Origin of the sequence: Methylophilus sp. 13 (genome assembly GCF_015354335.1) — a bacterium.
GTDB classification, from domain to species: domain Bacteria; phylum Pseudomonadota; class Gammaproteobacteria; order Burkholderiales; family Methylophilaceae; genus Methylophilus; species Methylophilus glucosoxydans.
In genome coordinates this window covers 115,343-230,146 of sequence record NZ_JADKYR010000003.1, presented here as the reverse complement: position 1 = coordinate 230,146, position 114,804 = coordinate 115,343, and the positions used below count along the sequence as shown (strand labels likewise).

General features: G+C 51.9%; 111 protein-coding genes and 1 tRNA gene (1 of these 112 running past the window's edge). 64 read left to right on the top strand and 48 right to left on the bottom strand.

From position 1 onward, the window contains the following. Positions 1-50 precede the first annotated feature (50 nt). The 7 genes from INP77_RS08815 (at position 51) to INP77_RS08785 (ending at position 6,915) form a co-directional block, all read left to right on the top strand. Positions 51-989 (top strand): hypothetical protein, encoded by a 939-nt coding sequence (locus INP77_RS08815; protein WP_194748675.1) that lies wholly within the window; start codon positions 51-53, stop codon positions 987-989. Then, positions 986-1,870, top strand: a complete 885-nt coding sequence (locus tag INP77_RS08810; RefSeq protein ID WP_194748674.1) for a PilN domain-containing protein — start codon at positions 986-988, stop codon at positions 1,868-1,870. Before INP77_RS08815 ends, INP77_RS08810 begins: the two co-directional genes overlap by 4 nt. Before the next feature lie 3 nt (positions 1,871-1,873). Further along, the gene (gspM, locus tag INP77_RS08805; RefSeq protein ID WP_194748673.1) at positions 1,874-2,587 is read left to right on the top strand and encodes a type II secretion system protein GspM; all 714 of its coding nucleotides are present in this window, start codon (positions 1,874-1,876) and stop codon (positions 2,585-2,587) included. Between the two features lie 13 nt (positions 2,588-2,600). Then, a complete protein-coding gene (locus INP77_RS08800) occupies positions 2,601-2,972 on the top strand; it encodes a hypothetical protein (protein ID WP_194748672.1) in 372 nt (123 codons plus the stop codon). Between the two features lie 61 nt (positions 2,973-3,033). Further along, the gene (mshL, locus tag INP77_RS08795) at positions 3,034-4,812 is read left to right on the top strand and encodes a pilus (MSHA type) biogenesis protein MshL (protein ID WP_194748671.1); all 1,779 of its coding nucleotides are present in this window, start codon (positions 3,034-3,036) and stop codon (positions 4,810-4,812) included. Positions 4,813-4,820: 8 nt separating this feature from the next. Beyond that, a complete protein-coding gene (locus INP77_RS08790) occupies positions 4,821-5,711 on the top strand; it encodes an ExeA family protein (protein ID WP_194748670.1) in 891 nt (296 codons plus the stop codon). 19 nt (positions 5,712-5,730) lie between these two features. Then, complete coding sequence (locus INP77_RS08785) at positions 5,731-6,915, top strand: lipopolysaccharide assembly protein LapB (protein WP_194748669.1); 1,185 nt, start codon at positions 5,731-5,733, stop codon at positions 6,913-6,915. Positions 6,916-6,925: 10 nt separating this feature from the next. Here INP77_RS08785 and INP77_RS08780 read toward each other — a convergent pair whose 3' ends face one another. Beyond that, positions 6,926-7,705, bottom strand: coding sequence for a ComF family protein (locus INP77_RS08780; RefSeq protein ID WP_194748668.1), 780 nt, complete (start codon positions 7,703-7,705; stop codon positions 6,926-6,928). 103 nt (positions 7,706-7,808) lie between these two features. Between INP77_RS08780 and bioB the strand changes: the two genes are divergently transcribed. From bioB to INP77_RS08750, 6 genes are read left to right on the top strand one after another with little or no spacing between them, the layout of a single operon-like run. After that, entirely contained in the window at positions 7,809-8,801 is a 993-nt protein-coding gene (bioB, locus tag INP77_RS08775; RefSeq protein WP_228518874.1) for a biotin synthase BioB, read from the top strand. Further along, positions 8,802-9,986 (top strand): 8-amino-7-oxononanoate synthase, encoded by a 1,185-nt coding sequence (gene bioF / locus INP77_RS08770; protein WP_194748666.1) that lies wholly within the window; start codon positions 8,802-8,804, stop codon positions 9,984-9,986. Then, positions 9,983-10,774 (top strand): pimeloyl-ACP methyl ester esterase BioH, encoded by a 792-nt coding sequence (gene bioH / locus INP77_RS08765; protein WP_194748665.1) that lies wholly within the window; start codon positions 9,983-9,985, stop codon positions 10,772-10,774. The genes bioF and bioH overlap by 4 nt, the downstream gene beginning before the upstream one ends. Continuing rightward, positions 10,775-11,653, top strand: a complete 879-nt coding sequence (gene bioC / locus INP77_RS08760) for a malonyl-ACP O-methyltransferase BioC (protein WP_194748664.1) — start codon at positions 10,775-10,777, stop codon at positions 11,651-11,653. Continuing rightward, positions 11,653-12,297 carry a dethiobiotin synthase gene (gene bioD, locus INP77_RS08755; protein ID WP_194749100.1) on the top strand — a complete coding sequence of 215 codons (645 nt, stop codon included), beginning with the start codon at positions 11,653-11,655 and terminating at the stop codon, positions 12,295-12,297. The genes bioC and bioD overlap by 1 nt, the downstream gene beginning before the upstream one ends. After that, on the top strand, positions 12,298-13,350 hold the full coding sequence (locus INP77_RS08750) for a rhomboid family intramembrane serine protease (protein ID WP_194748663.1): 1,053 nt from the start codon (positions 12,298-12,300) through the stop codon (positions 13,348-13,350). A 4-nt stretch (positions 13,351-13,354) separates the two neighbouring features. Here INP77_RS08750 and INP77_RS08745 read toward each other — a convergent pair whose 3' ends face one another. Further along, on the bottom strand, positions 13,355-14,485 hold the full coding sequence (locus INP77_RS08745) for a glycosyltransferase family 4 protein (protein WP_194748662.1): 1,131 nt from the start codon (positions 14,483-14,485) through the stop codon (positions 13,355-13,357). A 30-nt stretch (positions 14,486-14,515) separates the two neighbouring features. Between INP77_RS08745 and waaC the strand changes: the two genes are divergently transcribed. Beyond that, positions 14,516-15,466 (top strand): lipopolysaccharide heptosyltransferase I, encoded by a 951-nt coding sequence (waaC, locus tag INP77_RS08740; RefSeq protein ID WP_228518833.1) that lies wholly within the window; start codon positions 14,516-14,518, stop codon positions 15,464-15,466. A gap of 39 nt (positions 15,467-15,505) precedes the next feature. Here waaC and INP77_RS15040 read toward each other — a convergent pair whose 3' ends face one another. Beyond that, positions 15,506-16,012: a type II secretion system protein gene (locus INP77_RS15040; RefSeq protein WP_194748661.1), complete on the bottom strand. Its 507-nt coding sequence runs from the start codon at positions 16,010-16,012 to the stop codon at positions 15,506-15,508. 250 nt (positions 16,013-16,262) lie between these two features. On the opposite strand from INP77_RS15040, the gene grpE reads away from it, so the two are divergent. The 4 genes from grpE (at position 16,263) to INP77_RS08715 (ending at position 21,332) form a co-directional block, all read left to right on the top strand. Next, positions 16,263-16,799, top strand: a complete 537-nt coding sequence (grpE, locus tag INP77_RS08730; RefSeq protein ID WP_194748660.1) for a nucleotide exchange factor GrpE — start codon at positions 16,263-16,265, stop codon at positions 16,797-16,799. A 100-nt stretch (positions 16,800-16,899) separates the two neighbouring features. Further along, positions 16,900-18,816, top strand: a complete 1,917-nt coding sequence (gene dnaK, locus INP77_RS08725; protein ID WP_194748659.1) for a molecular chaperone DnaK — start codon at positions 16,900-16,902, stop codon at positions 18,814-18,816. A 94-nt stretch (positions 18,817-18,910) separates the two neighbouring features. Further along, complete coding sequence (gene dnaJ, locus INP77_RS08720) at positions 18,911-20,041, top strand: molecular chaperone DnaJ (RefSeq protein ID WP_194748658.1); 1,131 nt, start codon at positions 18,911-18,913, stop codon at positions 20,039-20,041. A gap of 496 nt (positions 20,042-20,537) precedes the next feature. Continuing rightward, positions 20,538-21,332: a ParA family protein gene (locus INP77_RS08715; protein WP_194748657.1), complete on the top strand. Its 795-nt coding sequence runs from the start codon at positions 20,538-20,540 to the stop codon at positions 21,330-21,332. 6 nt (positions 21,333-21,338) lie between these two features. Here the strand turns inward: INP77_RS08715 and corA are convergent, their stop codons facing one another. After that, positions 21,339-22,427 carry a magnesium/cobalt transporter CorA gene (gene corA, locus INP77_RS08710; protein ID WP_194749098.1) on the bottom strand — a complete coding sequence of 363 codons (1,089 nt, stop codon included), beginning with the start codon at positions 22,425-22,427 and terminating at the stop codon, positions 21,339-21,341. Positions 22,428-22,546: 119 nt separating this feature from the next. Here corA and aroC point away from each other — a divergent pair, with 119 nt between their 5' ends. Continuing rightward, the gene (gene aroC / locus INP77_RS08705) at positions 22,547-23,638 is read left to right on the top strand and encodes a chorismate synthase (RefSeq protein ID WP_194748656.1); all 1,092 of its coding nucleotides are present in this window, start codon (positions 22,547-22,549) and stop codon (positions 23,636-23,638) included. A gap of 55 nt (positions 23,639-23,693) precedes the next feature. Next, positions 23,694-24,866, top strand: coding sequence for an MFS transporter (locus tag INP77_RS08700; RefSeq protein ID WP_194748655.1), 1,173 nt, complete (start codon positions 23,694-23,696; stop codon positions 24,864-24,866). A gap of 200 nt (positions 24,867-25,066) precedes the next feature. On the opposite strand, the gene folE2 is transcribed toward INP77_RS08700, so the two are convergent. The 8 genes from folE2 to INP77_RS08660 all read right to left on the bottom strand — a co-directional run bounded on the left by folE2 (position 25,067) and on the right by INP77_RS08660 (position 32,436). Beyond that, positions 25,067-25,873, bottom strand: a complete 807-nt coding sequence (folE2, locus tag INP77_RS08695; RefSeq protein ID WP_194748654.1) for a GTP cyclohydrolase FolE2 — start codon at positions 25,871-25,873, stop codon at positions 25,067-25,069. Positions 25,874-25,922: 49 nt separating this feature from the next. Beyond that, positions 25,923-27,767 (bottom strand): 1-deoxy-D-xylulose-5-phosphate synthase, encoded by a 1,845-nt coding sequence (gene dxs / locus INP77_RS08690; RefSeq protein ID WP_194748653.1) that lies wholly within the window; start codon positions 27,765-27,767, stop codon positions 25,923-25,925. A gap of 2 nt (positions 27,768-27,769) precedes the next feature. Further along, entirely contained in the window at positions 27,770-28,660 is an 891-nt protein-coding gene (locus INP77_RS08685) for a polyprenyl synthetase family protein (protein WP_194748652.1), read from the bottom strand. 26 nt (positions 28,661-28,686) lie between these two features. Next, on the bottom strand, positions 28,687-28,932 hold the full coding sequence (locus tag INP77_RS08680; protein ID WP_194748651.1) for an exodeoxyribonuclease VII small subunit: 246 nt from the start codon (positions 28,930-28,932) through the stop codon (positions 28,687-28,689). Between the two features lie 74 nt (positions 28,933-29,006). Beyond that, positions 29,007-29,663 (bottom strand): alpha/beta fold hydrolase, encoded by a 657-nt coding sequence (locus INP77_RS08675; RefSeq protein WP_194749097.1) that lies wholly within the window; start codon positions 29,661-29,663, stop codon positions 29,007-29,009. Positions 29,664-29,842: 179 nt separating this feature from the next. Next, on the bottom strand, positions 29,843-30,181 hold the full coding sequence (locus tag INP77_RS15035; RefSeq protein ID WP_194749096.1) for a prepilin-type N-terminal cleavage/methylation domain-containing protein: 339 nt from the start codon (positions 30,179-30,181) through the stop codon (positions 29,843-29,845). A gap of 448 nt (positions 30,182-30,629) precedes the next feature. Next, entirely contained in the window at positions 30,630-31,175 is a 546-nt protein-coding gene (locus tag INP77_RS08665; protein WP_194748650.1) for an SRPBCC family protein, read from the bottom strand. A gap of 211 nt (positions 31,176-31,386) precedes the next feature. Then, positions 31,387-32,436, bottom strand: coding sequence for a beta-propeller fold lactonase family protein (locus INP77_RS08660; RefSeq protein WP_228518831.1), 1,050 nt, complete (start codon positions 32,434-32,436; stop codon positions 31,387-31,389). A gap of 147 nt (positions 32,437-32,583) precedes the next feature. Between INP77_RS08660 and INP77_RS08655 the strand changes: the two genes are divergently transcribed. Further along, positions 32,584-33,132 carry an RNA pyrophosphohydrolase gene (locus tag INP77_RS08655; protein WP_194748649.1) on the top strand — a complete coding sequence of 183 codons (549 nt, stop codon included), beginning with the start codon at positions 32,584-32,586 and terminating at the stop codon, positions 33,130-33,132. A gap of 14 nt (positions 33,133-33,146) precedes the next feature. On the opposite strand, the gene msrA is transcribed toward INP77_RS08655, so the two are convergent. Next, a complete protein-coding gene (gene msrA / locus INP77_RS08650; RefSeq protein ID WP_194748648.1) occupies positions 33,147-33,662 on the bottom strand; it encodes a peptide-methionine (S)-S-oxide reductase MsrA in 516 nt (171 codons plus the stop codon). Positions 33,663-33,825: 163 nt separating this feature from the next. Here msrA and gap (INP77_RS08645) point away from each other — a divergent pair, with 163 nt between their 5' ends. Together gap (INP77_RS08645) and INP77_RS08640 are read left to right on the top strand one after the other, a co-directional pair. Continuing rightward, complete coding sequence (gene gap, locus INP77_RS08645) at positions 33,826-34,827, top strand: type I glyceraldehyde-3-phosphate dehydrogenase (protein WP_194748647.1); 1,002 nt, start codon at positions 33,826-33,828, stop codon at positions 34,825-34,827. 99 nt (positions 34,828-34,926) lie between these two features. Further along, positions 34,927-36,120, top strand: a complete 1,194-nt coding sequence (locus INP77_RS08640) for a phosphoglycerate kinase (protein WP_194748646.1) — start codon at positions 34,927-34,929, stop codon at positions 36,118-36,120. Between the two features lie 48 nt (positions 36,121-36,168). Here INP77_RS08640 and INP77_RS08635 read toward each other — a convergent pair whose 3' ends face one another. Beyond that, positions 36,169-37,161 carry a GGDEF domain-containing protein gene (locus INP77_RS08635; RefSeq protein ID WP_194748645.1) on the bottom strand — a complete coding sequence of 331 codons (993 nt, stop codon included), beginning with the start codon at positions 37,159-37,161 and terminating at the stop codon, positions 36,169-36,171. 156 nt (positions 37,162-37,317) lie between these two features. Here INP77_RS08635 and gap (INP77_RS08630) point away from each other — a divergent pair, with 156 nt between their 5' ends. From gap (INP77_RS08630) to ppa, 4 genes are all read left to right on the top strand, one after another. Beyond that, positions 37,318-38,379 carry a type I glyceraldehyde-3-phosphate dehydrogenase gene (gene gap / locus INP77_RS08630; protein WP_194748644.1) on the top strand — a complete coding sequence of 354 codons (1,062 nt, stop codon included), beginning with the start codon at positions 37,318-37,320 and terminating at the stop codon, positions 38,377-38,379. A gap of 104 nt (positions 38,380-38,483) precedes the next feature. Next, positions 38,484-39,383 carry a phosphoribosylaminoimidazolesuccinocarboxamide synthase gene (locus tag INP77_RS08625; RefSeq protein WP_194748643.1) on the top strand — a complete coding sequence of 300 codons (900 nt, stop codon included), beginning with the start codon at positions 38,484-38,486 and terminating at the stop codon, positions 39,381-39,383. Positions 39,384-39,404: 21 nt separating this feature from the next. Then, a complete protein-coding gene (locus tag INP77_RS08620; RefSeq protein WP_194748642.1) occupies positions 39,405-39,701 on the top strand; it encodes a YkvA family protein in 297 nt (98 codons plus the stop codon). A 72-nt stretch (positions 39,702-39,773) separates the two neighbouring features. Continuing rightward, positions 39,774-40,322: an inorganic diphosphatase gene (gene ppa, locus INP77_RS08615; protein ID WP_194748641.1), complete on the top strand. Its 549-nt coding sequence runs from the start codon at positions 39,774-39,776 to the stop codon at positions 40,320-40,322. Positions 40,323-40,414: 92 nt separating this feature from the next. Here the strand turns inward: ppa and INP77_RS08610 are convergent, their stop codons facing one another. Continuing rightward, positions 40,415-42,445, bottom strand: a complete 2,031-nt coding sequence (locus INP77_RS08610; RefSeq protein ID WP_194748640.1) for a sodium-translocating pyrophosphatase — start codon at positions 42,443-42,445, stop codon at positions 40,415-40,417. A 196-nt stretch (positions 42,446-42,641) separates the two neighbouring features. Then, positions 42,642-43,142 (bottom strand): DUF721 domain-containing protein, encoded by a 501-nt coding sequence (locus tag INP77_RS08605; RefSeq protein WP_228518830.1) that lies wholly within the window; start codon positions 43,140-43,142, stop codon positions 42,642-42,644. A gap of 42 nt (positions 43,143-43,184) precedes the next feature. On the opposite strand from INP77_RS08605, the gene INP77_RS08600 reads away from it, so the two are divergent. The 3 genes from INP77_RS08600 to INP77_RS08590 all read left to right on the top strand — a co-directional run bounded on the left by INP77_RS08600 (position 43,185) and on the right by INP77_RS08590 (position 47,130). Then, entirely contained in the window at positions 43,185-44,087 is a 903-nt protein-coding gene (locus INP77_RS08600; RefSeq protein WP_194748639.1) for a M23 family metallopeptidase, read from the top strand. A 101-nt stretch (positions 44,088-44,188) separates the two neighbouring features. Next, positions 44,189-46,921: a preprotein translocase subunit SecA gene (secA, locus tag INP77_RS08595; protein WP_194748638.1), complete on the top strand. Its 2,733-nt coding sequence runs from the start codon at positions 44,189-44,191 to the stop codon at positions 46,919-46,921. Positions 46,922-46,944: 23 nt separating this feature from the next. Next, a complete protein-coding gene (locus tag INP77_RS08590) occupies positions 46,945-47,130 on the top strand; it encodes a DUF1289 domain-containing protein (RefSeq protein WP_194748637.1) in 186 nt (61 codons plus the stop codon). A gap of 162 nt (positions 47,131-47,292) precedes the next feature. On the opposite strand, the gene INP77_RS08585 is transcribed toward INP77_RS08590, so the two are convergent. The 10 genes from INP77_RS08585 to rsxB all read right to left on the bottom strand — a co-directional run bounded on the left by INP77_RS08585 (position 47,293) and on the right by rsxB (position 53,489). Beyond that, positions 47,293-47,760, bottom strand: a complete 468-nt coding sequence (locus tag INP77_RS08585) for a MarR family winged helix-turn-helix transcriptional regulator (RefSeq protein WP_194748636.1) — start codon at positions 47,758-47,760, stop codon at positions 47,293-47,295. A gap of 196 nt (positions 47,761-47,956) precedes the next feature. Further along, on the bottom strand, positions 47,957-48,709 hold the full coding sequence (locus tag INP77_RS08580) for a DUF2063 domain-containing protein (RefSeq protein WP_194748635.1): 753 nt from the start codon (positions 48,707-48,709) through the stop codon (positions 47,957-47,959). Further along, positions 48,709-49,587 (bottom strand): DUF692 domain-containing protein, encoded by an 879-nt coding sequence (locus INP77_RS08575; protein ID WP_194748634.1) that lies wholly within the window; start codon positions 49,585-49,587, stop codon positions 48,709-48,711. The genes INP77_RS08580 and INP77_RS08575 overlap by 1 nt, the downstream gene beginning before the upstream one ends. 13 nt (positions 49,588-49,600) lie before the next feature. Next, entirely contained in the window at positions 49,601-49,948 is a 348-nt protein-coding gene (locus INP77_RS08570; RefSeq protein WP_194748633.1) for a hypothetical protein, read from the bottom strand. A gap of 36 nt (positions 49,949-49,984) precedes the next feature. Next, on the bottom strand, positions 49,985-50,233 hold the full coding sequence (locus INP77_RS08565) for a zf-HC2 domain-containing protein (protein WP_194748632.1): 249 nt from the start codon (positions 50,231-50,233) through the stop codon (positions 49,985-49,987). Positions 50,234-50,255: 22 nt separating this feature from the next. Then, complete coding sequence (locus INP77_RS08560; RefSeq protein ID WP_194748631.1) at positions 50,256-50,798, bottom strand: sigma-70 family RNA polymerase sigma factor; 543 nt, start codon at positions 50,796-50,798, stop codon at positions 50,256-50,258. 83 nt (positions 50,799-50,881) lie between these two features. Beyond that, on the bottom strand, positions 50,882-51,529 hold the full coding sequence (locus INP77_RS08555; protein ID WP_194748630.1) for an MOSC domain-containing protein: 648 nt from the start codon (positions 51,527-51,529) through the stop codon (positions 50,882-50,884). 105 nt (positions 51,530-51,634) lie between these two features. Continuing rightward, positions 51,635-52,084, bottom strand: a complete 450-nt coding sequence (locus INP77_RS08550; RefSeq protein WP_194748629.1) for a DUF1841 family protein — start codon at positions 52,082-52,084, stop codon at positions 51,635-51,637. Positions 52,085-52,086: 2 nt separating this feature from the next. Beyond that, complete coding sequence (nth, locus tag INP77_RS08545) at positions 52,087-52,746, bottom strand: endonuclease III (protein ID WP_194748628.1); 660 nt, start codon at positions 52,744-52,746, stop codon at positions 52,087-52,089. A 14-nt stretch (positions 52,747-52,760) separates the two neighbouring features. After that, positions 52,761-53,489, bottom strand: a complete 729-nt coding sequence (rsxB, locus tag INP77_RS08540) for an electron transport complex subunit RsxB (protein WP_194748627.1) — start codon at positions 53,487-53,489, stop codon at positions 52,761-52,763. Positions 53,490-53,689: 200 nt separating this feature from the next. Here rsxB and dapA point away from each other — a divergent pair, with 200 nt between their 5' ends. From dapA to INP77_RS08525, 3 genes are read left to right on the top strand one after another with little or no spacing between them, the layout of a single operon-like run. Continuing rightward, the gene (gene dapA, locus INP77_RS08535; protein WP_194748626.1) at positions 53,690-54,571 is read left to right on the top strand and encodes a 4-hydroxy-tetrahydrodipicolinate synthase; all 882 of its coding nucleotides are present in this window, start codon (positions 53,690-53,692) and stop codon (positions 54,569-54,571) included. Positions 54,572-54,610: 39 nt separating this feature from the next. Beyond that, complete coding sequence (gene bamC, locus INP77_RS08530; RefSeq protein ID WP_194748625.1) at positions 54,611-55,867, top strand: outer membrane protein assembly factor BamC; 1,257 nt, start codon at positions 54,611-54,613, stop codon at positions 55,865-55,867. 12 nt (positions 55,868-55,879) lie between these two features. Then, on the top strand, positions 55,880-56,647 hold the full coding sequence (locus tag INP77_RS08525) for an MBL fold metallo-hydrolase (protein ID WP_194748624.1): 768 nt from the start codon (positions 55,880-55,882) through the stop codon (positions 56,645-56,647). A 43-nt stretch (positions 56,648-56,690) separates the two neighbouring features. On the opposite strand, the gene INP77_RS08520 is transcribed toward INP77_RS08525, so the two are convergent. The 12 genes from INP77_RS08520 to INP77_RS08465 all read right to left on the bottom strand — a co-directional run bounded on the left by INP77_RS08520 (position 56,691) and on the right by INP77_RS08465 (position 72,811). Further along, positions 56,691-57,023, bottom strand: coding sequence for a P-II family nitrogen regulator (locus INP77_RS08520; protein WP_194748623.1), 333 nt, complete (start codon positions 57,021-57,023; stop codon positions 56,691-56,693). Positions 57,024-57,068: 45 nt separating this feature from the next. Continuing rightward, positions 57,069-60,170 carry an efflux RND transporter permease subunit gene (locus tag INP77_RS08515; protein ID WP_194748622.1) on the bottom strand — a complete coding sequence of 1,034 codons (3,102 nt, stop codon included), beginning with the start codon at positions 60,168-60,170 and terminating at the stop codon, positions 57,069-57,071. Positions 60,171-60,173: 3 nt separating this feature from the next. Continuing rightward, positions 60,174-61,325, bottom strand: coding sequence for an efflux RND transporter periplasmic adaptor subunit (locus INP77_RS08510; protein WP_194748621.1), 1,152 nt, complete (start codon positions 61,323-61,325; stop codon positions 60,174-60,176). A gap of 10 nt (positions 61,326-61,335) precedes the next feature. Then, positions 61,336-62,580 carry a TolC family protein gene (locus INP77_RS08505; protein ID WP_194748620.1) on the bottom strand — a complete coding sequence of 415 codons (1,245 nt, stop codon included), beginning with the start codon at positions 62,578-62,580 and terminating at the stop codon, positions 61,336-61,338. A gap of 93 nt (positions 62,581-62,673) precedes the next feature. Beyond that, entirely contained in the window at positions 62,674-63,027 is a 354-nt protein-coding gene (locus tag INP77_RS08500) for a hypothetical protein (RefSeq protein ID WP_194748619.1), read from the bottom strand. 220 nt (positions 63,028-63,247) lie between these two features. Beyond that, positions 63,248-65,503: an ATP-dependent Clp protease ATP-binding subunit ClpA gene (gene clpA, locus INP77_RS08495; RefSeq protein WP_194748618.1), complete on the bottom strand. Its 2,256-nt coding sequence runs from the start codon at positions 65,501-65,503 to the stop codon at positions 63,248-63,250. Between the two features lie 274 nt (positions 65,504-65,777). Beyond that, the gene (clpS, locus tag INP77_RS08490) at positions 65,778-66,089 is read right to left on the bottom strand and encodes an ATP-dependent Clp protease adapter ClpS (protein WP_194748617.1); all 312 of its coding nucleotides are present in this window, start codon (positions 66,087-66,089) and stop codon (positions 65,778-65,780) included. 81 nt (positions 66,090-66,170) lie between these two features. Then, on the bottom strand, positions 66,171-67,442 hold the full coding sequence (locus INP77_RS08485) for an HlyC/CorC family transporter (RefSeq protein ID WP_194748616.1): 1,272 nt from the start codon (positions 67,440-67,442) through the stop codon (positions 66,171-66,173). Positions 67,443-67,523: 81 nt separating this feature from the next. After that, complete coding sequence (secF, locus tag INP77_RS08480) at positions 67,524-68,468, bottom strand: protein translocase subunit SecF (RefSeq protein ID WP_194748615.1); 945 nt, start codon at positions 68,466-68,468, stop codon at positions 67,524-67,526. Between the two features lie 44 nt (positions 68,469-68,512). Further along, a complete protein-coding gene (secD, locus tag INP77_RS08475; protein ID WP_194748614.1) occupies positions 68,513-70,342 on the bottom strand; it encodes a protein translocase subunit SecD in 1,830 nt (609 codons plus the stop codon). Positions 70,343-70,402: 60 nt separating this feature from the next. Further along, positions 70,403-70,717 (bottom strand): preprotein translocase subunit YajC, encoded by a 315-nt coding sequence (gene yajC, locus INP77_RS08470; protein WP_194748613.1) that lies wholly within the window; start codon positions 70,715-70,717, stop codon positions 70,403-70,405. A gap of 903 nt (positions 70,718-71,620) precedes the next feature. Further along, positions 71,621-72,811 (bottom strand): tRNA guanosine transglycosylase, encoded by a 1,191-nt coding sequence (locus INP77_RS08465; RefSeq protein ID WP_194748612.1) that lies wholly within the window; start codon positions 72,809-72,811, stop codon positions 71,621-71,623. 156 nt (positions 72,812-72,967) lie between these two features. Between INP77_RS08465 and pssA the strand changes: the two genes are divergently transcribed. The 4 genes from pssA (at position 72,968) to INP77_RS08445 (ending at position 77,088) form a co-directional block, all read left to right on the top strand. After that, positions 72,968-73,756, top strand: coding sequence for a CDP-diacylglycerol--serine O-phosphatidyltransferase (gene pssA / locus INP77_RS08460; protein ID WP_194748611.1), 789 nt, complete (start codon positions 72,968-72,970; stop codon positions 73,754-73,756). 125 nt (positions 73,757-73,881) lie between these two features. Beyond that, complete coding sequence (locus INP77_RS08455) at positions 73,882-75,414, top strand: 2-isopropylmalate synthase (RefSeq protein ID WP_194748610.1); 1,533 nt, start codon at positions 73,882-73,884, stop codon at positions 75,412-75,414. Between the two features lie 84 nt (positions 75,415-75,498). Then, positions 75,499-76,392 (top strand): drug/metabolite exporter YedA, encoded by an 894-nt coding sequence (yedA, locus tag INP77_RS08450; RefSeq protein ID WP_194748609.1) that lies wholly within the window; start codon positions 75,499-75,501, stop codon positions 76,390-76,392. A gap of 24 nt (positions 76,393-76,416) precedes the next feature. Further along, complete coding sequence (locus INP77_RS08445; protein ID WP_194748608.1) at positions 76,417-77,088, top strand: HAD family phosphatase; 672 nt, start codon at positions 76,417-76,419, stop codon at positions 77,086-77,088. Between the two features lie 33 nt (positions 77,089-77,121). Here the strand turns inward: INP77_RS08445 and INP77_RS08440 are convergent, their stop codons facing one another. Next, entirely contained in the window at positions 77,122-77,955 is an 834-nt protein-coding gene (locus INP77_RS08440) for an inner membrane protein YpjD (RefSeq protein ID WP_194749093.1), read from the bottom strand. A gap of 138 nt (positions 77,956-78,093) precedes the next feature. On the opposite strand from INP77_RS08440, the gene ffh reads away from it, so the two are divergent. After that, a complete protein-coding gene (gene ffh / locus INP77_RS08435; RefSeq protein ID WP_194749092.1) occupies positions 78,094-79,455 on the top strand; it encodes a signal recognition particle protein in 1,362 nt (453 codons plus the stop codon). 139 nt (positions 79,456-79,594) lie between these two features. Next, a tRNA-Lys gene (locus INP77_RS08430) sits at positions 79,595-79,670 on the top strand. A gap of 302 nt (positions 79,671-79,972) precedes the next feature. Here the strand turns inward: INP77_RS08430 and INP77_RS08425 are convergent. Continuing rightward, positions 79,973-80,884 carry a hypothetical protein gene (locus INP77_RS08425; protein WP_194748607.1) on the bottom strand — a complete coding sequence of 304 codons (912 nt, stop codon included), beginning with the start codon at positions 80,882-80,884 and terminating at the stop codon, positions 79,973-79,975. Then, entirely contained in the window at positions 80,881-81,867 is a 987-nt protein-coding gene (locus tag INP77_RS08420) for a hypothetical protein (protein WP_194748606.1), read from the bottom strand. Before INP77_RS08420 ends, INP77_RS08425 begins: the two co-directional genes overlap by 4 nt. A 798-nt stretch (positions 81,868-82,665) precedes the next feature. Here INP77_RS08420 and INP77_RS08415 point away from each other — a divergent pair. From INP77_RS08415 to INP77_RS08390, 6 genes are all read left to right on the top strand, one after another. Continuing rightward, entirely contained in the window at positions 82,666-83,007 is a 342-nt protein-coding gene (locus INP77_RS08415) for a PilZ domain-containing protein (RefSeq protein WP_194748605.1), read from the top strand. Positions 83,008-83,059: 52 nt separating this feature from the next. Beyond that, on the top strand, positions 83,060-83,380 hold the full coding sequence (locus INP77_RS08410) for a hypothetical protein (RefSeq protein WP_194748604.1): 321 nt from the start codon (positions 83,060-83,062) through the stop codon (positions 83,378-83,380). A gap of 334 nt (positions 83,381-83,714) precedes the next feature. Further along, positions 83,715-86,153, top strand: a complete 2,439-nt coding sequence (locus INP77_RS08405; RefSeq protein ID WP_228518829.1) for an EAL domain-containing protein — start codon at positions 83,715-83,717, stop codon at positions 86,151-86,153. 121 nt (positions 86,154-86,274) lie between these two features. Next, positions 86,275-86,484 carry a hypothetical protein gene (locus INP77_RS08400; RefSeq protein WP_194748602.1) on the top strand — a complete coding sequence of 70 codons (210 nt, stop codon included), beginning with the start codon at positions 86,275-86,277 and terminating at the stop codon, positions 86,482-86,484. A 15-nt stretch (positions 86,485-86,499) separates the two neighbouring features. Further along, a complete protein-coding gene (locus tag INP77_RS08395; RefSeq protein WP_194748601.1) occupies positions 86,500-86,772 on the top strand; it encodes a hypothetical protein in 273 nt (90 codons plus the stop codon). A gap of 58 nt (positions 86,773-86,830) precedes the next feature. Further along, complete coding sequence (locus INP77_RS08390; RefSeq protein ID WP_194748600.1) at positions 86,831-87,058, top strand: hypothetical protein; 228 nt, start codon at positions 86,831-86,833, stop codon at positions 87,056-87,058. A gap of 81 nt (positions 87,059-87,139) precedes the next feature. Here INP77_RS08390 and INP77_RS08385 read toward each other — a convergent pair whose 3' ends face one another. Further along, positions 87,140-87,514, bottom strand: a complete 375-nt coding sequence (locus INP77_RS08385) for a MarR family winged helix-turn-helix transcriptional regulator (protein WP_228518828.1) — start codon at positions 87,512-87,514, stop codon at positions 87,140-87,142. A gap of 306 nt (positions 87,515-87,820) precedes the next feature. Here INP77_RS08385 and INP77_RS08380 point away from each other — a divergent pair, with 306 nt between their 5' ends. Then, a complete protein-coding gene (locus INP77_RS08380) occupies positions 87,821-89,212 on the top strand; it encodes a 3'-5' exonuclease family protein (RefSeq protein WP_194748598.1) in 1,392 nt (463 codons plus the stop codon). 48 nt (positions 89,213-89,260) lie between these two features. Here INP77_RS08380 and ccoG read toward each other — a convergent pair whose 3' ends face one another. Further along, a complete protein-coding gene (ccoG, locus tag INP77_RS08375; protein WP_194748597.1) occupies positions 89,261-90,673 on the bottom strand; it encodes a cytochrome c oxidase accessory protein CcoG in 1,413 nt (470 codons plus the stop codon). Positions 90,674-90,785: 112 nt separating this feature from the next. Next, on the bottom strand, positions 90,786-92,189 hold the full coding sequence (locus INP77_RS08370) for a PLP-dependent aminotransferase family protein (RefSeq protein ID WP_194748596.1): 1,404 nt from the start codon (positions 92,187-92,189) through the stop codon (positions 90,786-90,788). A 112-nt stretch (positions 92,190-92,301) separates the two neighbouring features. Here INP77_RS08370 and INP77_RS08365 point away from each other — a divergent pair, with 112 nt between their 5' ends. The 7 genes from INP77_RS08365 to INP77_RS08335 all read left to right on the top strand — a co-directional run bounded on the left by INP77_RS08365 (position 92,302) and on the right by INP77_RS08335 (position 97,500). Further along, the gene (locus tag INP77_RS08365; protein ID WP_194748595.1) at positions 92,302-92,646 is read left to right on the top strand and encodes a hypothetical protein; all 345 of its coding nucleotides are present in this window, start codon (positions 92,302-92,304) and stop codon (positions 92,644-92,646) included. 135 nt (positions 92,647-92,781) lie between these two features. Then, positions 92,782-93,096 carry a 50S ribosomal protein L21 gene (gene rplU, locus INP77_RS08360; protein ID WP_018986099.1) on the top strand — a complete coding sequence of 105 codons (315 nt, stop codon included), beginning with the start codon at positions 92,782-92,784 and terminating at the stop codon, positions 93,094-93,096. Positions 93,097-93,143: 47 nt separating this feature from the next. Next, complete coding sequence (rpmA, locus tag INP77_RS08355; protein WP_049637894.1) at positions 93,144-93,401, top strand: 50S ribosomal protein L27; 258 nt, start codon at positions 93,144-93,146, stop codon at positions 93,399-93,401. A 212-nt stretch (positions 93,402-93,613) separates the two neighbouring features. Further along, positions 93,614-94,666: an Obg family GTPase CgtA gene (cgtA, locus tag INP77_RS08350; protein ID WP_194748594.1), complete on the top strand. Its 1,053-nt coding sequence runs from the start codon at positions 93,614-93,616 to the stop codon at positions 94,664-94,666. 4 nt (positions 94,667-94,670) lie between these two features. Continuing rightward, entirely contained in the window at positions 94,671-95,792 is a 1,122-nt protein-coding gene (proB, locus tag INP77_RS08345) for a glutamate 5-kinase (protein ID WP_194748593.1), read from the top strand. Positions 95,793-95,860: 68 nt separating this feature from the next. Beyond that, complete coding sequence (gene purE / locus INP77_RS08340) at positions 95,861-96,355, top strand: 5-(carboxyamino)imidazole ribonucleotide mutase (protein ID WP_194748592.1); 495 nt, start codon at positions 95,861-95,863, stop codon at positions 96,353-96,355. Next, a complete protein-coding gene (locus INP77_RS08335; protein WP_194748591.1) occupies positions 96,352-97,500 on the top strand; it encodes a 5-(carboxyamino)imidazole ribonucleotide synthase in 1,149 nt (382 codons plus the stop codon). The genes purE and INP77_RS08335 overlap by 4 nt, the downstream gene beginning before the upstream one ends. 65 nt (positions 97,501-97,565) lie before the next feature. Here INP77_RS08335 and INP77_RS08330 read toward each other — a convergent pair whose 3' ends face one another. After that, the gene (locus tag INP77_RS08330) at positions 97,566-98,030 is read right to left on the bottom strand and encodes a PH domain-containing protein (protein WP_194748590.1); all 465 of its coding nucleotides are present in this window, start codon (positions 98,028-98,030) and stop codon (positions 97,566-97,568) included. Between the two features lie 151 nt (positions 98,031-98,181). After that, positions 98,182-98,553: a 30S ribosomal protein S20 gene (rpsT, locus tag INP77_RS08325; protein WP_194748589.1), complete on the bottom strand. Its 372-nt coding sequence runs from the start codon at positions 98,551-98,553 to the stop codon at positions 98,182-98,184. A gap of 208 nt (positions 98,554-98,761) precedes the next feature. On the opposite strand from rpsT, the gene murJ reads away from it, so the two are divergent. The 5 genes from murJ to INP77_RS08300 all read left to right on the top strand — a co-directional run bounded on the left by murJ (position 98,762) and on the right by INP77_RS08300 (position 105,037). Next, positions 98,762-100,306 (top strand): murein biosynthesis integral membrane protein MurJ, encoded by a 1,545-nt coding sequence (gene murJ / locus INP77_RS08320; protein WP_194748588.1) that lies wholly within the window; start codon positions 98,762-98,764, stop codon positions 100,304-100,306. Continuing rightward, complete coding sequence (locus tag INP77_RS08315) at positions 100,306-101,208, top strand: bifunctional riboflavin kinase/FAD synthetase (protein ID WP_194748587.1); 903 nt, start codon at positions 100,306-100,308, stop codon at positions 101,206-101,208. Before murJ ends, INP77_RS08315 begins: the two co-directional genes overlap by 1 nt. A 93-nt stretch (positions 101,209-101,301) precedes the next feature. Next, positions 101,302-104,160 carry an isoleucine--tRNA ligase gene (gene ileS, locus INP77_RS08310; protein WP_194748586.1) on the top strand — a complete coding sequence of 953 codons (2,859 nt, stop codon included), beginning with the start codon at positions 101,302-101,304 and terminating at the stop codon, positions 104,158-104,160. Continuing rightward, positions 104,153-104,632: a signal peptidase II gene (lspA, locus tag INP77_RS08305; RefSeq protein WP_194748585.1), complete on the top strand. Its 480-nt coding sequence runs from the start codon at positions 104,153-104,155 to the stop codon at positions 104,630-104,632. Before ileS ends, lspA begins: the two co-directional genes overlap by 8 nt. A 45-nt stretch (positions 104,633-104,677) precedes the next feature. Then, entirely contained in the window at positions 104,678-105,037 is a 360-nt protein-coding gene (locus tag INP77_RS08300) for a DUF1905 domain-containing protein (RefSeq protein WP_228518827.1), read from the top strand. A gap of 24 nt (positions 105,038-105,061) precedes the next feature. Here the strand turns inward: INP77_RS08300 and INP77_RS08295 are convergent, their stop codons facing one another. Both INP77_RS08295 and INP77_RS08290 read right to left on the bottom strand, forming a co-directional pair. After that, positions 105,062-107,275: a bifunctional diguanylate cyclase/phosphodiesterase gene (locus tag INP77_RS08295; protein WP_228518826.1), complete on the bottom strand. Its 2,214-nt coding sequence runs from the start codon at positions 107,273-107,275 to the stop codon at positions 105,062-105,064. A 131-nt stretch (positions 107,276-107,406) separates the two neighbouring features. After that, a complete protein-coding gene (locus INP77_RS08290) occupies positions 107,407-108,303 on the bottom strand; it encodes a DUF808 domain-containing protein (protein WP_194748583.1) in 897 nt (298 codons plus the stop codon). A gap of 64 nt (positions 108,304-108,367) precedes the next feature. Here INP77_RS08290 and INP77_RS08285 point away from each other — a divergent pair, with 64 nt between their 5' ends. The 6 genes from INP77_RS08285 to INP77_RS08260 all read left to right on the top strand — a co-directional run. Further along, on the top strand, positions 108,368-108,802 hold the full coding sequence (locus INP77_RS08285; protein ID WP_228518825.1) for a DUF2946 domain-containing protein: 435 nt from the start codon (positions 108,368-108,370) through the stop codon (positions 108,800-108,802). A gap of 64 nt (positions 108,803-108,866) precedes the next feature. Then, complete coding sequence (locus INP77_RS08280) at positions 108,867-109,115, top strand: helix-turn-helix transcriptional regulator (RefSeq protein ID WP_194748582.1); 249 nt, start codon at positions 108,867-108,869, stop codon at positions 109,113-109,115. Between the two features lie 77 nt (positions 109,116-109,192). Further along, entirely contained in the window at positions 109,193-109,942 is a 750-nt protein-coding gene (locus INP77_RS08275; protein ID WP_194748581.1) for an FxDxF family PEP-CTERM protein, read from the top strand. Positions 109,943-110,005: 63 nt separating this feature from the next. Continuing rightward, a complete protein-coding gene (locus tag INP77_RS08270) occupies positions 110,006-110,725 on the top strand; it encodes a PEP-CTERM sorting domain-containing protein (protein WP_194748580.1) in 720 nt (239 codons plus the stop codon). Positions 110,726-110,797: 72 nt separating this feature from the next. Next, entirely contained in the window at positions 110,798-113,032 is a 2,235-nt protein-coding gene (locus INP77_RS08265; protein WP_194748579.1) for a TonB-dependent siderophore receptor, read from the top strand. A 30-nt stretch (positions 113,033-113,062) separates the two neighbouring features. Continuing rightward, positions 113,063-114,804, top strand: the 5' portion of a protein-coding gene (locus INP77_RS08260) for a TonB-dependent receptor (protein WP_228518824.1). 610 nt of this gene lie beyond the right edge of the window; 1,742 of the gene's 2,352 nt are visible here — the first part of the coding sequence; the start codon lies at positions 113,063-113,065; the stop codon falls past the right edge of the window.

Sequence of the window (114,804 nt, the reverse complement as noted above, 5' to 3'; positions counted from 1 at the left end):
ATTCTTTGATTTTAAATGATAAAGTGACTCTGAAAGACTGGCGACTCTCTATGCAATGGTTTAAAAGACAAAAAAACAAGCAGCAGGTAGGGGTGAGTTTTACCGACATGCATGTGAGTACTGTTGCCTTGACGCCGCCTGCAGAAGGGACCAAGCCGGTGGTTTCGTTTGCGGCGGTTGAGCAAATACCACTGGATGCTACTTCCACATTACGTCACTTTGTGACCAAAAATGACCTCAAGTCTTTACCCTGCAATCTGGTACTCAATGTCGACCAGTACAACATTGTGCAAATTGACAAGCCCAATTTGCCAGAGGATGAAGTAAAACCGGCGTTACGCTGGAAACTCAAGGGATTGCTTGATTATGCGGTAGAACAAGCGGTGGTTGATGGGATTGATCTGCCTTCTGATCCCTCTGTGGCAAATCGCCAAGCGCTGATGCTGGCGATTTGCGCCAAAAAAGCTACGGTAACCGGGGCGGGTAATCATTTGGTCGATGCCGGATTTAACCTGCGTTCGATTGATGTACACGCGCTGGCGCAACGCAATATTGCCCATTTGCTTGAACACGAAGATCGCGCGCTGGTGATGGTCAGCATCCTGCCACGCGGTTGCCTGATCACGTTTACGGCAAAAGGTGAGCTTTACCATACGCGTCTGATTGAGCTGGATCGCGACTTTTTGAACGATAGGGATGAAATCTTCAGAATCAATTTTGATAAATTGGTGCTTGAGTTGCAACGCTCGCTGGACAGCTTTGACCGTCAGTTTCCTTTCCTGAGCTTGAACCGTATGGTGGTGGCGCCGGTCGTGCATCGCGATTATCTGGTGAGCGGCCTGAGTTCCAGCCTCTATGTGCCGGTCAACGTTTTTAACCTGGAAGATGTTGTTGAGCTGCCTGCCAACCAGGATTTTTCCAGCCTTGAAAAACAGGCCATGTTGATGCCTGCCCTGGGTGCTGCTTTGCGTCAGGAGGCGGCCGTATGAGTCAGCAGATTAACCTGTATGAAGGCGGTGGTGTCAAAGCCAGAGAGTGGTTTAGCCTGCCGATGGTGGCGGCCGTCTATGTGCTGGCTGCAGTGGTGATGTATTACTTTCATACTGGACTGGCTGCTGAAAACGAGCAATTGCAAGTGCAGCGTAACCAAGCACTTGCGCAGTATGAAACCATGCAGAAAAAAGTGGAAGCCTTTTCGAAAAAGGCGATGCCTATCGATAACACCAAGCTTGAGGCTGAGTTAAAAGCATTAAAAGCGCAACTGGAGATGCAGACCCAAATTCTGGCTATTTTCCAGCAGTCCATTTCAGAACAATCGGCACACCTGATCGACTACATGCGTGCATTTACCGGGCAACAGCAACCTGGCGTCTGGTTAACCGGTTTTAAAGTTGAGCCTGCCGTCCAACACTTGACGCTTGCCGGGCAAGCGTTGCAGTCAGAAGATATTCCAGCCTATCTGGATTTGCTCTCTCACCAGTCTGTATTTGCCGGGACTGAGTTCTCAGGTATTCAGTTCAAACAACTGGAGTTGCAACAGCCGCAGTCGCGTTCAGGCGGAAATGCTGGAGCCTCTGCAGTGAGTCCATCGCTTGCGCCAGCGCCAGAGGTTGCCACAACCTCGCCTGCAGGCAAAGACGGGGGTGCTCCGCCAGTGACGCCGGCCTCAGCCGCGCCTGTTAATCCACAAGGCGGAAATAGCCCTTCGAATCAGGCGAACACAGCATTGCCTGTACTCAAAGTGTATACCTTTGAAGTCAAAGGGCGTGATACGCAAGCCACAAACAAATTGGTGAATGGCATGAGTTGGGACGAATTTGTGCGCCAGACGGTGCCACCTCAGCCCGGCAACCAGAGCGGGAGGCAGTAAGTCATGCGATCTGAAAAACTACAGGCAATCAGCGACAAATGGCAAGCGTTCTCCATGCGCGAGCGCTGGATGTTGTTTGGCACCGGCTTGTTTGCCGTGGTGGGCCTGATGGATACCTTTTTGCTGGAGCCACAGCGGGTGCAACTGGCTAATACCCAGCAAGAAATCCTCAAGATACAAAACGATACGACCACCCTGACCGAGCAACTGACCAAGATTGCTGCCCAGGCGGCGCCACAGCCAGCTACGCAGGCGTTTCAGCAGGAGATTGCAGAAACCAGACAAAAAATGGCTAGCCAGGCAGATGAGTTACTTAAAGTTTCTGCCTTTATGGTCCCACCGCAAGCCATGGTGGAGATGCTGAAAAAACTGTTGCAAAAGCATACCGATGTGCAAGTGATTGAAATGCAATCCTTGCCGGTGGTGGATTTTATTGAAACGCGAAGAAAGTTATTGCAGGCGCAAGCCGCGCCAGGAACTGAAGCGTCATCAACCTCGGAAGAGGCTTGGAAAAACATGCCACATGTTTACCAGCACGCCGTAAAAGTCCATTTAAAAGGGCAGTATTTTGCGTTGATGGCGTATAGCAAGTCCCTGAAAGCGATCGGCCGTCAGCTGGCATGGGACAATGCCGAGCTTAAAGGCGGTTACCCAGAAAGCGAATTGATTTTTCAAGTGTATACCCTGAGTGGGGAAAACGCCTGGTTGGGGATATAGCATGCGCATATTCATGATTTGGATGGTATTGGTCAGCGTGGCACATAGCCAGGCCGCCGAGCAAATGATAGATCCTACGAAGCCGCCAGCTGCCGTATTGCCTTATCTGCCAGAGGCGCAAACGGAGACTGCGCAGGCTTGGCAAGTCACGGCCATTCAGGACAACGGCAAGCATGGGTTTGCTGTGGTCAATGGCGAGCTCGTTAACTTGGGTGAGCGTTATCAAGGTTTTAAACTGGTTTCGGTCAAGCACCAGCAAGCGGTGTTTATCAATCAAAACGGTGAGAAAAAACTGTTGGGCTTGGGGTTGACCAGTGTTGTGATGCAGGCACCGCAGCCTGCGCAGATAAAAAAAGCCAAACAGGCAAAAACGGTTAAAAAATAAAGTGAAAATGCCTGCGATTGGCTGAAGTGGCCGCCAGGTGAATATCAATAGAGAGACTGCTATGAAAACTTTTGTGAATACCTTGGGTGTGATGATGATAGGCGCCGGGTTGGCTGGATGCACCAGTAACCCGTTCACGCCGACCAATCCATCAATTCAGCCAAAAATACAAAACGAATTGGCGACCTCTGCGGCCAAGGCGCAAGCACAAGTGGTGCCGCCGCCTAAAGAAGTGACGGATGAGTTGTTTGAGCCACTTAAAATTGAGCCACCCAAAGCGCTGGCCAAACGTGTCGAGCCGCGTTTTGACCTCGTGGTTAACAAAGCCCCGGCTAGCCAGGTGCTGATGGGCATCGTCTCTGGCAGTCCTTACAGCATTGCCTTAAGCCCGGAGTTGAAAGGCGAGATTACGATTAACCTGCGCGATGTCACGCTGTTTGAAGCGCTCAATGCCTTGCGTGACTTGTATGGTTATGAGTACAAAATGAACGGCAAACAGATTTTTGTCGAACCACAAACCCTGCAAACCCGGGTTTTCCAGGTTAATTACATTACAGGCGCTCGCAGAGGGTCTTCTGCCACCCGTGTCACGTCCGGGACGGCCAGCGGTTCGGGTGCGGGCGGTGCCGCAGGCGTGGCCGGGCAGGCCGCCGCCATGAACGGCGCCATGGGCGTTGGCTCTGGCTCAACCGGGACAGGTACGGGCAACCAGGCGGCCTCGGGCGCCTCCAACCTGCAAGTGTATGCTTCAGATGTGAGTATGCGTACCAATAATGACTTTTGGGACGAGATTGCAGGCTCATTGAGTAGCCTGATTGGCGAAGAAAACGGGCGCAAGGTAGTCATTAACGCGCAGTCTGGCCTGATCATGGTCAAAGCCATGCCCAAGGAAATCCGCCAGGTGGAGAAATTTCTGAGTCTGATGCAGGTGACCGTGGATCGTCAGGTGATTCTGGAAGCCAAGATTATCAAGGTGCAACTGAATAGAAACTCGCAACAAGGGATTAACTGGGCGGCGGTCAGAAACATTCGCGGCCGCGATTACACCTTTGGTAACGTCAACGGTAATACCACCCTGGGAGAAACCGGTACCCTGACCAACGGCACGCTGACCAGCACCGTACCTGGCGCTTTGAGTAACAGTGACCCGGTGTCGATAGGCGGCTCAATGTTTGCGTTAGCGGTACAAGGCAAAAACTTTTCTGCGCTGCTTAACTTTCTCGAAACGCAGGGTAATGTAGAAGTCCTGTCCAGTCCGCGCATTGCCACCATCAACAACCAGAAGGCGGTACTCAAGGTGGGGAATGATGCGTTCTATGTGACCAATGTGCGTACCAATGTCACCACCACCACGGGTGGTGCCGTAGTGACGCCAGATATTCAGCTGCAACCGTATTTTTCTGGTATTTCACTGGATGTGACACCGCAAATTGACAAGGACGACAACATTATTCTGCACGTCCATCCGTTTATCAGTGAAGTCACCCAGGTCAACCGTACTGTGAGTTTGTCCAGTGCCAACGGTGGCACCTACACGATTCCAACGGCCTCCTCCAACATCAATGAAACCGATAGCATCGTGCGTACCCGCGATGGCAGTGTGATTGCGATCGGCGGGCTGATGTCAGAGTCCGTGGATAATACACGTACAAAAGTCCCTGGTTTGGGCGATGTCAAATTTTTGGGTAACCTGTTCCGCCAGAAAGACCAAAGCTCCACCAAAACAGAACTGGTCATTCTGCTCAAATCCACCGTGGTCCGCAGTGGCGATAACTGGGCGCAAGATATGCTCGACAGCCAGGACCGGGTAGAAAAACTCAAGTCAGACAACGCATTTTAGGAGCGGGCATGTACCTGCAGCATTTTGGCTTAAAAGAGTTTCCATTTTCGATCACGCCGGATACGAGTTTTTATTACGCCACGCGCACGTTGCAAGAAGCGCTGAATACCCTCTTGATTGCGATTGAGTCGGGTGAAGGCTTTGTCAAAATTACAGGTGAAGTCGGCACCGGTAAAACATTGCTCTGCCGGCGCCTGCTCAAAGCCTTGGAACCCGGTTGCCAGATTGCTTACCTTCCCAACCCTTATCTAGATCCGCACGCCTTACTGATGACGCTGGCCACCGAGTTTGGCGTCGCCTTCAAGCCTGAGTTTACCCACCATGACATGATAGATGCGCTGCATCGCACATTGCTGACCTTTGCTGAAAAAGGCACGCATGTGGTGGTCTGCCTGGATGAAGTGCAAGCCATGCCGCTGGAAACGCTGGAAGCCTTGCGCTTGCTGAGTAACCTCGAAACCGAAAAGCGCAAGTTGTTACAAGTGGTCATTTTTGGCCAGCCTGAACTGGAAGAACGTCTCAACCATTCGTCTATTCGCCAACTGCGGCAGCGCATTGGCTTTGAATATCACCTCAAAGGCCTGCAATGGGAAGAATTAGCGTTTTATTTGAATCATCGCATGCATGTGGCAGGGTATCAGGGCGGCATGGTGTTTAGTCCGGCCAGCATGCGATTGCTATACCGGTATGCCAACGGCATTCCGCGCTTGTTGAATATTCTGGCGCATAAAGCATTATTGTCTGCGTTTGGCCGTGGCCAGCACAGGGTTACAACCGAGGATGTGAAAGCGGCGATTCTTGATACACAAGCCAGTGTAAAAGCACAGCATCGTTGGCTGGAGCATGGGTTTAAATGGTGGTTGACGTTGCATGCCACCCTGGCCGGGTTTGGTCGTTAGCAGGCGACGGAGGAATCAAATGAGCTTGATTAATCAGGTGTTACAAAACGTAGAGGCCCGTCAGGGCAACACCACTGATGGTTGGGCCGGGCAGGTCAAGCCAGTGTTGTCTGCACAGCCAGCCCCAGCTGGCCGTTGGTTGAATCGCCTGATAGGCGGCGGGCTGCTGCTTGCGACAGCCGGATGGGTGTGGATGAATGCGCCCATGTTGATGGCGTATTTTTATCCGCAGCATGTGACTGCGATACCCCAGGCCGCGCCGCAGGCTCAGGGCCAAAAAACACGCGTACAGACTGTTTTATCCCCGGCAGCCGCAGAGGCAGGCACGGTGGCGACTTGGGCGCCGCCGCAGTTGACCAGGTCATTGTTCAGTGCCTGGCAGTCCGAATCTGCTTCTGCAAAGCCCAGTGCGCGCGCTGTCGTTGCTCAAGTGAAGCCCGTGGCTAATATTGCTGCACCACAAGTTGAGGGTGAGTACAGCATAAAGTCCGCGGATACGGCGGCAATCACGGTTGCCACCATCGCGCCTACACTGGAGACGCACGCGGACCAGAACCAGGGCAAAAGTGATGAAAAGTCAGCCGAAAAAGGCATGGTCAATAAACATGTCAGACCTGAGCAGGAAGTGAATGTCTTGATCCAGCGTGCTGTCGATCATGAGCAAAAAGGTCGTTTGAACGAGGCGTTGGCAATGCTCAGGCAAGCGCTGACGATTTATCCGCAGTCTGAAGATGCGCGCCAGCTGTTGGCCGCCTATTTATTTGAGTCCCGGCAAGAGGCCGAGGCTGTCTCGGTTCTGCAGGCAGGCATCAAGCAGTTTCCGGCTCAAGTGGGTTTGCCCAAATCACTCGCCAGATGGCAGTTGGCACATGGTCAGGCAGAGGCGGTGTTACAAACATTAAAACCGGTGGCCAATGCGCTGGAGCAAGATGCCGAATCGCAATGGATGCTGGCCATGGCTTATCAGCAAACCGGCCAGCATGCCGCCGCCTTGCCACATTTTGAACGCGCGACGCTGTTGCGGCCGGGGCATGCACAATGGATGGTGGCGTACGCCATTTCATTACAAGCTGTGGGCCAGAATGCGCAAGCCTTGCAGCACTTGCAACAGGCGCAAAGCCTGCCTTTAAGCGAGCGCTTGCTCGAATTTGTTACGCAGCGCATCCGTCAACTGGGTGGCAGCGTACAAGCCAATGCCGAATAATCTCTGCTAGCTAGTCCTGTTTGAGGGTGCGTGCCAGCACGAGCGCCGTCACCTGTGCAGCCCCCGCCTGTTTAAAAACTTTTGCCAGCGCATGCATGCTGGCCCCTGTCGTCATCACATCATCCACGATCATCACATGCTGACCTTGCCATCGCTGCGAGGTCGCAAAGGCACCGCGTAGATTGCGGGTTCTTGTTTTCATGTCCATCGCTGCTTGCGCTGGCGTGTCTATCAATCGCTCACAGCCGTCTATCCTTAACGGAATTTGCCATTGCTTTTGCAAGTGCCAGGCTAATTCAAGCGCATGATTAAACCCACGCTGTTTGATGCGGTTCAGGTGCATGGGCATCGCCACCAGGACGGGTGGCTGCTGGCTCGCGGGTAACACTGGCAGGCGGGATAGCCAGGCCTGTGCCAATAGCGCCCCCCATGGCAATTGCTGGTGGTATTTAAATTGATGCAAGAGTCGATCTAGCGGATAGGCATAGCGAAAAACGGTCAGCGTCTGGTCAAAAGCGGGGGCATGCTGTAAACAGATGCCGCACAGCTCACCTCGCGTATTTGGTAATGCGCATTGTGGGCAACGCGGCGATTGGTACCAGGGCAGGCTGGCCTGGCAGTCTAAACAAAGTCCGTTTGGAGGCGAGATTGGCTCGTCAGTCGCTGAAGGTTGGCGAGCGCCTGGGGCTTGATGGCACAGCGGGCAGGGCAGCGTCGTTGCCAGCCACTGCGACAACCAGTGAATGGTGTTGATTTGTTTAAATTTTAAGCTGTTGTAAAATTTTTTCACGTATGATTTTAAACAACATATAATTCGGCCGGATTATTCATCTATTTTTTAATGCGTGGGACTTATGGAACAACACACCTCTGCTACTGCTTGTGGCACCGAAATGCAAACCTCCGTCATTAATCTGGATGGCTTGAAGCCTGCGGCTTCCTGTCATCCAACGGTTGAGCGCTGGCGCGTTGCAGATATCATGGCACTGTTTGAATTGCCGTTCAATGATTTGCTGCACAGAGCGCACACTGTGCATAGGGAGCATTTTGATCCAAACGCCGTGCAGGTCAGCACACTGCTGTCGATTAAAACGGGCGGCTGTTCCGAAGATTGCGGCTATTGCCCGCAAGCTGCGCGTTACCATACCGAGGTTGAAAACGAGCCCTTGATGCAGTTGGACGAAGTGCTGGCCGCAGCCAAAGCGGCCAAAGACAGCGGTGCCAGCCGTTTCTGTATGGGGGCCGCCTGGCGCGGACCCAAGCAGCGCGACCTGGAGCCTGTACTCAAAATGATCTCGGAAGTGAAGGCGATGGGGCTGCAAACCTGTGCCACGCTGGGCATGCTCAAGGATGGGCAAGCCGAGCAACTGAAAGAGGCTGGGCTGGATTATTACAACCATAACCTGGATACCGCGCCCGAGTTCTATGGCGATGTGATTACCACGCGGACGTATCAGGACCGTCTGGACACCCTGGACCGCGTGCGCAGCATGAATATCAATGTGTGCAGCGGCGGCATTATTGGCATGGGTGAAACCCGTGCGCAGCGAGCGGGCCTGATTGCCCAGTTGGCCAATATGGAGCAACCGCCGGAAAGCGTGCCCATCAACTTGTTAACCCAAGTGGAAGGCACGCCTTTGCATGGCACCGACCCATTGGATCCGCTGGAGTTTGTGCGTACGATTGCCATCGCCCGCATCACCATGCCGACCAGCTTTGTCCGCTTGTCTGCTGGCCGCCAGAGCATGGGCGAAGCCGTGCAGACCTTGTGCTTCCATGCCGGGGCCAACAGTATTTTTTACGGTGAAAAATTACTGACGACTGGTAACCCTGAGGTTGAGTCTGACAATGCCCTGTTTGCCAAATTAGGCTTGAAGAAAATCTAAATGAGCGATCTGCTGGAGTCTTTACGGGCCGATCTGGAAAAACGGCAAACATTGGGCTTGATGCGGCAGCGCCGCTTGCTGGATTCACCACAGGCCGAGCATATCACCGCCAATGGCCAGCCATTTTTGTCGTTTTGCAGCAATGATTATCTGGGCCTGGCCAACGATGCTGCGTTGGTGGCCGCCTTGCAACAGGCCGCTGCTGAAGCGGGCGTGGGCAGCGGTGCTTCCAATCTGATTACCGGCCATCACCGCTATCATGATCAGTTGGAGCAGGCGCTGGCGGCTTTTGTCGGGCAACCGGCAGCCTTGCTGTTTTCCACCGGCTACATGGCGAATATTGGCGTCGTCAGTGCCTTGATGGGGCGTGAAGATGCCGTGTTCTCGGACAAGCTGAATCACGCCTGTCTGAATGATGGCGCATTTTTGTCACGTGCCACGCATCATCGCTTTCCGCACAATGACGTGGCCGCCTTGGAAAAATTATTGCAAGCCAGCACGGCGCGTCACAAGCTGGTTACCGCTGATGCGGTGTTCAGCATGGATGGCGATATTGCGCCGCTGGCTGAGTATCTTGCGCTATGCGAACGCTATGATGCCTATTTGTATGTGGATGATGCGCACGGTTTTGGTGTGCTCGGTCCGCAAGGGCGTGGCTCGCTCAAGCACTTGGGGCTGCAGTCGCCACGCCTGATCATGATGGGCACACTAGGCAAAGCTGCGGGTGTGGCGGGTGCTTTTGTAGCTGGCCAACAAATCGTGATTGATTACCTGATTCAGCACGCCAACAGTTATATCTATACCACGCCTGCGCCACCACCGCTGTCCGCCGCCTTGCTGGCTTCAGTGAAAGAGATAGAGCAGGGCGATGCGCGCAGAAAGCAATTGTTTGACATGATTGCGCTGCTCAAGAGTGAGCTCTCACTCACCCGTTGGCACTTGCTGCCGTCAGAAACCGCTATCCAGCCACTGGTGGTGGGCGATAACCATGAGGCGCTGGCATTGAGCCAGTATTTGCAGGCGCGTGGCATTCTGGTGCCGGCAATCCGGCCCCCTACCGTGCCGGTCAACACTTCCCGCCTGCGGATTTCCCTGTCGGCTGCCCATCGTGAGTCCGACGTCAGGGCGCTGATTCAAGCCTTGCACGATGCCGAACGTGAGTTAGCTATCGGGGCGGTGGGATGAGTTGTTTTATCGAAATCATGGGGCAAGGCAAACCGCTGGTAATGCTCCATGGTTGGGGCATGAACAGTGCGGTATGGGAACGGGTCACGAAGCGGCTGTCCACCCATTTTCGACTGTTTCTGGTGGATTTGCCCGGCATGGGCCAGAGCCGTCCGGTTTATCCTTATCACTTGCATAGTCTGGCCGAAGCGGTGGCTGAGGAAATCCCCGGTGTGTCCACCATTTTAGGCTGGTCGCTGGGCGGCCTGGTTGCGCAGCAAATTGCCCTCAATCAACCCGACCGGGTAGAGAAGCTGATTCTGGTGGGGACCAACCCCTGTTTTGTGAGTAAACCAGACTGGTCACATGGCATTGCAGCCCGCCATTTTGAGCAGTTCAACGAGCGGTTTGCGCAAGACTTTAATGCCACCTTGCTCAATTTTCTGACCCTGCAATGCATGCATGCCAAAGATGCGCGCAGCACGGTACGCCAATTGCGTATTGCGTTTGGCGCCAAACCCACGCCTACCCAAGATAGCCTGAATCAGGCCCTGGATATCTTGATGCAGACGGATCTGCGCGAAGAGGTCGGGCGCTTGTTCCAGCCCGCGCTGATCATTCACGGGGATAGAGACACGCTGGCGCCGGTCTCGGCAGCGCACTGGCTGGCCATGCATTTGCAGCGTGCCCATTTGCGCGTGATCGCCGGGGCGGCACATGCGCCCTTTTTGTCACATGCGGAAGCTTTTTGCGAAGCGGTGGAAGCCTTTATGGCGGATGAGCCCGCTGTGCGCGCCGGGGAGCATTAAATGCAGGATGTTTATCAGATCGACAAGACGCGCATGCGCCAGTCGTTTCACCGTGCGGCCAAACAGTATGATGCCGCCGCCATTTTGCAGCGCCAGGTACGTGAGGAAATGTTGAGCCGTCTGGACGTGGTCAAGCTGGCGCCTGCGGTGATTCTGGATGCAGGTTGCGGCACCGGTCATGGCTTGCATGCCTTGCTCAAACACTTTAAGCAGGCAAGAGGGGTGGCGCTGGATATTGCCGAAGGTATGCTGGCGCGCACGAAAACGCTGTTTCCCTGGTATCGCTTCTGGCAGGCCAAACCACAAATGGTGTGTGCCGACATTGAAGCCATGCCGTTGGCGACCGCCAGTGTTGATATGGTGTGGTCCAACCTGGCCGTGCAGTGGTGTAACGATATGGACACCGTATTGCAAGAATTCAGGCGTGTGCTGAAACCCAACGGGCTGCTCATGTTTGCCACCTTGGGCCCGGATACGCTGAAAGAACTGCGCGCAGCCTCTGGTCATGGGCATACCCATGTCAGCCGTTTTATTGACATGCATGATATCGGCGATGCACTGACGCGGGCTGGCTTTAGCGCGCCGGTGCTGGATGTGATGCATTACACCCTGACCTACGATACGGTGGAATCTGTGATGCGCGACCTCAAAGCGATTGGCGCACATAATGCGACGGTGGGGCGTGCCAAGGGCTTGAGTGGCAGGGGGTTTTTGCAGCAATTGCGCCAGGGCTATGAGGCTTTTCGCCACCAGGGTAAATTGCCCGCCACCTATGAAGTGGTGTTCGTACATGCCTGGACCGGGAGCCAGCCCTACACGGCACCTGGGACCAGTCCGGTGCAATTCATGTCGCGCAAACCCGCCACGCAGGGGGCATGATGCAGCCGCTGCCTTCACGTTTTTTTGTCACTGGCACCGATACCGGTGTCGGTAAAACCACAGTCACCGTTCGCTTGATGCAGCAGTTGATTGCACAAGGCAAGACGGTGATCGGCATGAAGCCAATAGCTTCCGGTTGCGAGTGGCTGGATGGCCGCTGGCAAAATGAAGATGTGCGTTTACTGACTGCCGCCTCCAACGTGACAGCACCTGCTGAACTGATTAATCCCTACCGCTTTACACCGGCTATTGCGCCCCATATCGCCGCTGCGCAAGCTGGCGTGGAAATTCAGCTTGAGGTCATTCAAGCCGCCTATGCACAACTGACCACGCTGGCCGATGTGGTGATTGTGGAAGGCGCAGGGGGCTTGCTGGTGCCTTTAAACCAGACGCAGAGCATGGCCGATTTGATTCAGGCCCTGCAATTGCCTGCGCTGATGGTGGTCGGCATGCGCCTGGGCTGTATCAATCATGCGCTGCTGACGGCAGAGGGGCTCAAGTCGCGGCAGATAGCGTGTTGTGGCTGGGTCGCGAACAGGATTGATCCGCAGATGTCTATGCCAGAAGAAAACCTGCAAACCTTAATCGACAGCTTGCAACAGCCGCCCTTGTTGCAGGTGCCTTTTCAGGAGTCCCTCGCCTAGATGCACGCTTCACCCACCCCTCGCATTGAGCTGCGCGCACCTGTGCCGCCGATGACGCGCACCTTGATTGCGCTCAATGTGCTGGTGTTCGTGCTCATGCTGCTTGGTGGCGCCGGGTTTTGGCACTCGCCCAATACAGTACAGCTGACCTGGGGCGCCAATTTTGCCCCAGCCACGGCCGATGGTCAGTGGTGGCGCTTGGGCAGCGCCATGTTTTTACACTTTGGCGCCGTGCATCTGGGCATGAATATGCTGGCCTTGTGGGATGGCGGCAAGCTGGTCGAACGCATGTTCGGCTCTGCACGCTTTCTCTTGATTTACCTGATCAGCGGCATAGGCGGTAATCTTTTGTCGCTGGTGGTTCAGGGCAATCAGGCGGTGTCAGGCGGCGCCTCCGGGGCGATTTTTGGCATCTATGGCGCGTTGCTGGTCTATCTCTGGGTTGCCAGACACCAGATGCAGCAAGTTGAATTTCGCTGGTTGTTCTGGGGAGGCATGCTCTTTTCAGCGTTGACCATAGGCATGGGCTATGTGATCCCTGGCATTGATAACTCTGCGCATATTGGCGGGTTTTTGACCGGCGGTGTGCTGGGGTTGCTCATGTTGCCCGCTTTTTTGCGTGGCTCGCCCGCTATCACTATATCGCAAGCCTTGGCAGGGCTGGCCTGGGCGCTGGTCGTGCTAGGTTTGTTGACGCATTTGCCGGCACCCAAATATCGCTGGCGGCAAGAGGTGGCGATTCAAAAGCAATTGCAAAAGTTGAATCAGGTTGACCAGCAGGCTCAGCACAAATGGCAGCAGATCATGCTTGAAGGGCGTGAGGGCAGTGTCAGTTTTGATGAAATGGCGGCGCAGATTGACGCACAGGTCGCCACGCCTTATGAAGAGAGCTTTGAAAAACTGTCCCGCTTGTCTGAGGACCCCAAGCTGCCTTCTGCGGCCTTGCTTGAGCAGGCCAAAGCCTATGCCTTGAAACGCAGTGAAGCCAGCAAAGCGGCGGCGGACCAGTTGCGGCATCTGCCTTTTAAGGCCGGGCGACCCGCTGCGCCTTAATCGGTTAAAGCGGGCGGCGGCTTGAAGCAGCCTCAATGATGCGGGCTTCAGGCGCTGAGACCTGTTTGGCGGCCAGTTGGGCGACGTATGCGCGGGCCTGTTGGCCCCAGCGTTGTTGCGGCAAGCTGGTGAGCATGGTCTGCAAAGTGCGGTTCATCACGGCCTGATCAAACGGTTCAGGCAATACTTCTCCTGCCCCGGCGGCGGCAACATAGCTCGCATAGCCGCACACACTGGTCACCAATTGCGGCAAACCGGCCGTCATCGCTTCAATGATGACGATGCCTGCCAGCTCTGAGCGCGCGGCGTGTATGAGCACATCGCAGCCTAGCATCAGCGCCGGGATATCCGGACGGCCCCCAGCTTCAATACAACGGTCGGCGACACCACGCTCGGCAGCATAGGCCTGCATATTGCTGCTGGATTCAAACTCTCCGACGGCGATTAGCCAGCAACGTTGCTTGAGTGTCTCTGGCAGGCTGCTCAAGGCGTTGATTGCACGGTCCACGCCTTTGCGCAAAAAAGCCGAACCGACGGTGAGCAAGACGATGGCGTCTTCTGGTAACGCAAATGCCTGGCGCACATAGGCGCGGTCATCCTGGGCGGCTAAGTCAGCAAATCGCTGCAGCGGGATATTGGGCGGGATCAGGTGAAAGCGTGCCTGGTCGGTACCATACCAACGCTGAAAAATCGCCTGGTCATGCTGGTTAAGCAGCAAAATCTGTGTGCCTGCCTGGGGGCCAAACACGGCCTGCTCTATGGCAGAAAAAAAGCGGTAACGGCCAGACAATTTTTTATACCAGGGTTCGCGTGACATGCGTTCGGCATAGCAGGGATCGGCGGCGAAATAGACATCCAGCCCCGGCATGCGGTTAAAGCCGACAATACGGTCAAACTTGCCTTGCGCAATCCCTTGCTGCATCTGGCGGATCAGCGAGGTGTGTCGGTGATGATTGAGCCAACCGCGGGCCTTGAGCAAGCGGATGTGTATGCCTGATGGTTGTTCGCCACGCCATTCGCCGGTAAAAATGGTGACTTCGTGTCCCAATGCCACACAGTCGCGGGCAATACGCAGCATGTCACGCTGCACACCGCCGTAGGGAAAGTATTTGAATATGAGAAACGCAAACTTCATGCGCTGGCATTGTATGCGAAAATAGCGGCCATGAAACGCATCTTGATCGTCAAAACCACCTCTATGGGGGATGTTATCCACGCTTTGCCGGTGGTGGAAGATCTCTTGCAGCATCATCCCGATGCGCAGATTGACTGGCTGGTAGAAGAAAGTTTTGCCGATATTCCAAGATTGCATCCGCAGGTAAAGCAAGTGTTTACCGTCGCGGTGCGCCGCTGGCGCAAGCAGTGGTGGCGTTGGCAGACCTGGCGTGAAATTTCGGCAGTCAAACAGGCTGTCGCGGCTCAACCTTATGATGCCGTGCTGGATTTGCAAGGCCTGCTCAAAAGTGCGGTGATGGCCACCTGGGCGCGTGGTCCGCGCCACGGCTATGATCGGCATTCCATTCGTGAGCCCCTGGCCAGCCGCTTTTATCAGCACACCTATGCGATTCCCTACCGGCAGCATGCCGTGATTCGGATGCGCACCCTGGCGGCCAGCGCACTTCATTATGCGATGCCATTGGAAAAGCCCAATTACGGACTGTCTGCGCAATGTCCAGATGCCAATAGCATGGCATTTCTCGCTCTCCATGCTACCAGCCGCGATAGCAAACTATGGCCAGAAACTCATTGGGTTGCCTTGGGGCAGTATTATGCGCGGCAAGGATTGCAAATGTGGCTGCCTTGGGGCAATGACATGGAGCATCAACGTGCATTACGCATTGCAGGGCAAGTGCCAGATGCGCTGGTACTGCCCCAAATGGATCTGCAAACACTCGCTCGTCGCATGGTTCATGTGCGGTTCGCTGTTGGTGTTGATACCGGGCTTTCTCACCTGGCCGCGGCATTAAATGTGCCTGTTGTGGCCCTGTATACGGATACTGAGCCAGCTTACACGGGAGTGGCAGCAGGGCGAGTTTCACCTGCGATGAATCTCGGTGGGGCTGGGTTAATGCCGTTAGTGAACGATGTGATAGCCATGCTGGCTCCAATTGCGTGATTCGTGCCGGACGCATTATCAACACCGATGGCCGGGCTATCAACAGCCGCTGGTGACTAAGCTGACGGACATCAATGGTGGCTGGCCATCTGGGCTCAATTGATAAATCACTTTGCAATTTTGTGGGTCTGTTGCACCATCTTTGGTATATACAGTCTGGAAAGAACCGCCTTGATGCTGTGTGTAACTGAAGCCCGTGATATCCATTAAATCTCTAAGACTACCGACACCATCGTCTACAAAAAAACGACCCCATCCCGTCGGATATCCATAATGAAAATAAATCGTCTTGCCTTCTATCACCGTGGTCGGAAATTGCCCACCATCTGCGTTCATATTGCATTCAGGATCCAAAAAACACATGCTTCTACCCATTGTAGCCGCCTGTATAATTGTGCCCTTAAAAGCATATAAAGTCGAAATTCGGGCACTGCTTGCAACATTCGCAAAGCGTGGAAGCGCAGATGCAGCAAGAATACCCAAAATGGCAATGGTGCAAACAAGCTCGACCAGAGTAAATCCTCGATGTTTAAATATCGATGACATGGTGGCAGCATCTCATATCAAATACACGTTTGATTCTATCTTGGAAGCCGCCAAACAATCAGCCAAGAAGATGCAAGATATATTGCTACTTCTTTGCTTGAGTCTGATCTCGATTTTTCTTTTGGGCAAGGATGACGTTTCAAGCACATCAACCCAAGATAGCGCCCTAAATTTTATCTGATGGCCCTTGAAATCTCTGCGACTGCTCCCCATTTGCAAAAAATACCGTAATAAATCTTAGGGGAGCAATATGCAAGAAGAAAATAACGCATCAGCGGCTGAGCCAATCAGCAGTCAGCCTGATGGCCAAACCACAACAGATCTCACGAACGATACTCAAGATGCCCGCATTGCCGAGCTCGAAGCGGCGCTGGAGGAAGCCAAGGCACAGGTGCTGTATGTGAAAGCCGAAGGCGAGAATATTCGTCGCCGCGCTGCTGACGATATTGATAAGGCGCGTAAATTTGCGCTCGAAAAATTCAGTGGTGAGTTGCTGGCAGTGAAGGACAGCCTCGATGCCGCGTTGGCGGTAGAGAACGCCGATGTGGATAGCTACAAAAATGGCGTAGAACTGACTGCAAAACAACTATTGAGCGTATTTGAGAAATTCAATATTGCTGAAATCAACCCGGTGGGTGAGAAGTTTGACCCGAACAAGCATCAAGCCATCAGCATGGTGCCAGCAGAGGGTGAGCCCAATACGGTATTAAGCGTCTTGCAAAAAGGCTACAGCCTGAATGAGCGCGTGTTGCGTCCAGCGCTGGTGACCGTGATTCAGGCAAAATAATCCATATTGTGAACAGGGACTTGAAATCTGTAGAGATGTCCCAATGTTCAGTGCATCAGAGATTGAGATTAACCAAATTTAAAGGATAAGGATAACGACTATGGCAAAGATTATCGGGATTGACTTGGGGACCACCAACTCCTGCGTGGCAGTGATGGAAGGCGGGAAACCTCGTGTGATTGAAAACGCTGAAGGTGCGCGTACCACACCTTCTATCATCGCTTATCAGGAAGATGGCGAGATTCTGGTCGGTGCCCCTGCTAAACGTCAGGCCGTGACCAACCCGAAAAACACCCTGTTTGCGGTGAAGCGTCTGATTGGCCGTCGCTTTGACGAAAAAGAAGTGCAAAAAGACATCGACCTCATGCCTTACACCATTGCCAAAGCCGACAATGGTGACGCTTGGGTCGAAGTACGCGGCAAAAAACAGGCGCCGCCACAAATCTCCGCAGAAGTGCTGCGCAAGATGAAGAAAACTGCTGAAGACTATTTGGGCGAAGAAGTGACCGAGGCCGTGATTACCGTGCCTGCTTACTTTAACGACAGTCAGCGTCAGGCCACCAAAGATGCAGGCCGTATTGCCGGTCTGGAAGTGAAACGGATTATCAACGAGCCAACCGCTGCCGCATTGGCGTTTGGTTTGGACAAACAGGAAGGCGACCGCAAGATCGCGGTGTATGACCTGGGTGGTGGTACGTTCGATATTTCGATTATCGAAATTACTGAGATTGATGGCGAGCACCAGTTTGAAGTGTTGTCCACCAACGGTGACACGTTCCTCGGTGGTGAAGACTTTGATAACCGCATCATCGACTTCTTGGCCGATGAGTTCAAAAAAGAAAACGGTCTGGACCTGCGCAACGACTTGCTGGCTAAACAGCGTCTGAAAGAGGCAGCTGAAAAAGCCAAGATCGAGTTGTCCGGCGCACAACAGACAGAAGTCAACCTGCCGTACATCACGGCAGATGCAACGGGTCCTAAGCACTTGGTGGTGAAAATCACCCGCGCCAAACTGGAATCCCTGGTGGAAGACCTGATCGAGCGCACCATGGCGCCTTGCAAAATGGCATTGAAAGACGCAGGCGTGTCGCCTTCTGACATCTCTGACGTGATTTTGGTTGGTGGTCAGAGCCGTATGCCTAAAGTGCAAGAAAAAGTGAAAGAGATTTTTGGCAAGGAGCCACGTAAAGACGTGAACCCGGATGAAGCCGTGGCGGTAGGTGCTGCGATTCAGGGCGGCGTATTGAAAGGCGATGTCAAAGACGTATTGCTGCTGGATGTGACCCCATTGTCACTGGGTATTGAAACCCTGGGCAGCGTGATGACCAAGCTGATCAAGAAAAACACCACGATTCCGACTAAGGCTTCGCAAGTGTTCTCTACGGCTGAAGACAACCAGAATGCCGTGACGATTCACGTGCTGCAAGGTGAGCGTGAAATGGCCTCAGGTAACAAGAGCTTGGGTCAGTTCAACTTGAGCGATATTCCACCCGCACCGCGTGGCATGCCACAGATTGAAGTGACTTTTGATATCGATGCTAACGGTATTCTGCATGTGTCTGCGAAAGACAAGGCGACTGGCAAAGAAAACAAAATCACCATCAAGGCAAACTCCGGCTTGTCTGAAGAAGAAATTCAGCGCATGGAAGAAGATGCGGCCAAATATGCAGACGAAGACAAGAAACTGCGTGAACTGGTCGATGCCCGTAACCAGGCTGACAGTGTATTGCACAGCGTGAAAAAATCGCTGGGTGAGCATGGCGACAAGATGGAGGCAGATGAAAAAGCCAAGATCGAAGACGCAATCAAGGCGCTGGAAGATGTCGCTAAAGGCGATGACAAAGCCGACATTGAAGCCAAAACCAACGCATTGATGGAAGCTTCGCAAAAACTGGGAGAGAAGGTATACGCTGAGCAACAGGCTCAAGCTAATACCGAGAGCGCACAGCCCCAAGGTGAAAAAACCGTGGAAGGCGATGTGGTCGATGCCGAGTTCGAAGAAGTGAAAAAGGACTAATTCGACACGGCAGGCGAATAGTCGTTAGTCCTCTTGCAGGCTAACGACTTTCGCATTTCTAGACGCTGTTAACTGGACATGAAAAAGGCAAGCAATGGCAGCTGCAAAAAAAGACTATTATGAAGTACTCGGTGTGAACCGGGACGCCAGCGATGAGGAAATTAAAAAAGCCTTTAAAAAGCTGGCGATGAAGTTTCACCCGGACCGTAACCCGGATAACCCTAAAGCCGAAGAGAGCTTTAAGGAAGCAAAAGAAGCCTATGAAGTGCTCAGCGATGAGCAAAAACGCGCCGCTTACGACCAATATGGTCACGCCGGGGTAGACCCGAGCATGGGCGGCGGCGCTGGCTTTGGCGGCTTCGGTGGCGGTGGATTCAGTGATGCTTTTGGCGATATTTTCGGCGATATTTTCGGCGGTGGACGCAATCAGCGTTCCAACGTCTACCGTGGTGCAGACTTACGGTATAACCTCGAAATTTCGCTTGAAGAGGCGGCGCGCGGCACCGAAACCAAAATCCGTATTCCGGTGCAAGCCACCTGTGAAACCTGTCATGGCTCTGGCGCACGGCCTGGCACCTCTCCTGTCACTTGTACTACTTGTAACGGGCATGGTCAGGTGCGCATGCAGCAGGGCTTTTTCTCTGTGCAGCAGACCTGTCCCAAGTGTCACGGCACCGGCAAGATGGTGAAAGACCCGTGCCCAACTTGCCATGGCAATGGACGCGTCAAACAGAACAAGACACTGAACGTGAAAATTCCGGCCGGTGTGGATGAAGGCGACCGCATTCGTTTAAGCGGTGAAGGGGAGGCTGGCGTCAACGGGGGGCCAACCGGTGATTTGTATGTGGTGGTCCACCTCAAGGAACATCCGATCTTCCAGCGCGATGGCGCAAACCTGCATTGCGAGATGCCGATCAGCTTCAGTACCGCTGCCCTTGGCGGCGAAATCGAAGTGCCAACTCTGGATGGCGCTGCCAAAATGAAGATTCCAGCAGAAACACAGACCGGTAGCGTGTTCCGTTTGCGTGGCAAGGGCATCAAGCCTTTGCGCTCTAGCGAGCATGGCGATCTCATGGTGCATGTGGTGGTTGAAACACCGGTGCGCCTGACCGAGAAGCAAAAAGAGTTGTTGCGCGAGTTTGAGAACAGCACCCAGGCGGATGCGGGCAAACATAGCCCGAAGAACAAAAGTTGGGTCGATAAAGCACGCGATTTTTTCAGCTAATTCTTGTCTTTGATCAAAGCCGTTAGTCTGGCGAGCAGCCTTCTGTTAGACTAACGGTGATTCCATTTTTGACTGTTTTATTTAAAACAGTTTTTCAAGCGATTCTTGCAAGTTGTTGTTTTTATTAAAGTTACAATTTAATAACAATTGAATTTTCAGTTTTACAATTCAGTTACAGCTTGGTCAAATTACTGCAATAACTCCTCCATATACTGAACACATCTTTAAACGAAACACAAAATGTTTTGTTTGATGGCTAGGTTTAGTTGATTTTCAACGACTAGCATTGATTTCCTCCTGATCCAAACCCCCTTTTAACCCGCTTTTGCGGGTTTCTTTTTTTGTACTGTTTGCTTTGTGCGCCCGGCTTTGTTGCTTGCACAGGCGGTGCGGGGTGGTCTCTACTGGCAACATCGTTTATGATAGTGCGCATCTAGGTCTGAAATATCCAGGTCTGAAATGATTTCCTCAAGCGCGACTTTGCATTCATACCCTCATGTTAAAAATTGCCATTCTTAATCAGAAAGCCGGAGTTGGAGCGACGACGACTGCGCTAAATCTGGCCGCCGCCTACCAGCGCAAACAACGTCCAGCGTTGTTGCTGGATATGGATCCGCAGGCAAGATTGACCGAGATCTATAAGCACACAGGGTTGAATGTTCAGTCCAGCCTGCTCGATTTTTATGAGCGTGGCACTGCTGTCGCCAACCTGGTTCAAGCGCTACGTAATGGTTTGCAACTGATTACGGCCAATCATGCGTTGAGCAAGCTCGATTCGCAATTTGGCCGTGGACCGGCGACCCTGAGTAAGTTGAATGCGGGCTTGGACACCCTGGCACAACAGCAGCCGGCGTTAACGGTGGTGATGGATTGCTGCCCTTACATGGGGGTGATTTCATTAAGTGCCGTGTTTGCCAGTGACCTGGTCGTGGTCCCTGTGACCACGGATTATTTATCGATTCATTCTGCGGTCAGAATGGACAAGGCGCTCAATGCCTTGCAGCCCGTGCTCAAGCGCAAGATCGCGCGCCGCTACCTGCTCACGCGTGCCGAGTCACGCAAGAGCATGACCACTGAGGTGGAGCAGGAAATGCGCCGCCTGTTTGGTCAGGAGCTGCTCATGACCAAAATTGGTGAGCATGCTGCCTTGAGCGAAAGTCTGCGCATGGGCCAGCATGTGTTTGAGTATGACGCACAAAGTGCCGCCGCCCATGACTATCTGGCGCTTTACTTCGAGCTGCAGGATGTGTCCAGGCAATTGAACCGGCAACCGCTGGCGACGCTTGCCTGAGCGCCACTAAGCTTCACGGCGGCTGCTTAACCACTGCCGCCGCCAGAAAACTAGCAGCATGGCCAAGGCAATGCCCAGCATCATCAACATCGCCCACCAAAAGCCGTTTGGCTCCTTGAGCCAGGGCATTTCATTGAAGTTCATGCCAAAAATCCCCGCAATCAGTGTCGCTGGCATAAACAGCATGGCGACCACGGTCAATGCCCGTACTTCTAGGTTGACGCGCTGACTCAAGCTGGTCATGTAAATATCCATGAGTCCACTCAAGGTGTCGCGGATCGCTTCCAGCGACTCGGTAAAATGCACGGTGTGATCATACAGGTCGCGCAGGTAAGGCACGGTTTGCGGACTAAAGAATCCGTGTTCATTGCGGATCAGGCTATTGAGCACTTCTCGCAAGGGCCATACTGCCCGTCTGAGCTGGATGGACACATGTTTGAGGCGGTGGATATTCTGCAGGTCTTCCGGCGTGGGCTGGTTAAGCAAATGGGCTTCGAGTTGTTCGGCATCCTCATTGATGGCCTCCAGCACCTGAAAGTAACGTTCCATCAGGCTGTCTAGCAGGGTGTAGCATAAGTAGTCCGGGCCACTTTGACGCAGCAAGGCCTGGCCCTGGCGCAGCCGCTCGCGCACGGGCTCAAAACTGCCGGAAGGCCTTTCCTGAAAAGTCAGCAGCCACTCACGACCCAAGGCCATGCTGATTTGCTCGGAGCTCACACTCATGCTTTCAGCATCATAGTAAAACAGGCGCGTTTCCAGAAACAGGTAGTCGGGGTAGGTATCCAGTTTGGGACGCTGTTCGGTGTTTAAAATATCGTCCAGTACCAACGGATGCAGCTTGAAACGACGGGCGACGGCTTGTAACAGGGGAATATCCAGTACGCCGTGCACATTAATCCAGGCCACATGCCCGCCAGGCGCTTGCCAATCAGTGATCTCCTGCATGGTCAGTTGCTGCGCGACTAGCGCTTGCGCGTTGTAGCAAATTTTATGAATGCAGGCGGCGGTTGACTCTGTTTGCGCGGTCGTGTCGGTACCGGTTTGCGGCTTGCCTAACAGTCGATGTTTGCGGTGCGGGTGCTTGCGTTTAGCCATCATGGTCCCAGATCAATAAGCCGTTTCAGCATAAGCGTTCAAGGCCCGGAAATCAACCCGTGGGCGGGGTCGCAGGCAGTCTATGATAAAATAAACAAAATTATTCAGTGAGAGTTCACATGTCTGGCAATACCATCGGCACCCTGTTTACCCTGACCTCATTCGGCGAATCGCATGGTCCGGCCATTGGCGGGATTGTGGATGGCTGTCCACCAGGGCTGGAATTGAGTGCGGCCGATTTGCAAGTCGATCTTGATCGCCGCAAACCAGGGACTTCACGCCACGTCACACAACGGGCTGAAGCCGATGAGGTTGAGATTTTGTCTGGCGTGTTTGAAGGCAAAACGACGGGTACACCGATTGGTTTGCTGATTCGCAATACCGATCAGCGCTCGCAGGATTACAGCAAAATCATGGACACTTTCCGTCCTGGGCATGCGGATTATACCTATGCCCAGAAATACGGTATTCGTGATTACCGTGGCGGTGGCCGCTCCAGTGCACGAGAGACTGCGGTGCGGGTTGCCGCCGGTGCGATTGCCAAAAAATGGCTCAAGCAACAATACGGTGTAGACGTCCGCGGCTATTTGAGCCAACTCGGTGAAATCAAGGTGCCGTTTGTGGGCTGGGAAGCGTTGGCACATGAGGGCAACGCTTTCTTTGCCCCCAATGTTGAGATGTTGCCGCAACTTGAAGCCTATATGGACCAGATCCGCAGTGAGCGTGATTCTGTCGGTGCGCAGATTACTGTGGTTGCCGAACGCGTGCCAGTCGGCCTGGGCGAACCGATTTTCGACCGTCTGGATGCAGATATTGCGCATGCGATGATGAGTATTAACGCCGTCAAAGGCGTGGAAATCGGTGCCGGGTTTGATTCGATTGCCCAGCGCGGCAGCGAGCATTGTGATGAGTTGACGCCAGAAGGGTTTGTCACTAACCATGCCGGGGGGATTTTGGGCGGTATTTCCAGCGGTCAGGACATTGTGGTCAATGTGGCGTTCAAGCCCACGTCCAGTATCCCGCAAGCGCGTCGTTCAATTAATCAGGCTGGCGACGCGATCATGATGCAAACCACGGGCCGTCATGACCCTTGTGTCGGCATTCGGGCCACGCCTATCGTTGAGGCGATGCTGGCATTAGTGCTGATGGATCATGCCCTGCGTCATCGTGGCCAGAATGCGGACGTGCATTCAAACACGCCTCGTCTGTAATTTCACCCGCCCATGGCCTGCGCCTGGGCGGTGACCTTTAAAGCGCACACCTGTCATGAGCCACGCCTTACACTTTAATCTGTCGCGCTTTTATTTCATCTACTACTTTTTTGTCGGTGCGTTCGTTCCCTACTGGGGGCTTTATCTGACGGCCGAATCCTTCAGTCCTGCCGATATCGGCATCCTCATGTCGCTGTTTCAGTTGAGCCGGATCGTCGCGCCCAATCTGTGGGGCTGGCTGGCTGACCATACCCGGCAACGTGTACGCTGGATACGCCTGACCGCGTTTCTCGGCTTGCTGGGATTTGTCGCCATCTTTTGGGCCCATGATTTCAAGACCATGTTTATTGTCATGGTCGCCTTAAGTTTATTTACCAGCTCCACCTTGCCGCTGTCGGAGTCGCTGGTACTGGCGCATTTGGCCAGCACCAACGGCCATTACAGCAAAATCCGTTTGTGGGGCTCCTGGGGCTTTATTGTGGCCTCAGTCTTACTCGGTTACCTGACGGACTGGTTTGGCATAGGCAGCCTGCTCTGGTTTATTCTGCTGGTGCAATGCAGCTTGTTTGGCCTGACCTGGTTATTACCTGAGGCGCATGTCCCACCGCATGCGCAGGATGATTTTTCAGTGTGGCAAATTCTGAAGCAGCCTGCCGTGATGTCTCTGCTGATTGGCTGCGCCATGATGGTGACCGCGCATGGGCTCATGTATAACTTTTATTCGATTTATCTGGCCGAGCATGGCTATAGCAAAGGCATGATCGGCTGGTTATGGTCTCTAGGCGTGATTTGCGAAATTGGCATTTTCATGAAAATGCCCTGGATCATGGCACGCTTTAAACTCAAAACCATTTTGCTGGTGAGCCTGCTGATTGGCGTGGTGCGCTTTACCATGATGGGTCTGGTGCCAGATCAACTGTGGTTGTTGTTACTGGCGCAAACCCTGCATGCGTTTACCTTTGGCAGTTTTCATGCGGCCTCGGTCGAGGTGGTGACGCAATATTTTAATGGCCGTCACCAGGCCAAAGGGCAGGCCATATATAACAGTGTGGCGTACGGGGTAGGTGGCGCGCTGGGTGGCTTACTCGGCGGTTTTGCGTTGCAGTATTTAGGCGGCCAATTGACCTTTACGCTAGCGGCGCTGTTTCCGCTCCTGGGGGCGATCATCGTGGCGGTCGGCCTGCATCTGAATCAACCTTATGCGCGCAATGGCATGTTTAGTCATTAGCGAAGGAGGGCGCATCAGCAGGTATAAAAAAACGGCCTAATGGCCGTTTTTATTTGCTCGCGCTGGTTATGAAAGTCGTTTGTCTTTCTCAATTAATGCATAAGCCGAGTGATTGTGGATAGACTCGAAATTTTAGTTTTGGCCGCTTCGCTTAACATCGAAATCGATGTTAGCCTACACTGAAACTTTGTCAAAACAGATTACTGAACGCGTTTGTCTCTCTCGATCAAGGCATATGCACTATGGTTGTGAATACTCTCAAAGTTTTCAGATTCAACGACGTATTTGATGATACGTTTTTCATCATTGAGTTGTGCTGCGACGTCACGCACCATGTCTTCGACAAATTTTGGATTGTCATAGGCGCGCTCGGTAACGAATTTTTCATCTGGACGCTTGAGCAGGCCATACAACTGGCAAGAGGCTTGTTCTTCAATCAAGGTTACCAGGTCTTCCAGCCACATAAACTCGCTCAATAATGCAGTCACAGTCACATGTGAGCGCTGATTATGTGCGCCGTAGTCTGAAATTTTCTTGCTGCATGGGCACAGGCTGGTCACTGGTACCATGACCTTGACGGTAATCTCGAACTGGCCGTTTTTGATTTCACCGATAAACGTTACTTCATAATCAAGCAGGCTTTTCACGCCAGATACTGGCGCCGCTTTGTTGATGAAGTAAGGGAAACGCATTTCCACATAGCCTGATTCAGCCTCCAGGCGCTCCACCATTTGGCGCAAGATGGTTTCAAATGAATCAATCGAGATGGCACGCTCGTTCATGTTCAATATCTCGACAAAGCGAGACATATGCGTGCCTTTGAAATTGTGCGGCAAGTGCACAAACATATCAAACATCGCTACGGTATGTTGTTCGCCGCCCGTTTTGTCTTTGACAATGACAGGGTGACGGATAGATTTGATGCCGACTTTGTTGATGTCCAGACGACGCACGTCAGGCGTATTTTGTACGTCTTCAATCGTTGTGGGGATCACGGGTTGATTCATTAGGGTTCCATAGCGGGGATGCCCGCCTGTTAGTTAATAGTTGAGTTTACTACTCGGAAATTAATTTCTCAATAGCCAAGCGTATACCGGTCTCGTCTAGACCACAATCCGCAAGCATAGTTTCATGTTTGCCGTGATCAATAAAACGGTCAGGAAGTCCCAGGCAGCGGATGGCTTTCACCACGCCATGCGACTGCAAGCACTCCATGACGGCAGCGCCAGCTCCACCCTGAACAGCGTTTTCTTCCACCGTGACCAGGTAGTCGTGGGTTTGCGCCATGTGCAACACCATCGCTTCATCCAGCGGTTTGATAAAGCGCATATTCACCACGCTGGCATTCAAAGCTTCTGCAGCTTGTAATGCAGGCTGCAGCATGCTACCAAACGCCAGAATTGCCACTTTTACACCCTGTCTGACTTGGCTGGCTTTGCCGATTTCTAGCGTCGCTAACGTGGGCGATACGGTGGCACCGATGCCACTGCCGCGCGGATAACGGACAGCCGCAGTACCCGGATAGTGGTAGCCGGTAGACAGCATCAGCCGGCACTCGTTTTCATCGCTGGGCGCCATGATGACGATCTCCGGGATGCAGCGCAAAAAGCTTAAATCAAAGCTGCCCGCATGCGTGGGGCCATCGGCACCGACCAGCCCGGCACGGTCAATCGCCAGTAACACATCCAGTTTTTGCAGCGCAATATCGTGGATCAATTGGTCGTAAGCGCGCTGTAAAAAGGTCGAGTAGATCGCCACTACGGGCTTAAGGCCATCGCACGCCATGCCTGCGGCAAAGGTGAGGGCATGTTGTTCAGCAATGCCGACATCAAAATAGCGTGCCGGATACGTCTCTGCAAAACGATTGAGACCGGAACCGTCACACATGGCAGGCGTGATGCCTATCAGTTTGTCATCTGCCGCGGCCATGTCTACCAGCCAATCACCAAACACTTGCGTATAGGTCGGACGGTCGCTGTGGCTCAGGCTGTGGCCATTTTCCGGATCAAACTTGCTTACCCCGTGGTATTTGTTCGGGTTGTCTTCGGCCGGGCTGTAGCCTTTGCCTTTTTGCGTCACCACATGCAAGAACTGCGGCCCTTGCAATTGGCGGATATTGCCCAGCGTATCCACCAGCGTGTCTATGTCGTGGCCATCAATCGGGCCAATGTAATTAAACCCGAACTCTTCAAACAGGGTGCCGGGCGTAACCATGCCTTTGGCGTGTTCTTCCGCGCGTTTGGCAAACTCTTTGACTGGCGGCATGATATCCAGCACTTTTTTGCCGCTGCGGCGCACGCTGTCATACAGTTTGCCCGACATCAGGCGAGCCAGGTAATTGTTGAGGGCGCCCACATTGTTGGAAATGCTCATGTCGTTGTCATTGAGGATCACCAGGATATTGGTATCCATGTCGCCCGCATTATTGAGCGCCTCAAACGCCATGCCTGCGGTCATGGCACCATCACCGATAATGGCAACACTGCGGCGATCCAGTCCTTGCGCTTTGGCCGCTACCGCCATGCCTAGCGCTGCAGAAATCGAGGTGCTGGAGTGGCCGGTGCCAAAGGTGTCGTACTCACTCTCATCACGCTTGGGAAAACCGGCAATGCCACCCGCCTTGCGCAGGGTCGCCATGGCTTCGCGTCTACCCGTCAGGATTTTGTGCGGATAGGTTTGATGGCCGACATCCCATACCAAGCGGTCATCCGGCGTGTTGTAAATGTAATGCAGCGCAATGGTCAGCTCGACGACACCAAGGTTGGAGGCCAAATGCCCGCCTGTTTGCGAGACGCTTTGAATCAGAAATGCTCGCAGTTCTGCGGCCAGCACTTTGAGTTGTGTGCGCTCGAGTGCGCGTAACTCAGTAGGGGATTGAATACGGGACAACAGTGAAGTCATGATTAAAAAGGACGCTCACAAATAAATTTGGCAATCCCGCGCAGCGGATCCGCCTGGGCACCATAGCCTGCCAATAATTGCAGCGCTTCAGCATAAAGTGCTTCTACCAGTGTTTTTGCCTCTTCCAGCCCCAGCAGGCTGACGTAGGTGGACTTGTCTTGCAGCGCATCTTTGCCAGCCGTTTTGCCCAGGGTTTGCGTATCTGCCGTTGCATCGAGAATGTCATCGACAACCTGAAATGCCAGCCCCATCTTTTGGCTGTATTGCTCCAAACACTGAATTAACGCGGGTGCGGTTTCTGGTGCCGCATAAGCGCCAAGCAATGTCGCGGCTCGGATCAGCGCGCCAGTTTTATATTGATGCATGGTCTCTAACTCAGCGCGCGTCAACCGTTTGCCCGTACTCTGCAAATCGATGCTTTGGCCGCCACACATGCCACGTGACCCCGTCGCTTGCGCCAATACCTGCACTTGCTTGAGCGCTTGTGGTGCTTGCGTCTCAGCAATGCATTCAAACGCCAGGCTTTGCAGCGCATCACCCACCAAGAGTGCCGTGGCATCGTCATACTGCTTGTGGCAGCTGGGTTTGCCACGACGCAAATCATCATCGTCCATGCATGGCATATCGTCATGCACCAATGAAAACGCGTGTATCAACTCCACCGCTGCCGCACTGGCGTCAGTGGTCATTCTAGATGTCCCAGCCAGTTCAGCGGCAGCATAGCTCAGTAACGCACGCACCCGTTTACCTCCACCGAGCACCGCGTAACGCATGGCTTCGTGCAGGCGTTCAGGCAATATTTGCTCACCGGGCAAGAGGCGAGCCAGCACCTGCTCCACATGTTGTTGATGTGCGCGTGCCCAGTGATCAAAGACAAAAGCAGAAGTGGTCATGAATAAACAGGAAAGTGGCTGGCGGGTTAATTCGCTTCGAAGGGCGTCAGTTGCTGTTGTTGGTTAAGCAGCATCACGGTTTGTTCTGCTTGCTCTAAAGAGGTTTGGCAAGCTTGTAACAATTGCACGCCCTCAGTATAGGCTGCCAGCGAGGCCTCTAGCGGCAATTCGCCTGACTCCATGCGCTTGACGATGGTTTCTAGCGCCGCCAGGCGTTCGGCAAAACTGGGTTGATCACTCACCGCAGACGGTGTTTTTTTGGGAGCACTCATGAAAATAGGCCTATGAAAACGCTGGCTATTTTAACAAAACTCCCCCTGCTTGCGGGATTATTCTCAAGATAGGGTTATTGCGCTGGTGGCAGCACCTTGAGCAAAAATTGGCGGATATCGTTGATTTCTTCGTCGCAAACACTATGCGGCATATCGTATTCATGCCATTCCACCGCATAGCCTGTGTCCTCGAGTGTTTGCCGCGACGCTTGCGCGGTTGCCATGGTAATTACGCTATCAAAACGACCATGCGCCATCCAGATCGGGCACTGTTGGTTGGCTGGGTGTTTTTCTTGGGAGAGTTGGCTCTTTAAGGGTAAGTATGTGGAAAGCGCCAGAACGCCTGCCAACGTTTGGGGAAAACGCGTTGCCGTATGCAAAGCCATTGCCCCGCCTTGCGAAAAGCCTGCCAGTAAAATGCGGTGCGCCGGGATGCCCTGCGCAATTTCTGCTTCTATCATCGCATTTAATGTTGCTTGCATGCTGTTAATCCCGGCTTCATCTTGCGGGCTGTCCGGCTGTAGCCCAAAAATGTCATACCACGCCCGCATTTCGTAACCATTATTGAGTGTGACAGGACGGTAGGGGGCGTGTGGCAGGATAAATTTGATATGCGGCAGGTTGAGCATCTGTACCACAGGCTCAAAGTCGTGGCCGTCGGCTCCTAGGCCGTGGAGCCAGATGACCAAGGCACTTCCTGCTTGAGAGTTAATTATTCTTTCTAACACTATGAAGTTATCCTTTTTTGATAGAAAGCTAAATATTAGCAAAGAATATTAACGCTTATTGTTAATGCACGAGAGTCCGTTAAGTTTCAGTGTAGCTAAGCCTAAAAAAAGCCTCGTATCAAATACGAGGCTTTCTTGAACCGATACTTAAATTAAATTATCAGCTTATGCTTGGCATAAAATTATTTTGCAATTGAACATGCGCCAGCATTTGTCATTAAGCAAGTGATATTTTTACCGCTGCCACCAACTGGTTTAAATGTTAAGGATGCTTCTAAATCCGCAGGGGCCTTTACTGCTTCACAATTATTTGCTGCATAATCAAGTGGGGTTTTACTTAAACTTAATTGTGTATATGCGCGTTTGGAATAAGCTGTGGCCTCTTCCATACAGCTGCCATCGTGAGCATCTTTTATGTAGTCGCTGTATGCCGGAATCGCTACTGAAGCCAAAATACCAATAATCGCAACTACGATCATCAATTCAATCAGGGTAAAACCTTGTTGTGCGTGTTTTTTCATCATGTTTTCCTTCAAGTCAAGTTTAAAGTCAGTTACTTCTTTGTTTAAGTCACTGCTTTTTCAACAGTGTTGGCTAACCCTAAAGCAACAGGTGTGCCAGTCCGATTTTTTGTTTTGTAACTGATTGAAAAATATGAATTAAAGGGTTTTTGTGCTTTATTTCTTCGAATTGAATTTAAAAAGTGAGGGCTTGGTTGCGATTAGTTAAGCTGACAGAAAGTGACAGGCTTTGCCCATCTTTGACAGAGTAGGTGATGGTTTTGGGCAGGTGGTTTGGCTAAATGCAAAAAAGGGATTGTGTGGTACACAATCCCTTTACTTGGTGCCAGTCGCTTGCTTTTGGCCGTGACTGATTTGCAAAAACAGTATTGTTTACAACGTAAGACTTACCAGAATTTCCACCAGGGTTTACTGTTGCCTTGCGATTTTTTTCCAGAACCCTGGCTAATTACTTTCCCGATTCGGCAACCTTTTTCAGGCTTTCGAGACCTGGATCAAAAAAGTCGTCGAGCGCCTTGGTCGCGGCATCATCATTTTGCTCAGGCTTTGGAATGTTAGAGGAATCGGCGCGAGTGTAGCTGCCTTTGACTGAAACGACGGTGTCATTGCCATTGGCAGTCACTGTGATCATTGGGTAAAAGTTAGCAAACTGTAATGTACTTTTTTCATACACATATTCATATTTAACGCGCATGCCAGCGTCATCAATGAAACGCAGTTTTTCGTACATGACGCCGCCGTTTTTCAGTTTGACGGTGCGGTAGGTGGCATCGTCGCCGTTTTCATCTTTTTTCTGCTCTACGGTGGTAGACGCAACACCCGCGTGCCAGGCTTGTTCGTTACCAAAGTCTTTGACCAATGCCCATACTTTGGCCGCTGGCGCTTTGATGGTCACGCTTTTTTCAAAGCGTAAGGCTGCTGCACCGTGCGCACCAGCTGTGAGTGGGATCAACGGCAATAAAGAAACAGCAATCATGCCTAGAAATTTTTTCATTACATATCTCCTGAAATTTACAGACTTCTAAAACGCTTTTAAAACTTAAAGCTCAATTAAAACTTGAGGGTGAATCGGTAAGCGGTCAAAGTGTTTTAAAAAACAATCCGAGACTTTACCCAAAAATAAACTTCTTTGCGACTAATTCATTGGTCATCCTGTGAAAAAATCAAAAAATAGATTGCTTTGGCTCTGCACAGCCCTTTTCTTGCTATTTCGCTTCGAGAATAAATTGCCCGAAAGAGCGGCATAACTTGGGACTGCTGATCGTTTGCGTCACGGTATTGGTGAGTGCATCAATGATGGAGACATTGTCTGTGCCCCAGTTGACGACCAGTACCTGATTGCTGGCCTTGTCGTATTCAATGCCCTCGGGATATTCGCCCACAGCGATGGTTTTGATGGTGTTGCCGTTGGTCAAATCAATCACCGATACGCTTTCAGCGTGATTGTTACTCACGTAAGCACGACGGCCATCTGGACTGATCGCCACGCCATAAGGGTGCTGCCCGGTTTTGACGGTGCTGGCCTGATAGGTCTCTACATTCAGCAAGGTCAGCGTGTTGCTGACCACATTAACGACAAACACGGTTTTACCATCCGGGCTCAAGCTTAGTGCAAAGGGATGCAGGCCTACGGGCACTTGTGCAATGGTTTTCAAGGTTTTCGTATCGACCACGGTGACATCGTTACTGTCGCGGTTGGCGATAAACAGCTTTTTGTTATCTGCACTGACCAGCAAGCCGGAAGGGGTTTTGCCCGCTTTGAAGGTTTGCTGTTTTTCAGGATGCGCAGTATCCACTGCAATCACTTGCTCGCCGCCCCAATCGGCCACGTACAAGGTTTTCTCGTCGCGGCTTAAAGCAATGCCAACGGCTTGGGCGTTGACCGGAATTTCTTGCACTGTTTGTTGGGTGGCGCTATTGATGACTGACACGGTTTGGCTATTAGCGTTGCTGATATACACGCGCTGCTTTTTAGGTGCGATAGCCACCCCGACTGGGGCTTTGCCCACCGCAATGGTACGCGTGACTTGCTTGCTGGCGATGTCCAGCACGGATACGCTGTCACTGCCTTGATTGGTGATGTAAGCGAGGTTGCCCGCTAACGCGAAAACGGGCACACCAAGCAAGAGAGGGGCAAAAAACTTCATACTTGCCAACGGGAGACGGATCGAGAGCCCGGTCATAAATCTGGTTGAAAATCGCTTGAGCATGGGCAAACAACGCATGCTCTTGTCTCTGGTTGACAGTGTTTTCATGGGGCGCATGATGGATTTTAAATAAATTGGCGAGTCTGCTTTTCAATTTTATACACCTTGCCGGGCTTGCGCATGCTTTTGACGGTTGTCCTTTCATTAAAGGCTAAAGTGTGAAAAAATTGCATGAAATATTGAAGGCAGTTTTTTATGTTAGATCGTGATGGATACCGTCCAAACGTCGGAATTGTGCTTTGCAATACGCACAATCAGGTGTTTTGGGGCAAGCGTATCAGGGAACATGCATGGCAGTTTCCGCAAGGTGGCATCAAATATGGTGAAACGCCTGAGCAAGCCATGTATCGTGAATTGATGGAAGAGGTTGGCCTCAAGCCTGAGCACGTTAAAATTCTGGGCCGTACACGTGACTGGCTGCGCTATGACGTGCCTACCAGCTGGGTCAAGCGTGAGTGGCGCGGAAGCTACAAAGGACAAAAACAGATCTGGTTTTTGTTGCGCCTGATCGGGCGTGACAGTGATGTGTCATTGCGCGCGACCGAGCATCCCGAGTTTGATGCCTGGCGCTGGAGTGAGTATTGGGTGCCGCTGGAGGATGTGATCGAATTCAAGCGCGAGGTCTATCAATTGGCCTTGAATGAATTGGCGACTTTTCTGCATCATCCTGCCAGGCGCCATTATCCTAAAGCGCGCAAACCTTCGGCCGTGACCAAGCAGCCGCCCATCGTAACGCCAGAGTAATGTTCATGCCTGGTTTATAACCAGCTTGCTGTTGCGCGATCTTGCGGTAATATCCACTGCGGTCTCAGGCCGTGGCAGGTGTAGCCGTTTGGGTAACGCAGCAGATAATCCTGATGCTCCGGTTCTGCCAGCCAGAAATCTGTTGCGGGCGTAAGCTCGGTGACAATTTTGCCGGGCCAGATGCCTGAGGCGTTCATTTCAGTGATCAATTGTTCGGCAACGGCTTTCTGTTCTGCTGATGCATAAAAAATGGCTGATCTGTAAGAGGGCCCCAAATCGTTACCCTGGCGGTTAGGCGTGGTCGGGTCGTGAATCTGAAAGAAAAACACCAGTAATTGCCGCAGGCTGATCTGCGCGGGATCAAATACAATCTCAATCGCCTCGGCATGGTTGCCGTGATTTTTGTAAGTGGCATGGGGCACCTCTCCGCCGGTATAGCCTACCCGTGTGCTAATGATGCCTGGCAGTCTTCTGATTAAATCCTGCATGCCCCAAAAGCAGCCCCCCGCCAGAATAATGTTGTCTTGCATAACCTTCCTCTTTCATCACAAGCAGCCCTGCGTGGTCAAAATGACCGGGTTTTAAATATGGGAATGCTTGAGTCGTGTATCAAATCAAACACTTACTGTCTGTCCAGTATAGTGTGTTTAGGTTAAAATACTTCATTTTAGTTCTAACAATGTTGGGGAGCATATGTCAGTCAAGGTAGGCATTAACGGGTTTGGACGGATAGGTCGCATGGCGTTGCGTGCGGCAATTGAGCAGCCAGAGTTCAGCAATATTGAAGTGGTGGCGATTAACAGCTCATATGATGTTGAATACATGATGTATTTGCTCAAGTATGACTCAGTCCATGGTCGGTTTAATGCCAAAGTAGAAGCTGAAAATGGCGCGTTGGTGGTGAATGGTAAGCGTATCCATTTGACGGCTGAGCGTGACCCGAACAATATTGACTGGCGTCAAGGCGGTGCAGAGATTGTGGTGGAGTCCACCGGCGCCTTTTTGACTCAGGAAACCTGCCAGCCGCATATTCAAGGCGGTGCCAAAAAAGTAGTGCAATCTGCGCCGGGTAAAGATGATACTCCCATGTTTGTATTTGGCGTGAATCACCATGAGTATGCTGGTCAGGCCATTATTTCAGCGGCTTCGTGTACCACCAACGGCTTGGCGCCTTTAGCCAAAGTCTTGCACGATAGCTTTGGTATCAAGCGTGGCCTGATGACCACCATTCATGCCGCCACTGCATCACAACTCACGGTTGATGGCACCTCCAAAAAAGACTGGCGCGGCGGTCGCAGTGTGTTTGAAAACATTATTCCTTCGAGTACAGGCGCGGCCAAGGCGGTCGGTAAAGTGATCCCGTCGCTGAACAAAAAGCTGACCGGGATGGCGATGCGCGTGCCTTCTGCAGATGTGTCTGTCGTAGACCTGACCGTGGAGCTCAATAGCGAAACGACTTATGAGGCCATTTGCGCGGCCATGCAACAAGCCGCTGATGGCGCGCTGAAAGGTGTGCTGGAGTACACCAACGAGAAGGTGGTTTCCAGTGACTTCCGTAGTAGTGCCGCTGCCAGTGTATTTGATGCCGATGCTGGCATTATGCTGGATCCGACCTTTGTTAAAGTGGTCGGCTGGTATGACAATGAATACGGATATACCTGTAACCTGCTGCGTCTGGTTCAACACATTGCTTAATCATGCACGGGGCTTTATGCCCCGTTTGCTTTTGCCACACAGTTTTTTATCCTTACCAGTTTATATTCAAGCGGCGCCGACCGCTCAAGGGAGACCTTCATGAAATTCATCAAAATGACCGACCTCGATTTACGTGGCAAGCGCGTCTTCATCCGTGCGGATCTCAATGTGCCGGTAAAAGATGGCGTAGTGACCAGTGATGCCAGAATTGTGGCCAGCATGCCCACCATAGAATATGCATTAAAAGCCGGCGCCAAAGTGATGGTGACCTCACACTTGGGCCGTCCTGAAGAGGGCGTGTATACCGAAGAAAACTCCCTGAAGCCCGTGGCCGATGTCATGAGCAAGCTATTGGGTCAGCCGGTCCGCCTGGTGAAAAACTGGCTGGCACCGAATGCGCCTGAAGACAGTTTGACCACCGAGGATGGTCAGTTGATTTTGCTCGAAAACTGCCGCTTTAATGTGGGTGAGAAAAAAAACAATGATGAGCTGGCCAAAAAGTACGCCGCGCTCTGCGATGTATTTGTCATGGATGCCTTTGGCACTGCGCACCGCGCCGAAGCCTCCACCCACGGCATTGCCAAATTTGCACCTGTCGCCTGTGCCGGTATTTTGCTGACCGAAGAGCTGGATGCCTTGAGCCAGGCCTTGCTGGCCCCGGCACGTCCGCTGGTGGCGATTGTGGGCGGGTCTAAAGTCTCTACCAAGCTCACCGTGCTGGAAAGCTTGTCTGACAAAGTGGATCAACTGGTGGTTGGCGGTGGCATTGCCAATACCTTCCTCAAGGCTGCGGGTCATGAAATCGGCAAATCGCTGTGCGAAGACGACCTGGTGGAAACGGCCAAAGGCCTGATGGGGAAAATGGCTGCCCGTGGCGCTTGTGTGCCGATTGCCAAAGATGTGGTGGTAGGTAAGCAGTTTGATGCGAATGAGCCTGCCGTGAAAAAAGCCGCAACTGAGGTCGCTGCGGATGACATGATTTTTGATATCGGCGCGCAATCCGCGGCTGAGTTGGTCGATATCATCATGAAAGCCGGTACCGTGGTCTGGAATGGCCCGGTTGGTGTGTTTGAGTTTGACCAGTTTGGCGAAGGCACCAAAACCATTGCCAAGGCGATTGCCGAAACCAGGGCGTTTACGCTGGCTGGCGGCGGTGACACCATTGCCGCCATTCAAAAATACGACATTTATGACAAAGTGTCTTACATCTCTACGGCCGGCGGGGCGTTTCTGGAGTTTCTGGAAGGCAAGACCTTACCTGCGGTGGCCATGCTGGAAGCGCGTGCTGCCTAGTTTTTGCTCACCGCGGTGAGCTGCTCTCGGACTTAGCCCGGATTTGGGCTACACCGAGAGCGGCACCGTCAGTCTGTGGTGTTTGTCGTACACTTCAACGCGATTACGGCCCTGTTTTTTTGCCACATACAGGGCCTTGTCCGCTTGTTCCAGCAGCAAATTACCGTCTTCACTAAAATTGAGCCACTGGGTACGTGCGGGTTGTTCCTTTGGGGATTGCGCATGATGGGCGCCCAGTGAGGCAATGCCTATGCTCACTGTCATCAAGCGGTGTCCGGCAAAACGGATATCCAGCGCCATGATTTTTTGCCGGATGCGCTCGGCAATTTTGACGGCTTCCGCTTGCGTGGTTTGGCCCAGTACCAATACAAACTCTTCTCCACCGTAGCGTGCAGCCAGATCTCCTGGCCGGTTACTAAAGCCTTGCAGAATGGTGGCGACTTGGCGCAAACAGTCATCGCCAGCGGCATGCCCCATGCTGTCATTGAGTTGCTTGAAGTGATCCGCATCGACCATCATCACACTCAGGCTGGATTGATGGCGGATCGCGCGTGACCACTCATCCCGCATGAATTGCTCCAGTCGACGGCGGTTGGCGAGGCCGGTGAGCGGGTCTGTCAGTGTGAGGGCAGAAATTCGGTCTTCGACCTGCTTGTGATGCGTGATATTGGTGAGGGTCAGCAAAAAGCACGGGCCCTGCTCTGCGAGGCTGCTTTGCATCGGCTGCAAATTCAAGGTCAGCCAGGTCGGCTCCTGGGTTGGGGTGTGGCAGAGGTAATCAATACTGAAATGGTCACGTGCCCCACTTAATACCTGTTGAACGCCCTCCAGCAAGGCTGGCTGGTTGGTGTCTTCATTGGCCTTGCAAATATCGAGATAGGCGATGCCAAACCAGTCTGTGTCAAGTTGCAGGCCGTAAAACAGGCCAAAGCTGCGCCAAGCCTGATTCACATAGAGAATGCTGCTTGCTTCATCAATCACTGCCACTTGCAATGATAATGTATCCAGAATACCACTCAGTAATTGCTCTGCAACGTTCACAAAATATCCGATGGGCGGGGGGCTTGAATGATTTAAAGTTTTTAAGTTTTCAACTCTATTCTATTCAAGGCCACGATGACTGTCTAACGCTAACTGCTCAAAATGAGCATCAAAATTGCTTGTTTTAGGATATCCACGACAAAAGGAGTCCAAAAAATGACTGTTCGGATCGGCATAAACGGGTTTGGCAGAATTGGGCGCATGGTGCTCAGAGCCGCTTTAAATCAGGCAGAGTTCAAAGATGTGGAGGTGGTGGCGATCAACGGCATCGAGGCGCCCGAGCAGATGTTGTATATGCTCAAGTACGATTCGGTGCACGGTCGTCTCGCATACGATGCACAGTTAGAGGGCGAATCGCTGGTGGTGAATGGCAAGCCCATCCGGTTGACGGCACATCGTGATCCGGCGCAGATTGACTGGGCCAGTGCAAACGTGGATGTGGTGGTGGAGTGTACTGGTGTCTTTCTGACCAAGGAAACCTGTGCTGCACACATCAATGGGGGCGCGCGCATTGTCGTCCAATCAGCGCCAGGGAAGGACGACACGCCTATGTATGTCTATGGCGTCAATCATTACCATTATCGCGGTGAAGAAATTGTTTCTGCCGCCTCTTGCACCACCAATGGCCTGGCGCCTATGGCCAAGGTGTTGCATGACCATTTTGGCATCAAACGTGGATTGATGACCACTATTCATGCGGCCACGGCGACTCAAAAAACGGTGGATGGGACGTCGAACAAAGATTGGCGGGGAGGTCGCGGCGTCTTTGATAACATTATTCCTTCAAGTACCGGGGCGGCCAAGGCCGTCGGTAAAGTGATTCCGGCCCTCAACAAAAAGTTAACCGGCATGGCCATGCGTATTCCGTCGGCAGATGTGTCGGTGGTTGACCTGACGGTCGAGTTGCAGCAAAAAACCACTTATGAAGACATCTGCGCCGTGATGAAGTACGCCGCAGAGCGAGATTTGAAGGGGGTGCTGGGGTATACCGATGAGGCCGTGGTTTCCAGTGATTTCAGAGGCTACCCAGCTGCCAGCGTGTTTGATGCATCGGCTGGCATTATGCTGGACCCCTCTTTTGTGAAGCTGGTAGCCTGGTACGACAATGAGTATGGTTATACCTGCAATTTGCTGCGCCTGACGCGCTATGTGGGCTATGCCAAGCTGTGCATGACCAATTTGCCTGATCCAGTCGAGATTGAAGAGGTGGCCGCTTAGCGAGACGGCCTCCATTTGTGGGCTGATGTCGTTAACGGACAATTTATTCGCCTGCAAGGGCGTGGCGCATTTATAATGCGGTTTTTACTTTTGTGATCACGATTATGTCAGCGCCATTGCTCGAAACTTCTATCAAGAGTCTGAAAAAACTGCACCAGGGGAAGGTGCGTGATATCTACGATATCGACGCGCAGACCATGCTGCTGGTCAGTACAGATCGCTTGAGTGCTTTTGATGTGATTTTGCCCACGGGGATTCAACACAAGGGCGCGATGCTGACGCAAATGGCTAACTTCTGGTTTGAGCAATTGCAGAGTGTGGTGCCTAACCACTTGACCGGGATCGCGCCGGAATCTGTAGTCGCTCCGGATGAAGTGGCGCAGGTCAAAGGCCGTGCCGTGGTGGTCAAAAAACTCAAAGCTTTGCCATTGGAAGCGATTGTGCGCGGGTATCTGGTGGGCAGCGGCTGGAAAGAGTATCAGGCCAAGGGCACGGTGTGTGATATTCCGCTGCCTGCAGGCCTGCAACTGGCGCAGCAGTTGCCACAACCTTTGTTTACCCCTTCGAGCAAGGCGGCGGTAGGCGAGCATGATGAAAATATCAGCATTGCCCAGGTGGAAGCCCTGATTGGTAAAGCGATCACGGCCCAGGTCGAGCAGGCGGCAATTGCGTTGTATACGCGTGCGGCCGAGTATGCGCGTACCAAAGGTATCATCATTGCCGATACCAAGTTTGAATTTGGTGTGGATGCGCAAGGGGTATTGCATGTGATGGACGAGGTGCTGACGCCTGATTCTTCACGCTTCTGGCCTGCAGACCAATATCAGGTGGGCAGCAACCCGCCCAGCTACGATAAACAGTATGTGCGTGACTGGCTTGAAAGTTGTGGTTGGGACAAGACGCCACCCGGCCCGGAATTACCAGCTGACGTGGCACAACGCACCTCGGACAAGTACATGGAGGCATTTGCCAAACTCACCGGTCGCACCCTGCAGGTGGATTGACTGCTGAATCGGTCAAGGGCGATGGGGTTTCGTGCACAACTGGTGACGCTGGGTCAACGCTTTAAACAAGAGGTCTTGTTTTATCGCGCATTGCTTGCACATCCGCAAACGCCCTGGTTAGCCAAAGCGTTATTATGGCTAGCCTTGGCGTATCTGGTGTTGCCGTTTGATCTGATCCCCGACTTTATTCCGCTAATTGGCCAGCTTGATGAGTTGGTGATTATTCCGCTGTTACTGTATCTCGCGCTCAAGCTGATTCCTGTGACGATCAGGCAGGCATGCCGCGATGCGGTCGCGGCTGAGCAGGATCAAAAATAGTGTTGTTTGCCAGCAAATGTTCATATTAATCGCCTATAATGGCGATTTTTTTATAGGGATAGGTTTAAAAACATGTCTTTGAATTTGGTGCCTAGCGGCAAAGATTTGCCCCACGACTTTAACGTCATTATCGAGATCCCAGCCAATGGTGATCCAGTGAAATATGAAGTAGATAAAGAAAGCGGCGCGTTGTTCGTCGATCGCTTTATGGGCACCTCCATGCAGTATCCATGTAACTATGGTTACATTCCACATACCCTGGGCGATGATGGAGACCCGGTGGATGTGCTGGTGATTACGCCAGTGCCTTTGTTGCCAGGTGTGGTCGTGCGTTGCCGTGCATTGGGCATGCTGAAAATGACGGACGAAGCGGGTGGTGATGCCAAAGTGCTGGCGGTGCCGGTTGAGAAAGTCTGCGGCCTCTATGCTTATCAAAAAACATTGACCGATGTATCGCCTTGGCGCCTGGATATGATTGCGCACTTCTTTGAACACTACAAAGATCTGGACAAGGGTAAGTGGGTGAAAATTGAAGGTTGGGTGGGGATTGAAGATGCCCACAAGGAAATCGTGGATGGGGTTGCCCGTTACAACAAGGCCGAAGTGAAGCCAGCGTTTTAAAGTGAAGCCAGCGTTCTAATTTGTTGCAACGCGCACAACAAAGCCGGGTCGTTCGCCCGGCTTTTTGCTTTATGAACGCTTAAAATCCAAGGTCAATGTAATAAGGGCACGATCAGCAGCGCAACAATATTGATGATCTTGATCAGTGGGTTCACAGCTGGGCCCGCCGTATCCTTGTAAGGGTCGCCAACGGTATCGCCTGTCACGGCCGCCTTGTGCGCATCAGACCCTTTGCCGCCATAATGGCCATCCTCAATGTATTTCTTGGCGTTATCCCAGGCGCCACCACCAGTGCACATCGAGATGGCGACAAATAAGCCGGTCACGATGGTGCCCATCAACAAGCCGCCCAGTGCGACTGGCCCCAGAACCAGTCCGACCACAATCGGTGCTGCCACCGGCAGCAGAGAGGGCAACATCATTTCCTTGATGGCTGCGCTGGTCAGCATATCCACGGCTTTGCCGTATTCAGGTTTGGCTGTGCCCTCCATAATGCCTTTGATTTCGCGAAACTGGCGGCGGACTTCTTCAACCACACTGCCTGCGGCACGACCTACCGCTTCCATGGCCATGGCGGCAAACAGATATGGAATCAAGCCGCCGATAAACAAGCCTATGATGACTTTGGGGTCGCTCAAATCAAAGCTGGCAGTGATACCGGCGCTTTCAAGCTTGTGTGTGTAGTCTGCAAACAGGACCAACGCTGCCAGGCCTGCGGAGCCAATGGCATAGCCTTTGGTGACCGCTTTGGTGGTGTTGCCTACAGCATCCAGCGGGTCAGTCACCTCGCGGACACTGCTAGGCAATTCAGCCATTTCGGCAATCCCGCCTGCGTTATCGGTGATCGGGCCGTAAGCATCCAAAGCCACGACAATGCCTGCCATACTGAGCATGGCCATGGCGGCAATGGCTACCCCATACAGTCCTGCCAGGTGAAAAGCGACATAAATCGCAATACACACCGAGAGTACAGGCAGGGCGGTGGACTTCATCGATACGCCTATCCCGGCAATAATATTGGTGGCATGGCCGGTGGTAGAGGCTTGCGCCACGTGTTTGACCGGCGCGTAATCGGTCCCAGTGTAGTATTCGGTAATCCATACCAGTGCCGCGGTCAGTCCCAGCCCTACCGCACAGGCGCCAAACAGGGCCAGGCTGGACACCGTGACTTCACCATGGGTATAGCCTTGCGGAAATACATATTGCGTGACAAAGTAAAACGCAATTAGCGAGAGGACGCCAGCGACCGCCAGGCCTTTGTATAGCGCGGGCATCACATTCTTCATACCGGGCGAGGCTTTGACAAAAAAGCAGCCAATAATTGAGGCGACGATGGAAACCGCACCTAGCAACAAGGGGTAAATGATGCCATTGGCACCTGCTTCTGTTGCCATCAGTCCCCCCAGTACCATGGTGGCAATCAGGGTCACCGCGTAAGTTTCAAACAGGTCAGCCGCCATGCCCGCGCAGTCACCCACATTGTCGCCGACATTGTCCGCAATCACAGCCGGGTTGCGGGGGTCATCTTCAGGAATACCAGCTTCTACCTTACCTACCAGGTCGGCCCCGACATCGGCCCCCTTGGTGAAAATGCCACCGCCCAAGCGCGCAAAGATAGAGATCAACGAGGAACCAAAAGCCAAGCCAATCAGTGGGTTCAGATCAGTCGCCTGCTCAGCACCCAGGTAGATATAAAACCCTGCCACCCCTAACAGTCCCAGGCCAACGACGAGCATGCCAGTGATTGCGCCGCCTTTAAACGCGACATCCAGAGCCGCCCCTATGCCATGCGTCGCGGCTTGGGCGGTCCGTACGTTTGCTTTCACCGAGACGTTCATGCCTATAAATCCGCAGGCACCGGAGAGAACCGCGCCAATCACAAAACCGATGGCAGTTTGCGGGTTTAGAAAAATACCGATCAAGATCGTCAAAACAACCCCAACCAGGGCAATCGTTTTGTATTGTCGGGAGAGATAGGCAGCAGCCCCTTGTTGAATGGCGCCGGCAATTTCTTGCATGCGGGCGTTCCCCGCGGGCAACCCTGAAATCCATTGACTCATTACGACGCCATACACTACCGCCAGAACGGCGGCACCAAGCGCTAACATTAGTGCAACTGACATGACTTCTCCTGTTCCTGATGAAACTGCGTTGAAGATAATGACTGCTCACCACCCTGTTGCCAGATTTGTTAATGGAATGTAACAGGTTGGGGCATTATTGCACTATTAGTGTGCACCTACAATAGCGTGTAATAGCGGAGCATACGTACTCTGATTGCAGAGATGGCCGGGTTCCCGGCTGGCAGGTGAGGTTGGCTCAGTCTTGACGCTGGTGATCGACAAACTCAAGCAGGGCCGCTTCCAGCGCAGGATTGTCGATTTGTTTGGCGCAACGTTCGAGTGCCGTTAAGGCGTGCTTGGACGGGGATTTGATGCGTTTGGTTTTGCTAGGCGGGCGAGATTTTACTTGCACTTTGACCTTAATTGCGTTAAGGTTTAAAGCCTTGATTTTCCGGGAGTTTTGACTAAATTCCTGGATTTTTCGCAGTAATTGGGCTTCCATTAGCCTGATTCTGCTGGCCACAGCGCCTGATTGCACTGCAATCGTTAGCGCCCCCTCTTGTAGGGCTAGCACATGCGAAAGCCTGGAAAATTCCGGGGCAACTGCAGACCAGCATTGTTGTAATTGCTGACGGTCATCCGCTTCTTGTAGTAGCGGTTTGAGCGCTTGATGATGTTTGAAAATCTGGTTGATTTTGAACATGGCCGGTTGTCCACAGAATGCTTGAATATTGTACACCACATCGCTGTCATGCATGTTTAGTCGGCATGCGGCGGGTGCATCGCGAGAGTTCGTAGCATGATTAATATCATTATTGTTTCAGAAAAAATGGCCAAGCCCAAAACATTGGGCGTGTTTGAAAGTGTCGGCTTGGTGCTGGCGCTGATTTTGGTGCCTATCGTGTTGACGCTGTTGTTTATCACACCGCAGCAGGTCATTAAATCACAAGGCGTTAAAGCTATGCTGCCGCCTCACTTGCGTGGTGCCATGTTGTCTACCCAAAATCACCTCGATGCTTATGCCAAGCAAATTGGCGAATTGCAGGCGCGTATTTTGCGGCTGGATGCGCAAAATCAGCGCTTGTCCAAATTGGCAGGCGTCAAATCGACTGCCGAGCCGATTAATGAAAGAACGCCGGTCAACGACATGATGGGCCGCGGGGGGCCGCTGGTAAAAGATTCTCCGCTGAGTGAGGAAGACCTGAAAGCAACCATTGAGCAAATGTCTGCAGACCTCGATTTGCGTGATGAGTATCAGGGCAAGCTTGAGGCCAAGTTGTTGCAAAAGAGCGTATTGCGCGAAATGCTGCCTAATAGTAGTCCGGTGGAAGCCGCGTATAGTTCGTCCAGTTATGGCTGGCGGATTGATCCCATGAGTGGCCATCGCGCTTTCCACGAAGGCCTGGATTTCCCAGCCTCGGTGGGGACGCCGGTTTATGCTGCCGCAGACGGTATTGTGACCACCGCGGTACAAACCGCAGACTATGGCAATTTGCTCAAGATTGACCATGGCGCGGGTCTTGAAACGCGCTATGCCCACAATTCGAAGTTATTGGTGAACCCGGGAGACCGTGTTACCAAGGGTCAAAAGATTGCCTTAATTGGCAGTACCGGACGCTCAACCGGGCCGCATTTGCATTATGAAATTCGTCTCAATGGCAACCCGCTGGACCCGCGTGAGTATCTCAAAAATCATTCCTGACCCAGTCAGGCAATACAATAATTGAGACAATCGCCCTCTATATCTTATACAATCTCTGTTTATTTCAATTAACACCGCGTCAGCGGAAATCGGTGTGACTCATGTTAGCCTCGTTGTTTAAAAAAGTATTTGGTAGCCGCAATGATCGGCTCGTCAAGCAGTACCAGCAAATCGTCAAACAAATCAATGCATTAGAGTCAGAAATCGCCGCACTCTCGGATGAGCAGTTGCGGGCCAAAACTGAGGAGTTCAAACAGCGTTATGCTGGCGGTGAGAGCCTGGAAAAGCTGTTGCCAGAAGCTTTTGCAGTTGTGCGTGAGGGCGGCAAGCGCGTGTTGGGGATGCGTCACTTCGACGTACAGCTGATCGGTGGCATGGTGCTCAACGCAGGCAAAATTGCCGAAATGCGTACCGGTGAAGGTAAAACCCTGGTGGCGACCTTGCCGACTTATTTGAATGCCTTGACCGGTAAAGGCGTACATGTGGTGACGGTCAACGACTATCTGGCCAAGCGTGACGCCGAATGGATGGGCAAACTGTATAACTTCCTGGGTCTGAGCGTAGGCATTAACCTGTCTCAAATGACGCATGATGCCAAGCAGCTGGCCTATGCGGCAGACATTACCTACGGGACCAATAACGAGTTCGGCTTTGATTACCTGCGCGACAACATGGTGTTTAGCAAAGAGGAGCGCGTACAGCGTCCTTTGCATTATGCGCTGGTGGATGAGGTGGACTCTATCCTGATCGATGAAGCGCGTACGCCCTTGATTATTTCCGGCCAGGCGGAACACAGCGTGGATTTGTATGGCGCCATCAATGAAGTGGCCAAGCAATTGGTGCGTCAGCAAGCCGAAGAGGGTGAAGGCGACTTCTGGGTAGATGAAAAAGCCCAGAGTGTGACCATGAGTGAAGCCGGGCATGAGCATGCCGAGCAATTGCTGGAACAAACCGGCTTGCTGGCGGCGGGTTCAAGCCTGTATGAACCGGCGAATATTACGCTGGTGCATCATTTGTATGCCTCCTTGCGCGCACAAAATCTCTATCATCGCGATCAGCATTATGTCGTGCGTAACGGCGAGATCGTCATCGTCGATGAGTTTTCTGGCCGCATGATGCCGGGCCGCCGCTGGTCTGATGGCCTGCATCAGGCAGTCGAAGCCAAAGAAGGCGTGACCATCCAGAAAGAAAACCAGACCCTGGCTTCGATCACGTTCCAGAACTATTTCCGCATGTATCAAAAGCTGAGCGGCATGACCGGGACGGCTGATACCGAGGCCTATGAGTTTAACCAGATTTATGGCTTGGAAACCGTGGTGATCCCAACCCACAGACCGGTACAGCGCCTGGACGCGATGGACAAGGTCTACCGCACGGCGATGGAAAAATACAAAGCCGTCATTGAGGATATCAAACAGTGTCAGGCCAAAGGTCAGCCTGTGCTGGTCGGGACCACTTCGATTGAAAACTCCGAACTGATTTCCAAGCTCCTGACTCAGGCCAAGCTTGAACATCAGGTATTGAATGCCAAACAGCATGAGCGCGAAGCAAGCATCGTGGCAGAGGCCGGTCGTCCAGGCGTGATTACCATTGCCACTAACATGGCTGGCCGCGGTACCGATATTGTGCTCGGCGGTAATTCGGAAAATGAAATTCATGCTATCCAGCAGGATGAAAAACTGTCTGAGGCAGAAAAAGCTGGCAAAATTGCCCAGCTCAAAGCCGAGTGGCAGCAGCGCCATGATGCCGTGCTGGCCGCGGGTGGTTTGCATATCATCGGCACCGAGCGTCACGAATCTCGCCGTGTAGATAACCAGCTGCGTGGACGAGCAGGCCGTCAGGGCGATCCAGGCTCCAGCCGCTTCTATCTGTCGCTTGAAGATCCATTGTTGCGTATTTTCTCCGGTGAGCGCGTGGCAGCGATTATGACCCGCCTCAACATGCCGGAAGGTGAAGCGATTGAACATGCCATGGTGACGCGCGCCATTGAAAACGCGCAACGCAAGGTTGAAGGCCGTAACTTTGACATCCGCAAGCAATTGCTGGAATACGATGATGTCTCCAATGACCAGCGCAAGGTGATATACGAACAGCGCAATGAGTTGCTAGAGTCTATTGATGTCGGCCAAACGATTCATGCCATGCGCGAAGACGTCATCAACAGCTTGTTTAATACTTACGTTCCTCCAGGCAGCGTGGAAGAGCAATGGGAAGTCCCAGCGCTCGAGCAGGCTTTGCAGGCTGAGCTTGGTTTGACCTTGCCAGTGGCGGAATGGCTGGAAACCAACCCTGACCTGCATGAGGAAACCTTGCGTGAGCGTATCCTCAATGCAGCCAACGAGCTGTATGGCTCCAAGGAAGCACTTGCAGGCAATGACAACATGCGTAATTTCGAGCGATCCGTCATGTTGCAAAGCCTGGATAACCACTGGCGCGAGCATTTGGCGGCGCTGGATCATCTGCGCCAAGGCATTCATTTGCGTTCTTATGCGCAAAAGAACCCCAAACAGGAATACAAGCGTGAAGCGTTTGAGCTGTTTGAGTCGCTGTTGAATACGGTGAAAAGTGAAGTCACCAAGATCACCATGCAGGTGCAGATTCGTTCCCGCGAAGAGCTTGAGGCCGAAGAACGCCGTGCAGAAGAAGCCATGCGCGCCGCCGAGGTGGCAAATGTGCAGTATCAACACACGGATTACGACTCTGCATTAGCGACTACAGATGCAAGCGCCGCGGAATCTTTGAATGTGCCTGAAGGCGTACGTGTTGGGCGTAATGACCCTTGTCCATGTGGCTCTGGCAAAAAATATAAAAATTGCCACGGTGCTTTGAGCTAGGGTAAGTTTGAAAGGAAATCAGCATGTCAGAACAGGAAATTGCCTCACCATGTGTCGGGGTGTGCAGCATGGACGAAGTGAGTGGTTTTTGCCAGGGCTGCTTTAGAACGCTAGAGGAAATCCGCCAATGGTGGGATCTGGATAATGCGGCCAAAGCCGAAGTCATCAAAACGGCAGCGGCACGTGAGGCGGCAGTATTTGGCGAATAACTCACTTTTGCAGGATTCAAGACACAAATAAAAAAGTCGGCAGTTGCCGACTTTTTTATTTGTGTGCGTTGTTTTGAGCTGATTGAGGGCTGATTTAGCTGAAGCCTGGTGAATGATTTGTGACGCAAACAGTCATTCTCAATCTCAAATAAAGTGATTATTTTACATATCACCCATTGGCTGGTCGGCGAGTGCTTTGGATTGTGCGTCCAACTTGGTAATGACCATGTTCAACGAGGCATTTAACTCTTTTAAAGCTTCGATATCCAGTGTGTGCAAGACTTGCGGCAGAATGCCATCTACTGGTTTCGGTGCCTTGGCGAGCACCGCGTGCCCAGCATCAGTCACAATCAGGCCGACTTTGCGTTGGTCTTCGCTTTGACGCTGTTTTTGCACCAATTGTTTTTTGACCAGTTTTTCGACGAGCAAGCTACAGGTGGATTGATGGATGGCCAGATTTTCAGCCAGACGAGAAACACCTAATTCTGGGTGCGTGGCGATTTCGTGTAATAACCACAATTGCGAGCCTGAAATGCCACACGACACTTCAATCTCCCTGAAGTGTTGCCTCACGGTTCCAAAAATAATTCGAAATTGTTTTAAAGCTTCTTTGGCAAGAGTATTTTGCATGGTTAATTTAATGTAAATATTTATTTTTTTATTGTATCAGCTTCCCTGAATGTCCACCTGTTATGAGGTGGCGAATGTCGGGAAAAAATCCCGAACTGGGTTTATTTTAGACAAAAAAGTCCTTTTCGCGATAAATATTAATGATATTTATACTTTAAGGGTAATTGTTTACGTGGATTAATGAGCCCGGTGCGTATTAGTCCTGCGCTGGGGTAACGTCGATCGCTTGCGCCGCGGCCAGGGTCTGCAAGGTCTCTATTCCAAATTGAAGCAAAGTCTCGCGCGGCAGATCTGGCAGATGTTGGGACAATTCTAGCAAATGTTGTTCTGCAGTGGCTGGATGCAGATGTATCTGTTGTAACAATTGGTAGGTGATCACGTTGAGTTGGATAAAGCGTATCTGAAAATCTGGCGTACGATACACGAGCAGGTAAGTGTCAGCGGCAGGGAGATGTCGTTGCTTGCGCGACAGTTGATGCACCGGAAAAGCATAATGCAGCAGGCGATGCACGGCGGTCAGGCTGACGCGATGGGTGAGTCCAGGTACCAACGCTGTTTGCTCGGCCGCTGGCAATGGTGCTTCTGCCAGCTCGCGACTAAGCGCCAGTTCTATCCATTCATAATGGGCCAATTCAGTCGTGTATGGGGGCAGGTCAGCGGCTTGATGGGTGCTTAAAAAATCGACAAATCTGGCGGGAATATCCTGAAACAAGGGATTGGCAAATGTTTGCCCGGAGAAGCACTGCCGCGCCAGGCGTTGAAAGATGCGCTTGCCCAGGATGGACCTGAGCACAGGAAAACAGGCTTGCAGGCTAGTCAAAAACTGGTTAAAGACGATCTCCGTGTAAATGCGCATGCGTTTGCGGTCTACCCCATGCGGAGGGGCATGCTGCGCAGGCTGACGCAAATGGGCGGTAAAGTCGGCCTGGTAATCCTGAAAGGCAGGCATCAGGCCACCTCTGGCAGCATGTTTGCGTCGGTCAGCAATTGCGATTGCTGTGATTGCGCAATCCGCTTCACTTCAAGCATGACTTCGTTGAGTGCCGGAATATTGCTATCTCGCTCCAGCAGCGTTGGGAAGATCTTCAAGTTGCGATAGGCATGGGTGAGTAATTGCCACACCGGTTCAATGACCGCTTCGCCATGGGTGTCTACCAGTAAGTCAGGTTGCGCTTGCCAATGGCCGGCCAAGTGCCCGTACACCACACGCTCGGCTGGGATCTGGTCCAAAAAGGCATAAGGATCAAACTGAAAGTTGACGCTGTTGACATACAGATTGTTGATATCCAGATGCAGGTCGCAATTCGCCTCGGTCAATACGGCATTGATAAAGCTGATTTCATCCATGTCTGACATTGGTGCCGCCACGTAAAACGAGGTATTTTCAACGGCGATGCGCTGCTCCAGAATATCCTGCGTTTGCCGGATGCGTTGCGCCACATATTTCACCGCTTCATGCGTGAAGGGGATAGGCAGTAAATCATAAATATAACCATTGCTCAGGTCGCTGCAATAACTCAGGTGCTCGGTATAGAGTGGAATCTCGAAGTCTTTCAGAAACTGCTTAAGCTGTTTGAGAAAAGCGATGTTGAGCGGGTCTGGACCGCCCAACGATAAACACAAGCCGTGACACACCATGGGATAGCGTTGAACAAACCAGTCCAGCTCAGCCGCGTATTTGCCGCCAGCCTGTAACCAGTTTTCCGGGGCAATCTCTAAAAACTGCAGCGCGCTGAGCTGTGGCTCCCCATGCTGCCGCATCAGTTGGGGAATCAGCTCACGCTTGAGCCCCAAGCCCGCACCCTGAATCTCTGAGCGTAACGCCATGCGCTAGGGTCCCTCAGGATTTGCTGGCGTGACAGGCACCTTCTTTCATTTTCTCGGCAGAGCAGCCACCCTCCTTCATTTTTTCTGCTGAACAGCTGCCCTCTTTGCTTTTATGGTGGTGGCAAGAACCCTCTTTCATTTTCTCGGCAGAGCAGCTGCCTTCTTTCATCTTTTTCTTGTGTGCCCCACATTGGCCGCTCGCACATTTGCCTTCCTTGGCTTTGCTGTCTGTGGCTTCTGCCACCTGGTATCCTTGCGCGAGCGGTTTGATTTCAAACGGGTTGCTGGCGGCATGCGCGCTGACCGCTGCAATTGACAAGGCCACTGCACCTGTCATTAATGCCACATTTTTCTTTTTCATGATTTTTTCCTTCTTGCTCAGATTGAAAAGCGGACATCAGTAAAACTTGTCCAGTTGTTGTGTAATTCGTTCCTTGGCTGTTGCAGAGAGCGTCAGTGACTGATCGTCCGCCGCCTGTTGCTGCCAACTGGCGAGGTGACGGCGCATCCACAGCAGTTGCTGTTTAAAACGCCTGCAATAGACGCAAATGAGCAAATGCACTCTCACCGCCCACCGCTCACGCCAGTTGAGTGGACGGTCCAGTGATTGCGAGACCAGCAGGCTGGTTTGTTTGCAACTCAACATTTATTTTCTGTGCTACCTATGGTTACCAGTTCATCTCAAGACATTTTCGCAGACTCATGCGGGCGCGGTATAGCATGACCCAAGCATTGGTCGCGCTGATCTCGAGTACCTTACAAATTTCTTCATTCTCCATGTCATCGACTTCGCGCATGGTGAAAATCGCCGCCAGTTTTTGTGGCAGCCGCTCCATGCATTGTTGCAATATGGTCAGGAACTGGCTTTGTTGCAAGGCTTGCTGTGGCATATCCCACGCCTGCGGTTTTTCTGCCCAGTGCCCGGTTTCATCAAAAAACTCATCCATATTGGCATCTTCTTCGCTCATGAGTTCCGAGGCGGGCACTTCACGCAGTTGTTTGCGCAGACAGTCTATGATTTTATGCTTGAGGATGCCGGTCAGCCAGGTGCGTGGGCTGGAGTGTTCGGCAAAGTTTGGATTTTTGATGGCTGCAAGCAAGGTTTCCTGCACGACATCTTCAGCTTGATGACTGTCGCGCAAGCGGGCGAGGGCAAAACGGTAAAGATAGTCGCCATGTTCATTGAGCCAGTCATGCGGATTCGGTTTCATGGCGGCTATTGAATCATAGATTCAAGGGCGGTGGAATAGCGTTTGCAGGAGAGTGACGTAAGCTCCCATGGGTGTGACACACACTATCCCAGTTGCGACAGTCGTTCAGAATAGACTTTGCGTAGCAATGGCGCCAGCGTACTTACCTGCAAGGCTTTTTGCAGCAGCTTCTGGTCTCCTTCCCCGAGTTTTTGCAGTCCTAGTGCGGTGCGTATGCTGATGCCGTGCACGTCGCGCTGCAAAATCTGGATGTCGTCACCGGCTTGAATGAGGCCGACTTGCAGCACACGCAAGTAAAAACCGCTGTAGCCGCTACGCAAGAACTCATCCAGCATGTCGGGCTTGCCCACTTTGTGGCCGAATTTAAAGCACGGAATGCGCGGCATGGTCACTTGTACCTGCACCACATCCCCGATTTGCAGGATATCGCCGATACAGACGTCACTTTCGAGCAATCCTCGTACGGTGAGGTTTTCGCCAAAAGTGCCATACGCGAGTGTACTTTTTTGCCAGCGGTTTTGCCAATGCGCATAATGCTCAACCGGGTAGGCATACAAGGCCTGGTGTTCGCCGCCATGCACGGTCAAATCGGCCTGACCATCGCCCGCCAGGCCCAGCGCTTGCAAGGCAACCTGGCCTGTCAGGGGTGTTTTATAAATGCCAGTGAGGACGGGTTTGCCGTTGATGTGAACGGTTTGCGGCAAGGCCGCATTGACTGAAAGTAGTTTCATAGCAAGCTAGAGAGGGGAGTCGGTGATCTTGTCATGCTCGCATAAATCGCCTTGTGCTTTAATAAGTGATTCAACTTATCTTCCAGCATACGCACATACCAGGCCTTATTGACTGGGGGGCATGTCTGCGCGTTGTTCTATCAATTGCAAATAATGCGCGGCATCGAGACCGGTTTGATTGTGCTGCGCCAGCCAGATGGTTTCTGCCAGGCATTCGAGCAAGGCATGCTGGGCGGCGTGCTCTTCCTGAAAGCGGGTACACAGTTTGCCGTAGGCTTGCGTAATGCCGATCGGCTGGTTGATGCTGATTTGTTCCTGTATGGACAGATGCAAACTCATATGCAAAAACGGATTGGTTTCTCCCATTTCAGGGTAGTAAGCCTGTTGCAGGTAATGGGCTGGCTGGTCCAGGATGTCATGGTATTCGGGATGCATATGCATGATGCCCACGGCCATTTTCTCCAGCTCGGTCAAGGCTTGTAGCTGTTTGAATTTTGCCCAGGCATCAAAGAAAAACTGCCTCACTTCATCGCGGCTGGGATTAAACAAGGCCATGGCTAAACTCCTGCCGGTGGGGCAACCGGCTGTATCTGTTTGTCGTGAAATTCACATAAATCGGCGATGCAACATTCACCACATTTAGGGTTGCGGGCTGTGCAGGTATAGCGGCCATGCAGAATCAGCAAATGATGCGCATCTTTTAAAAAGGCTTTAGGCGTCGAGCTCAAAAAACGCTGTTCGACCTCGAGTACATTTTTACCCTGAGCCAGTTTGGTGCGGTTGCCGACGCGGAATAAATGGGTATCGACCGCAATGGTGGGTTGGCCAAAGGCGGTATTCAGGATCACATTAGCGGTTTTGCGGCCAACCCCGGCCAGGGCTTCGAGCGCTTCTCGGGTATCTGGAACTTCACCGTCATGCAAGGTCAGCAATTGCTCGCAACATTTGAGCACGTTTTGGGCTTTGGCATGATACAAGCCTATGGTTTTGATATAACTTTCCAGGCCTTCGACCCCAAGTGCCAGGATGTTTGCCGGCGTATTGGCGACCTTGAACAGCTTGCGCGTGGCGATGTTCACGCCTTTGTCTGTCGCTTGTGCAGACAAAATCACCGCAATGAGCAACTCGAAGGTAGAGCTATGCTCGAGTTCTGTGGTGGGGTTGGGAATGGCCTGCGCCAGTCTTTCAAAAATGGCCTGTCTTTTTTGAGCATTCATCACAAGATTTCAATCTATTGGGGCAGCTTAGCTTGCCTGGCTTTAATACGCGCCAGCGCGGCTGCAATTGCCGCCTGTTTGAGTGCCTCGGTAGCGGTCGGGGTTGGCTGCGCGGTGTCGCTGGCCGGTCTCGTCTCCATCCGGGGCTGGTCTTTGGGATAGGTGTGGGCTGTTGCGTGATTTTCAAGCGCCAAGCGTTTTTGCCGCTGTTGATGGCGGCGTCTTGCCAGGTCGGATTCTGCGGGAGACATTGCCATCTGCCGCCCCGGCACGGCTTGCAGGCTGATGCAATCGACCGGACAGGGCGGCAGGCACAATTCACAGCCGGTGCATTCCTGCGCGATCACCGTATGCATTTGCTTGGAGGCGCCGACGATGGCATCAACCGGGCAGGCCTTGATACACAGCGTACAGCCAATGCAGGCGTCTTCATCAATCACGGCCACCAGTTTGCCTTTGGTCACGCCATGTGCGGGATTGAGCGCTTGGTAGGGTTGGTTGAGCAAGGCGGCCAGTGCGTGTATGCCAGCGTCGCCGCCAGGCGGGCACTGGTTGATGTTTGCCTCGCCGCGAGCAATGGCGCCAGCGTAGGGTCGGCAGCCGTTATATCCACATTGGCCGCACTGGGTTTGTGGCAGCAGGGCATCAATTTGACTGATCAATGGCTCTAGTCTGGCAGGGTTCTCTGGCGCGGTTACGCCTGTCTGCGTGAGGTCTGCTGATGGCTGTGCGGAAGGCGGCATGGAGCTTGGACGAGCGTTAATCCGAATGGATTGATTATAACTGAAAGGGTGCGTTACTCAGGACTTTATGCCGTATCCCCACTGTTTAAATCTATGCTGCTGGCAGGATTATGGAGTCACAGACGCCTTGCAAGTGGTTCTTTGGCGTTCATGCGTATAATCAGTTAAAATATTGGCTTTATTATTGAATGGCGTTAGGTATGTTGACGGGCAGTTTGGTCGCAATTGTGACCCCGATGTTTGAAGATGGTCGTTTGGATCTGGACGCACTCAAAAAGCTGATCGACTTTCATGTCGATGCCGGTACGGACGGTATTGTGATTGTCGGGACGACCGGTGAGTCCCCCACCGTAGACGTAGACGAGCATTGCCTGCTGATTAAAACCACGGTGGATTATGTCGCCAAGCGGGTGCCGGTGATTGCCGGTACTGGTGCTAACTCTACCGCTGAAGCCATTGCTTTAACTGCCAAAGCCAAAAGTTTGGGTGCGGATGCCTGCCTGCTGGTCGCACCTTATTACAACAAACCTTCACAAGAGGGCTTGTATCAGCACTTTAAAGCAGTGGCTGAAGCCGTCGATATCCCGCAAATTTTATACAATGTGCCTGGCCGCACCGGGTGCGACCTGAGCAATGACACTGTGTTGCGCCTGGCGCAGCTACGCAACATCGTCGGCATCAAAGATGCGACAGGAGGCATTGAGCGGGGCACCGATTTGCTGCTGCGCGCGCCATCAGATTTTGCGGTCTACAGTGGCGATGATGCCTCAGCACTGGCGCTGATGTTGCTGGGTGGCAAAGGGGTTATTTCCGTGACGGCGAATGTGGCACCGAAACTGATGCACGAAATGTGCGTGCAGGCCTTGAGTGGCAACCTGGTTGCCGCCAAGGCGGCCAATGCCAAACTGTTTGCCCTGCACCAGAAACTGTTTGTTGAGGCCAACCCCATCCCCGTGAAATGGGTATTGCAACAAATGGGCTTGATCGGTACCGGGATCCGTCTGCCGCTGGTCAATTTGTCGGGCCAGTATCATGAAGTATTGCGTCACGCCATGCAGCAGGCAGAAATCGCCGCTGTTTGAGCGTGCAAAGACTAATTTAGGATAAGGCTAGTGAAACACATGAGTCATGTATGGTTACAACGCGCAGTGCTGTTCAGTCTGGTGACTGTGTTGGCCGCCTGCGATTCTATCCCGTTTATGAACAACAGTTCGGACTACAAGGGGGCCAGTCGTTCCAAGCCACTTGAAGTGCCGCCTGACCTGACGTCGGTCCGCACCAGCAGCACCTACAATGTGCCAGGCGCCACCAGCTATTCGGCTTATAGCCAAAACCAGGAAGCGCAAGAGCAGAATGGTCCGCAGCCCGTGCTGGCTGACATGAAAAATGTGCGTATGGTCAAAGCGGGTTCCCAGCGCTGGCTGGTGGTGAATGCGCCACCGGAAAAAATCTGGCCGCTGGTGCGTGATTTCTGGCTTGATCAAGGCTTTGCCGTCCGTGTCGAGAATCCTGAACTTGGGGTGATCGAGACAGAGTGGTTGCAGTCGGATGCCATCAAGCCCAAAGAGGACAACCGTGGGTATGGCGAAAAGTTTGATGCCTGGCTGGATAAGCTCTCCGGCTTTGCTGACAGACGTAAGTTCCGTACCCGTTTGGAGCGCGGCGAAAAAGAGGGTACCACTGAAATTTATATGACGCACCGTACCGTTGCCGGTGCGCCAGATGATGGCAAAAACTACGTCACCACTCAGTTAGGGGTGATTGATACCGGCTATCGTCCGAATGCGGCTGATAACAAAAATAATGCAGGGAAAGAGTTTGATGCTGATCTGGATGCGGAGTTGTTGCGCCGAATGATGGTCAAGCTTGGTCTGGATGAGCAGAAAGCCGATCAAGTAATGACGCAGGCGGTTTCGGACAAGCGCGCCGATGTGGTAAAAGAGCCGGACCAGAGCGTGACGCTCAAACTTAATGAGCCGTTTGACCGTGCATGGCGCCGTGTGGGCCTGGCGCTGGACCGTATTGGTTTTGTGACCGAGGATAAAAACCGCTCTGAAGGTATTTTCTATGTGCGTTATGCAGATACGGATGCTGAGGACCCGATCAAGCAGAAAAAAGGCTTGCTGGAGCGCTTGAAATTCTGGAGCAGTGACGATGATGAGAAGAGTAATGCACCGGCCGAGGTTAAATCCGGTGATAAAAGCAAATTCTGGAAAGGCACGTCCGATGGTGACAAGTCGAGCAAGCAATACCATATCCAGGTGCTGGAAAATGCCGATGACACCACCGATGTGTATGTGTTGACGCCTGACAACAAACGCAATACCTCCACTACGGCAAACCGCATTATTTCGCTGTTGTATGATCAATTGAAATAAGCGGGTCCGCGCGTGCGATTTGCATCATTGGGCAGTGGCAGCGCAGGCAATGCCACGCTGGTAGAAGCCGGGGAAACCCGGCTTTTGCTTGACTGCGGCTTTAGTGTCAAGGATACCGTGCAGCGTCTGGCGCGCTTGCAGTTGGCCCCTGAGCAACTGACTGGCATCCTGGTGACGCATGAGCACGACGATCATGCGCGAGGCGCGTTTAAACTGGCTGCACGTTACCAGATCCCAGTCTGGCTCACGCATGGCACCTACCGCATGTGCGAGCGCTATTTGCCTAGCCAGGCGGTGACGGTAAAGCTGATTGATGCCCATACGTCATTTGCCCTGCAAGACATAGAGGTCCATCCCTATCCTGTGCCACATGATGCCCGCGAACCCGCACAATTTGTGTTTACGGATGGCGAGCACAAGCTGGGTGTGCTTACAGATGTTGGCAGTGTGACCCCGCACATCGTGGCCATGCTACAGGCGTGTGATGGCTTGCTGCTTGAGTGCAATCATGATCTGGAGATGTTGCGCACCGGACCTTATGCACACTCGCTAAAAAAACGGGTAGGTGGCTGGTTGGGGCATCTGGACAATCAATCCAGTGCCCAGCTGCTGAGTCAGCTGGATAACCGCCGCCTCAAGCATCTGGTTGCTGCGCATTTAAGCGAGAAAAATAATACGCCTGCCTTGGCCAGGCAGGCGTTGAGTGAAGTCTTGCATTGTGCCAGTGACTGGATAGGCATTGCCCATCAGGCTGAGGGACTGGACTGGCGCGACTTGTAAGGCAAGCCAGTATGCCTCCGCCTAACTTAGTGCCACATGATCGCTAGTCTAGCACCATGATTTGCTCTGAGAGCCTGATCATGCGTTCCACAGGGGTCACCCAGACAATGCCATCTCCCACATTGCCGGTATGGGCTACCTCGACGATGGTTTGCAAGATGCCCTCTACCAGGTCATCCGGTACCACCATGTACAGATAGACTTTAGGGCTGTAATCGGTCAGCTCTTCGCGCACCCCGACACTCGGTTTTTGCAGGTGCGGACCGCAGCCTTCCATCTTGTTGACGGACATGCCGGGGAAGCCTTTGATATTGCGCAAGGCCGAGCGGATTTTAGGTAATCTCGCTGGTTGTACAACCGCTTTGATTTCTTTCATAAACAGTCACCCTGAATATTTTTACGTCGCTTGTTTAGGCATGGATTATGCCTCTATTTTGCTTTCTTCAAACTTACGGTACAAGGTTGGCACCACAATCAGTGTCAACAAGGTTGAAGTGATCAAGCCACCAATCACCACGATCGCCAATGGCCGCTGTACCTCTGAGCCTGGGCCGGTGGCAAACAGAAACGGCACCAGACCGAGCATGGCTACCGTGGCCGTCATCATGACTGGTCGGAACCGCTGCGCGCAGCCCTTGCGAATCGCCTCCAGTTGACTCAGGCCTTCATCACGCAAGGTACGGATATAAGACACCAGCACCACGGCATTGAGCACGGCAATCCCCCACAGGGCAATAAAGCCGACAGAGGCCGGGACTGATAAATATTCGCCGGTGACAAACAAGGCAATCACGCCGCCAATCGAAGCAAATGGCAGCACCAGAATAATCATGGTGGCAAAGCGTATCGACTGGAACAGCAAGAACAGCAAGAAGAAAATCGCCGCAATGGTGACTGGGATAATAATCATCAGGTGACCCATGGCCCGCTCCATGTTCTGGAACTGGCCACCATACTCAAGGTAGTAACCATCGGGCAATTGCAGGCGCTGATCCAGCACTTGTTGCAGCTCCGCTACAAAACCACCCAAGTCACGGTCTTTCACGTTAACACCGATGACAATGCGGCGTTTGGCCAGCTCGCGGCTGATCTGCGCCGGGCCATCCTTGACCTCAATATCCGCTACATCGTCCAGCGCCACACGCGAGCCGTTAGGGGAGGTCAACATAATATTACGGATAGCTTCTTCATTATTACGGAAAGATTCTGGATAGCGCACTGCGGCTGAAAATCTGCGTTGTCCCTCAAAAATCTCGGTGGCGATTTTGCCGCCAATGGCTGTTTCAACGATGTCATGCACATCGGCAGTGTTGATGCCATGACGGGCAATCGCCTGACGGTCAATCGTAATATTCAGGTATTGTTGCCCGGAGACTTTTTCTACCTTGATTTCTGTCGCGCCTTTGACCGTGCCGGCAATCTTGGCAATTTCGTCCGCTTTTTGTTTCAGCATATCCAGATCTTCACCGAAGATCTTGACGGCGACATCGGCACGCACCCCAGTCAGCAACTCATCCACGCGGTCAGAAATAGGCTGCGCCATGATGATTTGCACGCCCGGGATGTACTTCTCAAGCACTTGACGCATTTTTTCCGCAATATCATCCTGTGTCCAGCCTTCCGGCCATTCATCACGCGGTTTCAGGCTGATAATGGGGGTGGACTCGTTTTGTGCCTGCGCATCGGCCGGGCTTTCACCACGGCCGAGGCCGGAGATGGCAGACTTGACGCCCGGCACTTGCTCCATGATCAGCTTCATCGCCTTGTTTTCCATTTTCATGGATTCTTCGAGCGAAATATTAGGGACACGGTTAATGCCCGGCACAATCGAGCCTTCTTTCATTTCTGGGATAAAAGAAGTCCCTAAAAATGGGAATAGCGCAATGGTGCCAATAAATAAAAGCGCCGAGAAAGTAATGGTTTTTTTCTCGTTATTGAGTACCCAGTTCAGAGCGGATAAATAGGGTTGCTTGATCGTCTGTATCAGCTTGGTGTCTTCACCGCTCCCGCCCTTTAAGACATAGGAGCACAGCGCTGGCGTCAGGGTCAGCGACAAGATCAGCGACACAAACAGGGCAATGGCAATGGTGTAGGCCAGAGGCGCAAACATTTTGCCTTCCATGCCTTCCAGTGTCATCAATGGCAAGAACACCAGAATAATAATGCCTACGCCAAACAAGACGGGTGTCGCCACTTCCGTGGCAGCTTCCAGTGCCACGCGAATCCGGCTTTCGTCTTTACGGTGCCCCAGGTGGTGAAACGTATTTTCAACCACCACGACTGATCCATCGACCATCAAGCCTATGGCAATCGCCAGACCACCCAGCGACATCAGGTTGGCAGAAATGCCGTAATGGTTCATCACCATAAAGGTAATTAGTGGCGTCAACACCAGCGTGCCGACCACAATCAGGCTGGAACGCACGTCGCCCAGGAACAGGAACAGAATCACAATCACTAGAATAATGCCTTCAATCAGCACTTTGGTAACAGTGTGTAGTGCCGCATCCACCAGTTCGCTACGATCATAATAAGGCACGATCTGCAAGCCATGCGGCAGCATGCCTTTGCTGTTGATTTCTTCTACCCGCGCTTTGATACGGCTGACTACTTCCTTGGCGTTGCCGCCACGCATCATGATGACAATGCCACCCACGGATTCGGTATCACCATTTTTCAGCACCACGCCGACGCGCACTTCATGGCCTATGGTGACTTCTGCGACATCACGGATGTAGACCGGGATGCCGTTTTCTTCCTTGAGCACCATGTTGCGGATATCGTCCAGGTTTTGCACCAGGCCCACACCGCGGATCAGGTATTGCTCGGCATAGTGGGGCAGAATGCCGCCGCCACTGTTGGCATTATTACGCGCTAACGCTTCATACACATCTTTGAGCTTGATCGAAAAATGCGTCATGCGGTCAGGATTGACCAGGACCTGATATTGTTTAACGTAACCGCCTTGAGAGTTAATCTCGGCCACACCGGGAATACCGCGCAGCAATGGGCGCACGACCCAATCCTGGATGGCGCGTCTTTCGGTCAGGTCTTCACGCGTCAGCTCTTTTTTGCCATCACTGGGTTTGTCCAGCGTGAATTGATACACCTCCCCCAAGCCAGTGGAGACCGGCCCAAGAATAGGCGTCACGCCTTGAGGCATACGCTCCATGACTTCCATCAGGCGTTCCATCACCAATTGTCGGGCGAAATACACATCGGTGCTGTCAGTGAAAACCAGCGTAATCAGCGACAGGGCGTTTTTATTCACCGATCGCATTTCAGTGAGGCCGGGCAGGCCGGTCATGGCGATTTCCAGCGGTACGGTGATAAACCGCTCAACTTCTTCCGGAGATTTTCCGGTGGCCTGTGTCGCAATCATGACCTGAACGTTGGTCACATCAGGAAATGCGTCGACAGACAGTTTTTTAACGGCAAATAAACCGGCGCCAATCAGGGCGATGGCAAGCACCAACACAATCAGGCGCTGCTTGAGCGCGCTGCGAATTAAAGACTCAATCATGCCTTACTCCATTTCTTTGCGCTTACGCTCGTTATTGACGTGAAAAGCGCCATCCAGCACGATTTGGTCACCAGCTTGCAAGCCCTGTAATACTTCCCGGTAACCCTGATAGGTTCTACCGAGGGTGACAGGCATCAGTTTGTATTGCGTTGGTTTCATGGTTTGCACAAAAACATGGTCTGCATTGTTTTCACGCACCACAGCCGTCGCGGGTACAGCCACAACTTTTTCCGGTTTAGCCTCGAGTAGGATGGTGATCAGCATGTCTGGCTTTAACAGCATTTTGCTATTATCGATATTGGCACGCGCCATCACGGTCCGTGTGGCCGGATTAACAATATCGCCCACAAACGCCAGCTTGCCGGTCAATTCGGCATCGCCCAGAGCCGGTACCTCAATATTGATGGTTTGGCCTTCGCTGATATGTGCAATTTGCTGTTCAGGAATCTCGGCAACCGCCCAGACATGCGATAAGTCTGCAATCACAAACAGTTCTTCGGCCGGGGCGACGACTTGCCCCAGTCTGGCATTACGCGCGATGACCGTGCCGGTGATTTTTGAATTGACCTGGCTGGTAGACATGCCGCTATTGGCCAGACCCAGCTGTGCGATGGCATTAGGCGCCATGCCAAGGACCAGTAACTGGTCGCGGGCAGCATTGACCTCTGCATTGGCGGCATTGAGCTCACCTTCACGGCGCTGTAATTCGGCCGGGCTGATCACGTCGGCTTCAAGCAATTGCTTGGCGCGGTCAACGGCCTTTCTATGCAATTGCATCTGCTGGCTGGCTTTAATATAACTTAGTTGATACTGCGCCAGCTCTGTACTTTTGATGGTGGCCAGACGCTGGCCTGCTTTAACTTCGTCGCCCAGATTGACATCGAGTGTACTGATACGACCGGTAATCGACGCCCCTGCACGCGATTCATATTGTTCATCCACCTGGATACGGCCAGGGATGCGCAAAGTATCGACGAACTGTACTTCGGTGACCGGGCCGGCCTTGACGTTGGCTTGTAATTCTTTGGTCAAGGTGACCAGGCTAGGGTCGACGACTTCTTTTTTTTCTGCAACCGGAGCAGGTTTTTCTGAGCACGCGGTAGACATCACAGCCAGCGCGGCGACCAGTAAAGTTGAAAATAACACACGAGACATGACCATCCCCTTAAGGTTGTACCAAATCGGAACCGATGAAACGTTCGATTTGCAAGACACTGAAAAAATAATCGAATTTGGCAATCAGGTAGTCCCGTTTGACTTCACGATTGACGCGTTGTGCATCCAGATACTCCAGAATGCCGCGTTCTCCGAATTTATAAGCCGCTTCAGCGCGACTCAAGGTTGCCTGCGATTGTTGCAACAAGCCGTTTTCAAACGCTTTTAGCTGGTTGCTGGCAATCACGGTCCGTTGATAGGCGCTGTCTATCTCTTTACGCAGCAATAGTTGCTGCTGCTTGATGTTGGCATTGGCTTCCTCAATCCCCGCCACTGCTTGTGCTATCTGGCCTTCGCGCCGGTTCCAGACCGGTAAAGGCACCACCACGCCTACTCTTAAGGTATTCAGGTCCGGGTCTTGCGTGAAATCTGACTTCACGGTCACCCCGGGGAAACGTAGCGCCTGCTCCAGTTTGAGTTTGGCTTCAGCACTGTCCCTGGCACTCTGCAGCTGTTGCAGGTAAGGATTGTTCTCCGCCGAACGTCTCAATTCGGTGATGTCGGGTAGGTTCGAGATGGTAGGTAACTGCCGCTTGATCTCAAACGCGTCAGGCATATTGCCGATCATGCCATGCAACATGGCTTTGGCTTCGTCAATTCTGGTTTGTGCACTGGCATAGTCACGTTCAGTGGCCAGTAATTCAGTATCCGCCTTGATCAATTCATATCTGGCCGCTTCGCCTATTTCAACTTTGCGTTTGACGCGGCTTTGTACTTGCTGCAGTAACGCCAGGTTTGCGCCCAGCATTTCCATAATCTGCTGGCGAAGTAACACATTCAAATAAGCCGCTTTAATCTGGTTACGCAAGTCAAAGCTGGTAGTGTGGATACCTTTCTCGGCGTAATTAAACTGCTGCTCAGCATATTCACGACGGGAGGCGCGTGTGCTAAGAAAGTCCAGTGGCTGGGAAATGGTCACGCCATAGTTCTGGTTGGTCGTACCTGGGGCATTACGATATCTGGCAGGTCCCGCCATGATTTCCAGGTCTGGATTATAGTAAGAACGCGACACGGTGACGCCAGCGGCAGCAGCTGCCGTTTGAGCTTTACTCACTGCAATGGTGGGATTCTCAGCCACGGCTTTGTCCAGCAGCATTTGCAAGTCAAAAGTTTGGCCTTCGGCCAGTGCGAGGGCGGGCAGGCTACACAGCCATCCCAGCCAGTATAAGGTTCGCCAACGAATACAAGACAACATAATGATCCTCATGACAGCGTGCTGTTGACAGCACTCTGTGAATACATATGACACCTGCGTCACATCCTGAGGATGCGCGCAGGCACGACGTCTTTAAACGGATTGCGGAGGCCGGTCTAGCCAGAAGGATAAGAGCAAGTGATAGGAAGAGGATTGATGTTCGGGAGGATGGAACTGGGTTTTATGTAATGGGTAACTGAATCCGGGGAGCAGGATTTTATCAATGTCGATTTCGGCAATCTCAAGCATGTCTACCGAGTTGCTCACCTCTCCAAAGTCCGCAGACAACGCGTCATCGGATGCATTAGCCAGGCTCGCGACTGTAGTGACGGCGTTGTCAAGCAAGCCGGTCTCGAGCAGGGTAGTGGTGGCCGCCGGTTCGGCGGCCGTTGTTTGCAGTGCAAACAGCAAACACAACACATGTAGAAAATAAAAAATCTTTTGCATGTACAAAATCAGTTCTGTCAGGCAATTCATTGATAGCAATAACTATACCAGCAATTTGCATATCCCTAACGTATTGATTTTAAGCCTGGCTGAAACAAAACACGGGGGCCAGGCAGCAATCGCATGACTCGTGTCCATGGTTTTTTTGCACTAAAGCAGTGCAAGAAACACAAAAGCCACCGTTTAGAGTGGCCTTTGTGCGATGAAAGTTCAATCCAAATCAGGCTGAAACAGTTTCCTCTTTAAAATTCAACTGAATCTGGTCATGTTCATCAATATCAATATGGACCTGACCACCATCATTTAGCTTACCAAAGAGCAATTCATCGGCCAGCGCTTTGCGGATCGTATCCTGGATGAGGCGTGCCATCGGACGCGCACCCATGAGTGGATCGAAGCCTTTTCTGCCCAGATAAGCCTTAAGCTCATCACTGAAGGTGACATCCACTTTTTTCTCATGCAACTGATCTTCAAGCTGCATCAAGAACTTGTCTACCACGCGCAGTATGACTTCCTGGTTCAGGGCGCTGAACGACACGGTCGCATCGAGACGGTTACGGAACTCAGGGCTGAACAAACGCTTGAGGTCAGCGGCTTCATCAGTGCTGTCCTTGCTGTTGGTAAAGCCTATGCTGGCTTTTGACATGCTTTCTGCACCCGCGTTAGTCGTCATGATAATGGTGACGTTGCGGAAATCCGCCTTGCGGCCATTGTTATCTGTTAGCGTGCCATGATCCATCACCTGCAACAGAATGTTGAAGATGTCAGGATGAGCTTTTTCAATTTCATCCAACAGCAATACGCAGTATGGTTGCTTGGTGACCGCCTCAGTCAACAAACCGCCCTGGTCAAAGCCGACATAGCCCGGAGGCGCACCAATCAGACGGGAGACGGCGTGACGCTCCATATACTCGGACATATCAAAGCGCAGCAACTCAATGCCCAGGATGTAAGCCAATTGTTTGGCCACCTCGGTTTTACCGACCCCGGTGGGACCCGCAAACAGGAAGCTGCCAATCGGCTTGTTGCCATTGCCCAAACCGCTGCGAGCCATTTTGACGGCAGAAGACAATACTTCGATTGCCTTGTCCTGACCAAACACCACGGCTTTGAGATCGCGTTCCAGCGTTTTGAGCGCATTGCGGTCATCACTGGAAATATTTTTGGGCGGAATGCGCGCAATCTTGGCAATAATCTCTTCAATCTCTTTATTGCCAATAATTTTTTTCTGCTTGCTCTTTGGCAGAATGCGCTGGGCTGCTCCTGCTTCGTCAATCACGTCAATCGCCTTGTCTGGCAAATGGCGGTCGTTGATGTATTTGGCAGACAATTCAGCGGCCACAGTCAGGGCGCTGGCACTATATTTCACACTATGATGCTCTTCAAAGCGGGTCTTAAGGCCTTTGAGAATTTCAATGGTCTCAGCCACGCTAGGCTCTTGCACGTCGATTTTCTGGAAGCGACGAGACAGGGCGTGGTCTTTCTCGAAGATGCCGCGGTACTCCTGATAAGTGGTCGCACCTATGCACTTGAGGGAACCGTTTGAGAGCGCTGGCTTGAGCAGGTTGCTCGCATCCAGCGTGCCACCACTGGCAGAGCCGGCGCCAATCAGTGTGTGGATTTCATCAATAAACAAAATCGCATCCGGTTTCTCGGACAATTGTTTCATGACGGCCTTCAAGCGTTGCTCGAAATCACCACGGTATTTGGTGCCAGCCAACAGCGCGCCCATGTCGAGCGAGTACACGGTGGCATTTTCCAGCACTTCTGGAATTTCTTTGTTGACGATGCGTGAAGCCAGGCCTTCTGCAATCGCAGTTTTACCTACGCCTGCCTCACCCACCAGCAGCGGGTTGTTTTTGCGGCGACGGCACAATGTCTGGATCACGCGCTCAAGTTCCAGGCCACGCCCAATCAGCGGGTCAATTTTGCCCGCAACAACTTGCGCATTGAGGTTCAGGGTGAAGTTTTCGAGTGCGCCGGTGCTGACACTTTCACCTTCAGTTTCCTGTTCGCTGCTGCTGGATTTTTGCTCGTTTTCCTGGATTTTGGCCACGCCATGTGAAATGAAGTTGACCACATCCAAGCGAGTCACGCCTTGCTGATGCAGGAAGAACACGGCATGCGAATCTTTTTCGCCATAGATTGCGACCAGCACATTGGCGCCCGTCACTTCTTTTTTGCCGGAGGACTGCACATGCAGCATGGCGCGCTGGATGACGCGTTGAAAGCCAAGCGTCGGCTGCGTGTCAACCTCATCGCTGCCAGCCACTGTCGGCGTGTGTTCTTCAATATATTGGCTGAGTTCGCTACGCAGGGTATCAAATTTGGCACCGCAAGCACGCAGGACTTCTGCGGCTGTCGGGTTATCTAACATAGCCAATAACAGATGCTCAACCGTAATCAATTCGTGACGCTTTTGTCTCGCGTCCATAAAAGCCATGTGCAGGCTAACTTCAAGTTCTTGAGCAATCATGATGACTTTCCTTAATACACTACACTACAAAAAACGCCGGATTCACAACAGCAACCCTTCGCTAACTGGCAAAAACGATTTGTTTTCTTGTTATCGTGCTTTTTTCAAAAAAATTCAATGCCCCAATCGTACTATTTGCTCAAGTTTAAATGAGTCAAACTGAATGAAACCATGTATTCACATGCTACCACTGCTGCTGATGCTTTGAAGCGCAAGAATGTCAGCGTATTTGCCCGATATTCTTGCGATGCCTATTTCAGGCTTCAACCCTGTGTTACGCCGCTTCAATGACGCATTGCAAGGGATGTTGCGCTTCTCTGGCCGACTCCAGCACCTGGTGCATTTTGGTTTCGGCTATGTCTTGTGGGTATACACCGCATACGCCCACACCCTCGGTATGTACTTTGAGCATGATTTGCGTCGCTTGTTCGCGGGTCTTGCTAAAAAAACGCTCAATCACTGCCACCACAAACTCCATCGGGGTGTAGTCATCATTGAGTAACAACACCTTGAACAGTTCGGGAGGTTTGGGTTTGGCAACTTGAGGGGCTACCGCCAAATCACTATCACGCTTGGGTCTTGCCATAGTTTCGTATACCTGTCTTAGGACTTATTTTGCGCCTTGTATTAAAAAATTCAAGTGCTGGATACGGAAGTTAGCCGTGTTTTAAAGATAAATTTTGACGCGCTTGACGATACGGTCCTGCGCTTCCAGGATTTCGAGCCGGTGATCACCGATCTTGAAGCTGGTATTCTGCTCGGGAATATCCTCAAAGTGCTCCAGAATCAGTCCATTCAATGTACGTGGACCATCGGTAGGCAACGAGAGTTTCAATTTGCGGTTGAGATCGCGCAACAGACTGCTGCCATCCACCAGCCAGCTGCCATCTTCATGTTGATGAAACTGGCGTTCATGTTCTGGCGTTTGAGTGGTGAACTCACCGACCACTTCTTCCAGAATGTCCTCCAGTGTCAGCAGGCCTTTGAATTCGCCATATTCATCTACCACCAGCGCAATGCGTTCATGGTGCTTCTGGAACTGCTGTAACTGGGTATACAGCGGCGTGCCAGAAGGGATGTAGTAGGGCAGACTCATGGCTGCCTGCAGCAACGCTTTGGTGGGCGCCTGGCCAATATGGAAGTCGCGCAGGAGCGGCAGTACTTTGCGCACATGTAAAATGCCAACAATGTCTTCATGATCGCCCTGGCGCACTGGCAGCCGAGAGTGGTGGCTACGCACCAGTTGTTCCATGATTTGCTCAATCGGATCATCGAGGTCGATGAATTCCACCATGGTGTGCGCCGTCATTGCATCGTCGACAATAATGTCTTCCAGATCAAGCAAGTTGAGCAAAATGGTCCGGCTTTGTGAGGGGATATATTGCCCGGCATCGCTGACAATGCTGCGCAGCTCTTCAGAGGTCACTGCTTGGGCCTGCTCGTCAAAGTTAACGCGCACTCTGAGTATTTTGAGGAAGGCTTTGACAAACAGATTGACAAACCAGACCACGGGCGTGAATAACCATAATAGCGGGTAGAGCAGGTAACTGCTGGCAAAGCCCAGTTTTTCGGCATGGGCAGCGGCAATCACTTTCGGCGAAATCTCACTGAACACCAGAATGGCAAAAGTGATGGCCAGCGAGCCAAACATCAACACATAGTCGCCTTCACCAAACAGGCGCTCGGAAATAATCACTTCCAGTGTCGAGGAGCCCACAATACAAAACGTGTTGCCCAGCAGGATGGCACCCAGAGTTTTGTCGGTTTGCGCAATCAAGCGGCTTGCCAGTTTAGCCCCGCGGTGACCTTCTTTGGCCAGATGTCGCATGCGGTAACGGTTCAGCGACATCAAACTGGTTTCGGCAATAGAGAAAAAGGCCGTAAAAGCCAGCAACAGCAGTAGCAGGCAAATCTGCCAGCTTAAGGGGATATTGTCCAAGGGGGCGACGATAAAAACAAGAAGCCACTAGTGTACTCACCAGTGGCTAAAAATCAAGGGAAACCGGGACTAGGTCGCGGCTTAGGGGGCGAGGGCGGCTTCGTCTTCTTTCGGTTTTTTCTCGCTGTCACCAATCAGGTTGGCACGGTTGACGCCTAGCCACATGGCAATCGGGCAGGCAACCAATACGGATGAGTAAATGCCGAACAGAATGCCAATGGTCAAGGCCAGGGAGAAGTTGTGCAAGGTTTCGCCACCAAAAAACAGCATGGAACAAACCATGGTTTGCGTCATGATATGGGTGATGATGGTGCGTGACATGGTACGCGTAATCGCATTGTCAATCACTTGCACTGCGCTGGCTTTACGCATTTTCTTGAAGTTTTCACGCACACGGTCAAAGACCACCACAGATTCGTTCACCGAATAACCCAGCACGGCAAGAATCGCGGCGAGCACAGTCAGGTTGAACTCCCACTGGAAGAACGCAAAGAAGCCCAAGATAATAATCACGTCGTGCATGTTGGCGATGATGGCAGCTACCGCAAAACGCCATTCAAAACGCAAGGCCAGGTAACCCATGATACCTGCGCAGACCAACAGCAAGGCCAACGCCCCATTTTCATACAACTCTTCACCCACTTGTGAGCCGACAGACTCCACGCGACGGATTTCAGCACCTGCGTCCGCGCCTTTCAGGGCGGTCGAGATTTTTTCAGAGAGCTGGGCAATCGATAATTCTTTTTTAACGGGCAGTCGGATCAGCACATCCTGGCTGGAACCAAAGTTCTGCACCGTGACATCTTTCAAGCCAACCGCATCCATGACCTGGCGAATTTGCTCGATATTGGCAGCGGCCGGGTAATGTACTTCCATCACGGTCCCGCCGGTAAAGTCCACCCCATAATTGAGGCCACGGTGAAACAGGAAGAAAATTGCCAGCACAAACGTGATCAGCGAGATTGAAGTGGTCAGACGCCCGTAACTCATGAACGGGATGTCTTTTTTAATTCTGAATAATTCCATAATGTGTTCTCTTAAATGCGTTTCTAGTCGTGGCAGGTCACGGATTAGCCGATCCGCAGGTGCTCAATCTTGCGGCGATAGCCATACAAGAGATTCACCAGTGCACGAGAAACCAGCACGGCACTAAACATAGAGGTCATAATGCCCAGCACGTGAACCACAGCAAAGCCTTTGATCGGGCCGGTCCCGAACATGAACAGTGCCAGACCTGCAATCAAGGTCGTCACGTTGGAGTCGAGAATCGTATCAAACGCGCGATCGTAACCGGCATGGATACTGGCTTGCGGCGTATTGCCGTTACGCAACTCTTCACGGATACGCTCGTTGATCAGTACGTTGGCGTCAATTGCCATCCCCAGGGCCAGTGCAATCGCGGCCAAACCTGGCAGAGTAAGTGTGGCTTGCAACATGGATAGGATGGCAACCAGCAATAGCAGATTCACACCCAAAGCCATCACCGAGACGCCCCCAAACACCATGTAGTACACAATCATCATGACCGCAATCGCGGCAAAGCCCCACAGGGTAGAGTGCACACCACGTTTGATGTTTTCTTCACCCATGCTTGGGCCCACAGTACGCTCTTCAATGATTTCCATCGGTGCGGCCAATGCCCCGGCACGTAACAGCAATGAAATGTCTGTGGCTTCCTGCGCGTTGGCCATGCCGGAAATCTGTACGCGGCCACCGCCAATTTCTTCATTGATCACCGGCGCTGTAATCACTTCGGTGCTACCTTTTTCAATCAGCAAAATCGCCATGCGTTTGCCAACGTTTTCACGGGTGACATTTTTAAAGATTCCGGCACCACGGCCATCCAGCGTGACATTCACGACTGAAGCGCCATTTTGGCCATTCACACCAGGCCCTGCATCGGTAATCCTGTCACCGGTCAGCACCACATTCTTTTTCACCAGTACGGGGCGACCTTCACGGTCAGTGAACATTTCATCGCCAAACGGCACCTGTCCGCTTTGCGCTTTTTGCAAGGTCGCCATGTCAGACTTCTCTTCGTCTACCATGCGGATTTCCAGGGTCGCGGTCCGGCCCAGGATTTCCTTCGCCTTGGCGGTATCTTGCACACCAGGCAATTGCACCACAATGCGGTCCATGCCTTGCTGTTGCACGATAGGCTCAGCCACACCCAGCTCGTTAATCCGGTTGTGCAGCGTTTGCAGGTTTTGCTTGAGCGCGAATTCCTGAATGCGTTTTTGCGCCATCACACTCATGCTGGCTGTCAGGTTGAAGTCCTTGTCGCTGCCCGTAATTTTATAAGTCAGGTCAGAATAGTCCTTTGCAAGCAGGTTGCGTGCTTTGGTGGCTTCTGCTTCGGATTCAAATTTCACTACCACCACTTGGCCTTGGCGCTCAATGCCGAAATAATTGACTTTTTCTTTACGCAAGGCCATGCGGAAATCGCCCATGGTGCTTTCTGCGGCTTTGTCCAGCGCGGCTTTCATGTCTACTTGCAGCAGAAAGTGCACGCCGCCACGCAAGTCCAGACCCAGATACATCGGCTTGGCGCCTATGCTTTGCAGCCAGTTTGGCGTTTGTGGCACCAGATTGAGCGCGACGGTATAGTCTTTGCCCAGGTTGGCGACCAATTTGTCTTTTGCCAGCAGTTGCGTATCGGTATTGGCAAAACGTACCTTCACGCCGCTCGCATCCATAAACACGCCATCAAACGGAATATCCGCGAGCTTGAGCGTATCCTCCACTTTGCGCAGCAAGCCCTCATCCAGCTTGAGCGAAGTTTTGGCCGGACTGATTTGTACCGCAGGCGACTCCCCAAAAAAGTTGGGGATCGTGTACAGCAGCCCAATCACAATCACGGTGCCAATCAGCACGAATTTCCATAACGGATAACGGTTCATAACAAACTCTTGTTCAGAATGAAAGGCAAGCGCGTTGCGCTTGCACTAAATGGATAACAGTTAAATCGATTTTAAAGTGCCAGCAGGCAGTAAGGTCTGCACAGTGTGTTTCTGTACATGCACCACGGTATTGGCCGCGATTTCGATGCTGACAAAATTTTCACTGACTTTGGTCACTTTGCCGACAATCCCGCCGTTGGTTGCCACTTCATCGCCTGCTTTCAGTGTTTCGAGCATGGATTTATGCTGCTTGGCCTGCTTGACTTGTGGGCGGATCAGCATGAAATAAAACAACACAAAAATGACCACCATAGGCAAAAAGCTCATAAAGTCGGTGGCTGGCGCGCCAGCGGCATAGGCATTGCTGATAAACATAATACTTGTTCCTGAATGAATCTAATAAGTAACTCGCGATTCTAGCACAGGCAAGAGAAGAATAAATGGCGGGGTGTGATTCGAGGATGAATGGGCTTGATTTGCTAAAGCGTGTTTTATGGGTATCTCTTTGCGATGTCGGTAGGAATCTGCAAGGTTAATACTAATCTTATTAAAATCGAAGAACGAGTGATGGGTTTTCTGTAAGTCTTTGTTGGTATTTCTTAGGCGCTTTAGCTTTATTTTTCTTTGCTTGCCCAAAGATAAAGTAACCAAAAGAAAGTGCACCCCAGCTTCCGCTTGTCTCCTGCGCTACTCGGCTTGCCGGGCGGCCATCGAAACTCGCCCTAGCGGCTTGCAAAGAACGCAAGCCACCGCGGAACTCGGACAGCCGATGGCCGAAGGCTCCCGCCAAGTCTGCGTTGCTCGGCGCGGCAGATGGGGGCCCTGAACACCATGTGAGCGCAACGAGCTTAGGATTGAACAAAAGAATTATTTTTTGAACGGTTCAAACATCAACCGTGTGAGTTTGGAGAGATGAATTCCATTCCATCAGGCAGAGTAGCGAAAACAAAGTAAGGAAAAAGGGAGCGACTGTCTAAGCTCCGCAACAAGCCACGACGTGTGTGGCTTGTCAGGGCGCGTTTCGTGACCGCTTACTTTGTTGAGCAACGCAAGGGAGCAGCAAGGCCGTGATTGCTGGGTCTCGTCCTCTTTGGCTACTGCCGCCACGATGTGGCTTAACCTGAAGATTAGCCTACGCCGCAACACTTCGTTCGTTGTGGTTACTTTCTGGGGGGCAAGCACCAGAAAGTGACTCGCCGAGAGGCGAAAAGAATGCAGCATCAAGAAATACTAATTTCTGCTTTATTTTAGAGTCGGCGGTTAAGATTAATTAGAAAATTAACGCTTCTCTGCCCGTTTCCGGGCAAATTCGGCCTTAAACGCTTCAAAACGGTTCTCTTCAATCGCCGCCCGCATGCCTTGCATCAACACCTGGTAATAATGCAGGTTATGGATGGTGTTCAAACGCGCGCCAAGAATCTCGCCGATGCGGTGCAGATGATGCAAATAAGCACGGCTAAAGTGCTGACAGGTATAGCACTCACACTCATCATCGAGTGGGCGTGTATCCGTTTTGTAACTGGCGTTCTTGATCTTCACATCGCCGTATTGCGTGAACAGCCAGCCATTACGGGCGTTGCGGGTGGGCATCACACAGTCAAACATATCAATGCCATAACTGACGGCATCCACCAGGTCTTCAGGGGTGCCGACGCCCATCAGGTAGCGAGGTTTGTCTTTGGGCATTTGTGGCGCGGTATGCGCCAGGATGCGTAACATGTCCTCTTTGGGTTCGCCGACCGAGAGGCCGCCAATGGCATAGCCATCGAAGCCAATGGCTTCCAGGCCCTGGCGTGAGATATCGCGCAGGTCTTCGTACATGCCGCCCTGAATAATGCCGAAAAGTGCGTTGCCATTGCTGGGTGTGTTGTCTGCGCCTAGTTGGGCGATTTGTTCCTGGCCACCCTGCAGGGTCAGGGTATGCGCGATGGTGTGTGTCTGGTAGACATTAAAAGCATCGCGACTGCGTTGTGCCCAGCGCAGGCTGAGTTCCATCGACTTGCGCGCCTGATCATGGCTGGCCGGGTAGGGTGTGCACTCGTCAAAAATCATGACGATGTCACTGTTGAGTACACGCTGGATGCGCATTGACTCTTCAGGTGTCAGAAAGCAGCGGTCGCCGTTGATGGGGGACTGAAACTTGACACCTTCTTCGGTAATTTTGCGCAAGTCGCCCAGGCTCCATACCTGAAAACCGCCTGAGTCGGTCAGAATGGGCTTATCCCAGCCCATGAATTTATGCAGGCCATCATGTGCTGCAATCACTTCTAGGCCTGGCCGCAACCACAAATGAAAGGTATTGCCGAGCACAATGTGGGCTTGAATCTCATCGAGCTCCTGTGGAGACATGGCTTTGACCGTGCCGTAGGTGCCCACAGGCATAAAGGCCGGCGTTTGTACTTCACCATGGGGCAGGCTGACGGTGCCGCGGCGAGCTAGGCCGTCGGTATTGTGTAAGGAAAACTGCATGAACGCGCGATAACTGGCTTAAATAAAGCGCTATTTTAGCACAGCCGGGATACTTGCTTCTTGCGGAGAAAACCCGCTTGCATGCAGGGGGCACGCTTGCATTTTTTGTGATTGCCCGCAACAATGCAGGTATTCTGCAATTCTGAAAAGTTCCTTATGGTTGAATCACAAAACCGCCAGTCTAGACGCGAACAACACACCACCCTGCGGCAGCGCGGGATTTACCTGCTACCCAACCTGTTTACCTCAGCTTCGCTATTTGGCGGTTTTTACGCGATTGTGCAGGCGATGAACCAGCACTTTGAGCAGTCAGCGATTGCGATTTTTATTGCCATGGTGATGGATGGCCTGGATGGCCGTGTGGCACGCATGACCAATACCCAAAGTGCGTTTGGCGCTGAATATGACAGCTTGGCAGACATGGTGTCGTTCGGGGTCGCCCCGGCGCTCATCATGTATGTGTGGGCCTTGCAGCCCATGAACAAGCTGGGCTGGATTGCAGCGTTTATTTATGCCGCCTGTGCCGCCTTGCGCCTGGCCCGCTTTAATACCAAGCTGGATGATCCCTTTCAGGACAAGCGCTACTTTCAGGGCTTGCCAAGCCCGGCCGCAGCAGCCTTGATTGCCGGATTTGTCTGGGTGTCTTATGAATACAATATCGATGGCCGCGAGATTTTCTTTGGCGCCTTGCAGGTGAAATGGATTGCCTGGTTTATCACTATTTTTGCGGCAGGCTCTATGGTCTCTGACCTCAAGTTCTACAGCGGCAAGGATATCAATCTCAGACATTCGGTGCCGTTTGTAGCCATTCTGGCGGTGGTGATGGCCTTTGTGCTGATTTCATACAGCCCGCCAGAAGTATTGTTCAGCGTGGTGTTCGTGTATGCCTTGTCTGGCTATTACATGTGGGCGCGCGAGCGGCTGCAAGCCAAAAATACTGTCTAGTGCAGAGTCTTTTCTAAAACGCGCTTGGGTAAGCGCGTTTTTTATTTGACGCTTGAGGTGTGGGCGCGGTTATAGTCATTTAAAGGACAAGCGGGTAAAATCCGGCTGTCAGATTAGGAATATTCATGGAACAAATTATTATTTTTGATACCACGTTGCGTGACGGGGAGCAGAGCCCCGGCGCAGCGATGACTAAAGAAGAAAAAATCCGCATCGCCCGCCAGTTGGAGAAATTGGGCGTGGATGTGATTGAAGCCGGGTTTGCTGCCGCCAGCCCCGGTGATTTTGACGCGATTTCCGAGATCGCCAAGGTGATTAAAACCTCTACCGTTTGCTCGCTGGCACGAGCCAGTGAAAACGATGTGCGCCGTGCCGGCGAGGCGATCAAGCATGCCGTCCGTGGCCGTATCCATACCTTTATTGCCACCAGCAAAATCCATATGGAAAACAAGCTGCGCATGACGGAAGACCAGGTGGTTGAGCGTGCTGTGCAAGCCGTCAAATGGGCGCGTGAGTATACTGAGGATGTCGAGTTTTCTGCGGAAGATGCGGTACGCTCAGAGATTGATTTTCTGGTGCGCGTGTTTGAGGCCGTGATTGAAGCGGGCGCCAAAACTATTAACGTCCCGGATACGGTGGGTTACAGCCTGCCGGCGGTGTGGGGCGAGCGCTTTGCCACCTTGATCCAGCGCGTCAAGGGCGCGGACAAAGTGGTCTGGTCTACCCATTGCCATAACGATCTCGGCATGGCGGTCGCCAACTCGCTGTCAGCGGTCATGAATGGTGCACGTCAGGTCGAGTGCACAATCAACGGCCTGGGCGAACGCGCCGGGAATGCCAGTCTAGAAGAAGTTGTCATGGCAATTAAAACCCGTAGCGATATTTTTAACCTGAACACGCGCATTGATACCACGCAAATCGTGCCGTCGTCCAAATTGGTTTCTACCATCACTGGTTACCCTGTGCAACCGAATAAAGCCATTGTCGGTGCCAACGCGTTTGCGCATGAGTCTGGCATCCATCAGGATGGCGTGCTCAAGCATCGTGAGACCTATGAAATCATGCGCGCCGAAGATGTGGGTTGGGGCGCCAATAAATTGACCTTAGGCAAACTGTCTGGCCGCAATGCATTTAGAACCCGGTTGAAAGAGTTGGGCATCGAGCTCGAAAGTGAGGACGCGCTCAATGCGGCGTTTGCGCGCTTTAAAGAGCTGGCTGACAAAAAATCGGAAATCTTTGACGAGGATTTGCATGCATTGGTCAGTGATGAAGTGGTGCAGGAAAGCCGTGAAATGTTCAAGCTGAGCTACTTGCAAGTGGCCTCGCAAACCGGCGAGATCCCGCACGCGATTTTGACCCTGAGTGTGGATGGTAGCGAGCAGCGTACCGAAGCCAATGGCGGTGGTCCGGTCGATGCGACTTTCAAGGCGATTGAAAACGTGGTGCAAAGTGATTCCGAGTTGCTGCTGTATTCGGTCAACAACATCACCAGTGGCACCGATGCGCAAGGGGAGGTGACCGTGCGTTTATCCAAGGGTGGGCGCATCGTGAATGGTCAGGGCGCCGATACCGATATTGTCGTCGCCTCCGCTAAAGCTTATCTGAATGGCCTGAACAAGCTTTATGCAAAAGCAGAAAAATTGAACCCGCAAGTGTAAGCAGGCTCTGAACCAACGCTTGTTGCCTGCGGGTAACAAGCGTTTTCTTTTTTCAACCATGACACCCTGGAAAGGCAAGCCGCAATGACGCAAAGAAATCATTGGTTGTTGGTGACCATTGCGCTGGCTTGTACCTACTTTATCTGGGGCTCAACTTACCTCGCGATTAAGTATGCGATTGAGAGCTTTCCGCCCTTTGTGATGGTGGGGCTGCGTTTTACCATTGCCGGTAGCCTGTTATATGTCAGTTTGCGCTTGCTCGGGCATGCGCCGCCGACACGCTTGCAGTGGCGTGGAGCGGCCTTGGTTGGCCTGCTGTTGCCCGTGCTGGGCAATGGGACGGTGTCACAGGTGCAACTGCATGTATCCTCCAGCGTGGCTGCGCTGGCGATTGCGACTGCGCCCATCTGGATGGCGATTTTCTCCAGCCTGTGGGGGCACAAAATTAGCCGCCGCGAATGGTTGGGCATTGCGATTGGTCTGATTGGGATTTTGTTGCTGAATACCCGCGGCAGCCTGCAAGGCGACTGGGTCAGTGCCTGCTTGCTGATGTTTGCAGCCGCATGTTGGTCATTGGGATCGGTCTGGGGCAAACATTTGTCTATGCCTTCCGGGCTCATGGGTGCCGCTAGCCAGATGTTGTGTGGCGGGATCATTGCGTTTTTATTCAGTATCGCCTTTGGCGAGCATCTGCCTGCGCAGGTGTCGCCCCGGGCATGGGTGGCCCTGGGCTTTATGATCGTGCCTGGGTCTATCATTGCTTTTTCTGCCTACCATTGGTTATTGCATCATGTGCGTCCCCTGGTCGCCAGTAGCAACACCTTTGTCAATCCGGTGGTCGCCTTTGTCGTCGGCGTCTGGTTTGCCGACGAACAGATATACCTCATGGAATATATTTCGCTGGCCGTGATTCTGGTCGGCGTCTTTTTAGTGCTGACGGCAACCAAAGAAGCCGTGCCCGATGAACAGATTGTTTAATGTTGATTAAAGAAATGAAGCGTGATGAAACAAAACCTGGCCTTATTTGACTTGGACAACACCCTGCTGGCAGGGGATAGCGACTATAACTGGAGCGTGTTTTTGATTAGTGAAGGCCTGCTGGATGGCGCACAACACAAGGCGCGCAACGAGCAGTTTTACGAAGACTATAAAAACGGCTGTCTGGATATTTATGCTTTTCTCAAGTTCCAGTTGCAGCCTTTGTCGCAACATCCCAAAGCGTTTCTGGATGAGCTGCATAAAAAATATATGACCAACGTTATCCGCCCGATGATGACGCAAAAAGCACAAGACCTGGTCAACCAGCACAAAGCCAACGGTGATTTGTGCATGATCATTACCGCGACTAACAGCTTTGTAACCAAGCCGATTGCCACCGCATACGGCATCGAGCATCTCATTGGCACCGACCCTGAGATGGTGGACGGGCAATATACCGGCGGTGTCAGTGGCACGCCCAGTTTTCAGCAGGGCAAGGTGACCCGTCTGAACGAATGGCTGGCGGCACGTGGCCAATCACTGGCTGATTTTGAAAAAAGTTATTTTTACAGTGATTCACACAACGATTTGCCACTCATGAAACTGGTGACCAATCCGGTCGCTGTGGATGCGGACCCTAAGCTTACCGCCTACGCGCAAGGCCAAGGCTGGCCTATCATTAGTCTGCGAAACTAATAAGAGCCGTGTATGCTGGCAGGCGCTAAATAGTTAGCGCCCCAGCACCACGTGTAACACAAAGCGGCTGCCTATATACGCCAGCAGCAGCAAGACAAAGCCCACCAGCGTCCAGCGCGTGGCCACTTTGCCCCGCCAGCCATATTTAAAGCGCCCAAACAGCAGCCAGGCGTAGATCATCCATGAAGCAATCGAGAACACGGTTTTGTGGTTGAACTGCAAGGGTTTGCCGAAAATTTCTTCACTAAACAGCATGCCGCTGATCAAGGTAATCGTCAGTAAAACAAAGCCCACGTGCAACACTTTAAACAGCAGCGCATCAAGCACCAGTAACGGTGGAAAGCCTTGCAGCGCCAGCCAGCTGTTTTTTTGATGCAAGGCGCGCTCTGCCATGCGCATCAGGCACGCATGCAGCGCCGCAAAGGTAAACAGGCTGTAAGCCAGTATGGCGATCAGGATATGCAGGTTAAACAGCGTGAAGCCACGCGTATCTACATAATAGTCTGTCACGGCAAAGCCTGGCATCAGCACGCAAAGGGCAGCCGGGGGCAATACAAACGCTTGCAAACTATGTAATGAGTGCTTTAAGTCGGCGACCCAGTAGATTAATACGGTGAGCCATAAAATCGCCGACAGTGCGTAATACACCCCTAAGTTGACTGAGCCAATGGCAAACATGTCGCGGTACAACAGGCTGCCATGCATGACCAGCCCCAGCGCCACCATCGCGCCGTGCAGTTGAAACGGAAAAGCATTTTCATCGACCGGTTTGCCCTGTTTGGCAATGCGCCAGTAATCGAGCGCCACCGCCATATAGACAAACGCGACAATCAGGTAAGGGAGCAGGTGTTGAGTCATGCTTGGCATTATGGCAAAACTCATTGCATTCGCCTAGGGTTACTGCCGCGCAAACGCCGGATGCATGCGCTTTATTGCAAGGGTTGCCCCACCATGATGTAAAATCACTTTATACAAATTTCATGAATGATGAAAGAAAGGCCTTCCATGCTGGAAAACCTGACCGGCCGTTTGCAGGGCGTGATTAAAAACCTGCGCGGCCAAGCCCGATTGACTGAAGACAATATTGCCGATGCCATGCGCGAAGTCCGCATGGCCCTGCTGGAGGCCGACGTGGCCCTGCCAGTAGTTAAAGACTTTATTGCACGCGTGAAAGAGCGTGCTAATGGCCGCGACGTATTGCAAAGCCTCACCCCCGGCCAGGCCGTGATTGAGGTAGTGAATGATGAACTCACCGAGCTCATGGGTAAAGCCAACGTCGGCCTTAACCTGGCCGCCGTGCCGCCTGTGGTGATTTTGATGGCAGGTTTGCAGGGGGCAGGTAAAACCACCACCTCAGGCAAGTTGGCCAAGCTGCTCAAAGAGCAAAAGAAAAAAGTCCTGCTGGCCAGTGCCGACGTTTACCGCCCTGCGGCGATTACCCAGTTGCAAACGCTGGCCAAACAGCTGGAGATCGACTGCTTTGATTCCAACCCGCAGCAAAAGCCGCTGGACATTGCTGCGCAGGTCATGGATCAAGCCAAAAAGAATTACTACGATGTGGTGATTTTTGATACGGCCGGTCGTTTAGCCATTGATGAAGCCATGATGGCCGAAATCAAAGACCTGCATGCCTACCTCAAACCCACCGAAACCTTGTTTGTGGTCGACGCCATGCAAGGCCAGGATGCCGTCAACACCGCCAAAGCGTTTGGCGAAACCCTGCCACTCACCGGCGTCATCGTCACCAAGCTGGACGGCGATGCACGTGGTGGTGCCGCTCTCTCTGTGCGCCACGTCACCGGCAAGCCGATCAAGTTTATCGGCGTGAGTGAAAAAGTGGATGGCCTGGAGCCATTCCACCCAGACCGCATGGCGGGCCGTATCCTCGGCATGGGCGACGTTTTAAGCCTGATTGAAGAAGCGCATAAAAAGGTCGATATGGCCGAGGCGCAAAAAGTCGCCGACAAAATCAAGTCCGGCGCCAAGTTTGACCTCGAAGACTTTAAAGCGCAAATGCTGCAAATGCGCAAAATGGGCGGCATGGCCTCACTCATGGACAAAATGCCCAGCCAGATTTCCGGCATGGCGCAAAAGATCAACACCGACGACGTGGATAAATCCATGCGCCGCATCGAAGGCATCATTAATAGCATGACGGCAGAAGAGCGCCGCAAACCCGAGCTGATTAAAGCCACGCGCAAAAAACGGATCGCCGCCGGTAGCGGTGTGCAAGTGCAAGACGTCAACCGCCTGCTCAATCAATTTGAAGAAACGCAAAAGATGATGAAGATGTTTAGCAAAGGTGGCATGGCCAAGCTGATGCGGGGCATGGGAGGCATGATGGGCGGAAAATTCCCCGGAATGTAAAGCAAAAAATCGGGATGAATAAAAAAATAAACTTTTTATACAAAAAAAGCCAAAACAGCATTGACCAAATTTAATTCATCCCCCATAATCGCGTTCTTTCAAATTTGACGCAAAACAAAGCGGCAGACAAGAAACAGATGGGGTGTTAGCTCAGCTGGTAGAGCAGCGGACTTTTAATCCGTTTGTCGTGGGTTCGATCCCCGCACACCCTACCAAAATATAAAAAGACGGCTTGCAGAAATGCGAGCCGTTTTTCTTTTCAGCATTCCAGATTTCAGTTTTCACTATTTTTAATTCAACGTAGTTTTAGCAGTTTTCAGAATTCCGACGTTTCAGGATTGTTAAGCCATTTACGCCATCAGGTTACTACAGAGCTCATCCACCTCTAGCGACCAGCTATGTCCACAGAGTCGCATGTCTTGAGCCTTAGTCTCGTAATCCAGGACTGGTTGATACGAAGGTAATTCGGGTGGCAATGATTGGCCGTTATGTTGGCTTGGCGTGGGAATTCAAATTATTAAGCCGCCGGTGTCTTGGTTTTCTTTTTTCTTTGCTTCTTGGGTTTTGCGATATCTTCTAAAGAGATATCACTCAATGGAATAGCATCAGAACTTTGATGTTCAGTCGATCCATTATTTTTCGATGCATTATCTTCGGAGTTGTTTCTTATAGATTCACGTACTGTACTGTGCCAACGTTCGTCTAGCTCCTGTTCAAGCCATTCGGTAATTTGTATGCATGCTTCATAAGATTCAAGAAAATAGGGGATATCAACAGGTAATGATTGACCATCTTTGGCTCGAGCATGTGAGCCTGCTTTTTTTAAGTATGTTTTATTTGAGACTCCTCGATTATGAACATGAATATCTCTGGTGGCTTTCATTTCAATATATTTATGAAAGGCTGGGCATTCTAATAAAGTGATGGAGGTAAGTTCTTTGAATGAGTCAGAGAATTCATTTGGAGACTTGTATGATAATTCATTAAGTAGTGTGTCCATTGCCTTAAGATGGATTTCTTCTAGGGATTGGGCTTCAAGGACAGTACTTAGTTGGACGGAGCGTTTATTCCCTAGCTTTTGGGGGTAGCGCATAATTACATTGCGGACTATATCTCCAAGAAGAGTTTCTGAGATAGAGACTAACTGGGCTATACCATTTATTGGCATCTGTTGATGGGCCAAAAATTGGTATCGTTGGAGTAATTCTTCTTTAGTGTATTTCTTTTGGCTTAGAATTGCAGTGTGATCCGCTCGATATCCGACAGGGAAAGAAATCTCTATTTCTGTAGTTTCTAAATTGGTTACATTATTGGCAACAACATCAAATGCACCATAGGTTAGCTGCGCTAGCTCACCTTGGTCAAATAGAGCATCACGTGCAGTTGTTACTAAGAAATAAAGCTGATTGCCGAGGTTACTTTTAGTCATGATAAGTTGACTTTCGAAACGGCAGAGAATCCAGTCTTTTTGTTGAAACTCATGTTATGAATAAAGTTGCTCATCGAGTCGGAGGGGTCAACAGTCACCATGTTTAACTTAGACATTGTCACTCGGGGAATTAGAACACTTAATATTGGCTTTTCCTCTAGATGACCATTACTCGTATTTAAGAGAGTATCAATAACTGTAATGACTACTTTGTCCTCTTGCAGAATACTAAAAAGCTCGTTGGCAATGCGTAGAGCGCAGCCACAGACATAATCCTGATACAACTCATAGAACTTAGTGATCGGCATTTTCTTGACCGATAGTTTTCCACTGCTTAATAAAGATTTAATCTCATCAGGAATAACACTTTTTCCATGAGCCATTAATTCGCACTCGAGTAAACCTGTTTCATCTATACTAAACTTCAGTTCAGAACCAAGTTCAGTTAATTCTGAAAAGGGGTCAATTTGCCGAATGGCGTCAAGCTTAGCTTGAGCATCATCTTTTAATATCCCTTCGGCAAGTGCGATATCTGCTGCCCATTCGGCATGGGCATTCATCCACTCTAGCTCGGCTTGATTGTTAGCTGAAACGTCTTGTTCAATTGCCTGTTTAATCTCTGAAGCCAGTTTGGTACGTTTCCTCTTTTCTAACCCAAATAGCCGATCTATCCAGCTGGGTTTATAAGCAGCCTCCTTTTGTTTAGCTGCGTCTTCATGTTCAGAAGATAGAGGTGGTTTTTTAGGTTCAGACTGGTTCTTTATTCCAATCCAATTTATAGGGGATATCGATTCTTTGTGAATTGAAAGAAATCGCTCTAGATGATTTTCATAAGCATCAACATCGTAAACGGCTTGGTCGAGCAACTGCATTTTTGCATATTCTTTTTCTTGCCTTTGCAATTCCCGATGACGTCGTTTTGAGTCACGCTCTGCAGCTCGATATGCTGCATTGATTGATCTCACCGTACCCTTCCACCCCATAGAGGACCCCCTTTATTTTTATTGCATAAGCTTTCTTGGTTAGATATTTAGTTATGTTTGTCTAATATTAATCCTCCGAAAAATCTTTTGCCATAGCTAAAAAGTATTTGATTATTTAACTAGTTAAACCGCTGAATTTCAAATTTTAGGCTTTCAGCTTTTTGAGCAATATGCCCCGAGATTCACTCACTCGCAGCACCAAACTTTACCCATAGTCGCTCGTCTTGGAGTTAGACGCATCAATAAATTATCCCAAAAGTTTAGAGAGCTTAAACGACTGGCTAGTATTATTTCTGATAAGCAAGTTTTGTCGAAAGCTTACTGAAAATGGCTCTATTATTTTTAATGGATATAGTTTCTCTGCTGCGATTGAAGATAAATATTTACATGACCTTTTAATTCAGATGCGTGAATTTATTGATGGCTAAAGATTCAGATTTCTAGCGCATCTTTAGTTGATTGGCGTTTTTTTATTTTAGGTCAGAGGCCTATATAAAAGAGTGTAATACCTCACTTAGCTAATAGGTTAAGCCACCCGGCAGCCTTATCCAAAGCCGAACGCCTTGAATCATATGCAAGCAATCAGGGGCTGAGTAATAAACGGGTGATCCTAGTGGGAATCGTTGGCTGTTGTGGTGGCTTTGCTTCAAAGGTTAGATATGACCAGATAAGCTTGCAATCTGCATATTAGCGATGCGATTTAATGTTTTTTCTTTAAAGAAAACCCTCTTGTTCAGAGCAAAAATCCTTAATAAAATATTGGTCAATTAAGTAAATGTTTTTGACGTTTTTTGCATCATGTCTATCAGTAGTTTGTACAACAATTCATCTGACGTAAACCGTCGTTTGTGGCGCAAAAAGTCTCAGTTAATTGATAGTACTGGACGCGCCTATACTGCAGTTACCCACGATATTTCCATGAGCGGCATGAGCCTGTTTGCGGATAAGTATTACAAGCCCGGGCAGGTGTGTGATGTGGAGATTCCGGTGGCGGCTGAGTCTGGCTTGCGCAAATACAGGTTTAACTGCCGGGTGGTTTTTTCATCCTTGTGCGGGATGCGGGGATTCAGGACTAATTTGGAGTTTCTGGATGTGCCGTCAGAAAATAAACACTTGATTCAGTCAGTGATGTCCAGATAAGCCGTGTGGGCGGATGGTCGCCACGAGAGATAAAAGACCCAGGGTGTGTGCCTTGGGTCTTTTTGTTTTTGGCTCACTGCTTTTTGCTCAGGGTGCACTTTTTCCAGGTGTAGGCGCCGCAGGTCATCAAGTAGAGGATGGCGGAGAAGATGTTGAGGACAGGCACCATGCTCCTGAATGTGAGGAAGAAGGCTTTGCCCAGGGCGTGCCTGGGGGTGTTGAATTCGCAGTTTCTGAATTCAATCAGCGAGCCGATGGCGGAGATAATGAGTGGTACCAAATAGAATGCCGAGAATACTTTAAAGTCCATTTTGTCCCCCCGAGTTGTTTTTATGATTATAAATATATCTGGTTTAATGCGGTTTGGGGATGATTCCCGCGATTGAGGTCTAGTGGTGACATTTTGCATGCAGGGGATGGGCTGGTTATTTTTAAACGCTTGTATTAGCATCTTTGCTGCGGTAATTGTTGGTCTGGTGATGTTTGTATTTCGCGCCATACCCCTGTCTTAAACTTGTCTGGTCGTGTTGATGTCTGGCCGGTCTGTATCACTGATTCATCTGTATCAATCAATTTGTCGGATGTTTATCTGTGTAATTGGCGAATTGATTTTAGTCACTTCCCTTAAATTAATGTGCGGGGGCTTAAGCTGGACATCCATGACTGCACAAAAAAACATATTCGCAGGGCAGGGCGCGCTTATCAGAATGATATGGCTGATAGGCTTGTGTGTTCTATTGTGTTGCCTATATTTGGCGACGGGCGATGATTTTTCTGCCGAGGCGGGTTCTGTCAGTTTGCTTCTGGTGATCGGCCTAGTGGTGTGGAGTGTGGGCGGCTGGTTGGCCTGGCGCCAGCAAGTGCTCTTCAAGCGACGTGTGGAGGCACAGCAGGCTGAAGCCAGCGCGCTGCATAGGCAGCTGAATCAGCTCTACATGGCTTTAAGTCAGTGTAATCAGTTAATTATTCAAAGCCAGAATCAACAGGCGCTGTTCGACCAGATTTGTCGCATTATTGTACATCTGGGCCACGCGAATCTAGTCTGGGTCGGTGAGCTGGATCATGATACCAAGCAGGTTCGGGTGGCGAGTGCTTATGGTTCAGGGCTTGAGTATCTTGATCAGCTGACCATTACGGCAGATCCTTCACAGGTCAGTGGCAGAGGACCTTGTGGGTTGGCGATTGTGTCAGACCATCCTTACTGGGTGCAGCATTTCCAAACGCATCCGGTCACCGCGCCCTGGCATGACAAAGCCAAGGAGTTCAATTGGCATTCAGCCGCTTTTTTACCGTTGCATACAGAAGGCCGGGTGATAGGTTGCCTGGCATTGTATGCCCAGCAGCCGCAGGCGTTTCATGAAAACATCCAGCATTTGCTCAAGGACATGGCGGCCAATATTGATTTTGCGCTGGACCGCTTTGCGGTAGAGGCGCAGCGCACGGCTTTTAGGCGGGATTTGCAGATCAGTGAGCAGCGCGCGCAGCTTGTGCTTGAAAACGCGCTGGATGCAATTGTGAATATTGATCAGGCCGGGCGGATTGTAGAGTGGAATCGGGCGGCCAGCCAACTGTTTGGCTATGCGCGAGCTGATGTCATGGGACGCGATCTGGGCGAGGTCATTGTCCCTTCCGCTTACAGGGAGGCGCATCATCAGGGCATGCTGCGCTTGCAGCAAACTGGCCAATCTACGCTGCTGGGTAAGTTGATTGAGATCACGGCGATCCGGCGCGATGGTCAGGAGTTTCCGATCGAGCTGACGATTGTTGAAATCGAGCGCGACGACGATCGTTATTACAGCGCGTTTATCCGCGACATTACCACGCGAAAACAGGCTGAGGAGCGCATTCGGTTTCTGGCTAATTATGACGCCTTGACCGGGCTGCCGAATCGCAACCTGCTCACCGAGCGCGTGATGGCTGAAATCGAAAAAGCCTGGGATCAGGATGGGCAGTTTGCGTTGATGTTTCTCGACCTGGACCACTTTAAGGACGTGAATGATAGTCTGGGCCATCGCTACGGCGATAATCTGCTGGTGGCACTGACCAAGCGCTTTCAGGCCATGGTGCGCCCGCAAGATACGATTTGCCGCCTGGGCGGTGACGAGTTTGTCTTTCTGCTCACTGAGGCCGATCAGGCGATGGCCAAGGACATGGTCGAGCGCCTGCTCAAGGTGGTTGAGTTGCCTGTGATTATTGACCAGTATGAGTTAACGATCACGGCCTCAATAGGCGTGGCGATTTATCCTGATGACGGGCTGGATATGGAAAGCCTGCAACGCAATGCCGATGTCGCCATGTATCGCGCCAAGCAGGAGAGTCGTAACAGTTTTCGCTTCTTTAGTAATCATATGCAATTGCAAACGGCGCGCAATTTGCAATTGGTGAATGGCCTGCGTCACGCCATTGCCCTGGGGCAATTGGCAGTGTATTACCAGCCACAAATTGCACTGGAGAATGGTCAGTTGGTTGGCGTAGAGGCGTTGTTGCGCTGGCAGCATCCACAGTTGGGCTTTATCTCGCCTGCAGAGTTTATTCCACTGGCGGAGTCTAACGGGCTGATTATTGCCATTGGTAGCTGGGTACTGGAACAGGCGACGCAGCAAATTAAGCGTTGGCAGCAGTTGGGATTAGACAAGATGACGGTCTCGGTCAATCTCTCCAGCATTCAGTTCCGTGATCCCAAATTACCTGCGCTGGTGAAAAGCACGCTTGAGCGCTATGACGTGGCACCAGATTGCCTAGAGCTTGAACTGACCGAAGGTGTAGCCCTAGAGAACCCCATGGGGGCGGTGACCATGATGGATGCGCTCAACGCGCTAGGCGTACGGCTGTCGATTGACGACTTCGGGACTGGCTATTCGTCTTTAAGTTATCTCAAAAAATTCAAGGTCTATAAGCTCAAGGTCGATCAGTCTTTTGTGCGCGACCTCACCACCGATGATGAAGACAAGGCCATTGTCATTGCCATCATTCAACTGGCGCGCAGCCTGGGCCTGAAAACCATTGCCGAAGGGGTGGAAACGCCTGAACAACAAGCCTTTTTGCAGGCGCAAGGCTGTGATGAAATGCAAGGCTACCTGTTAAGCAAACCCATGCAAGTCGAGGATGCCACCGCATTCTTGCTGGCCTACCCGCACCATCGCTAATCGCTAATCGCACGATCTCTGGCCCTTATTTACCACCGCTATCACGCCTGCTGTCATTTTGGTTGACTTTATAAATGATAATCATTATCATTTAATTTCAATCAGCTAAAGGAGGCTTGTGATGAAACGTCAAACTGTTGTGGGTAAAACCATGCTGGCCGGCAACACCGCATGCAAAGTACTTTATCACCAGTCATCAGACATGGTGGAGCTCGAAGTGGGCGGGACTACGCTCAAGTTTGAAGCAGACAGCTTTATTGTGATTAATGAAATGTTGCGCAAGGCGGCGGCACGCATTGTGATGCAGACCGAAATTGCGATGACGGTTTAGAGAGGAGAACACACCATGCAAACCATGACTATGCCTGCCATGCGGTATGACCCCAGCTTGCCCGATGCCGAGTCTGTGATGGCCTCGCTGCTATATGTGGCGACGTTATATATCAAAAAACCCACCTATGACCTGGCCAAACAGGCGTTGCGGCTGGCTGAAACATTGGCTGCGCCAGAATACGCGGATTCCGACCTGATATGTCACGTGTCGCGCCGCATGTGCGTGCACTGGACCCTGCTAGTCAATGAACATGAGCAGGCCGGACCGGCACTGGCGACCAGCTAAGCGCGCTTTTGGTGCTGCTGGATGAATTCTGATCGACGAATGGTAGAAAGAAAACATGATGTGTAAAAGAATATTATTGTCCGGCCAAAGCGGGTTTCGCGTGCACTATTGTGAAACCCACCGTACGGTTGAACTGGAAATAGGTGCCATGAGTTTGCGGCTTGATGAAGACGCGCTGGCGGTGATGAGTGATGCGCTCTCTGAGTCACTCAGCAAACTACAGGCGTTACAAGCGTCTCAAGGATCATTTCGCGCCTTTATGCGCCAGCTCAATATGCCTGACTAGGCGGTTATTCCTGGCGGCAATAAAAAAGCTGTGATGAATGTCATCACAGCTTTTTTGTTTGGGCGAGGGTCCGGTGTGCGCTTAGCCTGGGATTTTGGCAGAAACGTTTTTAGTCAAATTGCTCAATGTTTTGTTGAGCCCATCAAAGTCATCATTAGACAGGCCGGTATCGCAGGCCACGCGCTTTTGCACGGTTGACAGTTTGCTACGCAAGGCTTGACCTTCTTCAGTCAGGCTGACAATCACTACGCGCTCATCATCTTTCTGGCGGGTACGCTTGGTCAGTTTTTTGACTTCCAGTCGTTTGACCACAGGCGTAATCGTGGCAGGCTCCAGTAATAGCTTCTCTGCAATTTCTTTAATCGAGAGCTGTTTGTATTGCCACAAGGCGACCAGAACCAGATATTGCGGATAAGTCAGATTTAACTTATCAAGGTCAGGCTTATAAGACCGCAATAAGGCATGAGTAGCGGAATACAACGAAAAACATAATTGATTTTCTAAGTATAAATTTGGCATAGTTAAAATTATATTGTCATTAATATGTATAAAGACAATTACAGCACCATTTATCGAGGGTGTCCATAGTTGTCGTGTAGGAGTATGTAACTAATGTTACATAATAATCGTTAAATCTTATCGTAGTGAGCTTACAGCAGCCTTGCAATGCGTCTCAATTGAAACCCGCTAAAACACTCTTTCTGGGCTAAAATAAAAGCCATGAAATTTCTTATGTTGCATTTGTGATCGTTTGTCTGCCTGATGTTGCCCTCTGTCACTTTTCTTGACCTCGAAACCACCGGGGCCACACCACTCAAAGACCGGATTACCGAAATTGCGCTGGTGCGTTTTGACCACGGCGTCGAAACGGCACGTTGGCAAACACTGGTCAACCCGCAACAGCCTATCCCGCCGTTTATTCAATCGCTGACAGGCATCAATGACGGCATGGTGGCAGAGGCGCCAACGTTTGCCGAGGTTGCAGACACCTTGCTTGCTTTTCTCGAGGGCACGGTGTTGGCGGCACACAATGTACGCTTTGATCATGGGTTCTTAAAGACCGAATTCAAGCGCATAGGCATCACTTTGCGGCAAAAAGTATTGTGCACGGTCAAGCTGTCACGATTGCTTTATCCGCAACATTATAGTCATGGCATAGATGCGATTGTGGCACGCCACCAGATCACTGGCCTGGCCAGACACCGCGCCATGGGCGATGTGGAGGCGATACTGGTCATGCTCAACGATGCGCGTCGAGAGCTTGGCGAAGACGCCGTGAAAGCTGCCGCGCTTAAGCTGATGTCAGCCCCAACCCTGCCACCGCATATTGATGCCAGCCTGGTCGGCGAGTTGCCTGAGGCGCCGGGTGTCTACCTGTTTTATGGCGAGAATGACTTGCCCCTGTATATCGGTAAAAGTGTCAATCTGCGCGCACGCGTGCTGTCGCATTTTAGCAGCGATCATGCCTCCACCAAGGAGATGCGAATGACGCAGGAGATGAAGCGTTTTGAATGGATCGCGACCGCCGGTGAGTTCAGTGCCTTGTTGCTGGAGTCGCGCCTGGTCAAGGAGCGGCAGCCCATTTATAACCGTCAGCTTCGTCGCGAACGCTCTTTATGCAGCTGGCAGATTGATCCGGCCGCGCAACCTTTAGTCAGGCTGGTACATGAGGATGAGATTGATCCTAGCCAGATGTCCCAGTTGTTTGGCACCTTTAGAAGCAAGCGCCAGGCTGTAGAAACCTTGCGCAAGATTGCTGAACTCAGTCATTTATGTGTCAAGGCCCTGGGGCTGGAGCCCGGCCGCAGCGGGCCTTGTTTTGCCTTTCAGCTCAGGCGCTGCAAAGGTGTATGCTGCGGACAGGAGTCGCCTGAAATGCATGCTCTGCGCGTACAACAGGCGCTGATGGCACACAAGCTGAAAGTCTGGCCCTATCGTGGCAAGATTGGCATTGAGGAATATGACCTGGAGCATGATCTGCGTCAGATTCATGTGTTTGAGCACTGGGTCTATCTGGGCGTGGCAGAAGACGATGAAAGTTTAAATGCCTTGCGTGCGCAAACCACAGAGCTTAAGTTTGATCTGGATAGTTACAAACTGCTACTGAAAATGCTGGCGCATAAAAAGACCCGCGTACTGGATTTGGCTGACTAAGCAGAGGGGGGGCTCAGCCATGGTACGCGGGCAAGGGGCGCTGTCCGGTCAGGGCTGGTAGAAGGTGCTTTCCGTGCTGACTTTTTCGCCGCTGGATAAGGCAGTCACTTCTATCTGGATGCGTTGGCTGCCACGTTGGTTGCCGGCAGGGGCCAACAGGCTCATCGGCACCAGGATTTCTTCCGTCGGCTGCGCAGTCAGTGTTTGCTCACTTTCGATCTGCAAGCCATCCAGGCCAATTGCACGTAACTGATAGCTTTCGCGGTGCTCGGTGGCATTGGTCAGGTGCAACTGGTAAGCGTTTTCGATGCCCTGGTTGGTTTCTCGGTATAGGATGTTGCGGTCACGCATGATATCGACCTTGAAATCCGGTTTGTGTAGCAAGCCGTATCCCAGCCAGGCGATCATCAAGACAAATAAACTGCTGTAAATCAGTACGCGCGGACGCAATAAATGGGAACTGAGCGCGTGCTGGTCTGTGGCGCCTGCCGCAGAAAAACGAATCAGGTCACGCGGATAGTGCATTTTGTCCATCACGTCATTGCAGGCATCAATACACAAGCCGCAACTGATACATTCATATTGCAGTCCATTGCGGATATCAATGCCTACCGGGCACACCTGTACGCAGATACTGCAATCGATGCAAGCGCCCAGTCCCTGTGACTGGTAGTCCTGACGACCCTTGGCGCGGTGACCGCGCGGTTCGCCACGCGCACTGTCATAGGCGACGATCAGGGTGTGGTTATCAAACATCGCACTCTGAAAGCGCGCATAGGGGCACATATGTTTGCATACCTGTTCGCGCAAGAAGCCTGCGTTGCCATAGGTCGCCAGGCTATAAAAGCCAAGCCAGAAGCAGGACCAGCCACCCAGCTGCCATTGCGTGAGGTCAGTGACAAGCTCGCGGATGGGCGTAAAGTAGCCGACAAAACTCAAGCCGGTCATGAGTGAAAAGCCGAGCCAGACCGAGTGTTTACTTAATTTGAGGCCAGTTTTGCGTAGCCCCCAGGGTTGGGCATCCAGCTTTTGCCTGGCCAGGCGGTCTCCTTCTATGCGGCGTTCCATCCATAAGAAAATTTCGGTATACACCGACTGCGGGCAAGAAAAGCCGCACCAGAGCCGGCCTGCCACTGCTGTAAACAAAAATAATCCGACCGCACAAATGATCAGTAGCATGGCCAGATAAAACAGGTCCTGTGGAAAGATCACCAGGCCAAACAGATAAAAGCGATGCGTATCAATATCGAGCAAGAACGCCTGGCGGCCGCCATATTGCAGCCAGGGTAAGCCGTAAAACACCAGTTGTGTGGCCCAGATCATGAACCAGCGCCAGTTTTTAAAATAGCCGCTGACACTGCGCGGGTAGATTTTGCTGGTTTTCTGATAAAGCGAAATCGTTTGTTCGTTGGCAGGGACGGCCACAATCGGGATTACGGGTTTGCTACGGGAAGCGGTCATACAGGCACTCTATCTTGATGAAGACGTGTGCAGTGTAGAGGCTGGAGGTTGTTTTAAACAGATTCAGTTTTTAAATAAAAAACCATATCAGAAGGGCTGACTTGTTAGTTGGCTATTGCATCCACTGCCCCAGAGTCTCTATCGCCTGCCTGTGCTCTGCATTGAGTGGGTGGCCATAGTTCAGGCGCACATATCCGGCATATTGCTGTTGCGAGGAAAACAAGTGTCCAGGGGCGAGGCTGATATTGTGCTGGATGGCTTGCTGAAACAACGTCAGGCTATCCTGGTGACCGGGCAGTTGCAGCCATAAGAAATAGCCGCCTTGCGGCAGGGTGTAGCGCACTTCAGCAGGAAAGGATTGATGAATGGCTTGGGTAAACTGCAGTTGTTGCAACATGAGCTGGTGACGCAGTTGGCGCAAGTGTTTGTCGTAACCGCCTTTCGCCAGATAGCTGGCCAGGGCCAGCTGTGCCGGAATCGAGGTTGCCAGGGTCGTGGAGAGTTTGAGGCGCGTGATGGTTTCGCTGAAGCGCCCGGCGGAAACCCAGCCGACGCGGTATCCGGGCGCGAGCGATTTTGAAAATGAACTGCAATGCATGACCCAGCCGTCGTTGTCCCAAGTCTTGGCCGGTAAAGGCCGCTGTTTGCCAAAATACAATTCGCGGTAGACGTCATCCTCAATCAGCGGTAACCGGTGGCGGGTAATCAGGGCCACCAGCGCCTGTTTTTTCGGCTCCGGCATCAGGCTGCCAGTCGGGTTCTGAAAATTGGTCATGAGCCAGCACGCTTTGGGGTGATGCTGAAGGATTGCTTGCTCAAGTGCCACCAGGTCTATGCCCAGCTCAGGGTCACTAGGCACCTCGATGGCTTTCAGCCCCATGCGCTCGATGGCTTGCAGTGCGGCATAAAAACTGGGCGATTCGATGATCACGCTATCGCCCGGTTGCGTGACCGCGGCCAGGCATAAGTTCAGTGCTTCCATGGCGCCATTGGTCACCACGATCTCATGCGGATCCGTCGGCTTGCCGTCCAGCTGGTAGCGTAATGCAATCTGCCGCCGCAGTTCGACATCACCCTGGCCGATATCACTGACGGTCAGTTGTGGTTGCATGCGCCGCACCGTGCTGGCCATATGATCGGCCAGTCTGGCAAGCGGGAACAGGGAGGGGCTTGGGAACGCCGAGCCAAATGGGATTTGTTGTGGGTCTTTGATGCGCTCCAGCAGCGTGAACACCAGGTCACTGACTTGCAGTTTGGTCGGGTGGCTGGCATTGTGAGCTGCTTGTGGCAGCAGGCGCTCGCTGCGTAACGGCCCCGCCACATAGTAACCAGAGCGCGGGCGCGTCAAAATCAGGCCGCGGGCCTCCAGCAGATAATATGCCTGAAACACGGTCGAAGCATTCACCTGTTTGCTGGCCTGGATGTGCCGGATAGAAGGCAGTTTGTCTCCCCGCTTGAGCAAGCCTTGCTGAATCGCACTGGCGATCTCTTCGGCAATCATTTCGTATTTTTTCAAGCCATGGTCCTGACAGGGAGGTTATCTGATATGGTCAATTTAAAGCAAACTGCCTCTGTGATGCAACCAGCGTAGGCGTTAAGCTTGGCCTTTTCAGCAGGCGGCAGGACGAATGACTGACACAGGGAAAATTAATACGGGGGTTGAGCAAATGACTCAGCACAACAAAAAGCTGTACGGCATCACATTGCGAGATGGCCAGTCTTTACAGCTTGCCGTGCAAGATATGTTTACCGTGCAATTAATGCAACACAGCCGGGTTCTGCTCAATGTGCGATTTCAGCCTTTGAGCTCGCTGAATAATCTGGAAATACAACCGGTGTATCGGGTGGCGGACATGCAAATGGACAAGCAGATAGATCACGTGCTGGAAGAGGAGTTGCTCATGTGCGTGTTTGCAGTCTACCGCTATTACACACGTGGCAGTATTCGTCCCTGGCGATCTAGGGTAAACTAGCCCCCTTTGGTGCCAGCGCTGGCTGCCATCCACCGTTCCTGCACGCGATTGAAATGATGCATAAATATATTTGCATTCCCGAATAAATTGCGTATAATTGCGGGTTCTTTAAAAGGCGATGTTTAAGGCATTATTATGTACGCAGTGATTAAAACAGGTGGCAAACAGTACAAAGTAGCCGCTGGTGACAAAGTAAAAGTTGAGAAATTGACTGGCGACGTTGGCTCCACAGTAGTGATCGACAAAGTGTTGTTGATTGCAGACGGCGAGACAACTACGATTGGTGCACCGTTGGTAGCTGGTGCAAAAGTGAATGCCACAGTGGTTTCACATGGCCGTGGTGACAAAGTGATGATCTTCAAAATGCGTCGTCGTAAGCACTACCGCAAGACGCAAGGTCATCGTCAGAGCTACACAGAAATTCAAATCGACACTATTTCAGCAAAATAAGCACGTTCTGCTTGAGTAGAGCAGATTGCTAGAATAAGGAATCAAACATGGCACACAAAAAAGCAGGCGGTAGTTCACGTAACGGTCGCGACTCACAAGCCAAGCGCCTGGGCGTTAAAGCCTTCGGTGAAACAGTTGTCAACGCTGGTAGCATCATCGTGCGTCAGCGCGGGACTAAAATGCACGCTGGTGAAAACGTTGGCATGGGCAAAGATCACACCCTGTATGCACTGGTAGAAGGCAAAGTAAAATTTGCTGTAAAAGGCGCATTGAAGCGTCATACCGTGAGCATCGAAGCGGTCTAATCGCACTTTTATGAAAAAAGCCCTGTCGCTTGACGGGGCTTTTTACTTTATAGTTATCAGATTGTAGCCTTGTATGGTTGTGCGCTGGATTGTCCGCGCGCAGTGAGAAATTTTAAGATGCAGTGCAAGGCGCACGGTAGGCCCAAGCTTGCAATACACACAGGTTTTGAGCACCGAGTTACGCAGTAATGCGCTTAAAGGCAAATTGAATCATGAAGTTTATTGACGAAGCGACCATCAAAGTCTACGCCGGTGACGGCGGCAACGGTGTTGCCACGTTCCGCCGTGAGAAATACGAGCCTATGGGCGGTCCCAATGGCGGTGACGGTGGCCGTGGTGGTTCCATCTTTGTCATTGCAGATCGCAACATCAATACCCTGGTCGATTACCGTTACACACGGACCTTCAAAGCCGAGCGTGGCGAAAATGGCAGCGGTTCCGATTGCTATGGCAAGGGGGGTGACGACATGATACTGCGTGTGCCTGTCGGCACGACCATTAGCGATAAGGCCACTGGACAGATGATGGTGGACTTGAATGCTGATGGCCAGAAAGTGCTGATTGCCAAAGGCGGCAATGGCGGACTGGGGAATATCCATTTTAAAACCAGTACCAACCGTTCTCCACGTCAATGTACCAAGGGTGAGCCTGGTGAAGCTTTTGAGTTATATTTCGAGCTGAAAGTATTGGCCGATGTGGGCTTGCTGGGGATGCCTAATGCCGGTAAGTCGACGTTTATTCGCTCGGTGTCTGCCGCCAAGCCCAAGGTCGCCGATTATCCTTTTACCACATTGCACCCTAACCTCGGCGTGGTGCGGGTCGATAGCAATCGCAGCTTTGTGATTGCCGATGTGCCTGGACTGATTGAGGGCGCGGCGGAGGGGGCCGGACTGGGACATCAGTTCCTGCGTCATTTGCAACGCACCTCCTTGCTGTTGCACCTAGTCGATATTGCGCCGTTTGATGAGAGCGTCGATCCGGTGCAGGAAGCCAAGGCCATCGTCAACGAGCTGAAAAAATACGATCAAGAACTTTACGACAAACCCCGCTGGCTGGTGTTGAATAAGATTGATATGTTGGAAGACAGTGCGCAAAAAGTGGCTGACTTTATTAAAGCCTATGGCTGGGATGGACCGGTATTTCCTATCTCCGCCATTAGCGGTGTTGGTTGCCAGGCCTTGACCTACGCCATCATGGATCATATAGACCAGACGCGTGCGCAACGTGACCTTGAAGAGACTCCCGCCCAACCGATCACAGAATAGTTTTATGAGCGTTTCACTCATACAAGACAGTAAAACCCTGATCGTCAAGGTGGGTTCCAGCCTGGTGACTAACAATGGTCAGGGCCTGGATAAGACGGCGATTGCCGCTTGGGCGCAGCAAATCAGTGCCTTGGTCAAGCAGGGCAAACAAGTTGTGCTGGTCTCCAGTGGTGCTGTTGCCGAAGGCATGCAGCGACTGGGCTGGAAAAAGCGCCCGGTAGAGGTCAATGAGCTGCAGGCCGCTGCGGCCGTTGGTCAAATGGGCCTGGTGCAGATGTATGAACAATGCTTTGCGCAACACGGGTTGCACACGGCGCAATTGCTGCTCACCCACGAAGATCTGGCCGACCGCAAGCGTTACCTCAATGCGCGCTCCACCTTGCGCACACTGCTAGACCTCAATGTCATCCCGATTATCAATGAAAACGATACGGTGGTGACCGAAGAAATCCGTTTCGGCGATAACGACACCCTGGGTGCGCTGGTGGCGAATCTGATTGAAGCAGATGCGCTGATCATCCTGACTGATCAACAAGGCCTGTATTCCGCCGATCCGCGTAAAGACCCGAATGCCGTGTTTATCAATTTTGAAACTGCAGGCAATCCTGCGCTCGAAAGCATGGCAGGCGGCGCAGGCAGTGCAGTGGGTACTGGCGGTATGTTAACCAAAATATTAGCCGCCAAGCGCGCCGCCAACAGTGGCGCACATACCGTGATTGCATCAGGGCGCGAGCCGGAAGTGCTGGTACGCTTGAGTCAGGGCGAGGCGATTGGGACGCACCTGCAAGCCGTGAGAATGAAAACGCTGGCTAAAAAGCAATGGCTGGCGGATCATCTGCGCGTGGGTGGTAAATTGGTGCTGGATGACGGCGCGGTGAATGTCCTGACTAAAGAGGGTAAAAGCCTGCTGCCGATTGGCGTGGTCGATGTGCTGGGCCAGTTTGAGCGCGGCGATGTGGTGGCTTGCGTCGATGCTGCGGGTAAGGAATGGGCACGCGGCATCGTCAATTACAATGCCAATGAAGTACGACGGATTAAACGTAAGCCCAGTAGTGAAATAGAAAGCGTGCTGGGGTATGTGGAAGAAAAAGAATTGATACACCGGGACAATCTGGTGTTGTTATAAGCAAACGTAGCTGGCTGTAGAAGCCAGATACGCATGACAAATGAACACATTGATTAAAAGGTAACGGGATGAGTAAACCTTTGGTAGCCATTATTATGGGGTCGGACAGTGACTGGCCGGTGATGAAAAATGCCGCACAAATGCTGGCAGACTTTGGTGTCGCTTATGAAGCGCGTGTGGTCTCTGCCCATCGTACGCCAGACCTGATGTTTGAGTTTGCTGAGTCTGCCTCAGGCAATGGCTTTCAGGTGATTATTGCCGGGGCGGGGGGCGCCGCACATTTGCCTGGCATGGTTGCAGCAAAAACCACCTTGCCAGTGTTGGGTGTGCCTGTGCCTTCCAAACATCTGCAAGGCCAGGATTCCCTGTTGTCCATCGTGCAAATGCCCAAGGGCATCCCGGTGGCGACCTTTGCCATTGGCGATGCAGGTGCGGCCAATGCCGGTTTGTTTGCGGTGGCGATGCTGGCCAATCAAGATCCGGCGTTAGCAGAAAAATTAACTACCTTCCGCAAAAAACAGGCTGAAAAAGTGCACGCAATGGAGTTGAGCGAAAAACCATGACATCATCCGTGATTCAACCTCCTGCCATGTTGGGCATGTTAGGCGGCGGCCAGCTGGGTCGCTTTTTTGTGATCGCAGCGCACGAGATGGGCTATAAAGTCACCGTGCTGGACCCGGACCAGAGCAGTCCGGCAGGCATGATTGCCGATGTGCATTTATGTGCAGCCTATGACGATGCGGCCGCGCTGAAAACCATGGCGGAAACCTGCCAGGCCATCTCTACCGAATTTGAAAATGTGCCGGCCGAGACGCTGGCTACCTTGGCTAAATCTACGGTCGTGCATCCGAGCGCGGATGCAGTGGCGATTGCCCAGCATCGTGTGAAAGAAAAAACCTTCTTTAAAGAAGCTGGCTTGCCGGTGGGTCCGTTTGTGCCGGTGATGGCGGAGAGCGACTTGCCTGCGGGTGGCGAGATGTATCCTGCCGTGCTCAAAGTGGCGCGCTTCGGTTACGATGGTAAAGGTCAGGCGCGTGTTGCCAACCGTGAGCAAGCGGTCGCTGCCTTTCAGGGCTTTAAGCAAGAAGTCTGCGTGCTGGAGAAAATGCTGCCTTTGGACCTGGAAGTGTCTGTTGTGCTTGCGCGAGATGCGCACGGCCACATTGCCGCTTTCCCCACGGCAGAAAACAGCCATTTGAATGGTATTCTTGATGTCAGCATCGCCCCGGCGCGCTGTTCTGAAGTGATCAAAGCCAATGCGCAAGAGCTCGCCAAAAAACTGGCGACCAAGCTCAATTATGTCGGCGTGTTGGGCGTTGAGTTTTTTGTGGTGGGCAACCAGTTGCTGGTGAACGAGATTGCGCCACGCCCTCATAACTCCGGCCATTACACTATCGATGCCTGTGTCACCAATCAGTTTGAACAGCAAGTGCGCGTGATCACCGGCCAAGCGTTGGGTAGTCCGCGCTTGCATAGCGATGCGGTGATGGTGAATATCTTGGGCGATAGCTGGCTGTACAGTGGTAAACAGGTAGAGCCAGCTTGGGATAAAGCCTTTGCCCACGGCAACCTCAAAATGCATTTGTATGGCAAGCATGAGCCGCGCAAAGGCCGCAAAATGGGCCATTTCACGGTGATTGGCGATGATGCGCAGGCTGTGTTGAATGCCGCTAAAGTGGCGCGTAGCGAGTTACATATTGGTGAATAACTGTTTGCCAGCGCCATCAAAAAAAGCCCGGTTATCCGGGCTTTTTTGTCTCTGAAGCAGGCAGACTACGAAAGGTTTGCCTGCACCTGTTTTCTAAATTCAAGCGGTGCAGCAATTTGGTCAAACGTTTCTTTGGTGCCGCCTGTGCCTGTGACGGTAATCGTCCCAAAGCCGAATACTCTGCCGAGGATGCTTTGATTGACGCCTATGCCTTCCACCTTATGGAGCAATACTTCCAGCGAGTGGCGTCTGATAAAGCCAATCTTGATCAGCACGCGTTTGTTGGTAATGGCAAATTCAGAGGTCTTGTAGCGGATATAGCTGCTGATGCCACTGATCAAGGCCAGCAACAAGCCGAGCAGGCTGATCGCCCATAATAGCTGGTTGGATTGTGCCAAGCGCAGATTAAATGCGCACGCCAACACGCTCAGTAATAAGTAGATGAAGGTATTCAGGAAAATAATCCAGTGCATCTGCGCGCGGTAAATCACCACTTCATTCTCAAGCAAGTTTTTGTCAATAAAACTCAAAGGGCTCTCCTGGGCAAAGATTGCAATTTCAGTTGTGATCATAACAGCAACAGCTGTTTGGATAATGCGCTAGATCATCGTAATCAATAGATCAAAGCAATAAAAAAGCCGGACATTAGTCCGGCTTTTTTAGTATGCACCCCTACTGAAATTATTCAGCGGCTTTTTTCGCGCGAGGCTTGGCAGCTTTTTTAGCTGGTGCAGCTTCGGCTTTAGGGGCTGCTGCTTTTTTCACAGAAACCAAAGTTGCAGGTGCGTCACCGGACAATGCTTTGATTGCTGCAGTCAAACGGCTCTTGTGACGAGCAGCTTTGTTTTTGTGAATGATTTTTTTGTCAGCGATACGGTCGATCACGCTGACATTTTCTTGGTAAGAAGCCACAGCAGCAGCTTTGTCACCAGATTGAATCGCTTTGATTACTTTTTTGATCGCAGTACGCAAAGTTGAACGTAACGCAGCGTTGTGCGCGTTAACTTTGACGGATTGGCGCGCGCGTTTGCGAGCTTGTGCGGTATTTGCCATATTCGTTTTATCCTGTAACTTTCAAAAGGGGTGTGATACGAAACCGTGCATCATACTGTTTTCGCTTTGTTTTTGCAAGATAAAAACGCATTTTCCTCGACTGCGGATGCCTGCATGGTAAAATCGGCCAAATTTTTAATCAGTCAGCCGTTCGTTGGGAGCGGCTCACGCTTAAAAAAATAAACCAGGGCCTGTATTTCCACCATTTATGAACTTGCTCAAAGCATTGGCCACCGTGGGTGGCATGACCTTTATTTCGCGCTTGCTGGGATTTGTGCGTGACACCTTGATTGCCCGTATTTTTGGCGCGGGCATGGCCACCGATGCTTTTTTTGTCGCTTTCAAGATTCCTAATCTATTACGCCGGATCTCGGGCGAAGGGGCGTTTAGTCAGGCCTTCGTGCCTATCCTTTCCGAATATCGCAAGCAACGCACGCCAGAAGCGACCCGGGCCTTGATCAACCATGTTGCCAGTTTGCTGGGCCTGTTTCTGGTCGGAATCACCATTGTGGGCATGCTGGCAGCACCGCTGATCGTGCGGCTGACCTCGCCTGGGTTTGTGAGCGACCCGGCCAAATTCGCACTCACCACGGAGCTGTTGCGCATTACCTTTCCTTATATCCTGTTTATCTCGCTGGTTTCGATGGCGGGGGGCGTGTTGAATGCCTTCAGCAAGTTTCAGGTGCCCGCATTTACGCCCGTCTGGCTCAATTTGAGTTTTATCACCGCTGCGATTTTTATTGCCCCGCATTTTCATAACTCGGTGTATGTACTGGCTTGGGCCGTGTTTGTCGGCGGGATTATTCAGTTGCTGTATCAACTGCCTTACCTGCAACAGATAGGCATGTTGCCGCGCTACGAACTGAATTTGCAAGATGAAGGCGTGCGCCGCATCCTTAAGCTCATGGGGCCCGCGATTTTTGGCGTTTCTGTCGCGCAAATTTCGATTGTGTTGAATAACATTTTTGCCTCATTCATGCCCACAGGCAGTGTGTCCTGGCTGTATTACGCTGACCGCCTCATGGAGTTCCCGACCGGGGTGCTGGGCGTGGCATTGGGCACGATTTTGTTGCCCAGCTTATCCAAGGCGCATGTGGATAAATCCAGCGCCGAGTTTTCGCAATTGCTGGACTGGGGCTTGCGCCTTACGTTTATGCTGGCCATTCCGGCGGCTGTGGCGATGGCCGTGCTGTCCAAACCATTGGTGGCGAGTCTATTTTATTACGGCAAATTCACACCGGTCGATGTGGCGCAAACCGAGCGCGCCCTGATTGCGTATAGCCTGAGCCTGCTGGGCCTGATTATGGTCAAGGTGCTGGCCCCTGGCTTTTATGCACGCCAAAATATCAAAACACCGGTCAAAATTGCGATTTTTACCTTGGTGATGACCCAAATTCTCAATGTGGGCTTTTTGCTGTTTACCTCATTGCAGCATGCCGGGCTGGCGCTGGCCGTGGGCTTGGGCGCTTGCCTGAATGCGACCATGCTGTGGGTTATGTTGCAAAAAAGTGGTGCGTTCGAGCCGCAGCCAGGGTGGGGCCGCTTTCTGTTCAAGCTGCTCGTTGCGGTCACCCTGATGGCCTTGGCATTGCACGCCACAGATCGTTGGGTGGGGGATTGGTTAGCCATGCCAGCCTTGACGCGCATGCTGCATCTCGCGGGCGTGGTGGTTTTGGGTATGGCAGTTTATTTTTCAGCCTTAGGTTTGCTAGGCTTTAGGCCTCAACATTTTATGAAGCGGGTGGCCAAATAATGCAAATATTTCGTCATTTTCCAGCGGCTCAAACGCCGCAGGCGATTGCCATCGGTAATTTTGATGGCATGCATTTAGGGCATCAGGCCTTGCTCAGGCAGCTGATTGCCTACACGCAAACCTACAAGATTACGCCAGCGGTCATGACCTTTGAGCCGCATCCACGTGAATTTTTTACACCACAAAACGCCCCCGCGCGTTTGGCCTCCATGCGCGAAAAGCTGGAGTATTTTGCCGAGTGTGGTGTGCAGCATGTCTATGTGCAGCGCTTTAACCAGGCGTTTGCCGGGCAGAGTCCAGCCGCTTTTATGCAAGTGCTGCGCGAGCAACTCAACGCCAATGTGGTGATGGTGGGCGAGGACTTCTGTTTTGGTTCCAGGCGGGCGGGCAGTGTGCAAACCCTGATTGAGCACGGGTTTAATGTGATTCCCTTACCAGAAGTGCAGCTGCAAGGTGAGCGTGTGTCGAGCACCTTGGTGCGCGATGCGCTGGCGGCTGGTGAGTTGCTCAAAGCGCAGGCCTTGCTGGGACGGCCTTACAGCATCAGTGGCAAGGTCGTCCATGGCGCCAAGCTGGGCCGGCAACTGGGGTTCCCCACTGCCAATGTCCATATGCGCCACGAACGGCCTGCACTGACAGGGGTTTATGCGGTAAAATTGAACAATTTACCGGCTGTGGCCAATTTGGGCAATCGCCCGACGCTGGAAGGCATCCCCAAGCTTAAACTCGAAGTGCATGTGTTTGATTTTAATGGTGATCTTTACGATCAACATGTGCATGTGCAGTTTTTTCACAAACTGCGCGACGAGCAAAAGTTTGCCGGACTGGATGCCCTGAAAGCGCAAATTGCGCTGGATACTGCAGCAGCAAAAAACTATTTTGCCACAGATACACACAGATAACGCAGATAAAAACCAAGCAATTGCTGGGAGCCGACGCAGAATATCTGTGTGCCTTTGTGTTTATCTGTGGTTAAAACGATTTGAGAATTTTAAATGACTGACCAAAGCAAAGATTCAAAATATAAACTGAATTTACCCGAAACCAGCTTTCCCATGCGTGGCGATTTGTCCAAGCGCGAACCCGCCTGGTTAAAAAGCTGGCAAGAGCGCAAGGTCTACGAGCGTATCCGCGCCAAGCGCAAAGGTGCGCCAGCGTTCATCCTGCATGATGGCCCTCCCTATGCCAACGGCGATATTCACATTGGTCACGCCGTCAATAAAATCCTGAAAGACATCATCATCAAGGCCAAAACCATGAGTGGTTTTGACGCGCCTTATGTGCCAGGCTGGGATTGCCACGGCCTACCCATTGAGTTGGTGGTCGAGAAAAACCATGGCAAAAATATAGACCCGGCCAAGTTCCGCGAGCTGTGCCGCGCCTATGCCGCCGAGCAGGTCGAGAAGCAGAAAAAAGACTTTATTCGCCTGGGGGTGCTGGGCGATTGGGATCACCCATACCTGACCATGGCGTTTAATACCGAGGCCGATATCATGCGTGCCTTGGGCGAAATCTACCAGAATGGCTATTTGTACCAGGGTTCCAAGCCCGTGCACTGGTGCGTGGACTGCGGTTCTGCGCTGGCTGAAGCCGAGGTGGAGTATGAGGACGTTAACTCACCTGCGATTGATGTGGGTTTCAAAGTGGTGGACAACGCTGCGTTAAGCAAAGCATTTGGTACAACAGTGAATGGTGATGTTTATGCCGTGATCTGGACCACGACGCCATGGACCTTACCTGCCAACCAGGCGGTGAGTGTCAATGCTGAACTCGAGTACGATTTAATCCACACCAGCAAAGGATTGTTGATCCTGGTTCGTGAATTGGCTGAAAAGACCTTGGCTAGGTATGCAGAGGAAAATAGTTCTGTGTTAGCCAGTTGCAAAGGTGAAGCTTTGCGTGGGTTGTTGCTACAGCATCCATTCGACAACCGCCAGGTGCCGGTGATCACCGGTGACCACGTGACGACTGATGCAGGTACAGGTCTAGTGCATACGGCCGCTGCGCACGGTAACGATGACTGGCTGGTCATGCGCGCTAATTTCCCTAACGAGAAGCCACGCGTCTTGATTGGTGGCGATGGCAAATTTTTTAGCAGTGAACTGGTTGAGCTGGCTGAGATCCGTGGCCTGAGCCGCCAGGATGCGAATAAAGTGATTCTGGCTAAACTGCAGGAAAACGGCGTGCTGTTTGCCTCTGCGCGTTTAAACCACAGCTTCCCGCATTGCTGGCGCCATAAAACGCCATTGATGCAATTGGCAACGCATCAGTGGTTTATTGGCATGAACTCTGTTGGCAAAGATGGCAAAGCTTTGCGTGAACATGCCAACACAGCGGTAGACGCGACCCAGTTCTTCCCGAGCTGGGGCCGTGCACGCCTGGAGGCCATGATTAAAAACCGCCCAGACTGGTGCGTCTCTCGCCAGCGTAACTGGGGTGTGCCTATGCCGTTCTTTGTGCATAAAGAAACTGGTGAACCACATCCACAGACCATGCAGTTGCTGGAAACCGTGTGCAAACAGGTGGAGCAGCAGGGCATAGAAGCCTGGTTCAGCCTCGATGGCGCGACTTTCCTCGCGCAGCATGCGCCTGAAAATGCCGAGCAATACAAAAAAGTGACCGATACGCTGGACGTGTGGTTTGACTCTGGCGCCACGCATTATGCAGTGGTGCGTTCAGCGCATCATGCTAGCCTATCTGCGGCAGCTAACCAGCGTGAGGCTGAACACCAGCCTGTGGCTGACTTGTATCTGGAAGGCTCTGACCAACACCGTGGCTGGTTTCAGTCCAGCTTGCTGACTGGGTGCGCCATTGATGGCAATGCGCCTTACAAAGCCTTGCTGACACATGGTTTTGTGGTGGATGGAGCAGGTCACAAAATGAGCAAGTCCAAGGGCAACGTGGTTGCCCCGCAAAAGGTCATGGACACCTATGGTGCCGATATTTTGCGCTTGTGGGTGGCCTCAACCGACTACTCAGGTGAGCTGACCATCAGTGACGAGATCCTCAAGCGTGTGGCCGATGGCTACCGTCGTATCCGCAATACCTTGCGCTTCTTGCTCTCTAACCTTGCCGACTTTGATGCTAGCAAAGACTTGTTGCCCGTTGATCAGTGGCTGGAAATTGACCGTTACGCGCTGCATCTGACACAGCAATTGCAAGCGGGTATTCTGGCCGATTACGACAAATACGAATTCCATCTGGCCGTACAGAAATTTGTGAGTTTCTGTTCTGAAGACTTGGGTGGTTTTTACCTTGATATCCTCAAAGACCGTTTATACACCAGCGGTGAAACCTCGCATGCACGCCGTGCGGCACAGAGTGCTTTGCATCACATCACGCATGCCATGATGCGTTTGATGGCGCCGATTTTGAGTTTTACGGCAGATGAAATCTGGCAGACCTTGGGACTGGATGCTGTGGCGACCGTGTTTGAAGAAGACTGGTATGCATTGCCTGCCCATGGCTTGAGTGACACGCAATTACAGCACTGGCAAACTGTTATTGCCTTGCGCGCGCAAGCTGCCAAAGAGATTGAAGTGTTGCGTGGCGAAGGCAAGGTGGGTTCTTCATTGCAAGCCGAGCTCGAGTTTCATGTTGCCAGCGAGGCGTTTGAAGCCCTGAGTAGCCTGCAGGATGACTTACGCTTTGTCATGATCACCTCCAGCGCGACCACCTATAAAGTGGCCGATGCGTCAGCGCAGAAAATCCTGGTAAAGCCGAGCGCACACCAGAAGTGCGACCGCTGCTGGCATTACCGTGCGGATGTCGGCATTGATCTCGCGCACCCGACCCTCTGCGGCCGTTGTGTAAGCAACCTGTTTGGCAAAGGTGAAGTGCGCAACTATGCCTAATGTTCGCTCGGCTCTGCCATGGCTGGTGTTAAGCGCCATTGTCATCGCGCTTGATCTCTACACCAAGCATCTGATTCAGCGCATGTTTGTCTATGGCGAGCATTTGCCCGTCACCGGTTTTTTTGATCTGGTGCGTTACCACAACACCGGCGCAGCCTTTAGCTTTTTGGCCAATGCCGGTGGCTGGCAGCATGGCTTTTTCACCGCGGTCTCGACGCTAGCTTCTGCCGTGATGGTGTATTTGCTGGTCAAACATCCGCAGAAAAAGTTATTCTGTTTGGGGCTGGCGCTGGTGTTGGGTGGCGCCTTGGGCAATCTTTATGATCGCCTCACGCTCGGCTATGTGGTGGACTTTTTGCTGTTTTATTATCAGCAATGGGCCTGGCCTGCGTTTAATGTGGCAGACAGTGCCATTTGCGTCGGTGTGGGCATGTTGATGCTGGATAGTTTTAAACAACCCACGGCCTCCTGAAACCGCGTTCTGCAGTCTAGTGAACGCGGGTCCTGGTGACTTGCGATGAGTGAGGTGGTGATGGATGGACTGGAATATACGTTTACTGATGTGATCAGGCTTTGGCAAGGCAGCAAAAGCACCTGGCATTACGTCAGCTTGCCGCCAGACATCTCTGACGAAATTCATACCCTTAGCCAATACCATCAAACCAAACGCCGCGGCTGGGGGGCGGTCAAGGTCACTGCGAGTATCACTTCCAGCCGCGCCCCATCTATTCCAGCCCCAGCCATGACGTGGCAAACCTCAATTTTTCCGGCATTTGATCACAAGCGCTATGCCTTGTTTTTAAAGGCAGAAATTCGCAAGCAGGCGAGTGTGCGGGAAGGTGATGCCGTGACTATACAGCTCAAACTGCAGTTTTAAGCCTTAGGCTGACAGCGTCAAAGATTAAGCGCTCAGCGTTTGTGTCTTGGCAGCGACTAACAGGGGCGGAATGCCTTGTATATCCATCGGGCGGCCCAGCAGAAAGCCCTGGATGCAATCGCAGCCGATCTTGCGTAGAAACTCAAGCTGCGCTTCGGTTTCAATGCCTTCTACCACAACGGACAAGCCCAGAATGCCGGCTGTTTTGATAATGGTGCTGACAATTTCGCTGTCGGCGCTGCTTTCCGGTACATCAATCATAAAGGCACGGTCAATTTTGAGTTCATCCAGGGGCAGGTGTTTGAGTTTAAACAGCGATGAGTTGCCTACACCAAAATCATCGAGCGACAGGCGCACGCCAATAGCCTTGAATTGTTTTAAGGTTTCCAGCGCCTGTTCTTCATGTTCAAAGACGGCACTTTCGGTGATTTCCAGGGTCAGCAAGCGGGCCGGCAGGTGATAGCGTTGTAGTTGCCCGGCAATGCGGAGTGGCAAGCTATGGTCACGGAATTGCCGCGGGGAGATGTTAATTGAAAGGCCCACCTCATGACCACTGTCTTTAACCAGCTTGGCCCAATGCTTGAATGCTTCTGCAATAATCCATTCGCCCATGGGTAAAATCAGGCCAGACTGTTCGGCGTAGGGGATAAATTCAGCCGGGGAGACCACCTCTCCCTTGTTGGTTTTCCAGCGAATGAGCGCTTCAATATTGCAGATGACCGGTTGTTGTTTGCCCAGGCTGAAAATCGGTTGAAACTGCAAAAAGAATTCTTGTTTTTTGATGGCTTTGCGCAGTTGCACGTCGAGCTTGAAGCGGTTTTGGGCCAGTCGGGTATGTTCTTTGCAATAGAATAAATAAGGATGTTGGGTGCCGTGCTTGGCATGTGCGAGTGCAGTGTTGGCATTGCGTGCCAGCTGCTCTGCATCTTCTGCATCACGCGGAAACAGGCTGATGCCGATATAGGCATCCAGAATCAATTCATGTCCTTCAATCAGCACGGGTTTATGCACAATTTTGCATAAATTATTTGCCAGATGAACCAGCTCGGCATCGGTTTTTCGCGAGGTAATCAAGGCAAATTTGTCGCCATGCACACGGCCTAACTCGCCGGATTCGTGCGTGATATATTGCAGTCGCTGCGCGATCTCCAGTAAATACAAATCGCCTGTATGGTGGCCAAAACTGTCATTGATGCTTTGAAATTGCTTTAAATCAATCATGAGCAGGGCGACGGTGTCGCTGGCATCGGCTGCGGTAATGATGGCATGCTCGAGGAGTGTGAGTATGGCCAAACGGTTGGGCAGTCGCGTCAGGGGGTCGTTGCGTGACAGTTGCTGGTACTGGCGCTCTTTTTCGGCCAGCAGGTTTTCGGCGAGTAGCAGTTTTTCACTCTCACGCAGCAAGATACTTTGCCGCAGGGCCGAGAACACCAGGATCATCATGACTGAGCCGATAGCAATGTAATAGGCATAGGGGTGCGGGCCGCTTTGCCACCAGATGAGGGCCAGTGTGCTGATGCTAAAGATAAAGGTGATTGCGGGAATCCAGCCGCGAACGCGTCTGCATTGCCTGTGATAAGACACGCGCTTGGCAATGCGGACTTGCCAGCCATACAGCCCGCTGCCGATCAACAGGTCTGCCGCTGAAAAACCGTAATTGGTCCACAGGCTAGTTTGAGGCACGTGGTTGAGTGCGTTCAGGTTCCATTGCATCCAGCATGCGCCCAGCAAGGTCAACCCCGCGCTGAGCATAAGCCAGGGCATCATCCATGCCGGTCGCAGGTATGGGATCAATAATAGGGAAACCAGCGCAGCACTGAGTAAACTGGCAGGGTAGGCACTGAGCACGGCCAGCTGTAGCGGGCTGACTTCGGACGATTGTGGCAAATATAAAATTAGGATGTAGCTGAGAACAGCAATGCTGAATGAAATGGTGTCAATCGAGAATGCCCAGGTTTTGGCCGCAGAAAGCTGGCTGCGTAAGGCGGTGATAAAGCCGATGATCAGGCATACGCCCATGAGGGGGTAAAAAATATCGGACTGGGCGGGGAAATTGGTTTGTTTGGTGAGGACTTCAAATATCCAGAGCACGCCACCGGTAAAATAGGCTAAGGCACCAAATACAAACCAGCGTTTACAGGGGCGGTGTGAGAGATGGCTGCGGTAATAACCCAGTAGCGCCAGAATCAGGCAGGCCACATTGGTGACAAACCAGTGCACATTATCCAGCCATAACATTTGAGCGGGTGTTGCTTGCAAAGAACCGAGCAAGCAAGCAACGGAAACCGATAAAGCAACCACTATTACTTTGCGCGAAAGTATCATGAAGCCCCCTTTTTAGGTAATTCTAACAAGGGCTTAGAAAAAAACTAGTGTTTCTTTCTAAATATCATCGCGATATGGATTAAGACGAAGCAGATAGCGCCCGCCAATATGCCGATCAAGGCGTTCCACAACAGCGTCCATTGTGGAGATTGCTCAATCAGCGCATGCAAGGAGGGGATGCCATGGGCGAGAATACCGCCGCCGACCAGAAACATGGCCGCGGTGCCGACGATGCTGAGCAAGCGCATCAGGTAGGGGACCGTTTGCACCATGCCCCAACCTGTTTTGCGTGCGGCAGAGGCCAGAAGATGATGACCGCTTCGTTGCATCAGCCATAAGCCGATATCATCCATTTTGACGATCAAAGCGACCAGGCCATACACCCCCAGTGTCATGACGACTGCAATGAGGGAGAGCACCAGAATACGCTGCGTGATCGCTGCATCGGCGACAACGCCCAGGGCAATCACAATAATTTCGGCGGACAGAATGAAGTCCGTCCGTACAGCGCCTTTGATTTTTTCCTGCTCCAGGGCGACCAGGTCTGTCTCAGGTTGCTGCATGGCGGCGTGGATCGCTTGTTCACTGTTGTCCGAGTGCTTGTCATGGCGCAGTTTGTGCCAGACTTTCTCAAAGCCTTCAAAGCACAGAAAGGCCCCTCCCAGCATCAGCAAGGGGGTGATTAGCCAAGGTAAAAACGCACTGATCAACAGCGCTGCAGGCACCAGAATCAGTTTGTTCAGCAGCGATCCTCGCGCCACCGCCCACACCACTGGCAGCTCTCTCTTGGCGGCAATCCCTGTGACTTGCTGGGCATTGAGCGCAAGGTCATCGCCCAGTACACCCGCTGTTTTTTTGGCCGCGAGCTGGCTCATGACGGAAACGTCATCCAGCATGGTGGTAATGTCATCTAGTAGTGCCAGCAGGCTGGGAGTGGCCATGGTTTGTCCTGTGTCAATGAAGAGGCTATTGTTTATTTTAAAGGATTGCCGTTAAAATGGCGGCATGGTGACGCGCAAATTTCAACGTTGGATGGCACGCATGGCCTTGATGGCAATCATGCTGGCTGCGCTCGTGCCGACGTTGAGCCTCGCGTTTCCCATGCAAGCAGGCAAAAGCTTTATTCAGGAGGTGTGTTCCTCGCAGGGCAGTAAACTGGTCATTCAGGTGATCACCACGCAAGGAAAATTGCGCGCTACCCTGATTGACTATCAGCCTTCACAAAAACCGGTTTCACTGGGACATCATCTCAATCATTGTCCGTTCTGCCATATGGCGATGGATGATGTGGTATTGCCCCAGCCCAATCCAGCTTACATTCTGTTTCAACAAGCCCAAGCCGAGATTGCTTTAAGCAGCTATCAGGCCCCGGTTGTCGCAAGTGTTTACTCCACCGCGCACCCCACGCGCGCACCCCCACTGACTCCACACTCAATCTAGCACCGTCTGTCGTCTAGACGGTTTATGGGTATGCCTGTGATGCAGGCACATATGGAGTCATGACATGATCGTCATCAACCTTCAGGCAATGATATTTGCCAAACAGGTGGAGTGGAAACGCCACATCACCCTCAAAGAAATCGCTGAGTCTACCGGCATCAGCCGCATGACCTTGCATCGCATGGTCAAAAATCCTTCTTACAACGCATGCACCGAGCATCTGGGCAAACTTTGCTCTTATTTCGCTTGTGACATCAGCGCGCTTATCCGCTGGCAACCCGATCGGGATGCCAGGCAAGTCTTCGCCGCCTGATGTGTGATGCTCACCCTGCTGGTAGCTGACCAGTAGGGGGCATGCCGTTTACAAAAAATATTTCTGAGGAAAAGTATATGAAAAAAACCTTCTTGGCCCTGGCCTTGCTGGGACTGACTCAACCTGCCTGGGCGCATTTAAGTTATACCGGGCGTGACTTTGGCACATTCTCTGGCCTGGTGAATGCCAGCAATAGCATTACCACCACCGTCAATACCAACTATGGCTGGGCCGGCGCCGCTGACGGCAATCTGGGCGACAGCCATATCGGCCGCGCTTTCCGTTTCACCCTGCAAAACAATGCCTGGGTGGATTTCAGCGTCGATGCAACCTCTGCCGATCTGTTACCTGCTTTCTCTATATACGGTGGACTGGCGGCAGTCAGAACCGGTGGCGTTTTTCCAGGCACGCAAACCAGTGCCGATTACGATAGTGCCAACGCTTCTATCGTCTGGCGCTACAGCTGGGCGCAAGCCAACCTGGGCTCCAACAAGTCGTATACCGACACCGATGGCAGCTGGAATGCACTGGGCAACTGGAAAATGGGCGGTGACGGCGATGCGATTGGCATCGACAGCGAACTGAGCAGCTTTATCTACAAGGGCTCTGCGACCACAGCGACCGATGTGGTCACCGGCAAGTTTCTGCTGGGGGCAGGGGATTACACCATCATGATTGGCGGTAACAACGCCGCAAACCAGCTGGCGACTAGTTTTGGCTACACCGCCTCACTGAATGTCAGCGCAGTCCCAGAGCCGGAAAACATGGCCCTGTTGCTGACAGGTCTGGCCTTGGTCGGCTGGCAGGTGCGCCGTCGTAGCAAATAACCCCACCACATGAATCGTTGGTGAGTGTGCTTAACGCCCTCACCAACATGATAGGAGAAGATAATGAACGTATTGAAAAAAACATTGGCAATCGCTGCCATGACTTTGGCAACCAGCCCAGCATTTGCTGCGCTTGCGACCTATAACGTGACCACCAAGTTTATTGAGCCAGATACTGATCCGGCCAATACCTGGTTTGTGGGGACATTCACTTTTGATACTGTCAGCAAGACGGTTTCTGGTTTGCAGGGCTGGCTCAGTGAATCCATGACCGGCTTTATAGACTACAACCCTGCCACTGGCATCAATGGCACAGATGACATGAGTTGGGTGCATTTGACTCATCAGCTGGATGCGACTTATGACGCTGCGCTGGGCGGGTTTCTCGTTACCACTTTTCTTAACTCAACCACCAGCACGTTTACAAGTGGCGATGGATGGACTCCTGGCGTGGGAATGACCAGAAACAATGGTAGCAACAATGCCTACGCCAGAGTGTTTGTGAACACGACTGATCCATTGGCAGCGCTGACTTCTGCGCAGATCAACAAGCTGGCCTATGCGGATTGTACGGCGGGCGGCATGATGGGACCAACCTGTATGACTGGGACTTCTGTCGCTGGCTATGGGCGTGTTGGAACCATGAGTGGTTATCCCGTTTCGCAAAGCGTTAGCTTGCTGTCTGTGACGGTGCCTGTGCCTGAGGCTGATCGCTCTGCAATGATGGTATTAGGACTTGGCCTGTTGGCTTGGGCTCAACGTCAACAGCGTCGTTCGATGTAAGCAACATGTGGCGAGCAGGCATGCTCGCCACGTTTAAAGACATATATGTACATATTCGAACAAAGACTATCGTTGCGATTCCGACAGTACTGGCCGCTGGTATTCATCGCGCTTTATGCCGTCTCACCGCTGGCTGTGGCCGCGGACGCTGAGCCATCTCTGCCGAAATCGGATCAGACACTCGGTTTGCCTGAGATTGAAGTGGTAGAAAAGAAACCGCGTGCAATTCCCTTGTCGGCGACAGAGCTGGAGGCTGAAAGCCTCCGATCCCATGCTATGGAAATGGACACCAGCAGAATGCTGGAAGAGGTGCCTGGATTGAGTGTGTATTCGGCAGGTACGATTTCTGGATTACCTGCGATTCATGGCTTAGCCGATGAACGTTTGCGCACACAGGTGGATGGCATGGATTTATCCTCCGCATGCCCCAATCACATGAACTCCATACTCTCATATATTCACCCTAGTCGAGTGGGCAAGATTAAAGTGTTCAGCGGGGTCGTGCCAGTGAGTGAAGGCGGCGATAGCCTGGGCGGGACCATTCAAGTCAGTGCCGCCTCTCCAGTGTTTGCTACGGGTGAGCAACCCCTGGTCACCGGCAATTTAGGGAGTTTTTACCGAAGTAATGGCTATGCCCATGGCTGGAATGCAGCTGCTGGCTTTGCAAGCAGGCAGTTCAATCTCCAGTATTCAGAGTCCAGATTGGACGCCTCCAATTATCGTGCAGCTAAAGACTTCAAGGATCTCAGTCGGTGGCCCTCTGCGGACTGGATCAAGGCGACTGATCTCGATGTAGTTGCCTCCAGTGCCATTTCCGGCGCCATTAACCGAGCGCTTGATCTCGCCTTCAAACAGGACTCGCATTTGCTGCAACTGGGTATCAGCCAGCAGACCGTTGGTTTTGAGGGCTTTCCGAATCAACGCATGGACATGACGGATAATCAAAACACCAACATCAACTTTCGCTACAACGGTGAGTTCGACTGGGGGGATATTCAGGCCAGGCTATACCGTCAACGGGTCAAACATGCGATGGATATTGGTGCAGAACGTGCAGATCAACTGATGCCCATGTTATCCAAAGCGACAACCGTTGGTGGTGGGTTAAAGTTAAGCATCCCGTTTTTGACGGACCATATTTTCAAACTCGGGAGTGAGTTCGTTTCCTATCGTCTGGATGACTGGTGGCCACCGGTTGGATCGGCAGTCGGCTCTATGTGCTGTAATGATTTTCAAAATATCCGTAACGGGCGCCGCGATCGTATTGGCCTGTTTGCTGAAATGGACTCACACTGGGGAACTGCATGGCAGACCTCTCTGGGCTTACGCTCGGATATTGTGAGTACGGATGCGTCAGATGTACAGGGCTACAGTAATACAGCTTCCTACCGAAATGATGTTAGAAGCTTCAATGCGCTGAGTCATGATCGTCGGGACCATAATTGGGACTGGACCGCACTAGCCCGTTATATGCCAACCCAGCAGGCCACTTACGAACTTGGCTTGGCCCGAAAGTCCAGATCGCCTAACCTGTATGAGCGCTATCCATGGGCAACCTTCTCGATGGCTGCGCTCATGAACAATTTTGTCGGCGACGGCAATGGTTATGTGGGCGACGTCAATTTGCAACCTGAAGTCGCGCACACCCTGAATCTCGCAATGGATTGGCATGATGAAGCACAGTCTGTGTGGGCAGCCAAAATAAATGCCTACCTGACCTACATCAGTGATTATGTCGATGCCAAACGCTGCAACAGCGGCAGGTGTTCGCCAGCCAATCGGACCAACAATAATGCCTACGTTATTTTGCAGTATGCCAATCAAAGCGCCAGGCTGCATGGGCTTGATTTCTCCGCCTATCGTGTCCTGAATCCTGAGCAGAAGTCTTGGGGTGAGTTCAGGGCAAAATACCTGATCAGTTATACCCGAGGTGAAAACACCACCAGCGGCAATGATCTTTATCACATCATGCCCCTCAATGGACGATTCTCGCTAGAGCATGCCGTCGGCGGCTGGTTGTCGACCGCAGAGCTACAGCTTGTGAGTGCAAAGACGCATGTGTCAGCGGTCCGCAATGAAACGCAGACCGATGGGTATGGCTTGCTCAATCTGCGTACCAGTTACAGTCGTAAACATTTCAGGGTGGATTTCGCCGTGGAAAATGCCCTGAATAAGCTTTATTACTCGCCACTAGGCGGGGCCTATCTTGGTCAAGGAGACCCGATGAGCCTCGGCACAATTCCATGGGGCATCAACTTGCCCGGCATGGGGCGGTCGGTCAATGTGGCTTTTAATCTATTTTATTAACCATCTACTTAAATGCTCAGGGAAGAAGTCATGAAGCAGTTTCGTTTACCAGGCAGCCTATACTGGGGTGCCAGCCTGGTGTTGGGGTTGGCATCCATGCCAGTGCATGCCGATCATAATCAGGTTGAGTTGGATGATGTCGAGGTATCGGGTACGGTGGATAGCCGGATTGTCGATTATCCGGCCACCGTAGAAAGCTTTAACAAAAAACAGATTCAGGAGAGTGTGAATGCCACCACGGCCGCGCAGGCGATGAAGTTTTTGCCCAGTTTGCAAATCCGGGAGCGCTATATTGGCGATAGAAACGGCATTATTGCCGGGCGGACCGTGGGGACACTTTCAAGTGCGCAAACCATGCTGTACGCAGATGGCGTATTACTCTCCAATTTGCTGGGAAACTCGTTTGCCTTCCCGCCACGCTGGGGGATGATTGGTCCGGATGAGATTGAGCAGATTAGCATGATGTACGGACCTTTTTCTGCCATGTTCGCCGGTAACTCGTTTGGCGGTGTGGTCAGTGTAAAAACCAGGATGCCGACCAAGCTGGAGGCGCATACCAATGTGCAGTATTTCCGCCAGAATTTTGATTTATACCATTCAAAACTCAATCTTGAAGGCCAGCACCTTTCTGCTTCGCTTGGTGACAAATGGAATGACCTGAGCCTGCTGCTCAGCGCTGATTATCTGAATAATGAAGGCCAGCCCATGGATTTTGTCGTCCGTGATTTGAGTGCTGGGAGCCGCACAGCGGGCGGGGTCGCCGTTACCGGCGCCTCTGTCGACAAGAACGATAGAAATTTGCCGCGTAATGTGTTTGGGGCAGTGAGCATGGAGCGGCCGGAGCAAACAAATCTGCGGTTCAAGGCCGCATACGATGTAACGGATACCGTGAAAGCCACCTATACCCTGGGGTTATGGCATTTGAACAGTCATACGGATGTGGCGTCGTATCTCAAGGACGCTAATGGAAACACGGTGTATAACAACCGCGTACAGCTCAATGGCCTGCGCTATGATTTGAGCGGATTTAATCCGTCAAAAGCCGACGCGACGCATGTCATGCAGGCCATAGACCTCAAGTCGGACAGCAAAGGCTTTTTTGACTGGCAACTGACTTTTTCAGACTATGACTACCAGCAGGACAAAAATAGCCAGTCAAATATTGCTACCTCGACAACGACACTTGCTGCGGGGAATCCCTACATCAATCGTGCCGGGCGCGTGACAGACATGTCAGGCACGGGCTGGACCACCTTTGATGCGCGTGCAACCTTCAGGCCGGCAGAGGCTGGTTGGGGGCGGCATGTTGTGGATGTGGGCTACCATATTGATGAGTACGATCTTGGCAGCACCACCTTTGATACGGCAGACTGGCAGGTGGGAAACAAAGGCAACTTGAATAGCAGCTCACGTGGCAGCACGCGTACGCAAGCATTGTTTATTCAGGATAAATGGCAACTTCACCCGCAATGGTCGCTCACGTTAGGCGGGCGTGCAGAGCGCTGGCAGGCTATGGATGGCCGTAACCAGGCCGTGACTGGCGGCGTGTTGTCTACAGCCAATTATGCGACAGCAGAGGCTAACCGGTTTTCGCCCAAGGTTTCATTGAGTTTTGAACCCATGCCAGAATGGGGATTCCGTGCTTCATTTGGACAGGCATTCCGTTTTCCGACGGTGAGTGAGCTCTATCAACAGGTTACGCAGAGTAGCCAGATTGTCCAGAACAACCCGAATCTCAAACCGGAGGAGGTGCTATCAGCTGAAATCACTGC

What these genes read in the sequence shown, in the direction of transcription:
- INP77_RS08815 (WP_194748675.1), top strand. Translation starts at nt 51, where the DNA reads ATGCAATGGTTTAAAAGACAAAAAAACAAGCAGCAGGTAGGGGTGAGT.
- INP77_RS08810 (WP_194748674.1), top strand. Translation starts at nt 986, where the DNA reads ATGAGTCAGCAGATTAACCTGTATGAAGGCGGTGGTGTCAAAGCCAGA.
- gspM (WP_194748673.1), top strand. Translation starts at nt 1,874, where the DNA reads ATGCGATCTGAAAAACTACAGGCAATCAGCGACAAATGGCAAGCGTTC.
- INP77_RS08800 (WP_194748672.1), top strand. Translation starts at nt 2,601, where the DNA reads ATGATTTGGATGGTATTGGTCAGCGTGGCACATAGCCAGGCCGCCGAG.
- mshL (WP_194748671.1), top strand. Translation starts at nt 3,034, where the DNA reads ATGAAAACTTTTGTGAATACCTTGGGTGTGATGATGATAGGCGCCGGG.
- INP77_RS08790 (WP_194748670.1), top strand. Translation starts at nt 4,821, where the DNA reads ATGTACCTGCAGCATTTTGGCTTAAAAGAGTTTCCATTTTCGATCACG.
- INP77_RS08785 (WP_194748669.1), top strand. Translation starts at nt 5,731, where the DNA reads ATGAGCTTGATTAATCAGGTGTTACAAAACGTAGAGGCCCGTCAGGGC.
- bioB (WP_228518874.1), top strand. Translation starts at nt 7,809, where the DNA reads ATGCAAACCTCCGTCATTAATCTGGATGGCTTGAAGCCTGCGGCTTCC.
- bioF (WP_194748666.1), top strand. Translation starts at nt 8,802, where the DNA reads ATGAGCGATCTGCTGGAGTCTTTACGGGCCGATCTGGAAAAACGGCAA.
- bioH (WP_194748665.1), top strand. Translation starts at nt 9,983, where the DNA reads ATGAGTTGTTTTATCGAAATCATGGGGCAAGGCAAACCGCTGGTAATG.
- bioC (WP_194748664.1), top strand. Translation starts at nt 10,775, where the DNA reads ATGCAGGATGTTTATCAGATCGACAAGACGCGCATGCGCCAGTCGTTT.
- bioD (WP_194749100.1), top strand. Translation starts at nt 11,653, where the DNA reads ATGCAGCCGCTGCCTTCACGTTTTTTTGTCACTGGCACCGATACCGGT.
- INP77_RS08750 (WP_194748663.1), top strand. Translation starts at nt 12,298, where the DNA reads ATGCACGCTTCACCCACCCCTCGCATTGAGCTGCGCGCACCTGTGCCG.
- INP77_RS08745 (WP_194748662.1), bottom strand. Translation starts at nt 14,485, where the DNA reads ATGAAGTTTGCGTTTCTCATATTCAAATACTTTCCCTACGGCGGTGTG.
- waaC (WP_228518833.1), top strand. Translation starts at nt 14,516, where the DNA reads ATGAAACGCATCTTGATCGTCAAAACCACCTCTATGGGGGATGTTATC.
- INP77_RS15040 (WP_194748661.1), bottom strand. Translation starts at nt 16,012, where the DNA reads ATGTCATCGATATTTAAACATCGAGGATTTACTCTGGTCGAGCTTGTT.
- grpE (WP_194748660.1), top strand. Translation starts at nt 16,263, where the DNA reads ATGCAAGAAGAAAATAACGCATCAGCGGCTGAGCCAATCAGCAGTCAG.
- dnaK (WP_194748659.1), top strand. Translation starts at nt 16,900, where the DNA reads ATGGCAAAGATTATCGGGATTGACTTGGGGACCACCAACTCCTGCGTG.
- dnaJ (WP_194748658.1), top strand. Translation starts at nt 18,911, where the DNA reads ATGGCAGCTGCAAAAAAAGACTATTATGAAGTACTCGGTGTGAACCGG.
- INP77_RS08715 (WP_194748657.1), top strand. Translation starts at nt 20,538, where the DNA reads ATGTTAAAAATTGCCATTCTTAATCAGAAAGCCGGAGTTGGAGCGACG.
- corA (WP_194749098.1), bottom strand. Translation starts at nt 22,427, where the DNA reads ATGGCTAAACGCAAGCACCCGCACCGCAAACATCGACTGTTAGGCAAG.
- aroC (WP_194748656.1), top strand. Translation starts at nt 22,547, where the DNA reads ATGTCTGGCAATACCATCGGCACCCTGTTTACCCTGACCTCATTCGGC.
- INP77_RS08700 (WP_194748655.1), top strand. Translation starts at nt 23,694, where the DNA reads ATGAGCCACGCCTTACACTTTAATCTGTCGCGCTTTTATTTCATCTAC.
- folE2 (WP_194748654.1), bottom strand. Translation starts at nt 25,873, where the DNA reads ATGAATCAACCCGTGATCCCCACAACGATTGAAGACGTACAAAATACG.
- dxs (WP_194748653.1), bottom strand. Translation starts at nt 27,767, where the DNA reads ATGACTTCACTGTTGTCCCGTATTCAATCCCCTACTGAGTTACGCGCA.
- INP77_RS08685 (WP_194748652.1), bottom strand. Translation starts at nt 28,660, where the DNA reads ATGACCACTTCTGCTTTTGTCTTTGATCACTGGGCACGCGCACATCAA.
- INP77_RS08680 (WP_194748651.1), bottom strand. Translation starts at nt 28,932, where the DNA reads ATGAGTGCTCCCAAAAAAACACCGTCTGCGGTGAGTGATCAACCCAGT.
- INP77_RS15035 (WP_194749096.1), bottom strand. Translation starts at nt 30,181, where the DNA reads ATGAAAAAACACGCACAACAAGGTTTTACCCTGATTGAATTGATGATC.
- INP77_RS08665 (WP_194748650.1), bottom strand. Translation starts at nt 31,175, where the DNA reads ATGAAAAAATTTCTAGGCATGATTGCTGTTTCTTTATTGCCGTTGATC.
- INP77_RS08660 (WP_228518831.1), bottom strand. Translation starts at nt 32,436, where the DNA reads ATGAAAACACTGTCAACCAGAGACAAGAGCATGCGTTGTTTGCCCATG.
- INP77_RS08655 (WP_194748649.1), top strand. Translation starts at nt 32,584, where the DNA reads ATGTTAGATCGTGATGGATACCGTCCAAACGTCGGAATTGTGCTTTGC.
- msrA (WP_194748648.1), bottom strand. Translation starts at nt 33,662, where the DNA reads ATGCAAGACAACATTATTCTGGCGGGGGGCTGCTTTTGGGGCATGCAG.
- gap (WP_194748647.1), top strand. Translation starts at nt 33,826, where the DNA reads ATGTCAGTCAAGGTAGGCATTAACGGGTTTGGACGGATAGGTCGCATG.
- INP77_RS08640 (WP_194748646.1), top strand. Translation starts at nt 34,927, where the DNA reads ATGAAATTCATCAAAATGACCGACCTCGATTTACGTGGCAAGCGCGTC.
- gap (WP_194748644.1), top strand. Translation starts at nt 37,318, where the DNA reads ATGACTGTTCGGATCGGCATAAACGGGTTTGGCAGAATTGGGCGCATG.
- INP77_RS08625 (WP_194748643.1), top strand. Translation starts at nt 38,484, where the DNA reads ATGTCAGCGCCATTGCTCGAAACTTCTATCAAGAGTCTGAAAAAACTG.
- INP77_RS08620 (WP_194748642.1), top strand. Translation starts at nt 39,405, where the DNA reads ATGGGGTTTCGTGCACAACTGGTGACGCTGGGTCAACGCTTTAAACAA.
- ppa (WP_194748641.1), top strand. Translation starts at nt 39,774, where the DNA reads ATGTCTTTGAATTTGGTGCCTAGCGGCAAAGATTTGCCCCACGACTTT.
- INP77_RS08610 (WP_194748640.1), bottom strand. Translation starts at nt 42,445, where the DNA reads ATGTCAGTTGCACTAATGTTAGCGCTTGGTGCCGCCGTTCTGGCGGTA.
- INP77_RS08605 (WP_228518830.1), bottom strand. Translation starts at nt 43,142, where the DNA reads ATGCATGACAGCGATGTGGTGTACAATATTCAAGCATTCTGTGGACAA.
- INP77_RS08600 (WP_194748639.1), top strand. Translation starts at nt 43,185, where the DNA reads ATGATTAATATCATTATTGTTTCAGAAAAAATGGCCAAGCCCAAAACA.
- secA (WP_194748638.1), top strand. Translation starts at nt 44,189, where the DNA reads ATGTTAGCCTCGTTGTTTAAAAAAGTATTTGGTAGCCGCAATGATCGG.
- INP77_RS08590 (WP_194748637.1), top strand. Translation starts at nt 46,945, where the DNA reads ATGTCAGAACAGGAAATTGCCTCACCATGTGTCGGGGTGTGCAGCATG.
- INP77_RS08585 (WP_194748636.1), bottom strand. Translation starts at nt 47,760, where the DNA reads ATGCAAAATACTCTTGCCAAAGAAGCTTTAAAACAATTTCGAATTATT.
- INP77_RS08580 (WP_194748635.1), bottom strand. Translation starts at nt 48,709, where the DNA reads ATGCCTGCCTTTCAGGATTACCAGGCCGACTTTACCGCCCATTTGCGT.
- INP77_RS08575 (WP_194748634.1), bottom strand. Translation starts at nt 49,587, where the DNA reads ATGGCGTTACGCTCAGAGATTCAGGGTGCGGGCTTGGGGCTCAAGCGT.
- INP77_RS08570 (WP_194748633.1), bottom strand. Translation starts at nt 49,948, where the DNA reads ATGAAAAAGAAAAATGTGGCATTAATGACAGGTGCAGTGGCCTTGTCA.
- INP77_RS08565 (WP_194748632.1), bottom strand. Translation starts at nt 50,233, where the DNA reads ATGTTGAGTTGCAAACAAACCAGCCTGCTGGTCTCGCAATCACTGGAC.
- INP77_RS08560 (WP_194748631.1), bottom strand. Translation starts at nt 50,798, where the DNA reads ATGAAACCGAATCCGCATGACTGGCTCAATGAACATGGCGACTATCTT.
- INP77_RS08555 (WP_194748630.1), bottom strand. Translation starts at nt 51,529, where the DNA reads ATGAAACTACTTTCAGTCAATGCGGCCTTGCCGCAAACCGTTCACATC.
- INP77_RS08550 (WP_194748629.1), bottom strand. Translation starts at nt 52,084, where the DNA reads ATGGCCTTGTTTAATCCCAGCCGCGATGAAGTGAGGCAGTTTTTCTTT.
- nth (WP_194748628.1), bottom strand. Translation starts at nt 52,746, where the DNA reads ATGAATGCTCAAAAAAGACAGGCCATTTTTGAAAGACTGGCGCAGGCC.
- rsxB (WP_194748627.1), bottom strand. Translation starts at nt 53,489, where the DNA reads ATGCCGCCTTCCGCACAGCCATCAGCAGACCTCACGCAGACAGGCGTA.
- dapA (WP_194748626.1), top strand. Translation starts at nt 53,690, where the DNA reads ATGTTGACGGGCAGTTTGGTCGCAATTGTGACCCCGATGTTTGAAGAT.
- bamC (WP_194748625.1), top strand. Translation starts at nt 54,611, where the DNA reads ATGAGTCATGTATGGTTACAACGCGCAGTGCTGTTCAGTCTGGTGACT.
- INP77_RS08520 (WP_194748623.1), bottom strand. Translation starts at nt 57,023, where the DNA reads ATGAAAGAAATCAAAGCGGTTGTACAACCAGCGAGATTACCTAAAATC.
- INP77_RS08515 (WP_194748622.1), bottom strand. Translation starts at nt 60,170, where the DNA reads ATGATTGAGTCTTTAATTCGCAGCGCGCTCAAGCAGCGCCTGATTGTG.
- INP77_RS08510 (WP_194748621.1), bottom strand. Translation starts at nt 61,325, where the DNA reads ATGTCTCGTGTGTTATTTTCAACTTTACTGGTCGCCGCGCTGGCTGTG.
- INP77_RS08505 (WP_194748620.1), bottom strand. Translation starts at nt 62,580, where the DNA reads ATGTTGTCTTGTATTCGTTGGCGAACCTTATACTGGCTGGGATGGCTG.
- INP77_RS08500 (WP_194748619.1), bottom strand. Translation starts at nt 63,027, where the DNA reads ATGCAAAAGATTTTTTATTTTCTACATGTGTTGTGTTTGCTGTTTGCA.
- clpA (WP_194748618.1), bottom strand. Translation starts at nt 65,503, where the DNA reads ATGATTGCTCAAGAACTTGAAGTTAGCCTGCACATGGCTTTTATGGAC.
- clpS (WP_194748617.1), bottom strand. Translation starts at nt 66,089, where the DNA reads ATGGCAAGACCCAAGCGTGATAGTGATTTGGCGGTAGCCCCTCAAGTT.
- secF (WP_194748615.1), bottom strand. Translation starts at nt 68,468, where the DNA reads ATGGAATTATTCAGAATTAAAAAAGACATCCCGTTCATGAGTTACGGG.
- secD (WP_194748614.1), bottom strand. Translation starts at nt 70,342, where the DNA reads ATGAACCGTTATCCGTTATGGAAATTCGTGCTGATTGGCACCGTGATT.
- yajC (WP_194748613.1), bottom strand. Translation starts at nt 70,717, where the DNA reads ATGTTTATCAGCAATGCCTATGCCGCTGGCGCGCCAGCCACCGACTTT.
- INP77_RS08465 (WP_194748612.1), bottom strand. Translation starts at nt 72,811, where the DNA reads ATGCAGTTTTCCTTACACAATACCGACGGCCTAGCTCGCCGCGGCACC.
- pssA (WP_194748611.1), top strand. Translation starts at nt 72,968, where the DNA reads ATGGTTGAATCACAAAACCGCCAGTCTAGACGCGAACAACACACCACC.
- INP77_RS08455 (WP_194748610.1), top strand. Translation starts at nt 73,882, where the DNA reads ATGGAACAAATTATTATTTTTGATACCACGTTGCGTGACGGGGAGCAG.
- yedA (WP_194748609.1), top strand. Translation starts at nt 75,499, where the DNA reads ATGACGCAAAGAAATCATTGGTTGTTGGTGACCATTGCGCTGGCTTGT.
- INP77_RS08445 (WP_194748608.1), top strand. Translation starts at nt 76,417, where the DNA reads ATGAAACAAAACCTGGCCTTATTTGACTTGGACAACACCCTGCTGGCA.
- INP77_RS08440 (WP_194749093.1), bottom strand. Translation starts at nt 77,955, where the DNA reads ATGCCAAGCATGACTCAACACCTGCTCCCTTACCTGATTGTCGCGTTT.
- ffh (WP_194749092.1), top strand. Translation starts at nt 78,094, where the DNA reads ATGCTGGAAAACCTGACCGGCCGTTTGCAGGGCGTGATTAAAAACCTG.
- INP77_RS08425 (WP_194748607.1), bottom strand. Translation starts at nt 80,884, where the DNA reads ATGACTAAAAGTAACCTCGGCAATCAGCTTTATTTCTTAGTAACAACT.
- INP77_RS08420 (WP_194748606.1), bottom strand. Translation starts at nt 81,867, where the DNA reads ATGGGGTGGAAGGGTACGGTGAGATCAATCAATGCAGCATATCGAGCT.
- INP77_RS08415 (WP_194748605.1), top strand. Translation starts at nt 82,666, where the DNA reads ATGTCTATCAGTAGTTTGTACAACAATTCATCTGACGTAAACCGTCGT.
- INP77_RS08405 (WP_228518829.1), top strand. Translation starts at nt 83,715, where the DNA reads ATGATATGGCTGATAGGCTTGTGTGTTCTATTGTGTTGCCTATATTTG.
- INP77_RS08400 (WP_194748602.1), top strand. Translation starts at nt 86,275, where the DNA reads ATGAAACGTCAAACTGTTGTGGGTAAAACCATGCTGGCCGGCAACACC.
- INP77_RS08395 (WP_194748601.1), top strand. Translation starts at nt 86,500, where the DNA reads ATGCAAACCATGACTATGCCTGCCATGCGGTATGACCCCAGCTTGCCC.
- INP77_RS08390 (WP_194748600.1), top strand. Translation starts at nt 86,831, where the DNA reads ATGTGTAAAAGAATATTATTGTCCGGCCAAAGCGGGTTTCGCGTGCAC.
- INP77_RS08380 (WP_194748598.1), top strand. Translation starts at nt 87,821, where the DNA reads ATGTTGCCCTCTGTCACTTTTCTTGACCTCGAAACCACCGGGGCCACA.
- ccoG (WP_194748597.1), bottom strand. Translation starts at nt 90,673, where the DNA reads ATGACCGCTTCCCGTAGCAAACCCGTAATCCCGATTGTGGCCGTCCCT.
- INP77_RS08365 (WP_194748595.1), top strand. Translation starts at nt 92,302, where the DNA reads ATGACTGACACAGGGAAAATTAATACGGGGGTTGAGCAAATGACTCAG.
- rplU (WP_018986099.1), top strand. Translation starts at nt 92,782, where the DNA reads ATGTACGCAGTGATTAAAACAGGTGGCAAACAGTACAAAGTAGCCGCT.
- rpmA (WP_049637894.1), top strand. Translation starts at nt 93,144, where the DNA reads ATGGCACACAAAAAAGCAGGCGGTAGTTCACGTAACGGTCGCGACTCA.
- cgtA (WP_194748594.1), top strand. Translation starts at nt 93,614, where the DNA reads ATGAAGTTTATTGACGAAGCGACCATCAAAGTCTACGCCGGTGACGGC.
- proB (WP_194748593.1), top strand. Translation starts at nt 94,671, where the DNA reads ATGAGCGTTTCACTCATACAAGACAGTAAAACCCTGATCGTCAAGGTG.
- purE (WP_194748592.1), top strand. Translation starts at nt 95,861, where the DNA reads ATGAGTAAACCTTTGGTAGCCATTATTATGGGGTCGGACAGTGACTGG.
- INP77_RS08335 (WP_194748591.1), top strand. Translation starts at nt 96,352, where the DNA reads ATGACATCATCCGTGATTCAACCTCCTGCCATGTTGGGCATGTTAGGC.
- rpsT (WP_194748589.1), bottom strand. Translation starts at nt 98,553, where the DNA reads ATGGCAAATACCGCACAAGCTCGCAAACGCGCGCGCCAATCCGTCAAA.
- murJ (WP_194748588.1), top strand. Translation starts at nt 98,762, where the DNA reads ATGAACTTGCTCAAAGCATTGGCCACCGTGGGTGGCATGACCTTTATT.
- INP77_RS08315 (WP_194748587.1), top strand. Translation starts at nt 100,306, where the DNA reads ATGCAAATATTTCGTCATTTTCCAGCGGCTCAAACGCCGCAGGCGATT.
- ileS (WP_194748586.1), top strand. Translation starts at nt 101,302, where the DNA reads ATGACTGACCAAAGCAAAGATTCAAAATATAAACTGAATTTACCCGAA.
- lspA (WP_194748585.1), top strand. Translation starts at nt 104,153, where the DNA reads ATGCCTAATGTTCGCTCGGCTCTGCCATGGCTGGTGTTAAGCGCCATT.
- INP77_RS08300 (WP_228518827.1), top strand. Translation starts at nt 104,678, where the DNA reads ATGAGTGAGGTGGTGATGGATGGACTGGAATATACGTTTACTGATGTG.
- INP77_RS08295 (WP_228518826.1), bottom strand. Translation starts at nt 107,275, where the DNA reads ATGTTATGGCTGGATAATGTGCACTGGTTTGTCACCAATGTGGCCTGC.
- INP77_RS08290 (WP_194748583.1), bottom strand. Translation starts at nt 108,303, where the DNA reads ATGGCCACTCCCAGCCTGCTGGCACTACTAGATGACATTACCACCATG.
- INP77_RS08285 (WP_228518825.1), top strand. Translation starts at nt 108,368, where the DNA reads ATGGTGACGCGCAAATTTCAACGTTGGATGGCACGCATGGCCTTGATG.
- INP77_RS08280 (WP_194748582.1), top strand. Translation starts at nt 108,867, where the DNA reads ATGATCGTCATCAACCTTCAGGCAATGATATTTGCCAAACAGGTGGAG.
- INP77_RS08275 (WP_194748581.1), top strand. Translation starts at nt 109,193, where the DNA reads ATGAAAAAAACCTTCTTGGCCCTGGCCTTGCTGGGACTGACTCAACCT.
- INP77_RS08270 (WP_194748580.1), top strand. Translation starts at nt 110,006, where the DNA reads ATGAACGTATTGAAAAAAACATTGGCAATCGCTGCCATGACTTTGGCA.